The organism is Arthrobacter sp. 24S4-2, assembly GCF_005280255.1.
Taxonomy (GTDB): Bacteria; Actinomycetota; Actinomycetes; order Actinomycetales; family Micrococcaceae; genus Arthrobacter.
On record NZ_CP040018.1, the window covers coordinates 338,636 to 453,978 of the forward strand.

Sequence of the window (115,343 nt, forward strand, 5' to 3'; positions counted from 1 at the left end):
TACACTCTTCTTCGGCCATGTATCGGGCCCAGGACTCCAAGAGAAGAAAGGGCTGAGCCCGTGTTGCATGGCTAAAGCACCGCGCGTGACCATTCAGGACGTAGCCGCGCTGTCGGGGCTGTCCATCTGTACCGTTTCCCGTGCCCTGCGCGGGCTCCCCAACGTTTCCGAAACGGCGCAGCTGAAGGTGGCGGACGCCGCCACCAAGCTCGGCTACAAGGCATCCTCCGCAGCGTCGCGCCTTGCGGGCGGAACCACCGGTTCGGTGGCTATCATCGCGCCGACGGCCACGGCATGGTTCTTCGCCCAGGCCGTCGAAGCGGCTGAGGAAGTCTTCGCGGACAGCGGCTTCGACACCGTGCTCATCAGCCTGCGGAGCACTCCCAGCGTGCACGGAAAGGTCTTCGGTGACCTCGACGCCCTGTCCCAGCGCGTGGACGGCGTCCTGCTGCTCAACGTCGCCCTCAGCGACGACGAAATCGACGCCCTGGCAACGTCCGGGCTGGCTGTTGCAAGCGTGGGCATGCACAACGTCCCGTGGGACAACGTCGGCATCGACAACGAAGGCGCGGCCTGGAAAGCGACAAACCACCTGCTGGGCCTCGGCCACTGGGACCTGGCCATCCTCTCCGGCCGCGAATCGGGGGAGCGCTCGGTGGTCACGGCCACGGACCGCTTAAACGGGTTCCGCCGGGCGCTGGCCGAGCACCACCTGACCGTGGATCCGGACCTGGTCATGGACGCCGGATCCAGCATCGAGGGCGGCCGCAAAGCCATGACCGAGCTCATCGAAAACCGCCGGATGCCCTCCGCGATCTTCGCCGGCTGCGACGAAACAGCCTTCGGCGCGCTGATGGCTTTGCGCGACCTCGGTTTGTCAGCACCGAAAAACGTGTCCATCATAGGAATAGACGATCATCAGATGAGCTGGTTTCTGGGACTGAGCACAATGGCCCAGCCGGTAGCCGACCAGGGCGCCTTCGCAGCCAATCTGCTGATTGAGGGACTCCAACGTCCGGGGCCGCTGAGTGCCCCCGCCAGCCACGTGCTGGATACCAAACTGATCGAGCGCAAGAGCACGCGGCGCAAGCGCTGAGTCGCGCAAAGACTGACCAAGGCATCGCCGCCCTTTCTGCACCACACGGTTCCCACCGCCCCAAAACCTGCAGTATCCCCGCACGTCCCCTCCCGCCGTCTGAAAGGACACCGAGTACCGCATGACTGAGCTTTCCAACAGCACCACCCGCAGCTGGACCGGCGCCTCCGCCATCCTCTTCGACCTGGACGGCGTGCTTACCCCCACGGCGATCGTCCACGAGCGCGCGTGGCAGGAGCTTTTCGACGGCTACCTGCAGGACGTCCCCGGGGCGGACAGCTACCGTGAAAGCGACTACTTCGACCACATCGACGGCAAGCCCCGCTTCGACGGCGTCCGGGACTTCCTGGCCTCGCGCAGCATCGTGCTCCCGAAGGGCCGGCGGACGACGACGCCGCCAACAACACGGTCCACGGGCTCGGCAACCGGAAGAACAAGGTCTTCAACGACATTGTCGAAGCCGGCGGCGTGGCGCCGTACGAAGGCTCGGTGCGTTTCCTGGAAGCCGCGATGGCGCAGGGGCTCAAGGTCGCCGTCGTCTCCTCCTCCCGGAACGCGCCGGCCGTCCTGCTGGCCGCGGGACTGGCGGAACATTTCCCCGTGGTGGTGGACGGCGTCGTCGCCGCTGCCGCAGGACTGCCCGGCAAACCCAGCCCGGCAACGTATGACTACGCTGCGCGGCTGCTGGACCTGCCGAGCGACGAGTGCGTGGTGGTCGAAGACGCCGTGTCCGGAGTCCTGGCCGGCAGTGCCGGCAGCTTCCATTCGGTGATCGGCGTGGACAGGGGAGCCGGCCGGCAGACGCTGCTGGCCGCCGGCGCCACGCTGGTTGTCGACGACCTCAACGAACTCCTCTAGCTCGGCCAAACTCTCCCCCAACCTGCACAAACGCCAAAGGAACCCCAACAGCCATGGCACTCATCACCTCGGACCGCGCCCGTTTCCCCAACGAGCCCTGGCAGCTCGTGGAGACCGTCCACCTTCCCGGTAACGCCGGAACCTTGGAGACCCTTTTCAGCCTGGGCAACGGCCACCTCGGCATCCGCGGCGCCCACTGGGCCGCGGCGGATGCCGACCTTCCGGGCAGCTTCATCAACGGCTTCCACGAGACCTGGGACATCAAGCACGCCGAAAATGCCTTCGGTTTCGCGCGCACCGGCCAGCGCATCCTGTACATCCCGGACGTCAATAACTTCACCGTGATCATCGACGGCGAAACGCTGACCCTCAGTGAATCGACCGTGCTGGACTACCGGCGCTCCGTGGACTTCGCCACCGGAATCTACGAATGCCGGATCACCTGGCAGTGCCGTTCCGGCGCGACCGTGACCACCACGGAGCGCCGGGCCGTGGGCTACCAGTCCCGCGGCACCCTGGGCATCAGCCTCGAAGTTGCCGCGGACCGGGACGTGTACGCCGACGTGACATCCTCCGTCATCAACCGCCAGGACCAGCCCGTGGAGGACCACTCCACCCACGATCCGCGCCGGGCCGGACGGCACGCCGGCCGCGTCCTGCTGCCGGTACGGCTCGACGGCGGGGACGGCTCGCTGCGCCTGTCCTGGGAGGCAGCCGAATCCCGGCAGCGCGTGGGCCTGGCCGTGGACCACTGGACCTCAGCCGACGTGCAGCCGTTCGAGACCCTGGTGGACCAGGACGACAGCAGCGTCCGGTACGTCCTCGCCGTGGGCGCGGACCAGCCCTTCCGCCTGGAGAAGAGCGCCAGCTACGCCGTGGCGCGTGCGTTCCGCGAGGGGGCCGTGGACGGCGGTTCCCCGCAGGACCCGTCGGAAGCGGCCGAGGCCGCCCTGCAGCCCGTGGACGCCATCTTTGCCGAAAGCGAGGCGCACTTCCGGGACTACTGGGCCACCACGGACATTGTGGTGGGCGGCCAGCCCGAGCTGCAGCAGGCCATCCGCTGGAATCTCTTCCAGCTGGCCCAGGCCACGGCCCGCGCTGACGTTGCCGGCATCCCGGCCAAGGGCGTCAGCGGATCCGGCTATGACGGCCACTACTTCTGGGACCAGGAGGTGTACCTGCTGCCGTACCTGACCTACTCCAACCCGGACAACGCGCGCCAGGTCCTGGAGTTCCGGCACGAAATGCTGCCCGACGCCAAGGTCCGGGCCAAGGAACTCAGCGTGGACGGCGCACTGTTCCCGTGGCGAACCATCAACGGTCTCGAGGCAAGCGCCTACTACGCCGCCGGCACCGCGCAGTTCCACATCGCCGCAGCCGTCGCCTTCGCCACCAACCGGTACATGTGGGCCAGCGGGGACGAGGACTTCAACCAGGGCATGGGTTCGGAGTTGCTGATCGAAACCGCCCGCATGTGGGTTTCGCTGGGCTTCTTCGGCAAGGACGGGCTGTTCCATATCCACGGCGTCACGGGTCCGGACGAGTACACGGCCGTGGTCAACGACAACCTCTACACAAACGTCATGGCGCGCTTTAACCTGCGCGCCGCCGCCGCGCTGGACCACCCGGGAATCGACGACGCCGAACGCGAGCTCTGGGAGCAGGCCGCCATCCGGATGCAACTGCCCTACGACGAAGACCTGGAGGTGTATTCGCAGGACAACGACTTCATGACCCTGGAGCCGTGGGACTGGAGCACGCCCCGATCCAAGTATCCGCTGCTGCTGAACTTCCACCCGCTGGTGATCTACCGCCACCAAGTCCTCAAGCAGGCAGACACCGTGCTGGCGATGTTCCTGCAGTGGCAGGACTTCACGGCCGAGGAGAAGCGGCGGGCGTTCGACTTCTACGATCCGATCACCACCGGCGACTCCACCCTGTCCGCCTGTGTCCAGGGAATCATGGCCGCCGAGGTGGGCTACGGGAAGGCCGCGCTGGACCACTTCACCGACGCGCTTTTCATCGACCTCGACGACACGCACGGCAACACGATCGACGGCGTGCACATCGCCTCCACCGGCGGCGTGTGGAGTTCGCTGGTCAGCGGCTTCGCGGGGCTCCGTGACCAGGGCAAGCTTCCGTACTTCGACCCCCGGCTTCCGGTCGAATGGGAGGGACTGTCCTTCCACCTCAAGGTCCAGGGCCGCCTGCTGTTCGTGGAGCTGGAGCAGGGGTCCATCAGCCTCAGCATCCGCGACGGCGCACCGCTGGACGTCAGCGTGCGCGGCGAGATCCTTACCGTCGGCGGCGACGCGGCCCGGGTGCCGCTGGCCGCCGTGGGCGCGCCGGAGCCCACCGTCTTCCCCAGCGGACTTCCGACGGCGTCCATTCCGATCGTCCGCGCCCGCACTTAGGCGTCCGGAGCTAAATAGCTCCCGGAGCAAACTGGCGACCGAATTCCGTGGAAAGCCCCGGCTAGGGGCTTTCCACGGACTTTTGGTTACCCGCGGTCTCCGGGTTGTCCGCCGTCTCTGGGCTGTCCGCGGGGGCCTGATGTTCTGAAGCGGCGTCCAGCGGGTGCGCCAGCTCGTCGGCAGGCATCCGGGCCGCGATCATGGCCGCCACGGCCATGATGGGGCACACCCCGCCGGCCACCAGGAAGATCACCCACGTGGGCACCGCCTCAGAGGCGGGGCCAGCCAGTGCCATCGAGATGGGCATCAGGGCCAGCGAGACGAAAAAGTCCAGGCTGGAGACGCGGCCCAGCAGGTGCGGCGGCACCCTGCGCTGCAGGAGCGTGCCCCAGATGACCATCCCCACGCCGCCGGTGGCGCCGAAGATGAACAGGGCTGCGGCCACCATCCAGAAGCCGTCCATCATGCCGATTGCTGCGAGCGGCAGGCTGCCGGCACCCCACGACACCATCATCACTGTCAGGTACCGCCGGGGGAGCGGGAAGGATGCGGTGGCCAGGGAAGCGCCCGCCCCGCCCACGCCCATCACGGCCAGCAGGAAACCGAACATGCGGGAGTCGCCGGCCAGCTGGTCGCGGACCACGAACGGCATCAGCACCTCGATGGGTCCGATCAGGAACAGCACCGAGATGCAGGCCCAGACCAGCGTCCACAGCAGCCACGGCGTCCGGACCGTGTAGCTGACGCCCTCGCGGAGGTCGTGGAAGAAGGACGTCCTGGCGCGGGCGGCCGCGGGCCGGCCGTCGGCGCTGGGAGCGTCCAGGGCATGCTGGCCGAGGAAGTTGAGGATGATGAAGGCCAGCAGGTGGCAGGCCGCCACACCCGTCACCGCGTGCGACGGGGACAACGCCGCCACCAGGATCCCGGCGACGGCGGGACCGGCCGCCTGCTGCAGGATGGGCCGCATGGTTCCCTCCATGCCGTTCGCCGCCAGCAGGTCCTCCGCCGGCAGGATCCTGGGCAGGATGGCCGAGTAGGCAGGGAAGAAGAATGCCGCGCCCACGCCCAGGACGAACGCGCCCACGGCCAGGTGCCACAGCTGCAGCCAGCCGGCCAGCGCCAGTCCGCTGATGGCGGCGATCACGGCGAGGTTGGTTCCTTCCACCGCAATGATCAGCAGCCGCTGGGGAACCCGGTCCGCGGCGATGCCGCCGGCCAGGACGAACGCCACCAGCCCCACGCTGCCGGCGGTGGCAACGAGGGACAGCTCCAGCGGGCCGCCGCCGAGGTGGATCACCTGGTACACCATGGCCACGGCCCACATGCCGGAGCCGAAAATGGAGATGGCCAGCGCCGCGATCAGCACGCGGTATTCGCGGTGCACAAAGGGTCTGAGGGCTCTTGGTGCCGGCATACGGCTAGTCTAGGCCCAGCCAATCCGGCTGCGCCGCCCCGTCTGCGGGCCGACGCAGGGCTAGGCTTTTGGCATGGGGAACAGTCCGGCAGGCACCTGGCGACGCAGCATAGCATTTATCGGCAGCAACCCCGGGCTGGCGCTCCATCCAGTGAACGGCGACGGCGTCCTTATCCCCGGCGAACCCGCCAGCTGCTTTGCCTCCTTCTGGATGGCCGAGTGGTCAAAATGGGGCACCGGCAATGCCCTGCTGATCGCCACGCGCAAGGGCTGGCGCAGCTACGCTGCCAATGAGCATTTCGCCAAGACCCTGGCCACGGAACTGACCCGGCACTTCCCCGAGGCCGCCCGTTTCCCGCTGACCGGGATCACCCACACCCAGGACGAGTTCGACGTCGAACTGGACTTCGAACGCGGCTTCCGGGCCGTGGGGCGCAAGGCGGTGCTGGAGATCAGCGGTGTCCTGGACCGCCGGCAGTTCTCGGCCCCCGACTTCCAGCTCGGCTCAAACAGCGCGGCGCTGACCAACGTGTACCTGCCGTGCGGCACCGGGCGGCTATCCGAATTCGGCGAATGGCCCGGCGCCCCCACGGTGTACCCGGGGCCCCGGGGGCCGTCGTCGTCCGCGTATATTGCGGCGGCCGAATCCTGGGTGATGTAGCGCATCTGCCCGCCGGTATGCCTCGCGAAGGGCGGTGCAGGTGCGGTGGCCTAGTGTTAAGGGTAAATGACAGCCATAAGCTGTCCGCGCCCGGCTGCAACGGCGCTTGCACCGGCCGGCGGTTCCCGTTCCATGAGAGGTGACGATGGCCATGCGGAAGAACCCGGCAATGAAAATTGCACAAAAGACCGCCCACAAGGCGGTGTTTGACGCCCAAGGCAAGCCCAAGCCGGGAGTGCATAACCTGCTCCTGAGGGCAGTCGAAATCCAACGCCCGCTGGTGCTGACCAACATCCGGCGGCTCCAGCGCAGGCATCCCCGCGCTACGGCAGCGCAGCTCGCTGACAAACTGGAACGCGATTACCTGGTGGCCGTCACCGGCGGCGGCGCGCTGGTAGGCGCCACGGCCGTGATTCCGGGCGTCGGCACCGCGGCTGCCCTGGGGCTCTCCGCCGCTGCCACCGTGGGTTTCCTCGAAGCTACGGCTCTCTACGCAACGTCGCTGGCCGAGCTTCACGGCATCCGACTGGTTGACCCGCAGAAGGCCAGCACACTCGTCATGGCCATCATGCTGGGCGAGGAGGGCACCGCATTGCTCAGCACGCTCAGCGGCCAGGCCGCCGGCAGCGGCAAGGGCCCGGCGGACGCCTGGGGCTCGGCGTTCGCCCGCAAGACCTCCTTCCCCGGGTTCGGTTCCGTGCGTGAGCGCATCCAGAAAGCCTTCCTCCGCAACCTGCTGAAGCGGCAGGGAACGGCACTGCTGGGCCGCGCGCTGCCGTTCGGCATTGGGGCCGTGGTGGGCGGGGTGGGCAACCGCATCATGGGACGCGCCGTCGTCGCCAGCGCCAGGGAGGCCTTCGGGCCGATGCCGGACACCATCCCCGGCGAGCTGATCACGGGCGCCGGCACCGGCGGCCCGGCCGCAATAATCACCGCCGCTATAGACCCGGCCGCCATAGAGACTGCTGCTATAGAGACTGCCGCGGCTAACCCCGACCGCGCCAACACCCCCGGTGGGGACTCAACCGTGAAAGGCGGATTCATTGGATCTGAACGCTGACCTGGGGGAGGCCTTCGGCTCCTGGACCATGGGGGACGATGCCGCGATGTTCCCGCTCATTACCAGCGCCAGCGTGGCCTGCGGCCTGCACGCCGGGGACCCGGTCACCATGCTGGACACCTGCCGCGCCGCGTTTGAACTCGACGTCCGGGTGGGTGCCCAGGTGGGGTACCCGGACCTCGCGGGCTTTGGGCTCCGATCCATGGACATGACTTTCGACGACCTGTTCGGGGCAGTGCTGTACCAGCTGGGCGCGCTCGACGGCGTGGCGCACGCCGTCGGGGCTTCCGTTGACTACGTCAAGGCCCACGGCGCACTTTACGATCGGACGGTGCACGACGCCGAACAGGCCTCCGCCTTCGTCAACGCCATCCAGGCCTACGACCCCGGCCTGCCCTTCCTGGGCCAGCAGGGTTCAGCCCTACTGGCCATGGCCGCGGAAGCCGGACACCCAGTGTTCCACGAGGCCTTCCCGGACCGCGCCTACCTTCCCGACGGCACCCCGACGCCGCGCTCGCAGGAGGGCGCCGTGCTGCAGGACGCCGGGGAAGTCGCCGCGCGTGCTGTCCGCCTCGCCACCAAGGGTGAAGTAGAGGCCGTGGACGGCACCGTGATCAGGCTGCAGCCCCATTCCCTGACCCTCCACGGTGGCACGCCCGGTGCCGTGGAGACAGCGGCCGCGGTCCGCAAGGCGCTGGAAGAAGCCGGCGTGGAGCTGGAACCCTTCGCCTAAGCCCCTTAAGCGCGAACCGGCACTTGGGGCCCCACTCACAAGCGCGAACGGGCAGCTAATGACCCCAAATCCCTGATCTGGGGTCAGTGGCAGCCCGTTCGCGCCGTGCATAAGTGTCCGTTCGCGCTTGGCGGATGAGCAGTTCTAGTGCCGTTCGGCCCTATCCCCGGCCTGAACGCGCACCCAAGCTTGAGGGCATGGCTGCCGGACCCCATGCGGGGTTAGATGGACCCGCATCAGATGCAATGTTGAAGCTGGGGCGTTTCTTCACGAAATGGGACCAGACCGACGACGGCAGGGCGGTGTTCCGGGAGGGCGGCCGCAAGGGCGACATCTTCTACCGCGACCGGTGGAGCCACGACAAGGTGGTCCGTTCCACGCACGGGGTGAACTGCACGGGCTCCTGTTCCTGGAAGGTGTACGTCAAGGACGGCATCATCACCTGGGAATCCCAGCAGACGGACTATCCCTCCGTGGGTCCGGACAGCCCGGAATACGAGCCGAGGGGCTGCCCGCGCGGGGCAGCCTTTTCCTGGTACACCTATTCGCCCACCCGGGTCCGGTTCCCCTACGCCCGGGGTGTGCTCGTGGAGATGTACCGCGAGGCCAAGGCCCGGCTGGGCGACCCGGTGCTGGCCTTCGCCGACATCGTGGGGGACCCGGAGCGCCGGCGCTGCTACCAGCAGGCCCGCGGCAAGGGCGGCCTGGTCCGGGTGTCCTGGCAGGAAGCAATAGAAATCGCCGCCGCCGCGCACGTCAACACCATCAAGGCCTACGGGCCGGACCGCTGTGCCGGCTTCTCGCCCATCCCCGCGATGTCGATGGTTTCGCACGCCGTCGGAACCCGCTTCATCCAGCTGATCGGCGGGGTGATGACGTCCTTCTACGACTGGTACGCGGACCTGCCCGTGGCCAGTCCGCAGGTCTTCGGGGACCAGACCGACGTCCCGGAATCGGGTGATTGGTGGGACGCGGGCTACCTCATGATGTGGGGATCCAATGTCCCCGTCACCCGGACCCCGGACGCGCACTGGATGGCTGAGGTGCGGTACCGCGGCACCAAGGTGGTCACGGTCAGCCCGGATTACGCAGACAATACGAAGTTCGCCGATGAATGGCTCCCAGCCCAGGCCGGGACGGACGCCGCGCTGGCCATGGCCATGGGGCACGTCATGCTCAAGGAGTTCTTCGTCGAGCGGGAGGTTCCGTTCTTCTCCGACTACGTCCGCCAGTACACCGACCTGCCGTTCCTGGTCCGGCTGGAACGGCGCGACGACGGTTCCCTCACGCCGTCGAAGTTCCTCACCGCCAAGGACCTCCCGGGGGAGTCCGGGGCTGAGGACGCGGCGTTCCGCACCGTGCTGTTTGACAAGAAGACCGGCCTCCCCGCCGTGCCCAACGGCTCCATGGGGTTCCGCTATTCGGGCAGCGGCGAGGGCAAATGGAACCTGGACCTCGAGGGGATCGAGCCCGCACTGTCGCTGCGCGAGGTCTCTGGGGAAAGCGCCGAGATCCTGCTGCCGTGCTTCGAAGACGCCGGCGGGGCCGGCAGCGTACTGAGGCGCGGAGTGCCGGTCCTCGAGGTCGGGGGCCAGTTGGTCACCACCGTGTTCGACCTCATGCTGGCCCAGTACGGCGTGGGCCGCGAAGGGCTCCCGGGGGAGTGGGCAGCGGGCTACGAGGATGCCTCGACGCCGTACACTCCGGCCTGGCAGGAGGAGATCACGTCCGTCCCCGCGCAGGCCTGCATCCGGGTGGCCCGCGAGTTCGCCCGCAACGCCGAAGAGTCCAAGGGCCGTTCGATGATCATCATGGGCGCCGGGATCTGCCAGTGGTTCCATGGCGACGCGACCTACCGGGCGGTGCTTGCCCTTGTGATGCTGACCGGCTGCATGGGCCGCAACGGGGGCGGCTGGGCGCATTACGTTGGCCAGGAAAAGACGCGGCCCGCCACCGGCTGGGTGTCCCTGGCGAATGCCCTGGACTGGTCCCGGCCGCCGCGGACCATGATCGGCACCGGCTACTGGTACATGCACACGGACCAGTGGCGCCAGGACGGCTACTCCGCGGACGCGCTGAAATCCCCGCTCTCCACCGGAGCCCTGGACGGCATGCACACCGCGGACGCGCTGGCCCAGTCCGCCCGGCTTGGCTGGATGCCGTTCTACCCGCAGTTTGACCGGAACCCCTGGACCTTGCTGATGAGGCGGAGGCCGCCGTCGCCGCCGGCACCGCGAAGGACACCCCCGGCTACATCGCGGACGCGCTCAGGAACCGCACGCTGAACCCGGCGATCGAGGACGTGGACGCCCCGGAAAACTGGCCGCGGACCCTCGTACTGTGGCGCTCAAACCTGTTCGGCTCCTCCGCCAAGGGCAACGAGTACTTCCTCCGCAACCTGCTGGGTACCCACAACAACGTCCTGGGCAAGGACCACGCCGAAGGCCTCAAGCCCAGGGACGTGAAATGGCATGAGCACGCGCCGGAAGGGAAACTGGACCTGCTGGTCTCCGCCGACTTCCGGATGACCTCCACCACGCTGCTGTCCGACGTCGTGTTCCCGGCCGCCACCTGGTACGAGAAGCACGATCTGTCCTCCACGGACATGCACCCCTTTGTGCACGCCTTCACCCCCGCGATCGACCCGCCGTGGGAGACCAAGACGGATTTCGACATGTTCCACCTGCTGGCCCGGGAGTTCTCCCGGATGGCGAAGACCCACCTGGGCGTCCGCCGGGATCTGGTCAGCGTGCCGCTGCAGCACGACACCCCCGGCCAGCTCGCCCAACCCGGCGGGATCGTCCGGGACTGGCGGGACGCGTCCATCCCCGCGGTGCCGGGGCAGAACATGCCCATTTTTTCGGTGGTGGAGCGGGACTACACCGCCATCGCGGACAAGCTGGCCGCCGTCGGGCCGCTCGCCGACACACTGGGCTTCACGGTCAAGAACGTCACCTACAAACTCGCCGGTCCCCTGGACCGGCTCAGCCGCTCCAACGGCGTGATGCTCGGCGGCGCCGCGGACGGCCGCCCCGCGATGGACACGGACGCGAAAATGGCCGAGGCCATCCTGGCCTTCTCCGGCACCACCAACGGCGCGCTCTCCGTGCAGGGATTCAAGGACCTGGAAGTCCGCACCGGCCGGAAACTCGCGGACCTTTCAGAGGGCTCCGAGGAAAAGTTCATCACCTTCGCGCAGACCCAGGCCGGCCCGGTCCCCGTGATCACCTCGCCGGAATGGTCCGGGTCCGAAACCGGTGGCCGCCGCTACGCCCCGTTCACCATCAACGTCGAGCGGCTCAAACCCTGGCACACGCTGACCGGGCGGATGCACTTCTTCCTCGACCACGACTGGATGATCGACATCGGCGAGGCCCTGCCCATCTACCGGCCGCCCCTGGACATGCACCGGCTGTTCGGTGAACCCAAACTGGGCCAGGACGGGGCCATGGAGGTGGTGGTCCGCTACCTGACCCCGCACTCCAAGTGGTCCATCCATTCCGAATACCAGGACAACCTGCTGATGCTCTCCCTCTCCCGCGGCGGGCCCACGGTCTGGATGAGCCCGGCCGACGCGGAGGCCATCCAGGTCAGGGACAACGACTGGGTGGAGTGCGTGAACATCAACGGGGTCCTCGTGGCCCGGGCGATCGTCAGCCACCGGATGCCCGCCGGCGTGGTCTACGTCCACCACGCGCAGGAACGCACCATCGATGTGCCCAAGTCCGAGGCCACGGGCCGGCGCGGCGGCATCCACAACTCCGTGACCCGGCTGTTGGTCAAGCCCTCGCACCTGATCGGCGGCTACGCCCAGCTGGCCTACGCCTTCAACTACCTGGGCCCCACCGGAAACCAGCGAGACATGGTTGCCACCGTCCGCCGTCGTTCACAGGAGGTGCAGTACTGATGCGTGTCATGGCACAAATGGGCATGGTCATGAACCTGGACAAATGCATCGGCTGCCACACCTGTTCCGTGACCTGCAAACAGGCCTGGACCAACCGTGCGGGCACCGAATACGTCTGGTTCAACAACGTCGAAACCCGCCCCGGGCAGGGATACCCGCGACGCTACGAGGACCAGGAGAAGTGGCAGGGCGGCTGGGACCTGAACAAGCGCGGCAAGCTGGTGCTCAAGGCCGGCGGCCGGGTGAAGAAGCTGCTGGGGATCTTCGCCAGCCCCGTCCAGCCCGAGCTCAAGGACTACTACGAGCCCTGGACCTATGACTACAAGACCCTCGTGGATGCGCCCCTGGGCGACGACTTCCCGGTGGCCCGGCCCAAGTCCCTGATCACCGGGAAGGACACCAAGATCACCTGGTCCGCGAACTGGGATGACGACCTGGGCGGCTCAACCGAATACGGCCACCTGGACCCGATCGTGGAAAAGGTCCGCCGCGAGTCCGAGGACAAGATCAAGTTCGCGTACGAGCAGACCTTTATGTTCTATCTCCCGCGGATCTGCGAGCACTGCCTGAACCCTTCCTGCATGGCCTCCTGCCCGTCCGGCGCCATCTACAAGCGGGTGGAGGACGGGATCGTCCTGGTGGACCAGGACAAGTGCCGCGGCTGGCGGCAGTGCGTCACCGGCTGCCCGTACAAGAAGATCTACTTCAACCACAAGACCGGCAAAGCCGAGAAGTGCACTTTCTGCTACCCGCGGGTGGAGGTGGGGCTGCCGACGGTCTGCTCGGAGACCTGCGTCGGCCGGCTGCGGTACCTGGGGTTGTTCCTGTACGACGCCGACGCCGTCACCGCTGCGGCCTCCGTCACGGACCCCCGGGAGCTCTACGACGCCCAGATGGACGTGCTCCTGGACCCGGACGATCCCGCCGTCCAGGCCGAGGCCCGGGCGCAGGGAATCCCCGAGGACTGGATCGACGCCGCGCGGCGCTCGCCGGTGTACGCCCTGGCCAAGGTGTACAAGGTGGCCCTGCCGCTGCACCCGGAATACCGGACCATGCCGATGGTCTGGTACGTGCCGCCGCTGTCGCCGGTGGTGGACCTGCTGCGCGACCAGGGCCACGACGGCGAGGACGCCGGCAACCTCTTTGGCGCCATTGACGCGCTGCGCATCCCGGTGGAATACCTCGCGGAGCTCTTCACCGCCGGGGACGCCGGCCGGGTCACCGCCGTGCTGAAGAAACTCGCGGCCATGCGCTCCTACATGCGCGGCATCAGCATGGGCAACGACCCCGACGACTCCATCCCGGAAGCCGTGGGCATGGACGGGCAGACGATGTACGAGATGTACCGGCTGATGGCAATTGCCAAGTACGAGGAGCGCTACGTGATCCCGAAGGCCCACGTGGAACAGGCCCATGACCTGGAGGAGATGGGCTGCTCGCTGGACTTCGACGGCGGCCCGGGCATGCAGGATTCCTCGCCGTTCGGCGAGGCCAGCGGCCGGCCCGTTCCGGTGGCGGTGGAAACCTTCAACGCCCTGCGCGACCGGCAGACCTCCGGCTCGGCGCCCGGCGAATCAACCCTGCGCGGGCGGGTTAACCTGCTCAACTGGGACGGGACCGGGGCGCCGCCGGGACTTTTTCCGGAAAAACACACCCCCGGGGCAGGCACCGCTGCGGCCGGCAGTACGGCTGCAGGGGAGCAGCCATGAGCCGGCGCCAGCAGGTGGTCTATCTCGCGGCGGCCTGGTGCCTGTCCTACCCGGACGAGGAACTGATCGGCAGGGTGCCGCTCATGCGGGACGCCCTGGGAGAGTTCCCCGGGGCCGTTGCTGACTTCGCCGGGGTGCTTGACCGGCTGGAGTCCACGCCGCCCATGGAGATCCAGGCCCACTATGTGCGCGAGTTCGACCTCGGCAAGCGCCACGCCCTGCACCTGTCGTATTGGACGGACGGGGACACCCGGCGCCGCGGCGAGGTGCTGGGCAACTTCAAGAAGACGTACCGGCAAAGCGACATCCTCGTGGACACCCACGGGGAACTGCCCGACTACCTGCCGATGGTCCTGGAATATGCCGCCGTGGTGGACCTCGCCGCCGGCCGCGGGTTGCTGACCCGTTTTCGGGCGAGCCTGGAGATGCTCCGTTTCGGCCTGCTCCGGGATGAGCTCCCGCATGCACGGATCCTGCAGGCCATCTGCTCCACGCTTCCGGGGAAGTCCCCGGCGGACGAGCAAGCCGTCATGCGGATGGCCGGCTACGGGCCGCCCACCGAAGCCGTGGGGCTGGACCCCTACGATCCCCGCCTGCTGCCCGTGAAGGGGGCCTGACCATGGTGACATTCGAAGCCGAGCCCGGCTCCGCCGTCGAAATCTCCTCATTGGACGTCCTGCTCTGGGGAGCCCTGCCGTACGTAATGATGGTGGTGCTGGTGGGCGGACTGGTGTGGCGCTACAAGTACGACCAGTTCGGCTGGACCACCCGGTCCTCGCAGCTCTACGAATCCAGGCTGCTGCGGATCGCCTCCCCGCTGTTCCACTTCGGCCTGCTCGCCGTGATCGCGGGCCACTTCTTCGGCCTGGTCATCCCGATGGCGTGGACCCGGGCCGTGGGGATGAGCCAGGAGTTCTACCATTTCAACGCCCTGCTCGTGGGCGGGGTCGCCGGCGTCGGGACCCTGGGCGGGATCCTCCTGTTGATCTACCGCCGCCGCACCACCGGACCGGTGTTCATGGCCACCACCAAGAACGACAAGACCATGTACGTGGTGCTCACCGCCGCGATCGTGTTCGGCCTGTGGACCACGCTGGCGAGCGTTTTCGAGGGCGAACATGGCCACAACTACCGCGAAACGGTGGCCCCGTGGTTCCGCTCGCTCTTCATCCTCCAGCCGGACATCGCTGCCATGGCCGCGGCGCCGTTCTCCTTCCACCTGCACACCCTCGTAGGCATGGCCCTCTTTGTGATCTGGCCGTTCACCCGGCTGGTGCATGCCTTCACGGCGCCGTTCCACTATCTCTTCCGGCCGTACATCGTATACCGCTCGCGAGACAGGGACAGGGACAGGGGCCGCACCGGGAGCCAAGCCGGCGCCTCCGCCCGGCGGACCTCAGGGACGGCGGCACGCCGCGGCTGGTCCGCCGTCGGGACACGCGACCGGGACACCCGGAACCGCTGAGCCGAACCGGAATGCAGAAGAGAGAGGAGAACACCGTGGCCGGAGCAGCCCCGTCCGTATCCGCCCCCGCCGGCCGGGCCCTCAACCTGGTGCTCGCCACCTCAGCCTCCGTGGTGTGCTTTTGGGCCTGGAACTCCGTGGCCACGTTGGGCTCGTTCTACACGCAGAACCTCCAGCTCAACCCGGCCACAACCGGCGTGCTCGTAGCCATGCCCGTGTTCGTCGGATCGCTGGGGCGGATCGTGGTCGGTACGCTGACGGACAGGTACGGCGGCCGCGCCATGTTCACCTTTGTCCTCCTGGCCACCATCCTCCCGATCCTCCTCGTGGCGCTCGGCGGCACCCTGCGCTCCTTCGCGGTGGTGCTGGGCGCCGGGCTGCTGCTGGGGGTCGCCGGAACCGTATTCGCCGTCGGGATCCCCTTTGTCAGCGCCTGGTACGAGCCGTCCCGGCGCGGCTTCGCCACAGGGGTCTTCGGCGCGGGCATGGGCGGAACGGCGCTCGCTGCTTTCCTCAATCCACGCCTCGTCAGCTGGATCGGCTACTTCCCGACCCATGTGCTGATCGCGGGGCTCCTGGCCGTGATGGCTGTGCTCATCTGGTTCTTCATGAAGGAGTCTCCGGGCTGGACCCGTAATGACGCCCCCGTGCTGCCCAAGCTGATCGACGCGGCCCGCACTCCGGTTACGTGGAAGATGTGCTTCCTGTACGCCGTCGTCTTCGGCGGCTTCGTTTCCTTCGCCACCTACCTGCCCACCTACCTGCGGGATGTTTACAGCTTCGATCCCGCTGGAGCCGGCGCCCGCACAGCCGGGTTCGCCCTCGCCGCGGTCCTTGCCAGACCGGTCGGCGGCGTGCTCGCGGACAAGGTGGGGCCCAAACCCGTCGTGGTCACCTCGCTCGCCGGCGTCGCGGTGCTCGCCTGGGTGGTGAACCTGCAGCCCGACGGCGAAGTCCCCGCCGGCCTGACGTTCGTCGCCATGGCGGCGGCACTGGGGCTGGGCGCGGGCGGCGTTTTCGCCTGGGTCGGCGTCCTGGCCCCGCCAGGCAAGGTGGGCAGCATCAGCGGGGTGGTCAGCGCAGCCGGTGGCCTGGGCGGCTACTTCCCGCCGCTGGTCATGGGCACAACGTACGACGCCGCGACCCACAGCTACTCGATCGGGCTGCTGCTGCTCGTGGTCACCGCGCTCGTGGCACTGGCGTTCACGGTCTTCGCCGTCAAGGGCCGGTCGAGGGCGAAGGTCGCTGCTGCCCAGCCTTGAAGCGCGGGTCCCCGGTGGCTACCCGAACACCAGGTGCGCCGCCGTGAAGATGGCCAGGCCGGCCAGGGAACCCACCACGGTGCCGTTGATGCGGATGAACTGCAGGTCCTTGCCCACCTGCAGCTCAATCTTCTGCGAGGTCTCCTCGGCATCCCAGCGGGCCACGGTATCCGTGATCACGCCGGCGATGTCCGCGCGGTAGGTCTTCACCAGATACGCGGCGGCGTCGCCGATCCACGCGTTGACCTTGCCCGCCAGTTCGGGATCCACCACCAGCCGGGTGCCGAAGTCGTGCACGGCCGCCTTGAACTTGACCGTCAGTTCGCTGTGCGGATCGTCGACGGCGCCCAGCAGCGCCGCCTTAATGGTGCCCCACGTGCGGGAGGCCAGCTCGCGCACCTCGGGGTCGCCCAGAACCTGGGCCTTGATGCCTTCGGCCCGGGCGATCATCACGGGATCGTGCTGCAGGTCCTGGGCCAGCGACGTGAGGTAGGTGTCGATGGACTGCCGCACCTGGTGCTGGGGATCGGACTGTACAGCCTTGGTGAACTTGAGGATTTCCACGTAGACCTTGTCTCCCACGAGCCCGTCCACGAACTGCGGGACCCACTGCGGGGACCGGTCCGAAACCAGCCTGCTGACCGTCTCATGGTTGTCCCTGACCCAGTCCACCGTGCGGTCCACGAGCAGGTCCACCAGGGTGTGGTGGTGCCCGTCCGCGAAGATCCGCTCGGCGAGCCGTCCCACCGGAGGTCCCCACGGGGAGTGAGCAGGTGCTTGCGGACCATTCCCTCGATCACTGCCTGGACGTCGTCGTCGTTCAACACCTTGAAGGCGCCGCGGATCACCGCGGCGCCTTCCTTGGCCACCCGCTCGGGGCCGCCGGGACCGGACAGCCAGGCGCCAACCTTCCGGGCGATGTCCACGGACGCGAGCTTCTCCTGGACCACCTGTTCGGACAGGAAATTGGTCTCCACGAACTCGCCCAACGAGGCGCCGATCTGGTCCTTGCGCCGCGGAATGATGGCCGTGTGCGGGATCTTGATCCCCATGGGGTATTTGAACAGCGCCGTCACAGCGAACCAGTCCGCAAGGGCACCCACCATGCCGCCTTCCGCCGCGGCCCGCACGTATTCCAGCCACGGGTACTGCTTCTGGAAGGCGAAGGCAAAGACGAAAATCACCGCCATGGCGATCAGCAGGGCAAGCGCCAGAACCTTCATCTTCCGCAGGGCGGCGGCTTTTTCGGCATCACCGCCCAGCCGGTAGTCGTCGACGGCGGCACCAGCCTCCGCGGGAAGGGCCGCGGCGGGGCGGGTGGTTTGTTCACTGTTCACCTGCATGTGCCCAGCCTAGCCCCGCAACCGTGGCGGCTGTCCGCTAACGTGTCAGCATGACTACCGCCGAGTCCGCCTCAGCCCGTCCGCTGGTCTACGCCCACCGCGGGGCCAGCGCCGCCTTCGCCGAGCACACCAGGGCCGCCTACCTGCGGGCTATTGACGACGGCGCCGACGGCGTGGAATGCGACGTCCACCTCACCCGGGACCAGCACGTGGTCCTGCTGCACGACGCGAACCTGGACCGCACCTCGGACGGCACCGGTCCAGTGGCCGACCGGACCCTCGAGGAACTAAGGCTCCTGGATTTCTGCTCCTGGAAAGGGGCCCGGATCCCGCTCGAGTACGGCGGCCGGTTCGACCAGCTGCTCACGCTCCCGGAGCTGCTGGACATCCTCCGCGGCGCCGGCCGGGACATCGGGCTGGCCATCGAACTGAAGCACCCGAGCCCGTACCTGCTGCAGCTCGAAGACAGGGTTCTGGAGGTCCTGGCGGCGGAAGGCTGGGATCCCCTCACCTCAAGGGTGGACAACATCAGCGTTTCCTTCATGAGCTTCAGCCCGGACTCCGTGAAGCACCTGATCAAGACCGTTCCCGCCGAGTTCATCTGCCAGCTGGTGGACGAGATCACCGTGGACGAAGTCCGTGAGGAGCTTGGGCTCGGGATCATCACCGGCGGCGCTGTGGCGAACGTGATGCGGGCGGCGCAGCTGGAGGGCGAGCGGATCCTGGATGACGGCGAAGTGAGGCTGGCCGGACCGGGCATCGACTATGTGCGCCAGCACGCCCCGGCCGTGAAACGCTGGCGGGAATCCGGCCGGCGCTTCAGGGTGTGGACGGTGGACTCGGAACCCGACGTGGCAATGTGCCAGGAGCTGGGAATCCATGAAATCACCACCAACCGGCCCGCCCAGGTGCTGGCGCAGCTCTCGGAAATCAGCCACACGGTCAGCTGAACAAACGGGCTAGCCGGTCAGCCGGATGCCCGGCCCCGCCGTCCGCGGACGGTTCAGGCCGCAAGGTCGCGGCGCCGCCAGCCGGTGTAGCCCAGCGCGCCGAGTGCAGCCGCAGCTGCCGTGAGAGCTACCAGTGCCGGAACTCCATCCGCGCCCACCGGAAGCAACGGGGAATGCCGGAACGGCGAGAGGTCCATGAGCCATTCCGGGGCGTTCCAGAGGACACCGAATTCACCGAGTGCAATGAGCGCCAGCAGGAGCCCCCAGACGGCACCTGCCATCCGTGGTGCCCACCCGAACACAGCGAGTGCCGCGCTGGTCAGCACCCAGGCGGCCGGAATCTGTGCCAGGGCCGCCACGGTGGACCGGGCGACCAGTCCTGCGTCGTTGACGGCGGACGCGGCCCCGATGCCGATGGACAGGCCGGTCAGCAGTTGCAGCAGCCCTACGCCGGCCAGCGCCACGGCGTAGTGGCTGCTGGCCCAGCGGATGCGGGTGGTGGAAGTGCCCAGCAGGGCCTCGGTGTGCCCGGCCGACTCCTCGCTGCGGAGGTAGTTGGCGGCGGAGATGCCGTATGCCGCCGCGAGGACCCCCATGATGCTGATCTCGGCGGCGAGGAACGCATCGGTCAGGGCTTGCGGGCCGCCCAGTGCCCGCATCAGGTCCTGGGCGCCGGGTGAACTCAGGAAGTCCGCCACATTGCCGACCAGCGAGCCGATCACCACGCCGAAGAGGACAAACGCCACACACCACGCCGTCAGGACGCGGTATTGCAGCCGCACGGCGAGCGCCAGGACGCCCGAAAGGTGTCCGCGTGCGGGGCCGGGCCGCTCATCGCGGAGGCCGGCGCCGAGGTCGCGCTGCGACCGCAGTAAGAACGCGACCGGAACCAGCGCAGCGCACAGCGCCAGGGGCAGCGAAAGCACCCACCAGTGGTCCCCGGCGTAGGCCCGGATTTGCTGGTTCCACCCGATCGGTGAAAGCCAGGACCATACCGATGGGCCGGGTTCGGCGAGGTCGCCCACCGCGCGCAGCCCGTAGGTCACGGCGATGACCCCGATGCTGAACCCCGTCGAGGCGCGGGCGCTCGCCGTCAGTTGGGCCGCCAGGGCAGCCACCGCGCTGTATGCCATCCCCGTTGCCGCCCAGCCCAGCCCGAAGGCGAGTGATCCGTTGCCTGGCAAGCCGCCGACGGCGAGAGCGGCTGCCGAGAGCAGCCCGGTCAGGATGCTGGTCGCAAAGCTGATGGCCAGCGCAGACACCAGGGGTGCGTCGCGTCCCAGCCGGCCGCCGCCGAGGAGCTCCAGCCGCCCACTTTCCTCGTCTCCTCGCGTGTGCCGGATGGTGAGGATGACCATGAGTACGGCAAGGATGGCGGTCATGAAGGCGGTGTATTTGATAAGGGAAAGTGCCCCGAGCGAGGCCGGATCGTAGATCCGCCCAAAGAGAGCCACCATGGACGCCGTGGCGTTCAGGGCGGTTGCAGCCTCGACCCGGCTGGACACATCCGGGTACAGCTCGGCGCCGGCCACCGCCGTCGAGAAGGTGATGAGGGCGAATCCCAGTATCCAGAGCGGCAGCAGCCAACGGTCCCGCCGGAGGGCGAGGCGGACCAGGGCGCCGGTGCCGGCCAGCGTCCCGGCCAATTTCCCGGTCCCGGTGCCCGTCCTGCTGCGGGCGGGCGTCCCGCTCATCGCCGGGCCGATTCGAACGATTCTGCGGGGCCATAGTGCCGCAGGAACAAATCCTCCAGGGTGGGCGGCTGGCTGGTCAGCGCGTGTAGCCCCGCGGCCGTCAGGGCCTGCAGGAACGGTGCCAGCCCGGCGGGGTCCACCTGGGCCGTCACCCGGTGGTCCGTCACCACAACGTCGTGAACGCCGGGAAGGAGGTCCAGGCCAGGGGGCACACGTGCGACGTCGGCCGTGACGGCCGTCCGCGTAAGGTGCCGCAGCTGCGCGAGCGGTCCGGACTCCACCACGCGGCCCGCGCGGATGATGCTGACCCTGTCCGAGAGAGCCTCGGCCTCACTGAGGATGTGGCTGCTCAGCAGCACTGTGCGGCCATCTGCGCGCAGCTCACGGACGCATCCGCGGAAGGCATCCTCCATCAACGGGTCCAGTCCGCTGGTGGGCTCGTCCAGGAGGAACAGCTCTGCGTCCGTTGCCAGGGCCGCGACAAGGGCAACCTTTTGCCGGTTGCCCTTGGAGTAGGTGCGCGACTTTTTCGTGGGGTCAAGGTCGAAAGTCTGCAGCAGCAGGTCCCGCCGGGCGCGGTCCTGTCCGCCCTGTAGCCGTCCCAGCAGGTCGATCACCTCGCCGCCGGTCAGGTTCGGCCAGAGTGCAACGTCCCCGGGCACGTACGCCAGCCTGCGGTGCAGCGTGGCAACATCGCGCCAGGGATCGAGGCCAAGCACGCGGATCGATCCGGAGTTGGCACGCAGCATGCCCAGCAGCAGCCGCAATGTGGTGGACTTGCCGGACCCGTTGGGACCCAGGAAGCCGTGCACCTCGCCCTCCGCCACACTGAAATCGAGGCCATCGAGGGCAGTGACGCTCCCGAAGCGCTTCACGACGCCGGTCATTTCCACCACGCTGTTCATAATCAATAAGGTACGCCCGGTTGCCGGTCCTGACTCGGGCGGAAAGTCCCGTCCCTGCGGGGCAGCCGATACCGGGCTCGTCTGCGGCTGTGGTTGAGTGGATCCATGCCAATCACCTGGTCCGGCCGGGCCACCCAGACCGTGTCAGCGGCTGCCATGAGCGCCCTTTTGCTGACCAGCGCCATGAAACACTTCCGCGAACCGGCTTTCTTCCATCAGGTGGTGCCGGACTTCCTCTGCCGTGACGATTCCGGCGACCGGCCCAACGGTCCGTTTGCCGTGATGACCCGCGACGAGTGGGTTGCGCTGAGCGGCCTCGCCGAGGCGGGCGCCGCCGTCGGACTCCTTATCCCGGCCACGCGCAAAGCTGCCGCCACCGGCGTCACCGCCATGTTGGCCGTGTTCCTGGCCGGCCATGCGGACGCCCTGCGGCGCGCCTACAGTCCGGCCGGAACGCCCGCCCAGCGCAAATCGCACACCGTCCGGCTGCCGTTGCAGGTGCCCCTCATCTTCTGGGCCTGGAGCCTGCGGAAACCGGGACTGCGGCGGTGAAACTCCTCCAGTCCCCGGCCGTGCGCGTGGGCCTTTCCATCAGCATTGCCACCGGCCTTTACGGCATTTCCTTTGGCGCCCTGTCCGTCACCTCCGGGCTGGACTTCTGGCAGACCATGGCGCTGAGCCTGCTCCTCTTCAGCGGCGGTTCGCAGTTCGCGTTTATCGGCGTGGTGGCCGGCGGCGGCTCGGGGGTCGCCGCGATGGGCGCGGCCACGCTCCTGGGCATGCGCAACGGCATCTACGGCATGCAGCTCAACGCGCTGCTGCAGCCGCGGGGGTGGCGCAAGTTCGCCGCCGCCCACGTCACCATCGACGAATCAACGGCCACCAGCACCGGACAGACGGATCCCGCCGAACAGAGGCGGGGCTTCTGGACGGCGGGGATCGGGATCTTCTTGCTCTGGAACGTGTTCACCGCAGTGGGGGCCCTGGCGGGCAGCGCCCTGGGGGATCCCAAACAGTGGGGACTCGACGGCGCCGCGGTGGCAGCATTCCTGGGGCTGCTGTGGCCGAGGCTCAAAGGCCGCGAGCCCGTGGCCATCGCCATCGTCTGTGCCCTGGCCACCGTCCTGGCCGTCCCGTTCGTTCCCGCAGGCGTTTCCATCCTGATCGCCGCGGTGGTGGCGGCCACCATTGGCTGGTTCAGCCGCGGGCGCAGTGACGAAGGGCTGGAGCCGGATGTGGACCCCTACGCGGAGCATCAGCACCACCATCACCCGCGGCAGGGGGAGGCCGGCGAATGAACCTTTGGATGTGGCTGTTGCTCGCCTGCCTGCTTGGCTACGGCTGGAAGCTGTTGGGCTACCTCGTGCCGGCCAGCCTGCTGCGCAACCCGCGGATGTCCCGGGTCGCGGGCACCATGACCATCGGCCTGCTTGCCTCCCTCACCATTGTGAATGCCATCGCGTCCGGCCAGGCGCTCGCGTTCGACGCCCGGCTGGGCGCCCTCGCCGCGGCCGGAATCGCGCTTTGGCTCCGGGCGCCCTTCCTCGTGGTGGTCCTGGCCGGGGCAGGAACTGCGGCCGGTCTGCGGCTGCTCGGCTGGAGCTGAGCCCGGCACGGATGGTCATTAGGCCCTGTTGGCCCGGGCCCTACTGTGGGATTATTCGAACATGAGCGAACAACAAGCGCCCGATATTTCTGTTGCCGGAAAAGACCAGCAGCCAAAGACCTATGTCCCCTCGGTGCCGACAGGATCCGAAGCCACCCGTGAAATGCGTGAGGTATCCCGCCGCCGCCGGGATGCTGAAGAAAAGCTCCAGCAGCACCTCCAGGAAGCCGACCAGTTGCACGAGTCCCACGTGCAGGCCCATCTCAAGGAAACGCAAGAGCGGGACGCCGCCACCGCTGAGTTGCCACGAGTGGCAGAATCTCCAGAACCTTCTGCGACGGAGGAAGAACGGCAGAAGCCCGCAGAGTAGCAAACCGGCACTTCCTGGCGAACCAACAGCAGCAGTCCATCGGCCTGTGGGGAGGCTTCATTGATTCGTGATTCCAGTCCTCCTGCGACTTCCAGGCCCTCGGGGCGATCTGCAGGTGCGCGATCGTGAGCGGCGTCAGGCTGGGCCGGTACCTCGCGGAACGGCTCCAGGATCTGGTCCTTGAGAACTCTGACGTGCAGGATTTCCTCCGGGAGCTGGCCGTTTTCTCCGCCGGATTCATCGGCAAGGCCACCGGCCAGCACATGCTCTGCACCGTAACCCTGGTGCGGGAACGGCGGCCCATGGCGGGCGCCGAGAGCTGCCCGGAAGGAGAGCCCCTGGCGAAAATCCAGCGGTCTGCCGGCCAGAGCCCATCCCTGGCGGCCCTTGAATCCGGAGTAGCCGTCTCCGTACCTGATACCCGGAGCGACACCCGGTGGCCGCGGTACAGCCGGGCCGCGACACGGGCAGGACGCCACAGCATCCTGGCCGTTCCGCTTGTCCTGGACACGGGCGCGGGCGCCTCGGTGACCTTTCTTGCCGCGGAGCCGGAGGTCTTCGAAGGGCAGGCAAGGATGATTTGCGAGGCGTTTGCCGGCCGCGCCGGCAAGGCGGCCCGGCAGGCCGTCCGGCTCAGCGCATCCCGGGATCTTAACGACGACCTTCGGGAGGCCATGAAATCCCGGACCAGCATCAATCTTGCTTCCGGGATCCTGATGGGCCAGAGCCGCTGCTCGCAGGAGGAAGCGTTCGCCATTCTGAGTAAGGTCTCCAGCAACCGCAACGTGAAGGTCCGAGCCGTGGCCGAGGAACTGCTGCGGAACTTCGACAAGGGCGCGGGCTCCACACACTTCGATGGCTAACGCCGGACACCGCTCCGGCCGGGCTCCACACATCTCGGCCACGGCCACGGCTGTGCCTGCGACCTGCTTTTGACGGGTTTATCCTCCTGATGGAGTCGCGCCGGGCCAAGAGGTCGCTGCGGGACATTTCTGCCGAGCTGGTGTCCTCCACCCAGCTGTCCCGGTGAGCGGGGTGCGACTTGGCCCTCGGCGAAGACGAAGGTGAGCAACGGCGACGTTAGCACGAGATCCACGCGCCCGATGGCCGGGCGCCGTACAGCCGCGGGTCCGAGGACGCCGGCCGCCGGCACGATGAAACGGACCGGCCCCAGGATGAATCAGGGCAGGAAGACTGAATCGAAGGCAGTGCCCGGCAGCGGGGACTGGGGAGGCAGCGGACGGTTTGGCCGCTCGAAGCGGATGGCGTCCTCGACCAGCGCCACCGGCCTGCGCCAGGCGTCGGATCCCGGCTCCATGGTGTCCACGACGCCGATCAGCATGGCCAGAAGCCGGATCACGTCGGTCATGGAGATGTCCGGGCGCAGCGTCCCCTGGCCCTGCCCGCGGCCCAGCAGCACAGCCACCGATTCAAAGAGGCTGCCCGTGATTCCCGTCAGCAGGCCGCGGCGGCCTGCCACGGCGCCGAGCAGGTTGGCGTCCTCACTCGCCGCCGCCATCAGGGCATCAATGACCCGGAAGAGCCCGGCCGCAGCGTCGGGACTTGCCAGCGCCTGGTCAATGACCGGGTCCACCATCAGGCGGAGTTGGCGGTTAAGCGCCGCGAGAACCAGCTGTTCCTTGTCCGCGAAGTTCCGGAAAAGTGTTGCGGGCCCGACGCCGGCAGTCACTGCGATGGTCTGCAGCGGCACTTCCGGCCCATACTCACGGAAGCATTTGCGGGCGGCGGTAATGATCTTGTCCACATTGCGCGCAGCGTCCGCACGGAGGGGCTTGCGTTCTACTGCGAGGTTCATTTTTCAAGGTTAGCAACGCCGCGGCCGAGCGCCGGGGTTACTGCTTGGTAGCAGCCAATGTCCCGTTATATGACGCATTCCGCTGTGGCAGACTGGGTGAATGTTGCTCGCATTTTCTGTCGCACCCTCAGGCCAGCCAGCCCATTTGACCGGCGAATCGGCCGCTCCCGGGGGCGGGGCGTCCCCTGACGCTTCAGTGCACGACGCCGTCGCTGCCGCAGTGAAAATTGTCCGTGACTCCGGCCTGCCCAACCACACGGACTCCATGTTCACCACCATCGAGGGTGAATGGGACGAGGTGTTTGCAGTGGTCAAACAGGCCACCGAGGCAGTGGGGCGCTTCGGCAGCCGCGTGTCGCTTGTGATCAAGGCGGACATACGCCCCGGATACTCCGGCGAGCTGACCGGCAAAGTGGACCGGCTGGAAAACGCCATCGCCGACGCCGGCTAGGTACTGCACCCGCGATACTTCCTGTGACGCTTCCCAGGGGGGAGCGGCAACTGCAAGACTGGCCCCATGATTGAGCACAAGCCCGAACCCCGGTGGGTGGCCGTCGAGGAATTCCTTTCCGACGTCGTGGTCCGCCCCGGCAGCCCGCTCAAGCGGGCCGTAACCTCCGCCGTCGAGGCCGGGATGCCGCCCATCGAAGTGGCGCCCAACGCCGGGAAGCTGCTCAAGCTGCTGGTGCAGCTTTCAGGGGCCCGGCGGGTGCTGGAAATCGGCACGCTGGCAGGCTTCAGCACCATCTGGATGGCCCAGGGACTGCCCGACGACGGCGAACTCGTCACGTGCGAATATCTCGCCAAACATGCGGAAGTGGCACGCGCCAACGTGGACGCCGCCGGCGTGGGGCACAAGGTGGACATCCGGGTGGGTGCAGCGCTCGACACGCTCCCCGCGCTGCAGGAGGCCGACGGCGCACCCTTCGATTTCGTGTTCATCGACGCGGACAAGGAAAACAACCCGCAGTACCTCGAATGGGCCATCCGGCTGGGCCGGCCGGGCACGGCCATCGTGATGGACAACGTGGTGTGGGAGGGTGCGCTGCTCGATCCCGGCATGGATGAAGTCAACGCGCCCGGCATCATCAGCGCCCTGCAAATGATGGGGGACGACCCGCGCCTGGACGGAACGGTCATGCAGACGGTCGGGTCCAAGGGCTGGGACGGCTTCGCGCTGGCTGTGGTGCGCTGACGCGAGCCGCCAGCTTGCGGCGGAAGCTCGCCGGACGCACGCGGCAGGCCCGGAGGTGCCGGCGTGGCGAAAATGCTAAGTATGCTTAGAATGAATTAACGCCGGACGGCCCCGTCCCGCTCGCCTGCACTGGAGGAAGTAATGAAAGCTTCACCGACCCTTGCCAGCAATCTCCAGATGGTCCTCACGGACATGATTGAACTGCACGTCCAGGGCAAGCAGGCGCACTGGAACATCGTGGGCACCAACTTCCGCGACCTCCACCTGCAGCTGGACGAAATTGTCACCAGCGTGCGGCTGTTCGCGGACGAGACGGCCGAGCGCATGCGCGCCCTGCACGCGCTCCCGGATGGCAGGAGCGCCACGGTGTCCTCGGACACCAGGCTGGAGCAGTTCCCGGAAGGACTCACCTCCACCAGGGACGCCGTCAAACTGATCACTGCACGTCTGGAGCGCACTGTGAAGACCATGCGCGATGTCCACAACGAGGTGGACGAAGAGGACCCCACCAGCGCTGACCTGCTCCACGCCGGAATTTCCCGTCTGGAACAGCTCGCCTGGATGGTGAACGCCGAAACCATGACCGCGTCGGCCTCTGTCACCGCGCCGGATCACGGCTGAGGGACAGGGCGCCAGGCGGAATGCAGCCCCCATCCGGACCGCAGCCGGTGCGGATCAGTTCCGCCCCCGGCCGGCTTGAAGCGACGGTCCCGCTGCTCGAATCGGTGCGGGACGCCGTGGGAGATGTTCCGGCGCTTCTGGCGCTGGCCCGGAGTGTCGGGCGGACAGCTCCGCGGCCGGGCGACGGCGACACCGCACACCTGTGGGAACTGCTGGCTTCCGTTACAGCCGTGGACGTGGCTGCCGGGCGGGTGCTCGAACCGCACCTTGACGCCGTCGCCATCCTCGCGCAGGCGGGTGCCATCGCCCGCGAAGGCAGTGGAACGGCCAGGGCGGCGACCGGCGTTGTGCCTGCAGCGGTGCCTGAAGCTGCGGACGGTGCCTGGGGTGTGTTCGCCGCCGAAGGGCCCGGCCTGCGCCTTGAGGCCTCGCCGGACGGCGCCGGCGGTTACGTCCTGGACGGATCCAAGCCGTGGTGTTCGCTTGCTGCGCAACTGGACGGGGCCGTGCTCACTGCGCACCTGGCAGGGGGAAACTCCGGGGATGCGGGAACAGGCGCCCGGGCGGCCTTCGCCGTCAAGCTGCGTGACCCGGGAGTTTCCTGCGAAACGCCGCAATGGTCCAGCCGCGGCCTGCGGGAAATCCCCAGCGGGACCGTGCACTTTGAGGGTGTCCGTGCCGTGCCGGTGGGAGGTCCGGGCTGGTACTTCGAACGGCCGGGCTTCGCCTGGGGCGGCATGGGTGTGGCGGCCTGTTGGCTGGGTGGGGCCGTTGCCGTGGCACGTGATTTCGGCTCCGCACTGGCCAAGGCCGCGGAGGGCGGGCGCGAACCGGATCAGGTTGCACTGGCCCACCTTGGCGAAACGGACCGTATCATCGCCGCCCTGACCGGCTATCTGGCGCGGACGGCGGCACGGATCGACGCCGGGGACCTGTCCGGCTCCGGTGCGTGGAGCGAGGCGCTGCGCGTGCGCGGCGCCGTGGCCGCCGCCGTCGAACGCATCCAGGCCATGGTGGCCCAGAACCTGGGGCCGGGCCCCCTGGCCTTCAACGAACCGTACGGAAAACGGATGGCGGACCTGTCGCTTTACATCCGCCAGCACCACGCCATGCGGGACGACGCCCAGCTCGGCGCACTGACCCTGAAAGGCGACCGCTCATGGTGACCTTCTCGCACGCGGATACCGGCACTGCCGAGAGCGAATGGGAGGCCAGCGGGCTGTCCGTCCTCCCGGAGCTTCCGCTCGGTGCAGGAGAACTCGCCTCCATGACCTTCGTTGTGCTGGCGGCACACCCCGATGATGAAACTTTGGGTGCCGGAGGATTGCTGTCCCGGCTGCACGCCGCTGGCGCCGGCGTTGAGGTGTTGCTGTGCACTGCCGGGGAGGCGTCGCATCCGGAGTCGCGGACCACGACGCCGGAACAGCTCGCGGCTGTGCGGCTCGGCGAATTCGGGGCCGCCGTCACCGCGCTGGCGCCCGGTTCCCCGTGGCGGTTCCTGCAGCTTCCGGACGGCCAGCTTGCCGCAGGAAGTGACCGCATCGCTGCCGCGGTGCGGGAGTCGATTGCAGCGTCCGGCCGTCCGGCGAACCACGTGGTCATCGTGGCGCCGTACCGCTCCGACGGGCACACGGACCACGACGTGCTGGGTTCAGTGGCGGCCGAGGTTGCCGCAGCCGGCGGCCACGGGCTGCTCGAATACCCCGTCTGGTACTGGCTGTGGGCCGTGCCTGCGGACACCGCGTGGCGGTCGTGGGTCCGCGTGCCGCTGGCGCCGAAGGAGCAGCGCGCCAAGGCTTTGGCCATGCAGGCGCACGCCTCGCAGACGGAGCCGCTGTCCGCGCAGCCCGGCGACGAGGTGCTGCTGGCCGGGAGCTTCCTCGACCACTTTTCCCGGTCCTGGGAAACGTTCGCATGGCACGCGCCCGCCGGCGGGACCAACGGCGCCGGTGATGCAGAGCGGATCTTCGACGCCGTGCACAGCCGGAGCGATGACCCGTGGGGCTATGCCACGAGCTGGTACGAACAGCGCAAGCGGGCGCTGACACTCGCCATCCTGCCGGCGGAGGACTACGGCTCCGGGCTGGAGGTGGGCTGTTCGATCGGGACGCTTAGCGTGGAACTCGCCCCGCGGTGCAGGCAATTCCTGGCAGTCGATGCCAGCAGCGCCGCGCTGGTCCAGGCAGCGGAACGGCTGACCGGCCACGCCTCCGCACAGACGCAGCGCCTCACGGTTCCGCACGAGTGGCCCGAAGGCACCTTCGACCTGGTCGCAGTCTCCGAAATGGGGTACTACCTGACTCCTGGCGAACTGGCCGAGCTGTTCACACGGGTGGAGGCCTCCATGAACCCCGGCGGAACGCTGGTCCTCTGCCACTGGCGGCACCCGGTGGAAGGCTGGGAGCTCGACGGGGACGCGGTCCATGAACTGGCCCGCCGGCAGCTCCGCTGGCCCACAGCGGCCCTCCACCTTGAGAAGGACTTCGTCCTGGAGGTCTTTGTCGCCCCGCCCGGAATCCAGCAGTGAGATGACCGGCGAAATGACGGAACGGGCAGTCGACTGTCCTGCCGAGGAGGCCCTGGCCGGGCAGCGTATCGACCGCGTAGCGGTAGTGATGCCGGCCCACAACGAGGACCAGCACCTCCACCGCGCGCTGGCCGCCCTTCGTGCGGCCGCCGACTCATTGCACGCCAAGAGGCCTGACCTGACCACCACCATAACGGTGGTGCTGGACAGCTGCACCGACCAATCGGAAGGAATCGCGGCCCGGTACGTGTCCGCCGACCCGCGCTTTTCGGCGATGAACGTCCGGCTGCGCAGCATCGGCCCCAGCCGGGCGGCGGGGGTCAGGGCCGCGCTGACTGCTTCCAACGCCGCTTCCAACCTCAACGCCGGCAGCATCTGGTTGGCCAATACCGATGCCGACTCCGCCGTTCCAGAGCACTGGCTGGTGCGCCAGGTTGAACTGGCCGACGCAGGCGCCGACGTCATCCTGGGGTCCGTGGAACCGGACCCGGCCGGAATGGACCCGCTGATCCTGCGCCGCTGGCTGGCACGGCACCACTTCCGGGAGGACCACCCCCACATCTACGGCGCGAACTTCGGCGTCCGCGCCGCTGCTTACCTTGCGTCCGGCGGGTTTCCCCGTATGCGCGTCCACGAGGACCGGATCCTAGTGGAGAACCTGCGCCGGCACGCCTACACGGTACTGGCCACCGATTCCATCCGGGTGCTGACCTCGGGCCGCACGCATGCTCGCGCTCCGCAGGGGTTCGGTGCCTACCTCCGGGCGCTGGCGCTGGACCTCCCGGTGCTGGACTTGCCCGAATTGGACCAGGGCAGTGGTGACCTTTGACCCTAGGAGCCTGAACTCCTAGACCGCATCCTCGATCCATGGGATTCCCACCCAGTGCCGTAGTTTCGTGTGTCCGGCGCTGCCAGTGAACAACGGGCTGCAGCCGTGATCCCTGGCGCTGGCTCCCTGCCGGAGACGGCCGGCCTCAGCTCCGAGGAGGCTGCCCTGCGGCTGCGGAAGGTCGGGCCGAACCGGCTGCCGGAGGGTCGCACGGTCCCGCGCTGGCGCAAACTTCTGGCCGAGCTGACCCACTTCTTCGCCATCATGCTTTGGGTCGCGGCCGGGCTCGCCTACGTGGCCGGCATGCCGCAACTGGCTGTGGCAATCGTCGTGGTGATCCTGGTCAACGGCCTGTTCGCCTATATCCAGCAGGAGCGTGCACAACGGGCTGCCTCCAAGCTTCGCGAGCTGCTCCCGGCCATGGTCTCAGTCCGCCGCGACAGGCGCATTGTGAAAGTCCACACCACTGAGCTCGTGCCCGACGATGTGGTGGTTCTGGTTGCCGGCGACCGGGTCCCGGCGGATCTCCGTCTGGTGCTTGCCTCCGGTTGCTCGGTGGACGAGTCGATGCTCACCGGCGAAAGCGAAGCCGTAGCCAAGGCCCCGGGAGACGCTGTGCTCGGCGGGACTTTCCTGGTCAACGGCGAGGCAGAGGGGACCGTCGCGGTCACCGGCGGCGGCACCCGTCTCGCCGAAATCGCCGCCCTGACCGGCAGGGTTGAGGCGCCGCCAACCCCGCTGGCGCGGGAACTGCAACGCATTGTCCGTGTTGTCGCGGCCGTGGCGCTGGGGATCGGCGGACTGTTCTTTGTGCTCTCGCTGCTGGTGGGTATTTCCTGGCGCGACGCGTTCCTCTTCGCGATCGGGGTGGCCGTGGCACTCGTGCCCGAAGGCCTGCTTCCCACGGTCACGCTTTCCCTGGCCGTCGGGGCGCAGCGGATGGCACTACGCAACGCATTGGTCCGGAACCTGGAAGCGGTGGAAACACTCGGCTCCACGACCTTCATTTGCACGGACAAGACCGGCACGCTCACCCAGAACCGGATGAACGCCGTCGAGGTCTGGACCCCGGCCGGGGTGCTCAGCATCATCGGGGCGGGCTACGGGCCAGAGGCTGAGATCACCGGGACGGGAGCCGGGGAGGCCCGGCACCTCAGCACCGCTGCGCTGGCCGCGTCCGCGGGGCGCGCGGTGCTCCACGAGGGACAGTGGATTGCCGAGGGCGACCCGATGGAGGCTGCCATTGATGCGCTCGCCGCCCGGCTGGCAGGCCCCGGGCAGCCACCCGAGGATCCCGAGGTGTCGCACCGCTTCGCCTTCGATCCCCGGCGGTTGCGGGAGTCGGCGATCGTCGGCACCACGCTCTTCGTCAAGGGTGCGCCGGAGTCCGTGATTCCGCTGTGTGGCGGGGACGCCGCGGACCGGGCCCTGCACATGGTGGACCAGATGGCCTCCCACGGCCTGCGGGTACTGGCCGTGGCCGAGCGGCCCCTGCCCGGCCTGCCCGGGGCCAGCTTCAGGCTGGAGGAGGTGGAGCGTGAACTGACGCTGCTGGGGCTGATCGGCCTGCATGATCCGCCGCGGGCCGAGGTACGCCTGGCGCTTGAGGCCGCCCGCGAGGCGGGAATCAAGGTAGCCATGGTCACCGGCGACCATGCCTTCACAGCGGCCGCCATCGCCCGGGAAACCGGGCTGATCGGTTCACCCGAGCTGGTGCTGGAGGGACACACCCTGCCGGAGGACGACGCCGTCCTGACCGCCCTGCTGGACCGCGACGGCGTGGTGGTCAGCCGGGTCACGCCTGAACAGAAACTTCGGGTGGCCCGCCTGCTCCAGCGCAGGGGCCACGTGGTGGCGATGACCGGCGACGGCGTCAACGACGGCCCGGCCCTCCAGCAGGCCGATATCGGCGTGGCCATGGGGCTGAGCGGAACGGACGTGGCCCGCGAGGCAGCGGACCTGGTGCTCCTGGATGACGACTTCGCCACCATCATCGCCGCAGTGGAGCAGGGCCGCGCCACGTACGCGAATATCCGCCGCTTCCTGACCTACCACCTGACGGACAACGTCGCCGAGCTCACGCCGTTCGTGATCTGGGCCCTCTCCGGCGGCCGCTTCCCGCTGGCCCTGAGCGTGCTGCAGATCCTCGCCCTCGACATCGGCACCGACCTCCTCCCGGCGCTGGCCCTGGGCAGCGAAGCTCCCAGCAAGGGCACGCTCAAACGGCCGCCGGAGCGGAGGCACCTGATGGACCGTGCCTTGATGTTCCGGGTGTTCGGGCTGCTGGGTCCGGTCGAAGCCGTCTTCGAAATGACCGCCTACACTGCTGTACTCCTGGGTGCGGGCTGGCGCCCGGGCGCGGCGCTTCCGGTAGCGGACGTCCTGATGGCGGCGTCCGGAGCGGCCTTCACCACGGTGGTCCTGGGGCAGCTGGCCAACGCCTTCGCGTGCCGCAGCGCTTCCGTACCGCCGTGGCGGCTCGGCTGGTTCAGTAACCGGCTGCTGCTCTGGGCGGTGCTGGCCGAGCTGGGGCTGCTGGCAGTGTTCCTGTTCCTCGGGCCGCTGGCCACCCTGCTGGGCCACGCCCCGCCGTCGCCCGGGGGCCTGGCCGTGGCGCTCGCCGCCATGCCCGCCGTCATCGTCGCGGACTGGCTCTACAAGGTGGTCCGCCACCGCAGATGGGGCACTGCCGCTCCGGCGCTGCTTTTGGCGCCGCCGGGCGCAACGCTTATGGTGCCGCCAGCCGCAACGCCATCCGCACAGAAACAGGTGAGGTCCAAAGCCTCTGACCCGCCGAGGCCCGGCAAACGAGGATCAATCCATGGAGGAGCAAGCGGCGGGAGCAGTCATGACTGAAAACCACGTGGTGTGGTTCGACGAGATCGGAATGGAGAATGTGCCCCAGGTGGGCGGCAAGAACGCGTCGTTGGGGGAGATGACGCGCTCGCTCAAGTCCGGCGGAGTGCGCGTGCCGGACGGCTTCGCCACCACGGCGTCCGCCTACCGCACGTTCATCAAAGCCAACGGCATCGACGCCGCCATGCGCGCCCGGATCGCGGAGTACCGGGCCGGCGAGATGTCGCTGCGGTCCACGGGCGAGGCCATCCGGGAGGTGTTCCTGGACAGCGAATTCCCGGAAGACATCGCCGAGTCCATCCGCAGCCACTACCGGACCCTTGCCGAACGGGCGGGACTGGACCGGCTGTCCGTTGCAGTCCGCAGCAGCGCCACTGCGGAGGACCTTCCGGATGCCAGCTTCGCCGGGCAGCAGGAGACGTTCCTGAACATTTCCGGCGAACGCGAGCTCCTGGACGCCTGCAGGCGCTGCTACGCATCGCTTTTCACGGACCGGGCCATCAGCTACCGGGAGGTGAAGGGATTCGAGCACCTGGACGTGGCGCTTTCCATCGGGGTGCAGCGGATGGTGAGGTCCGACGTCGGCGCGTCCGGTGTGATGTTTTCCATCGACACCGACTCGGGCTTCCCCCGCGCGGCAGTGATCAGCGCAGCCTGGGGCCTGGGTGAAACGGTGGTCCAGGGCAGCATCAACCCGGACAAATACCTGGTGTTCAAGCCGCTGCTGGCGGACAAGGGCCTCGCTCCGATCATCGAGAAGACCCTCGGCTCCAAGGCCCGGAAGATGGTCTACAGCCGGGGCGGCCATGCGCGCACCCGGACGGTGGAAACGTCGGCGGAGGAGCGGGGCTCGTTCGTGCTGGACGACGCCGAGATCCTGGACCTGGCGCGCTGGGCGGTGACGGTGGAGGAGCACTATGGCCGCCCCATGGACATGGAGTGGGCCCGCGACGGCGCCACCGGGGAGCTGTTCATGGTGCAGGCGCGGCCCGAAACCGTCCAGGCGCTCAAGAGCGGGACGCGCTTCACCATCCACCACCTCCGCGGCACGGGTAAAGTCCTGGCGTCCGGCGCGGCGATCGGGGATTCCATCGCGCAGGGCACGGCGTGCGTCATCCGGGACACCCGGGACATCGACACCTTCCGCGACGGTGCCATCCTGGTCACCGAAATGACGGATCCGGACTGGGTGCCGGTCATGAAACGGGCCTCTGGGATCGTCACGGACCACGGCGGGACCACCAGCCACGCGGCCATCGTGAGCCGGGAACTGGGCGTTCCCGCCGTCGTCGGCACCGGGAACGGAACCAGCGTCCTGGGCGAAGGCCAGGCCGTGACGCTGAGCTGCGCGGAAGGGGACCTCGGCAAGGTCTACGACGGCACGGTTCCGTTCGACACCGAGGATGTGGATCTCGGCGCCCTGCCCGCCACCCGTACTGCCATGATGGTGAACATCGCCAGCCCGGGAGCCGCGTTCCAGTGGTGGCGGCTGCCCGCAGCCGGGGTGGGCCTGGCCCGGATGGAATTCATCATCAGCAACCTGATCCGGGTCCATCCGATGGCGCTGGTTCATCCGGAGCGGGTCACGGACGCGGACGAGGCCCGGCAGATCAAGGAGCTGACCAGCGGCTACGCGGACCCCCGGGAGTACTTCGTGCAGGCGCTGGCTTTGGGTATCGCCAAGATAGCCGCGCCGTACCATCCGCACCCTGTGATCGTCAGGCTCAGCGATTTCAAGACCAACGAGTACGCCCACCTGATTGGCGGGGGCTCCTTCGAACAGCCTGAAGAGAATCCCATGCTGGGCTTCCGGGGCGCATCCAGGTACTACGACGACCGCTACCGGGAGGGTTTCGCGCTGGAGTGTGCCGCACTCAAACGGGTGCGGGAAACCATCGGCTTCAGCAACGTCATAGTGATGATCCCGTTCTGCCGCACTCCTGTCGAAGCGGACCGCGTGCTGGCGGTCATGGCTGAGAACGGCCTGGTGCGCGGCGAAAACGGCCTGCAGGTTTACATGATGTGCGAGATCCCCTCAAATGTGGTCCTGGCCGAGAAGTTCGCCCCCAAGTTCGACGGCTTCTCCATCGGATCCAACGACCTCACGCAGCTGGTCCTGGGCGTGGACCGGGATTCCGAGCAGCTGGCCGCCCTGTTCGATGAACGCGACGGTGCGGTCACGGCGATGATCAGCGAAGCCATCCGCAAGGCGCACGCCGCGGGAATCAAGATTGGAATCTGCGGCCAGGGGCCGAGCAACCATCCGGACTTTGCGGCCTTCCTGGTGGGCGAAGGCATTGATTCCATCTCGCTGAACCCGGACAGCTACCTCAAAACGGTGCGGGTGATCGCGGACGTGGAGGGCTCCGCCTGACCCTTGGGCGGGGCCGCATGCCGGCCAGGGCTTAGGGCGCGCAGCGCATTGAGGATGGTGGCCAGGTCCACCAGCTCCTGCGAGAGGGCGCCGGCGATGGCGGGAACGTAGCCTGCTGCCGCCGCCACCATGAGCCCCACGCTCAGGACGATGCCGATCCAAATGCTTTGCATCGCCACCCGGACAGTTCGCTGCCCAATCCGCACCGCTTGCGCGGCCTTGGACAGATCGTCAAGGATGATCACGACGTCGGCAGACTCGCCCGCCGCGGTGGAACCGCGCGCACCCATGGCGATCCCGACGTCGGCCACCGCCAGGACGGGGGCGTCGTTGACGCCGTCGCCCACCATCATCACGGGACGGAGGTTCAGGGACTTTACCGCTTCCACCTTGTCCGCCGGCAGGCACTCGGCGCGGACGTCCGTGAGCCCCACTTCGGCCGCGATGTGCCTGGCCGTGGCCAGGGCGTCCCCGGTCAGCATCACCGTTTCGGTAACACCCAGACTTGAGAGCTCTGCCAGCGTCCGGCGGGCCTCGGCGCGCAGGGGGTCGCTCATGACCAAGGCCCCGACGTACACACCGGCAACTCCCACGTAAATGGCCAGCTGGCCGCTCTGCAGCTCCGTTTCCGCCACGCCCGGCGCATATTCGGCCACGAAGGAGGGCTTGCCCACCACCACTTCCCGCCCGTCGAACACGGCGCGCACCCCGTGAGTGGCATGTTCCAGCGCCTCGCTGGCCGTCTCGAAGCGGAGGTCGCGGGAAGTGGCCGCCTCCATTACGGAGGCGGCCAGGACGTGGGAGGAGTACTGCTCCGCGGAGCCCGCCAGCCGGAGCAGTTCGTCCTGGTCCATGGAGTCGGCCGTCACGACGGCCACCAGCGAGGGCCGGCCGTAGGTGAGCGTCCCCGTCTTGTCGAAGGCTGCTGTGCGCACTTTGCCTAGCTGTTCCAGGACCCCCGCGTATTTAACGATGATGCCGGACTTGGCCGCCTGGCTCATCCCGCCCAGGAACGCCACCGGCGCGGCGATGAGCAGCGGGCAGGGGGTGGCCACCACCAGCACTTCGGCGAAACGGGTGGGACTGCCGCTGACGATCCAGGCGATGGCGCCCAGCGCGTAGGCGAACGCGGTGAAGGGGATGGCGTAGCGGTCGGCCAGGCGCACCATGGGGGCCCGGCTTTCCGAAGCCTCCTTCACGAGCGCCACGATCCGGCTGTACTGGGAGTCCTCCATCACGGCCGTGACGCGCATGCGGACGGCTGCCTCGCCGTTGACGGAGCCGCTCATCATGCCCTCGCCCGCGGAGCGCTCCACGGGCAGGCTCTCGCCCGTGAGGGAGGATTCATCGAAGGTGCCGGCGTCGGAGAGCAGCACGCCGTCCAGCGGCACCACCTCGCCCGGTTTGACCAGCAGGATGTCGCCCACACGGACGTCCGTGGCCGCAACGTCTTCGTGGGCACCGTTGTCCCCGGTGCCGTTCGGGACGGCATTTGTGGCGGTGCCGTTTCCGGCAGTGCCGGTTCGCTCCCGGTGGGCGGTCTGCGGCACGCGCTCCAGCAGGGCGCTGAGTTCGCCCTTCGCCCGGCCGGCCGCGTAGTCCTCCAGCGCGGTGCCGCCGGCCAGCATGAGCACGATAATCATGGACGCAATAAACTCGCCCACCAGCACCGTGCTGACAATCGCCGTCACGGCCAGGATGTCGATGCCCCAGTGCCCGCTGCGCAGCCTTCGAACCATGCCGACGGACAGGTACGCCGCCACGGCGAGGGCGTAGCCGCTCGCCGCAAGCTGGGCGATCGCCGGCTGGCCGGACATGAGCAGAACGGCGACAGCAAGCAACGCCAGTACCGTGCCCGCAACGAGCGGATACCGGAGAAAGAGTTTCACAGGTAAATCCCGCCTTTGTCTGGATAGCTGGCACGCCAAGGCACGCCAAGGCACACCTGGCCCGAGGGTAGACCTATGAGTAACACTCCATTGAACCCGGGCTGCGGAGCTAGGGGAATAGGTCCCTGATGTGCCCGGGGAGCGGTCGCGGACGGGGGAGCGGGGCCGCCGGGCCTTTCAGCCCTAGCAGGGTCCGTGCCGCGGCTGTCATGGTTAAAGGGTGTCCAACATGGCCGGCGAGCCGGCCGCTGACCCACGCAAACGCCGCCGGCTGATGGCGGTAGCCCTCGTGGCGGTGGCCGCCGTCGCCGCGGTGGTGCTAGCCGTGATCTTGGCCGGTGCGCCGTGGGCGGGCCCGCAGACTGCCCAGCCGACTGAAAGCCAGGCGTCCTCCACTTCGCCGCCTTCGGCTTCGCCAGTTCCGACACCGTCGGAAAGTCAGCCGACCGAGCCCCAGCCGACAGAGTCCGGGCCTTCGGCCCTTGAAACTCCGGGCGAATCCACCGCCCCGGCTCCTGTCGCGCCCGGCCCCACACCGCCGCCGGAAACGCTGCCCGCTCCGCAGGACCCCCCGCCGGCTGCCCCGTTTCCACTTGGCCTGGCCGGCAAGGACGTGGAGGTGGTTCCCGGTGCCGGCAAGTCCGTTGCCTTGACGTTCGACGCCGGCGCCAACTCGGCGGCCCTCCCCTCGATCCTGCAGACCCTCGCGGGCGCCGGAATCCGCGGGACGTTCTTCCTCACCGGCTCATGGGCCGCGGCCAATCCTGCCGGGGTGGCTGCCATCGTGGCCGGCGGACACCGCGTGGGCAACCACTCCCAGAACCACCCGGATTTCACCGGACTGCCGGACGCCGGGATCGGGGACCAGGTCCGCGGGGCGGAGCAGGCAATCATGGCCGCCGGAGCCGATCCCCGTCCGCTGTTCCGGTTCCCCTTCGGTGCCCGCGACGCACGCACCATCGCCGCCGTGAACGGCCTCGGTTATGTGCCGGTGCGCTGGTCCGTGGACACGCTCGGCTGGAAGGGAACCAGCGGCGGCGTCACCGCGCAGCAAGTGGCGGACCGTGCACTGTCCGCCCTGCAGCCCGGCGAAATCGTGCTGATGCACATCGGCTCCAATCCGGACGACGGCTCAACCCTGGACGCTGACGCCCTGCCACAGATGATCGAGAGGATGCGCCAGGCCGGCTACGGCTTCGTCACGCTGGACAGCTTGGTCGCCGAATAAGTTGCAGGATAGCCAGCAGGACAACAGCCCGATAACCCGCCGCAAGACGGGTCCAATGTCACTGGGCAGGCCGGGCCAACGCTGGTAGGACTGAGCCATGACTGAGTCGCCGACCGCTGCCGCCGCGCTGGCCCCGGTTGGCGCCGTGGTTTTCGACCTTGACGGTGTGGTCACGGACACTGCGGAACTGCACGCCGCCGCATGGAAGGAACTGTTCGACGCCGTCCTCCAGGACCCCCGGATTCCGGAGTCCGCCCGGCGCGATCCCTTCACGGACGCCGACTACCTGCGCTATGTGAACGGCCGCATCAGGGAAGACGGAGTGACGGCTTTCCTGCAATCGCGCGGGGTGGCATTGCCGGCGGGCGGGCCCGCGGACGGCCCCGCGGAGTGGACCGCGGTGGGGCTGGGGGCACGTAAGAACGCGATCTTCGAGAAACTGCTGAGCCGCAGGCCTGTGCCCGTTTTCCCTGGCACGCAGGCCTTGCTCGAACGCCTCAAGGCAGGGAAGGTCCCGGTGGCCCTCGCGACTGCCAGCCGGAACGCGCACGCGGTGCTGGCAGCCGCGGGCCTCAAGGACGCCTTCGACGTCGTAGTCGACGGGAACACAGCAGCGCAGCTGGGACTCGCCGGCAAACCCGATCCGGCCTTGTTCCTCCACGCCATCAGGGAACTCGAGGTGGCGCCGGAACGGGCGGTGGTCATCGAGGATGCTGTAGCCGGAGTGGCGGCCGGCCACCGCGGCGGGTTCGGCCTGGTCGTGGGGATCGACCGGGCCGGGCAGCGGGCTGCGCTGGAAGCCGCGGGCGCCGACGTCGTGCTTGACGACGTCAGTGAACTGGACCTTGGCCTGGTCATCGCAGACCCCTGGCAGCTGGTTTATGAGGGATTCGACCCCGCCCACGAGGGCCACCGGGAGGCCCTGACCACCCTGGGTAACGGCTACATGGCCACGCGTGGGGCGGCCCCTGAACACCGCAAGGACGATGTGCACTATCCGGGAACCTACCTGGCAGGTGTCTACAACCGTCTCACCAGTGTGATCCAGGGGCAGGAGACGGAGGACGAGCACATGGTCAACATGCCGGACTGGCTGCCGCTGGACCTCTGCGTGGAGGGCGGCCGGTGGTGGTCCGAGGACGGCCTGCGGCTCTGCAGCGAGCGGCGCACACTGGACCTGAGGCGAGCCCTGCTAACGCGGGAATCGGTGCTGGAAGACGACGCCGGGCGGAAGCTTAATGTGGTCCAGCGCCGGCTGGTTTCCATGGCGGAACCGCATCTCGCTGCGCTCGAGATGACCTTGACCGCCGTCGGATGGGACGGCCAGGTGAGCATCCGCAGCGGCTGTGACACCGACATCACCAACTCGAACGTGCCGGTGGAGGCCCTCCTGTCCAACCGGCACCTAACGGATGTCACGGTCTCCGGAGCCGACGACGGGCCCGGAGCCGCTACCCAGGTGGTTCTGGTCCGGACAAGCCAGAGCAGGATCAGCATCGCACTGGCCATCCGGACCGAAGTACCCGCGAGCCTGGATCCAGCCCGGCCCGAAGAGCTTGGCGGACTGTTCGTGCACCGCTTTGACGCGGCCCTGCGGGACGGCGTACCCGCAACTGTCACCAAAACCGTGGCAGTGGTGACATCCCGCGACCATGCCATCTCTTCGCCCCGGACCGCCGCCCTCAACGTGGTGAACCGCGCCAGGGGCGGCTTCGACGTGCTGCTGGCCAGTCACGAGACGGCATGGATGGGGCTGCTCACGCCCTTCATTATCGAGTTCGACGCTTCCACCCAGGCCGAGCTGATCATGAACCTGCATGTCTTCCACCTGCTCCAGACCATTTCCGCGCACACCGCCGAGTTGGATGCCGGTGTCCCCGCCCGCGGCCTGCACGGCGAAGGCTACCGGGGCCACATCTTCTGGGATGAACTCTTCGTCCTGCCCCTCCTGACGTCCCGGCTTCCCGCCGTGACGCGGGCGCTCCTTGACTACCGGTGGCGCAGACTGGCGACTGCCCGCGATGCTGCCGGAGAGGCCGGGCTCAAGGGAGCCCTGATTCCGTGGCAAAGCGGCAGCGACGGCCGGGAGGAAACGCCTAAACTCCTGTTCAACTCCCGCTCCGGCCGCTGGATGCCGGACTACTCCCACCTGCAACGCCACTCGGGACTCACAGTGGCTTACAACGCGTGGCAATATTTCGAAGCCACCCAGGACCGGGCCTGGCTGACGCACCACGGTGCGGAGATCATTGTGGAGGTGGCGCGGTTGTTCGCGTCGATGGCCGAGCACGACCCCGCCGAGGACAGGTTCCATATCCGGGCCGTCGTAGGTCCCGACGAGTACCACACCGGCTACCCCGACAATCCCGGCGGCGGCCTGGACGACAACGCCTACACCAATGTCATGGCGGCCTGGGTATGCGACCAGGCGGTGTGGATCATGAGCTCCGTGCGTGGCTTCGACATGGACGATTTCCGGAAACGGCTGCGAGTCACGGACAGCGAAATCGACGGCTGGACGCGGCTCGCACGCAGGGTGTTTGTGCCGTTTCACGCCGACGGCATCATCAGCCAATTCGCCGGGTATGAAAAACTCCGGGAGCTGGACTGGGAGCATTACCGCCGCACGTACCGAAACGTCCAGCGCCTGGACCTCATCCTCGAAGCCGAGGGCAGCAGCACCAACCACTACCAGCTGGCCAAGCAGGCGGACGTCCTCATGCTGCTCTACGTCCTCGGCGAGGACCAGCTCATCGCCTTCCTGGACCGGCTCGGATACGCCGTGGCAGCCGGGCAGATCGCCAGGACCGTTGACTTCTATTTGGCCCGGACCGCGCACGGATCCACCTTGAGCAGGGTGGCGCACGCCTCGGTGCTCGCCCAGATCGATCCGGAACGGGCGTGGGACACGTTCCGCGAGGCCCTGGACGCCGATCTGGATGATACCCAGGGCGGCACCACCCGCGCGGGCATCCACCTGGGCGCCATGGCCGGATCCATCGACGTGGTCCAGCGCAGTTTCGCCGGCCTGCGCATCACGAGGGACGCCCTGGATTTCTCGCCCAGCCTCCCCAAGGAACTCCGCAGGGTCGCGTTCAATGTGCGGTACCGGGACCAGCTGCTGGCGGTGTCCCTGGAAGAAGGCCGGCTGCGGGTTACCGCCACCCCGGGGGACGCCTCCCCGGTGCTGGTCCGGCTGGGGACCCAACAGGTCCTGCTGCACGCCGGGCAGGATCACGAATTCCGGCTCGGGACGGGAAACTAGGCCCGAAACAGGACCGCCAGCGGCCAAGTCCAACAGCGCCTAAGCCATAGGGCGATTAGGCAATATGCAGGACGGCGGCCCCCGTGATGCGGTCCTCCGCGAGGTCCTGGAGGGCTTGGCCTGCCGCCTCCATCCGGTAGGGCACGGTGGTGGGCCGCAGCGGAATTTCCGCTGCGACTCGCAGGAACTCTTCGCCGTCGGCCCGGGTGTTGGCGGTGACGCTGCGGAGCTGGCGTTCCTGGAAGAGCTCAGACCCGTAGTGCAGTGGAGGAATGTCGCTCAAATGGATCCCTGCGACGGCCAGCGTGCCCCCTCGGTCCAGGGCGCGCAGCGCCTGCGGCACCAGCCAGCCGACGGGGGCGAAGAGGATGGCCGAATCCAGCGGCACGGGAGGTTCGTCGTCGGCGTCCCCGGCGAAAGCGGCCCCGAGGTCCAGGGCGAGACGGCGGGCCTCTTCCGAGCGGGTCATGACGTACACGCTGGCACCGCGGTGCACTGCCACCTGGGCGGCCAGGTGGGCGGAACCGCCGAAACCGTAAATGCCCAGCCGGCCGCCGTCGGGAACCTGCGCCCGGAGCAGGGCCCGGTAACCGATGATGCCCGCGCAGAGCAGCGGTGCGGCCTGCTCGTCCGAAAAGACATCGGGGATGCGGTAGGCGTAGTCCTCGGCGGCCGTCACCAGGTCCGCATAGCCGCCGTCGCGGTCCCAGCCGGTAAATGTGGGGGACAGGCACAGGTTTTCCTGGGAGCGGCGGCAGAAACGGCAGCGTCCGCACGTGCCGCCCAGCCACGGGACGCCCACGCGTTCCCCCACCCTGAACCTGGCGGCGCCTTCGCCAAGTTCCAGCACTTCGCCCACTACCTCATGGCCCGGGATAATCCCCGGGTGCCGGGGTGTCAGGTCCCCCTCGGCCAGGTGGAGGTCGGTACGGCACACGCCGCACACATGCACGCCGATCAGGACCTCACCGGGGCCCGGGCGCGGGTCGGGGCGCTCGCCGAACACCAGGGGACGCCCGGCAGCAGGACCCGTCTTGCCAACCCACCATGCACGCACTGCCCACATCCTGTCCTGCCGTTCGGCATCCTGCGGCTCTGCATCGTGCCCTTCCGCGCAGACCGCCTGAGCGAATGAAACTGCCCCTACGGAACCGTCACCGCGTGATCAACACATTGCAGAGCGACCGTTCCAGCGCCGCGGAGACGGTGCTGCCGGGGTGGCCCTCGCGGTGGTGAGCCCCCAGAACCAGCACGTCGGCCTGGGCTGCCGCAGCCAGGAGTTCACGGGACTTCGGATGGCCCTCCAGCAGGATCCCTTCCACGAAGACGTCCGGCACCAGTCCGCGGGCCGTTTCCACCGCCCGGTCCAGCAGCTCCTTGCCGTGGAGCGGTGCGTGGCGCCCGTGGGGTTCATGATCGCGGTCTCCCCGGTCATTGGCAACGTGGATCAGCTGCAGATGGACGCCTAAGGAAGCCGCCAGGCGGGCCGCATCCGCCACCACCGTCTTGCTCCGCGGTTTTTCGTCGATTCCGGCCGCTACGGGCTGCCCCGGCCGGCCCGGGTAGCGGACCACCATCAGCGGGCACGGCGAAACCACGGCCAGCTCCAGGCAGGCCGAGCCCACCAGCTGGCCCAGCAGTCGGCCCATGCCGCGGTGCCCCACCGCCAGGAGGCTAGCGCCTTCCGCCGCGGAGCGCAGCACCTGCGTGGGAAGTCCGGGCTTAATGACGCCGCCAACGTCCAGGCCATCCGCCACCGTCCGTGCCAGCTCCACGCCCTCGGCGAGAGTGGCTTCGGCGGCATGCCGCAGCCCGCTGCCCGCAACCCCCTTGACCGGACCAAGGTTCTTGGTGAACACGGGCCACACCCAGGCATGGATGACTTTCAGGCTGCGGTTCGTGGCGGCGGCATGCCGGGCGGCCCAGGTGACGGCCTGCTGCGACGGTTCCGAGCCGTCATAGCCGACCGCGACCGGGGCGCCCTGGTGCCCTGCAACTGGTGCCGGCATGGACCCTCCCCTCCTAGGCGGTGCCGGAGCAATGTCCACCAAGTAGAGACCAGTACCGGCGCTTTAGGCTAGGGGCTTTGGTCCCGGCGTTCGCGGTCATGACGTTCACGGTCATGACGCTCGCGCAGGTCGCGTCCGCGGCGGATGTCTTCTTCCTCGCGTACCTGCAATTTGTCGCTCTGTTTTGTGTCGCGGGGCGGGAGCTGGATGGTTTCCTCGGCCTTGATGCCGGCCTGAAGCTGGCGGCCGCGCTCCATTTCGGCGTCGAACTCGGCGCCGAAGAGCAAGGACATGTTCAGGATCCACAGCCACAACAGCATTACGATCACGCCGCCGATCGCACCGTAGGTCTTGTTGTAGCTCCCGAAGTTGGCCACGTAGAAACCAAAGCCCAGCGAAGCGAGCACGAAGATCACCAGGGCAATGAAGGAACCCATGCTCATCCAGCGGAACTTGGGCTGCTTGACGTTGGGCGTTGCGTAGTACAGGGTCGCAATGACCGCCACCACCAGCAGCACGATCACGGGCCACTTGATGATGTTCCAGGCAGTCAGGAAGACCCCGCCGAGTCCGATGGCGCCGCCCACGGCCTCTGCCACGGGACCGCTGAGCACCAGCATGGCAGCGGTCAGGGCCACAATGATCACGGTGGTGAGGGTGACTGCCAGCATGGTGCCCCGGAGCTTCACAAACGGACGGCCTTCATCCACTTCGTAGATGCGGTTCATTGCCCGGCCGAAGGCGCCGACGTAACCCGACGCGGACCACAGGGCCGTCAGGATACCGATAACCAGTGTGATGCCGGCAGCCGATGATTTGGTCAGCTCCTCAATAGGCTGCCGGATGATCTCGAGTGTGGAACCGGGGGCGATGCGCTGGGCGATTTCCAGCATTGCCTCGGTGGTTTTCTCCGCCTGTCCGAAGATGCCCAGCAGCGAAACGAGGGCCAGAAGTGCCGGGAACATGGACAGGACGCCGTAGTAGGTCAGGGCGGCGGCGAGGTCTGGGCACTGGTCCTTGGTGAATTCACGGAGGGTCTTCTTGGCGATGTACTTCCACGAGGGCTTGGTGACATCGGCGGGGCTGTCCGGTTTGCGGGAATCGTCCGGAGCGGGTGCCGTCCGGGCCTTGGCGGTGCTGCTTTCGTCCGTTTCGGCGTCAGTAGTCGCTGCGGCGCCGTTCTCGGTGGGGTGTTTGGCCATGGGAAACTTCCTCGTATCTGCGGGTTGGCCTGCCCCGCGGAAGTGCGGGGCAGGCCAACCGGTGTCCGTGCTGTGTATCGGTGCTGCTAGGTCTGCTGGACGTTGTCCTTGGCGTCCGCGGCACGGTACTTCACGTCGTCGACGGCGGTCTGGCCGTCTGCTTTGACATGTTCGGTGGCTTCCGCGGCGGTGGCTTTGACGTTCTCCATCGCTTCCTGCGCGGGCGCTTTCAGACCTTCGGCAACATCCTTTGCCGCCTCGGTCAGCTCCGTTGTCAGTGGCTCGGCTTTGACCTTGAGCGTTTCGGCAGCCTCCCGTTCCTTCTCACTTGCCGGGATCAGGGACGACAACAACATGCCGGCCCCGAATGCGATCAGTCCGGCCGCGAGCGGGTTGCCCCGGGTCTTGGCTTTGACCTGGTGCGGCGCGTCTCCGATCGCCGCGCCGGCGTCGGAGAGGTGCGCGCCTGCGCCGCCGGTGCCGGAGTGGGCCGCTGAATGGACCCGGTCGGTGGTGTGGTCGGCTGCTCCCATGACTTTCTCCTTCACGCCAAACACGGCGTCCTTGACAGATTCTTTGACCTTGTCACTCTGCCGCTGGACGATGTGCGACGGGGTGACTTTGTCCGCCACGGCGTCGACGTTGGTGCCGAGCCGTGCACGGGTTGCTTCGATGTCGGCGCGGATGGCGTCCGGGTTTTCACTCATCGTGTGTCCTCGAGGTCTCTTGGATCAGGCTCTAGTGGCTGGGTTTGAGGGTGGGGGGTATTTCCTGGAGCGTCTCGGCGGTCTGCGGCATGCCCTTGATCGCGTTGAGCTGTTTACGGCCAATTGAGGCCAGTACAGCGGCCACGACGCCCCAAATCACAGCGAGGACGACAGCGGACCAGCCCAGCCCCATCACTGTTCCCAGCGCCCACCAGAGCGCCAGGGACAGGAAGAGGAGCACGAAGTGGCCGGCCACACCGGCCCCGGCCAGCATCCCGCTGCCCTTGCCGGCGCGGGCGGCCGACTGCTTCAGCTCGACCTTGGCGAGTTCCACCTCCTGCCTCATCAGCGTGGAGATGTCCCGGGTCACGTCGCCGAGCAGGTCACCGAGTGACGTCGTGTCGGCCTTCGCATGCGCAGCCGAAGGGGGAGTTTCCGGAAATTGGCTGCTCATCGCTGACCGCCGCGGAGGGGATCGTCACGGTACGGGTCGTCTTCCGCACTTTCACCCGCCAGCGGGGACTCCGCGACGCGGTTGCCGGCCATCGGGTCATCGGCCCACTGGTCCTGCGCCGTTCCTTCGTCCGCAAGAGGGTTGGGCGGATAGGTGTCTGCCGGGTAAGCGTCGGACGCACCCGTGTAAGCGCCTGTCCCGGCGTCTGCATCGGCAAAGGCGTCTGCGCCGGCATAGGCACCTGGACCCGCCCCGGCAACTGTCATTCCGGCGGTTGTGACGTCGGGACCCGGGAGCTGAACTGGAGGCGGCGGAACCGCGGATCCGGCGCCGGGTACGTAGGAGCCCTGTGCATAGGACCCGGTACCGGGCACACTGGAAATCGGCGCACGTGCGGCAGGTCCGCCTGCCACACCGCTGGCGGAGCTTGGGGCTCCCTCGCTGAGGCTGCGGGTCAGCCTGCCCGCAAGGATCCCGGCGCCGGCAGCAAGCAAGAGGAACGTGCCGGGCCGCTGCCGTGCAAACGTCTTCACCTCGTTGAGCAGCGAGCCAGGGTCCCGGCCCTCCAGCCACGATGCCACGGAGGCGGACCGGTCGGCTGCCTGACGGATCAGGTCGGTAGCCACACCGGGCTGCTCGGACGCGTCAGCCATGGTGCGGAGTTCGCCGGAGATGGAATGGAGGCCCTGGGCCACCTTTTGCTGCTGCACTCCGGCCTGGTCAGCCAGGTCGGCTTTTGCCGTGTACATCAGATCCTTGGCATTGGCCTTGACCTCGCCGGCCACGTTGGCGGCCTCGGCCTTGGCGGTTTCGGCAACGTGCTGGGCGGAATCGGCCGCCTGATGTGCTACGTCTCCGGCTTCGTGCTTGGCCGTCTCCGACTTCGACGGTGTACCTGATGTAACCGGTGTGGCCGGATAGGCGTCATCGTTCGGGACGGCCGTTTGCTGGGTGGCCCCAAGGGTGCCGTAGCTCCCGTCCTGCGGCCATGGGTTCTGCGTCATCTTCGCGCTCTCTTTCCGAGAAAGGTCGGCTGCTGATCAAGAACCAGCAATTACTGGCCATAAAATAGTAAGCATGATTACTATCAGATAGTAAGTACCCTTGCTGTATTAGTTTGCGCGATTTTTTGCGGGGAGTCGGCCGGCACTGCCCCAACCCCTCTTTCCGCAGGCCGGGTGCGCCCGCGCGTCGATTAGGGTTGAGCCATGAGCAATGCGGTGGCCGGCTAGATGGCGCGTAAGGGCCGGGCTGCCGGCAGGAACGCTGAACGTTCGACGCCGGGAGTGGTGGAAGTGCCGAAGGGCACCCGGCCAGATGGTCCGGTTGAGGGCGTCTACTACATTGACACCGGGGACTGCGAACTGATCGCGGACCAGGACAATTCGACCGGATGGCTGTTGCGCATCAACGGTGTGATGAGTTCGCACATCGACCTGGCGGACCCGCTGTTCCTTGACTTCGAGTACATGCGCTGGATGTCCGCGCTGGTGGAATCCCGGTGGCCCCGGGAAGCGAAACCCAAGCTGCGCGCCCTGCACCTGGGCGGGGGCGCCTGCTCGCTGGCGCGCTACTTCCATGCCGCCTACCCGGAGGCCCGCCAGGTGGTGGTGGAGCTGGACGGCAAGCTCGCCGAGTATGTGCGCGGCTGGTTCGACCTGCCCAAGGCCCCGCTGCTGCGATTGCGCGTGGGGGAAGCGCGCGAGGTCACCGAGTCGCTTACGCCGCAGACCCGCGACGTGATTATCCGGGACGTGTTTGCCGGTGCACTGACTCCGCGGCCACTGACTACCGCCGAGTTCAACCACCACGCCAAGCGCGTGCTGGCGCCCGGCGGAATCTATGTGGTGAACTCCGGCGACGCCCCGGACCTGAAGAATGCCCGCGAAGACGCTGCCACCATCGCGGCAGCCTTCGAACACACGCTGATCATCGCCGACCCCGCCATGCTGAAGGGCAGGCGCTACGGCAACATGGTCATGGCCGGCAGCGACCAGCCGTTCGACGATGACCCGCAACTGGCCCGCAGGCTGCTCGGCGGGGGTGTTCCCGCCCACATCTGGAACGACGCCAAGGTCCGCGCCTTTGCCGCCGGCGCGCCCGTCCGGCATGATCCGGAATCCCCGGCTCCAGGCTCCCCTGACTAGGGTCCCTGGAGTAGGGCATCGGGCCGTTTCCCTCAACAAAAGCCAAAGACCGCCGCAACAAAAGTCCCGTCAAGCGCAAAGTTGCGTCAAGAATGGGGTGTCAGGGCCAAATCTGTCACGTTGGCCGCCGTACCCGCTGTAAGTTTGTGGAAGCTCTCCGCTTTCCCCCAAGACCGGAGGGCAGGGAGCCCCCGCGCTTGAGTCCCTGGACTCGCGCAGGGGCTTCCTTCATGCGGGGCTAATGCCGCCGGGTCAGCCCGGATCACTCCGGCCGCGAAGCTCCGCGCCGGACAGGATTTCCGTGGCAATGGTGTGCAGCTTGGTGTCCTTGGCCAGCGCTGCCAGATGAAGCAGTTCCATCGCCTCGTCCCGGCTGCACCGGTTCTGGACCATGATCAGAGCCACCGCGGCGTCAACGACTGCCCTGGATTTGAGCGTCGAACGGAGATGCTCCGGTAGGTCTCCGGCGGATGGACACGCAGCGCCAGCCGCAGGATCCGGGAAATCGAGTCCGCATGCCCCTCGACGGCAGCGACGGTGCCGGCGTCGAACGCATCCAAGTCGCGTTCATAGCAATTCAGCGCCGCGGCCGCCCCGGGGCCGGTGCCGATGGGGACAGCCAGGACTGAGCGGATTCCCTCGCCGGATATAGCCGCCGAATAGCGCTCCCACCGGCCGTCATCGCACGGGTTCTGGACCAGCACCGAGTGCTGCTGCCGGAGGGCAGCCAGGCAAGGGCCGTCTTCGAAGTGGTACTGCTTTTCATCCATCCGGCGCGCTTCCGCGTCGCTGCTTGCCACGGTTGACTGGCTGCCGTCCCGTTCCACCGTGACGGCGCACAGCATCGGCTCACGCCCACCCAGCCGGGACGCGGAGATGGTGGTAACTCCCAGCAGGAACTCGGTGAACCCCGGGCTTTCCCGCAGCAGGTCCTGCAAGTATTCCGAGGTGGGGGCTTCGCCTGTGCCGGAAGCCATGGCGGTCTCGATCCTTGTGTGCCGGCTCCCAAGGAACCAGCTGGTGGCTGCCGACTCGAAGTCAACCAGAACTGTGGCCGCACACAGATTCGACGCATTGTCACCAGCGAAGGGTCTTCGACATCTCCTATTTTTGACGGCCCGTGAACGTCAGCGCAGTCCCAGGAGGGCTTCCCGGTGCTGCACGGCCTGGTCCCGGAGGGCCTGGACGACGGCGGCCACCGCCGGCCGCCGCATCGAGTCCGGCCGCAGCACCATCCAGTACGGCAGTCGCTCCGAGAAGGCGTCGGGAAGGAGCCGGACCAGGTCCTTGTGCAGGTCGCCCATAAAGCAAGGCAGGAAGCCGATGCCTGCACCTGCCCTGGTTGCTTCGACGTGGACAAAAACGTTGGTGGAACTCAGGCCGTCCTTCATGGCGGGCACCAGTCGGCGCGGGGCGTCGAGGTCGTCCACCTGGAGCATGGAGTCCACGAAATACACCAGTGGATGCTCGGTCAGTTCCTCCACCGTGGCCGGGGTGCCGTTTTCGGCCAGATAGTCCCGCGACGCGTACATTCCCAGCACGTATTCGCCCAGTTTGAACGCTTCGGCGCGGTGCACCTGGGGCTCACCCACCACCACCTCGATGTCCAGCCCGGACCGCTGTTGCAGGGCCCGGCGGGTCACGGTGACAATCTCCACGCTGAGGCCGGGATGCTGGCGCCGCAGGCGGACCACGGCCGGGGCGGCCACGTAGGCGCTGAAACCGTCGGTGGCCGTCATCCGTACCACCCCGGTGATCGGGTCCGGTGCCCGGCCGGGCTGGCCCAGGCTGCGCACGGCGCTTTCCACCTGCTCGGCCACCAGGACGGCCTCCGCGCCGAGCTGGGTCAGTTCCCAGCCCCCGGCTGCCCGGGACAGGACGCGCCCGCCCAGTGTCTTTTCCAGCGCCGCAATCCGGCGCGAAACGGTGGTGTGGTTCAGGCCCAGGACCTGTGCCGCCGTCGTGAATTTGGCCGACCGTGAAACGGCGAGCAGGACCAGCAGGTCGTCGGGATTAGTGTCCATGTCTGCAATTCTGCACACAAGGAGTGCCGGTTTGGCCATTGAACCGCGAGTATTGTGCGGCAATACTCATTTGAGCCCATTCAGTGCTGTGGATCACAGCACGTGTCGACGTGGACACTAAGGAGAACCAGATGAGCGTAGAACAACGCTCTGCAACACCCGCCGCATCCGCCCCTAAGGGCGCCGGCCTCAAGAAAATAGTCGCAGCCTCAATGGTTGGCACCGTAGTGGAATGGTACGAATTCTTCCTCTACGCCACAGCAGCAACCCTGGTGTTCGGAAAGTACTTCTTTCCCGCCAGCGGCAACGAGCTGGACGGCATCATCCAGGCCTTCCTGACCTACGCAGTCGGCTTCGTGGCCCGGCCCCTGGGCGGCATCGCCTTCGGCCAGATCGGCGACAAGCTGGGTCGCAAGCCCACCCTGCAGCTCACCATCGTGATCATCGGTGTGTCCACCTTCCTGATGGGCTGCCTGCCCGGCTTCACCGACATCGGTTACCTGGCGCCGGCCCTGCTGGTGTTCCTCCGCTTCATCCAAGGCTTCGCCCTCGGCGGCGAATGGGGCGGCGCCGTGCTCCTGGTGGCCGAGCACAGCCCCAACAAGTCCCGCGGTTTCTGGTCCAGCTGGCCCCAGGCCGCCGTGCCGGTGGGAAACCTGCTGGCAACCCTGGTCCTGTTCATCATGTCCAACGTGCTGAGCAGCGCCGACTTCCTCAGCTGGGGCTGGCGCGTGGCGTTCTGGCTCTCCGCCGTGATCGTGTTTGTTGGCTACTACATCCGCACGCACGTTTCCGAGGCGCCCATCTTCCTCGAAGCCAAGGCGCAGCTGGAGAAGGAGCAGGCGGTCAGCTATGGCGTCCGCGAGGTCATCCGGAAATACCCCAAGGGCATCCTGCAGGCCATGGGCCTCCGGTTCGCCGAGAACATCATGTACTACCTCGTGGTCAGCTTCGCGATCGTGTACCTCAAGAGCGTCCACAAGTACGACACGTCCTCGCTGCTTCTTGCGCTCCTGATTGCCCACGTCATCCACTTCCTGGTCATTCCGCAGGTGGGCCGGCTCGTGGACAGCTGGGGACGGAAGCCTGTGTACCTTGTGGGTGCCGTCACCGGGGCAACTTGGCCGTTCTTCGCCTTCCCGATGTTCGACACGCGCAACCCCGTCATCATCGTGGCCGCGGTGACGATCGGCCTCTGCCTGCACGCGTTCATGTACGCCGGCCAGCCGGCCCTCATGTCGGAGCTGTTCCCCACCCGGATGCGCTACGCCGGTGTGTCCCTGGGTTCGCAGGTCACCTCGATCTTCGCCGGTTCGCTGGCGCCGCTCCTGGCCACCCAATGGCTCAAGGACACCGGGTCATGGGTGCCCACCGCCATCTACCTGGCAGTGGCGTGCGCCATCACCACAGTGGCAGTGTTGAGCCTCAAGGAAACCAAGGGCGTAGCACTGGAAGACGTGGACAGGGCCGATGCTGAACGTGAAGGCCTGGTTGGCGCCACCGCCCGCTGACCCCAGCGGGCCGGCGGCGTCACCCGACTGATATCCCTGGACTATCGAATTTCTGGAATGTAGGGCTGAAACTATGGAAGACACGCTGAACGGCCGCAAGGCCCTGGTAACCGGCGGTGCCAGCGGGATCGGGGCAGCCAGCGTCCGCGCCCTCGCCGCACGCGGCGCGAAGGTGACGGTGGCGGATGTTGACGAGGCTGGTGCCACCGCCCTGGCCGATGAAGTGGGCGGCACCGCCTGGGCCGTGGACCTGCTGGACGTCGAGTCCCTCCAGACGCTCAGCCTGGACTGCGACATCCTGGTCAACAATGCCGGGATCCAGCGCATCAGCCCCATCCAGGATTTCGACCCCGCGGATTTCCGCCGCATCATCACCCTCATGCTCGAGGCGCCGTTCCTGCTGATCCGGGCGGCGTTGCCGCACATGTACGCCAACAACTTCGGCAGGATCATCAACCTGTCCTCCGTGCACGGGATCCGTGCTTCCCCGTTCAAGAGCGCGTATGTTTCCGCCAAGCACGGCCTGGAAGGGCTGAGCAAGGTGACGGCGCTCGAAGGCGGGGAGCACGGGGTTACATCCAACTGCATCAACCCCGGCTACGTCCGTACACCCCTCGTAGAGGCGCAGATCGCCGACCAGGCCAAGGTCCACGGCATCCCGGAGTCGGAAGTGCTGGCCAAAATCATGCTCACGGAAGCGGCCGTGAAGCGTTTGGTGGAACCGGAGGAGGTGGCGTCACTGGTCGCCTGGCTCGCCTCGAACGACGCCGGCATGGTCACCGGCGCCAGCTACACCATGGACGGCGGCTGGTCGGCGCGCTAGCAGGCAAGACACGTTGCCGGGCAGTCCACCCGGGGGTGGAAGCGCCTTGAAATGTTTATCGACAGTCGTTATGTTAACGGTAATCGATAACATTGGATTGGGGATGGACTGTGGTTACTGCGCTTGCTCATTTGGACCGTAAGGTCGCTTTTCTGTTTGCCCTGCTCTTTGGGCTTGCAGCCGTCGGCATCGCCGTCTCGGTGCTCCTAGCCGTGCCCGCCGGGCTCGTGAACACTCCTGTCCTGCGGATGCCCCTCGAGAACCTGGTGACACCCGCGCTGGGTGAGGGCAACACTGAAGTACTCAAAGCTGCGTACGCCACAGCCGATGTCCAGCCGGCCAGTCTTACCCCCACTGAACGCTTCTTGTTGATCGGATCCGGGCTCCTGGGCGGTCTTGCCGGGCTAGTGTCCTCGGCGGCTTTCGGCTTGATCAGTTGGTCCGTATATCGCGGTTCCGGCTTCGGAAAGCGACTGGCTCTCGCAGTCGGTGTTTCGGGCATAGCCGTCATGACATGGGGCGTCCTGGCCCCCTTGATCGAAGCGATCGTTCACCACTCGGTCCTTGGCCGGGTCGGATTGCTGCCGGAGCGGGAAGTGGGGGCTTTCTTCCTCATGGAACTGGATATGTGGCCGATCGCGGTTGGGCTCGGCGCCGCCGTCCTCGCGAGCATATTCGAGACGGGCCGGCGCCAGCAGGTGGAACTGGACGGCCTGGTCTGATGCCTCCCGCACCGGATGACGAGCAGCGGATCCATTGCAGGCTCGATGAGCTCCTCGAAGCCCGCGGCATGACATTGACCGAGCTCAGCCAGCAAGTAGGCGTTAGCATCGTCAACCTGTCTGTGCTGAAAAATGACCGGGCGCGCGCGATCCGCTTTTCCACGCTGTCCGCGATCTGCAATGTTCTCGACTGTGCAGTCGGTGACTTGCTTGTGGTTACCCCCTCGTAGGGGGCTGGCCGGAGCCGGGCTTGCCCAACAGGATTGCGGAGTGTTGGTGTTCGTGAAATGGGGTCCCGATTAGTGCTTGGCGCCTGTGAGGGCCAGGGTGCCGCCCAGGGCTATCATCATGGCTCCGCCGGTGGTGCCGAGCGTGGAGATGCGTCTGGGGGAGCGGGCGAACCATTCGCGGGCCGTGCCTGCTGCCAAAGCCCATATGGAGTCCGAGACGAGGGCGATCAGCAGGAACATAGCCCCCAGGGTGGCGAGCTGCACTGGGATCGCGCCGGCGGAGTACTCCACGAACTGCGGCAGCACGGCCACGAAGAACACAATCGATTTCGGGTTGGTGGCGCCCACAATGAAACCTTCCCGGAGGACTCGGAAGGTAGAGGCCGAGCGCGAGGGGTCCGCCGCCGTCGTACTTCTTCCGCGGTGCCGGATGGCCTGGACGCCGAGGTAGACGAGGTAGGCGGCGCCGGCGAATTTCACAATCGTGAAGAGAAGGACCGACTGTGACAGCACCACACCCACACCGAGCGCCACCGCGGCAATCTGGGGAACCATCCCCAGCGCGTTGCCCACTACGCTCAGCAACCCGCCTTTGCGGCCGAGGGCCAGCGTGCGTCCAATCACGAACAGCACACTGGGACCGGGGACGGCAATCAGCACCGCGGCGGCCAGGGCAAAAGTCAGGAGGTTGTTGAGCGGAATCATGCCTGATTCTAGCGCCACCGGCCTCCATCCCGGCCTCCATCCCGGACCCCAACCCGGATGCTAATCAGGAGTCCGGACCTGGCGGTAGTCGTAGTACACGAACTCGGGCACTAGATCCGGGTGGGCGTCGGCTGCGGTCCGCAGACCGAGTGACGAGCCGCGGATCACGGCCACCACGCCCAGCTGGCGGCCGTTGAAGGGATCGTCGCCAAGCACCACGTCTCCGACCTTGAAGGGAACGGTTACCGTGCGCACTTTCTCCGCCGCTCTACTAAGCAAGGAGGCCAGGCGGCGGCCGCCGTGGGGGAGGGTGTTCCGGGGGACTGGATGATTCATCAAAACCACTCCTTTGCAGTACCTGAACCAGCAGGACTCGCAGGCGGTCCGGAAGCTGCAACAAGGGTCCAAAGAGTCCGGTCTGCGCCTGCTGACTAGCCTAGGAGCCAAACCCCATGCGTCGCATGCGTAACTTCTACCCCTTCTGTACCCTCCGACACTCGAAATTCTTGTGGGACTACTTGTACGGATTCCGCGTGCCGGGAGCGGGTGGAAACGGGGCAGCGGCTGAGTGAGGGCCTGTAAAGACAGGGACGACGACGGCGGGCCGGCCGCCGTCGTCGTCTCCGGTCCCGCCACCCAGCCGCCCCTCAACCCAGCCGGCCGCCGGGTAACGCGTCAGCGGGCGGTTTCCACCACGGGGATCGACGCCGTCTCATCCACCAGTTCGGCACGGGCGCGGCCATGGCCGCGCACCCACAGCCTGTACGCCACCACCAGCACGCCCAGCCAGACGGCGCCCACGTAGAGGGCGACGCGGGATTCCTCGAAGACACCCAGGATTACGATCACCATGGCCATGAAGGCGATGGTCAGCACCGACGCGGCGGGCCACCAGGGCGAGGGGAATTCCGACGCCGGCAGGCCCTCGCGGGCGATCTCCCGTTTCATCGCCACATGGGACGCCAGGATCATCACCCACACCCACACGGTGGCGAAGGTCGCGATCGAGGCAATGACCAGGAACACGTCTTCCGGAATGACGGCATTCAGCACCACACCCACAAGCAGGATTCCGGTCATCATCACCACGGTCATCCACGGCACTCCGTTCCGCGAGACCTTGCCGAAGCTCGCCGGCGCGTGCCCCTGCTTGGCCAGGCCGAAGAGGATGCGGCCGGCGCCGAAGATGTCGCTGTTGATGGCGGAGAGCGCGGCGGTGATCACCACGGCGTTGAGGATGTGGGGAGCCGCGGGGATGCCCAGGCCGCTGAAGATCTGCACGAACGGGCTGCCGTTGCTGCCGATCTCATTCCAGGGGAACAGGCTCATCAGCACGCCCAGGGTCAGTACGTAGAACAGCAGCACACGCACGGGAACTGTGTTTACGGCCTTCGGGATCACCTTCCTGGGATCGGCCGCTTCACCCGCGGTCACGCCGATTGTCTCGATCCCACCGAAGGCGAACATCACGACGGCGAACGAGGCCAGGAGCCCCTCGAATCCGTTGGGGAACATCCCGCCGTGTTCCACCAGGTTGCCCAGGCCCGGAGCCACGGTGCTGCCGCCGGCCTGGAAGCCGAAGACGATGATGGCGGCTCCGCCTGCGATCATGGCGATGATGGCCGTGACCTTGATGAGCGAGAACCAGAACTCCAGCTCGCCGAAGACCTTCACGCTGAGCAGGTTCAGGGCGGCCAGGAAGCAGATGATGGCCAGGATCCAGATCCAGCGGTCAACCTGCGGAAACCAGAACCCCATGTAGATGCTGAAGGCCGTGACGTCCGCGATGGCCACGATCGCCATTTCGAATACATACGTCCAGCCGGTCACGAACCCGGCCAGCGGGCCGAGGTAGCGGCTGGCGTACTGGCCAAAGGAACCGGAAACGGGGTGCCGCACCGCCATCTCACCCAGCGCCCGCATCACCATGAAAACGGCCGCTCCGCCGATGATGTACGCGAAGAGGACCGCCGGGCCGGCCTTCTGGATGGCCGATGCGGAACCGTAGAACAGGCCGGTGCCGATGGCCGATCCCAGGGCCATGAAGCGGATGTGCCGGACGCTGAGTCCGCGGTTCAGGACGGTCTCGACGGCGGTGCCCGCCGCGGCGAGGACGGTGCTGCCGGCGGTGCCGGCGGCCATACTGCTGTTTTCGGGCGCTGCCGGTTTGGCTGCCGTTTGGGCTTGTTGCATGCGAATACCTTCTCGTCATTGGGAGGGGGATCGCTATCCAGCAGACCATGTCCGGCGGAGCTGTGATCAGACTCACGGGCCCTTGGTGTCTTCGATTTCAGACTGTCCGGCACTGCCCCGAAGTTTCTTCACGAACTGGTGGAATTGGCCGGGCAAAACGTCGGGTAGACTTCCGCAGGCAACTCCGGAGACCGCCCGGTGTGGCGTTACAGCAAACGCCTTCCCAGCCGCTGGTTCCGTTCAGTTGCCTTCACGTCTATTGGGGGAAATCTTGATCACCGCACCTCGTCGCGCCCTGCGCCGCCTCACTTCTGGTGCCACGGCGGCAGTCTTCGTTATCACCCTGGCCACAGCCGGACTGGCATTTTCGTCCGCTCCGGCCTACGCGGACCAGGCGCTGGATGACCGCGTGCGCTGCTATCAGCTGCTTGCTTCCGGTTCCGCGGGAGTGAAGCTCGCCGCGCAGGAGGCCCTGGGCTCGGAGTCGCCCGAGATAATCCGGGAATTCCTCCGCTACGGTCAGTATCTCGCCGCCGCCCACGCCGCCGAGGCAGCGGAAATTGGCGGGCTGGCCGAGCAGGCCGAATCAGCAAGCCGGAAGGCGGGCACACAGAAGGCTGCCGCTCTTGCTGCCCTGGCCCAGGCTAGCGATCCCAACGATTCCGCTGCGGCCGGACGTGCCCGGAGTGCCGCCCAGGCGGCCCGGGAAGCGGCAGACGCGGCTGCGGCGGCAGTTGAAGCTGCGCGGAAAACCGAAAGGATCGCCCGTTTGGCGGATTCGACGCGCCTGGTGGCCGAGCGGGAGTTCGGCCAGACGCCGGCCCCTATTGCCAAGCAGCTGGAAGACGCCCGGTTGGCGGCGGAGGCCCAGGAACGCCTGGATAGCCCTGCCCCGGCGCCGGACGAGCAGCAGATCGCCGTCGACAGGCAGCGCGTGTACCAGTACTTGGCCACCGGAACGCCGCATGTCAGCTCGTCGGCGGCAAAGGTCCTCGCGGCTGACGATCCCCTGGTCGCGCGGGAGTTCCTTGAGGTCGGCGTCTTGCGCGGAGTTCCGGAGTCCGGGGCCATTGGCAGGGTGATACGGGCCGGGTCCGCCGTCAGCGCTTTGGTGGAGCCGAAGGAAGTGGGGGCTGCCACCATAAAATGTCGGTGCCTGCTGCCATCATCTGATTATGGAAAGCGTGACGGCTTGCAGTACAGGGGATTGCAACCCGGCGGTTTGCGGCACAGGGAGCGAGGGGGCGCTCGAGCGCATCACGGCGTCCGTTGCTGCGCTGGCGAGGCTGGTCGCTGCGGGCTGTCTTGGTGAGGAAAACCGTGCTTCCGCCGCCACTCTGTCTGACACCGTTCCCCGACTCGACCCGCTGCGGCAGTCTGTCGATGACTGCCTGGACGGGCTCGGCGAGGTCGCCCGGGTGGAAGCCTGCCTTGCAGGGTTGAAGGTGCAGTTTACGGCCGGGTATGTTGAGGCAACGCGGTCCGTGCAGGCACCCTCATCGGATTCGGCCGGTCACGCTGCGCTGGAGATGGGCATGACTGCGGAGGTCGCCTGTGTGCTGACAGTCAGCGAGAGGACCGCCGGGACCTTGCTTTCCGAGGCGCAACAACTCACCGCGACGCTTCCGCTCACCCTCACCGCCCTCCAGACGGGAACACTGTCCTGGCAACATGCGCGGATTCTCTGTGACGAGACCGCCGGCCTTGACAGTGCCGGAGCGGCAGCTTTGGAAGCGCATTTCCTGGACCCGTACGCGGACAACCCCGCACGAGGCTGCCCAGCCGGGGAGCTTGTCCCTTCCCGGTTCCGGGCAAAGGCGCGGATGTGGCGGGAACGCCACCATCCGGACAGTATGGAAACGCGACATGTCCGCGGTGCCAAGGACCGGCGGCTGGACTTCGCCCCGGACCGGGACGGCATGGCCTGGTTGTCGGCCTACCTGCCTGCCGACGCCGCGGCCGGAATCTGGAACAGGACCACCGCCGCCGCGAGGGCGCTGCAGGGCCCGGCGGAGGCCCGGACCCTCACGCAACTCAGGGCCGATATTTCCGCTGCCTGGCTCCTCGGCGGAACTGCAGACAACGTCCCTGCCCCCAAAGCTCAGGTTCTGGTTACAGTTCCGGTTTTTTCGCTTCTCGGCACCACCGAAGAACCCGGAAGCCTGGATGGGTACGGACCGATCCCGGCGTCCATGGCCCGCGCCCTTGTCGCCGACGGTGCCAGCTCGTTTCACCGAGTGCTGACCGACCCCAGAACCGGGGCGCCGTTGGAAATCGGGCGAAACAGCTACCGCGTACCCAAGGCTATGCGTCAATGGCTTCGGCTCAGGGACGGGAAATGTTCGTTCCCCGGCTGCAGCAACCATTCTTTGGACAACGACGCCGACCACCTCCTCGCGTGGGCCGACGGAGGCGCCACTGATGTCACCAATCTCGCCCAACCCTGCCCCAAGCACCACAGGCTCAAACACACCACCCGCTGGTCACCCGGCCCAGGCAGCAAAGTCGAACCACCGGGCTGGACCTCACCCACCGGTCGCCACTACCAAAGCGAACAACCGGACTGGGAACCCGCCCTCTGGCCTGAACTGCCGGAAAAGCCGGGGCCGTCAGAAAGAATGAACCGGGCTGTCGCGTCCGGCCTCGCACCGCCCGACATTGGAACTCTTCCCCCGGGCCCAGGAACTCCTCAGGATGTAGGAACCCAGGTCGGAACCCCTCAGGCCGGGAGGACTCAGTCTGCACCAACCCGCCTGATCAGATCACGGCATTTGGTCCCAAGGACCAGAGTGGCCCATGCAGTGCTGCCCGAGGATCCCATGCCGGACTGGGAGGCCAGCCTCTCCGCATAGCGTGAAATGGCTGGTCAGAGGGTGCCAACCCCGGCAATCACGCGTCGGCATTCCCGTGTCGGCGACACCTCGTCGGCTATCCCTGTTCGCCTATCTGCTGTTGCGTAGCCTTTCTGATGGGGAACGTCTGGTATCCCGGACAGCTTTGTGGTCGATGGCCTGACCGGGCTTCCCGGCAGGGCGCACGCTTAAGTACGGGATACCGGACACCTGCCGATCGTCAGGCGACGGGTCCGGCCAAGAATAGTGGAGGACACATGGCGGACGGCGAGGCGCCGACGCGGGCGCCGAAAACGGCAACAAAGGTGACGTCGAAAGTTCCGGCGGCCGAAAACACCCTGCGCATACTCAAACTGCTGGCCTCAAAACGCGGCCCCATGGCGGCGTCGAACATTGCCACAGCACTGGGCCTGCCGCGCTCCAGTGTGTACCACCTGCTGGGGGTCATGGAGGCCAACGGCTTCGTGATGCACCTTCATGAGGAGCAGCGCTACGGGCTGGGCATCAGCGCGTTCGAACTCAGCTCCGCCTATTCGCGCCAGGAGCCGTTGTCCCGGCTGGGCCGGCCGATGCTCGCCTCGCTGGTGGACGTCATCGGTGAAAGCGCGCACCTTGCGGTGCTGCACGGCCGCGACGTGCTGTACATCGTGGAGGAGCGGGCCAAAAACCGCCCGTCCCTGGTGACCGACGTCGGCGTCCGGCTGCCCAGCCACCTCACTGCCAGCGGGCGGGCCATCCTCGCGGCGCTGCCCAAGTCGCAGGTCCGCGCCCTGTACCCGAACGCCGCCGCGTTCACCTCCCGGCATGAAGTGGAAGGCGCCATCGTGAAGTACTCGGCGCTGTCCTCGCACCTGGACCAGGTCCGGCAGCGCGGCTATGCCACCGAACACGGCGAGGTGACCCCTGGCTTCGGCTCGGTTGCCGCCGCGGTGACCGACCATGTGGGATGGCCGACGGCGGCGGTCGCCGTGACCTTCCTCGAGGAGAAGCTCCCCGCGGACCAGTGGCCGGCCCTCGCTGCCCGCATCCGGAAAGTGGCGGACGACCTCTCCGTGCGCATCCACGGGCGCCCCGCCAAGTAATTCCCGCACTCCCTGCCCAACTGACTCGCAGTTAACGTCGTCAAACGGGAGTTTCGCGACGTTAACTGCGAGTTAGTTGGGAGCGGGAGGGCTCGTCTGGAATCCCGGACAGTACCCACTGGAAAGCCCTGTTTCCGCCGCTGCGGACAGGCTTTAGTGGATACAGAACTTCTATCACCGGCAAACGCCGGACGAACCATCAAGCACACGAAGGAGCCCCACATGGCACCCGCCGATTTCACCACCGGTGCCCGCCCGGTCAAAGCTGCCCGCGGCACCGAGCTCACCGCCAAGTCCTGGCAGACGGAAGCCCCGCTGCGCATGCTGATGAACAACCTTGACCCGGAGGTGGCCGAGCGCCCCGATGACCTGGTGGTTTATGGCGGCACGGGCCGCGCTGTCCGGTCCTGGGCCGCGTTCGACGCGATCACCCGCACCCTGGAAACGATGGAGAAGGACGAGACCCTGCTGGTCCAGTCCGGCAAGCCCGTTGGGGTGTTCCGCACCAACGAATGGGCCCCTCGGGTGCTGCTGGCCAACTCCAACCTCGTCGGTGACTGGGCGAACTGGCCCGAGTTCCGCCGGCTCGAGGCCGAGGGCCTGATGATGTACGGGCAGATGACCGCCGGGTCCTGGATCTACATCGGCACCCAGGGCATCCTGCAGGGCACGTTCGAGACGTTCGCCGCCGTCGGGCGCAAGCTCCAGGCTGAAGGCCGCATCACGGCCCCCGCCGGCGAAGGAACAGTCGGCGGACCCCTCGCCGGGACCCTGACCCTCACCGGCGGCTGCGGTGGCATGGGCGGCGCCCAGCCGCTCGCGGTCACCCTGAACGACGGCGCCTGCCTGATCGTCGACGTCGACGAGACCCGCCTGCGCCGCCGCGTCGGCAAACGCTACCTGGACGAGGTGGAAACCGACCTCGACACCGCGATCGCCAAGGTCCAGAAGGCCAAGGACGAGCGCCGCGGCTGGTCCGTCGGGTATGTGGGCAACGCCGCCGAGGTCTTCCCCGAACTCCTGCGCCGCCACAAGGCCGGCGAGCTGACCATCGACGTCGTCACCGACCAGACCTCCGCCCACGATCCCCTGTCCTACCTGCCCGAGGGCATCACCGTGGAGGAGTGGCACACCGAGGCCGCCGCGGACCCGGAAGGCTTCACCAAGAAGGCCCAGGCCTCCATGGCGAAGCATGTCCAGGCCATGGTGGAATTCCAGGACGCCGGCTCCGAGGTGTTCGACTACGGCAACTCCATCCGTGACGAAGCCCGCAAGGGCGGCTATACCCGTGCGTTCGAGTTCCCCGGCTTCGTCCCGGCCTACATCCGCCCGCTCTTCTGCGAGGGCCTGGGCCCGTTCCGCTGGGTGGCGCTCTCCGGGGACCCGGAAGACATCGCCGTCACGGACAAGGCCATCAAGGAGCTGTTCCCGGAGAACACCCACCTGCACAAGTGGCTCGACGCCGCCGCGGAGCGTGTGGAGTTCGAGGGCCTGCCGGCCCGGATCTGCTGGCTGGGCTACGGCGAACGCGCCAAGGCCGGGCTGCTGTTCAACCAGCTCGTCAAGGAAGGCAAAGTCAAGGCACCCATCGTGATCGGCCGCGACCACCTCGACTCCGGCTCCGTCGCCTCCCCGTACCGCGAGACCGAGGCCATGGCCGACGGCTCCGACGCGATCGCCGACTGGCCCCTGCTCAACGCCCTGCTCAACACCGCCTCCGGCGCCACCTGGGTCTCCATCCACCACGGCGGCGGCGTCGGCATCGGCCGTTCCATCCACGCCGGCCAGGTCTCCGTCGCCGACGGCACCGACCTCGCCGCCCAAAAGCTCGAACGCCTCCTGACCAACGACCCCGGCATGGGCGTCATCCGCCACGCCGACGCCGGCTACCCCCGCGCCGTCGAAGTCGCCAAGGAACGCGGCGTCCGCATCCCCATGCTCCCCACGGACCCCCTAACCTCGCAAGCTCGGCCAGGGAACCCTGTCCGCGTGGCCCCAGAAAGCAAGTAGGCCCATCATGACTCTTACCACCCACGAATCGCTGACCGTCGCCCTCGGCTCAAGCGGCGTGACCCCCGAGGACGTCGTCGCCGTCGCGCGCCACGACGCGAGGGTGACCATCTCCCAGGAAGCCCTGGATACGGTTGCCAAGGTGCGCGCGCACATCGACGACCTCGCCCACAGCGAGATCCCCGCCTACGGCATCTCCACCGGCTTCGGGGCCCTGGCCAACCGGCACATCCCCAACGAGCTGCGCACCCAGCTGCAGAAGTCGCTGATCCGCAGCCACGCCGCCGGCATGGGTCCGGCCGTGGAACGCGAAGTTGTCCGCGCCATCATGTTCCTGCGCGCCAAGACCCTGGCCTCCGGCCGCACCGGCGTCCGGCCTGTCGTCCTGCAGACCATGGTGGACGTGCTCAACGCCGGCATCACGCCGCTGGTCCGCGAATTCGGATCGCTCGGCTGCTCCGGCGACCTCGCCCCGCTGTCCCACTGCGCCCTGGTGCTGATGGGCGAGGGTGAAGCCGCCGGTCCGGACGGTACGCTGTACGGCGCGGCCGGCGCACGGCCTGTGGCCGAACTCCTCGCCGAACACGGGATCGAACCTGTCACGCTCGCGGAGAAGGAAGGACTGGCGCTGGTCAACGGCACCGAGGGCATGCTGGGCATGCTGCTGATGGCCATCGCGGACATCCGCCAGCTGCTCACGACGGCGGACATCACCGCCGCGCTCAGCGTCGAGGCGCTGCTCGGCACGGACCAGGTATTCCTGCCCGAGCTGCACGCGGCGCTCCGGCCGCATCCGGGCCAGGCTGCGTCCGCGGACAACATGCTGCGGGTACTGTCCAACTCGCCGATCGTGGCATCGCACCGGATCAACGACACCAAGGTCCAGGACGCCTACTCGCTGCGTTGCGCACCCCAGGTGGCCGGCGCCGTCCGCGACACCGTGGACCACGCCGCCCTGGTGGCGTCCCGGGAACTGGCCGCAGCGATCGACAACCCCGTGGTCCTGCCGGACGGCCGGGTCAGCTCCAACGGCAATTTCCATGGCGCGCCCGTGGCCTATGTCCTGGACTTCCTGGCCATTACCGTCGCCGACCTGAGCTCCATCGCGGAACGCCGCACGGACCGCATGCTGGACCCGGCGCGTTCGCACGGGCTGCCGGCCTTCCTTGCCTCGGATCCCGGCGTCGACTCGGGCCTGATGATCGCGCAGTACACGCAAGCCGGCCTGGTCTCGGACAACAAGCGGCTTGCCGTCCCTGCGTCCGTGGATTCCATCCCGAGCTCCGCCATGCAGGAGGACCACGTGTCCATGGGCTGGCACGCGGCACGCAAGCTCCGGAAGGCGGTGGAGAACCTGCGCCGTGTCCTGGCCATCGAGCTGGTCACGTCGGCGCGGGCCATCGACATGCGGACCCAGCTGTCCGGGGGAGAACTGACCCCGGGACCGGCCGGCACTGCTGTCATCGCCGCACTCCGCAACGTGGTGGACGGGCCGGGAACGGACAGGTTCCTGTCACCGGAACTGGAGGCCGCAGACCGGCTGGTTGCGTCCGGCGAGGTCCGCGCGGCCGCCGAATCCGCCGTCGGAATTCTGGCCTGAAACTGAATATTCTGCATTACGAATGACAAATTCCCGGCGCCCCCGAAATACTGCGCGACACAACAGGCGGGGGCCCGGGAATTGTAGTAGAACTAAAGATGTAGTGATGAAGTCCACACCAAAGATGTTGTGGCAAACGAACATATACAAAGGGGTAGAAGTTCAATGAAAGCACGGGGGACGGTCCTGTCCAGGCGGATGGCATTTTCAGCCACAGTTTCCGACTGGAGGACCCTCAAAGCAGGCGAACGGGTGGAAATCCTCAAGCACGCGCATGTGGTGGCCACAGGTGAAGTGGAGGAAATTTCCGTAAGCGGAAACGTGCTCTGGCTAGTGCCCGCGGTTCCATCGGAAACACAGCTCTTTATGAAGTCTGACGGCGTCCACGTCCGCAGGACGTAGGGCCAGGACATCGGGCTCGGACATAAGCCGCGGAGTTAGGCGGCGATGTCCTCGTAGGTTTCGCCGAACGGGACGGAATCGTCCAGGGCCACGGTGTAGGCTCCCGGCTCGAGACGGGTCACGCGGATACCGCAGTTGCCGTCCTCGACGGCAGCTTCGATGAGTTCCTTGACGGCGCTGTCCAGACCGCCGTGAACATCTTCCGCGGAGGAAAAGGTCAGGTGGATGGACCGAATATCGGTGGTCTGGGATTCCATGATGGCTGAGCTCATTGCAGGACTTTCTCTAAACTGGTCGCCGGTTGGCCACAGTCCATTCTACTGGCCTTGTCAAAAAAGGTAAGATGTCTGGCGTTTGTCCCTTCGGGATTCGGCTCTACCGAACCCCGGAGGGGCGGCCTGTTTAAGGGCCCGCGGCCTGGGGCTGGTCCCCTTATGGCGTGCTGAACGGCGGCGGGCCCAGGATTTCGATCCCGCCATTCAGGCGCGCGGACTCCTGGACTTTGCCGAAATCCACAACTCCGGCAAAATCCACAACTCCGGCAAAATCCACAGCACCGGCATTATCCGCAGGACCGTCCTCGGTGTCCGGGTCCAGGGAGACGCTCGCATCCCAGTAAAAGGCCTGGCAGCACCCCGGAGTGTGCAGGCAGAGCATCCGTGCCTGTGGTGAAGTCACCATGAAGGCATGGGGGACGCCGCGGGGTGCAACCACAAGCCCGCCTTGGCCCACCCGCTGTTCCGTGCCGTCGATGTGCATCAGGATCTCGCCCTCAAGGATGAACATGCTCTCATCCGAATCCGGGTGGGTGTGCAGCGGCGTCATCTTCCCGCCGGACATCCGGTCTTCGAACAGCATGAAGGCCCCGCCCGTCTCCTCGGCTTTGGCCTTCCAGACATGCACGCCGCCGCCGAAGAACCAGCGCCGTTCCCCTTGGCCCTCTCCGCGGATGAAGGCTGTTGGGCTGCTGACTTTGTCCGTACTGGCGTGGTCCATGGGGGCCGCCTTTGGCCGAGGAGTTTATGGGACAGATATCCCATAACAAGACTGGAGTACCATAAATGGCATGTCAACCCCCTATCAGACGGTCGGGCGCACGGGCCAGAAGCAGCGGACGTTCCAGGCCCTGGTGGCTGCTGCGCGCGACGCCGTGGCTGCCGGGCACAGTCCCACGGTGGACGAAGCCGCGGCGGCCGCGGGAGTTGCCCGCAGCACCGCCTACCGCTATTTCCCGGGCCAGCGCGAGCTGCTGGCGGCAGCCCATCCGGAGACCGCGCGGGCCTCCCTCCTTCCCCCGGACGCCCCGGAGGATCCCGCCGCCCGGCTGGACGCCGTCGTGCTCGAGTTCACGCAGCTGATCGTCCGGACCGAAGCGCAACAGCGCACCATGCTCCGGCTCTCCCTCGAAGAGGCCAAGGAGGTACCTGAAGAGGCCGGGAACGCGCCGCTGCCGCTGCGGCAAGGGAGGGCCATTGCCTGGATCGAGGAGGCCCTCCTCCCGCTGCGCAGCAGTTGGTCTCAGGCGGACGTGCGGGCGCTGGCGCTGGCCGTCCGCAGCGCGATCGGCATCGAGGCCCTTGTATGGCTCACCGACATCGGCGGACTCCCGCGCGAGCAGGCCGTCGCGTCCATGCGATGGTCCGCGCAGGCCCTGCTCAGCCAGGCGGTGGCATCGGGACCTCCGACTGCAGCGGCCTGACTGACGTTGCAGGGTGCCAACGCAGAAATCCGGGAGCCAACGCAGGAGACTGGGCGCAAACGCAGCAAACTGCCCCCGCGCCGGCGGCGGCGCGGGGACAGTTCCCTTGTTCTGGTTGCGGAAATGCCTAGCGCTTGACGGCGTCCAGCTTCAGCATCTTGGCGATGACGCCGTCCAGTTCGGAGTCGTCGAAGATCTTCTTCCAGTCGTCCTTGATGATGGTGTCCTTGCCGTACTGGATGGCGATTTCGCAGGCCTCGGAGAACGGGTTGGAGCCGCGCAGGGCGTTGGTCAGCGCGATCTGCACGTGGCCGAACAGCATGGCCTTGGCAGCTTCCTCCGGAACGCCCGCGGTGTGCACGGTCTCGTGCAGCGCCTCGTTGAGCAGGGTGCCGATCATGCAGGCCACGGTCTCCACCAGGGTGGGTTCCAGGATGGCAAGCTGCTTCACTGTGACCCAGTGCACGTCGATGACCGGGGCGTAGATGGTGCGGATGACGGTCTCGGCCGAATCGCGGGTCGCTGCAGGTGCGTCCTCGTCGATCGCGGCGACCACGTTCTGCGGGGCGCCTTCGCCGCCGAAAGTGTCGGTCCATTCTTCCTTGGTGGTGCGCTCCAGGAACACGGACGGGTGGCACGGGTGCGCAACAGCCTGGACCACGTCGTCGCGCTTGGCCAGCAGCCCGGCGTAGGCGGCGGCCGGGTCCAGGGTGAGCAGGATCGCGCCTGCCTTCATCTGGGGGACCACGCCTTCGGACACGATGCCCAGTACGGTGTCCGGCACGGCGAGGATCACCACGTCGGCACCCTTGACGGCGTCGTCCGTGGAGGTGATCTCACGGCCTTCGGCGCGGACGCGGTCCTGGCCTGCGGGGGAGTTCTCGCTGTAGAAGACGGTGTGGGCGCTCTTCTGGAGGTTCCGGGAAACGCGCATCCCCATTTTGCCACCGGCTCCGATGACGGCGACGGTCAATTGTTCTGCTGACATTTCACTTGCTCCTTAGGAAATCGATGCTTTGCTGGGTCCACTGGTTTTCGAGGCGGATGGTTTCCGCCTCGGAGTCCTGCCACGGCAGCCAGTGTTCGACGATCTGGTTGATGTTTCTTTCTTTGGGCTGAAACTTCCCGGCCATGTAGTCATAGTCGAGAAGGCCTTCGCCGAGGGGGGCGCCGGAGTACGTGAACCCGACCCACCCCTCCTTGCGGCTGAACGCAAAGTCTTTGATGTGCATGTTCAGGACGTAAGGCGCGACGGCGTCGATCACCTCACGGGGCATCTCCAGCGCCGCGACCGTGTTGGCCGGGTCGCTGCAGATACCGAGGGATGGACTGTCCACTCCGCGGATGACGTCCAGGATCCGGGACGTGGGTACCTGTTCGTAGGTTTCCACCGCGATCTTCACCCCGGCGGCCTCGAACTCCGGCAGGACTTCCTTGAAGATCGCCACCCCTTCCTCCGCCGTCGGGGTGTGGCCCGGGACGTTGAACATGGTCCGCAGCAGGGGCGAGCCCAGGATCCCGGCGATGTGCAGGAATTTCCGCAGGTGCTCCGGGCGGATGCCCTTGGTGCCGAGCTCGAGCGAGACGCCAAGGCGGTCCGCGGTGGCCCGCACGGCTTCCAGTTCCGTGTCGGTCATGGCTTCCAGCGGGGCGTAGTCGCAGATCTGGAAGAGTTCCACGCCCAGTGCCGCGGTACGTTCCAGGGCCTGGTGGATGCTGAGCGGTTCCGACACCTTGTCCGAAAGCTGCCAGAAGAAGGCGTAGCTGCTCAATCCAATTTTTGAGCCCGGGCCGATGCGGCTCATGCGGCCACCTTCTTCGCGGCAGGCCGTGCGGCGGTTTCGTCCAGGATGGTCTTCAGCTCCTTCGGGTCGTGGGCGAACCGGCCCAGGAAGAGGCCGGCGACGGCGGCGTCCAGTTGGGTGATCAGGCCCGGGCCGGCGCTGCCGCCGTAGATCACCCGGCTGTCCGCCTGGCCGGGCAGGGTGCGCAGGTGCGCGTCCAGGCCGGTGATGACGGCGCTGATGTACCGCGGGGCGGCGGGTTCGGGTGCGCCGATGGCCCACTGCGGCTCGTACGCCACGATGGTGCGGCCGGCCGGTCCCAGGGACTGGGCGCGGTTGAGGGCGGCGTCGATCTCGGCCGTGCACCGGGCGATGGCTTCCTCGACGGATCCCTGCTGCAGTTCGCCGACGCACAGGACGGGGGTGAGGCCGTTGCGGTAGGCGGCGGCCGTCTTGAGCCCGATGATCCTGTCGTCCTCGCCGAAGATCCGGCGGCGTTCGGCATGGCCCACTTCGGCGTAGCGGCCGCCGATTTCGGCCACGGTCTTGCCGCCCACCTCGCCGGTGAACGCGCCTTCGTCTTCCCAGAAGATGTCCTGGGCTCCGGTGGCGGCTCCCGCCGTGCCCAGGATGCGGGCCGCTTCGGGCAGTACCGGCAGGGTGGGCAGCACGAACAGTTCGATGTCGCCTCTCTGGACCGCCGGGTGGGCGAACGCGATGGTGGCCACTTCGCGGCAGTATTCGAGCGTGCGTTCGTAGCCGAAGTACATCTTCAGGCTGACGCCGATGATGGCCTTCGGTTTTGGTACTGTGCTATTTGGTGCTGTGCTAGCAGGAAGTGACACCTTCATAGTCCTTAATCAGGGTGACCTTTTCGGCCGAGGCGGAAGTCTCGTCAAAGGTGTACGTGAGCCATTCGCGGGCGAGCCGGCGAGCCAGTTCCAGGCCCACGACGCGCTGGCCGAACGTCAGGACCTGCGCGTTGTTGCTCAGGACCGAACGTTCCACCGAGAAGCTGTCGTGCGCGGTGACGGCGCGGACGCCGGGGACCTTGTTCGCGGCGATGGCCACGCCGAGGCCGGTGCCGCAGACCAGCAGGGCGCGGTCGGCCCTGCCGGCGGCGATGAGTTCGGCGGCGGCGATGGCCACGGACGGGTACGGGGTGTGGCTGGTGGCATCCACCCCGACGTCGGTGACGGATTCGACCAGCTCGGAGGCCTCCAGGTCCGCCTTCAGGGCTTCCTTGTATTCGAAGCCGGCGTCGTCGGCTCCGATGACCAGGCGCAGTTTGGCGCTCATGCGTTCTCCTTGACTGTGTTGTTCTCGGCGGAAGTGTTCTCGCTGAGGGTGTTGTGGATTGCCCGGGCGATCAGTGCCATGGATACCGCTCCCGCGTCGGGGGTGCCGAGGCTCTTCCCGGCGTGCGGGCGGGCACGGCCCATAAGGGGGAGCAGCTGGGCGGTGTCTTCGGCGGCCTGCTGGGCGACGGTGGCGGCGGCGCCCCAGGCCTCGGTGAGGGGCTGCCCCGCGTTCACGCCGGCTGCGAGTGCGTCGCGGAACGGGACGAGGACGTCCACCAGGGTCTTGTCCCCCTGCTTGGCCTTGCCGAAGTCCATGATCGCGGCCGCGGCGCCGGCGACTCCGGCGGCGACAGCTCCGGCGTCGGGCGCTTTGGTATCGCCCACGGCGTCACCAACGGCCCGCAGGGCCATGCCCCAGAGCGCGCCGGACGTGCCACCGGCCTTGTCGGCCCAGGCGTCAGCGGCGAAATGCAGAGTGGTGGCGGCCCCGGCGCCGCGGGCGACGGCGGCACGGGCCGCGTCGACGGCGGCGCGGACGCCGCGTTCCATGCCGATGCCGTGGTCGCCGTCGCCGGCGATCGCGTCGATCCTGCCCAGTTCATCGGCGTTGGCGACCACCACGTCCTTCGCGGCGCCGAGCGCTGCCAGGACCCGGACGGCGCCGGCGCGGGACTCCGCAGTGGCGTCAGGGATGGGAAGTTCGACGTCGGCCAGCTCGTTGTTGTCCGTACCTCCGGCACCGGCGTCCAGGGCCGCCGCGGTGACTGCTCCGCGGCGGAAGGCCGGGGCGTCGGCGGGTGCGTTCCAGAGTGACTCGAGTTCGTCGTCGAGCCAGAAAAGAGTAAGGGAGGTGCCGGCCATGTCGAAGCTGGTCACGAGTTCGCCCACCTGCGGGTCCACGGCTTCGAGGCCGGCTTCGGCCAGGAGCTGGGCGACGCGTCGGTAGACCACGAACAGCTCTTCGTACTTGACGCTGCCCAGGCCGTTGAGGATGGGGACCACGCGGCGTGGGGTGCCATCCGCGGCCTCGTCGGTGACGCCGTCGGGGATTTCGGTGAGGAGCCTGGCGACGAGCAGCTCGGCGAGTTCGTCCGCCGTCGGAATGTCCGTTTCGCCGATGCCGGGTTCGCCGTGAATGCCCATGCCGACGGCCATCCGGCCTGCGGGGACGGAGAACAGGGGGTGGTCGGCGCCCGGCAGGGTGCAGCCGGTGAACGCGACGCCGAAAGACCGGGTGCGGTTGTTGGCGCGCTCGGCGATTTCCATGATCCGGTCCATGGCGTGCCCGGCTTCGGCGGCTGCTGCGGCCACTTTGAAGACGGTGAGGTCGCCGGCGATGCCGCGCCGCTTGGCGCGTTCGGCCAGCGGGGCGGACGAGACGTCGTCGGTGACGGCGATGCTGCGGCAGTCAATGCCTTCCTTGCGGAGGCGGTCCTGGGCCTGGTTGAAGTGAAGGACGTCGCCGGCGTAGTTGCCATAGCCCAGCAGTACGCCCGCGCCGTTGTTGGCGGCCTTGGCCACGTTGTAGACCTGCTGGGCCGAGGGGGAAGCGAAGAGGTTGCCCATCGCGGCGCCGTGCGCCAGGCCCTGCCCCACCAGGCCGGCGAATGCCGGGTAGTGGCCGGAGCCCCCGCCGATCACCAGCGCCACCGTGTCCGGGGTGCTCTTGGTGTTGCGGACAACGCCGCCGGCGACGCGCTTTACCCAGCGGCCGTGGGAGGCGACAAAGCCTTCGATCATCTCGTCAGCGAAGGCTGCTGGTTCATTGAACAGGCGGGTCATGGGGAGCTCCTGGGCCTAACTAAGGGGAAGTCGTGCTGTCGGGGTGGGCTGAATGCGGTGGCGGGCTTGGCAGGCGGTGGTGGTTGAGCCTGGGGCCCCGGCCGCCGGGTTCCCTGACCGAGCTTGCGAGGTTAGGGGGCGGTTGGGGAGCGGAATCGGTTCGACAGGCTCAACCGCCGGTTTGGTGCGTTGGTGCGGAGGCGTCCCCGGTAAGGGGGACCCCCGGGTCAGTTACGGCTCTGGCTCTGTTACGGCTCTGCGTGGTGTCCGGCTCCGGCGGGGTCCAGGGCCTCGGCCGGGACGCCTTCGCTGACCTTGCCGGAACGGCTCAGCACCACCATGAGGACGGAGGACAGGAGCATGAAACCGCCGACGACGAACATCGGCACTGTGTAGCCGCCGGTCCAGTCCTTGAGCCAGCCCGTGATGTACCCGGCGCTGAAGCCGGCCAGGTTGCCTACCGTATTGATCAGGGCGATGCCGGCTGCGGCTGCTGCGCCGGTGAGGAATTGCGTGGGCACGGTCCAGAAGTTGGGCAGTGCGGCGAAGATGGACATGGCCGTGATGGTGATGACGGCGATCGTTGCGGCCGGTGAACCGGCGAACAGTGCCAGCGGGATGCTGACGCCGCCGATGAGGGCAGGAAGGGCGATGTGCCAGGTCCTGACGCCGCGCTTGGTGGCGTCCTTGGACCAGAAGTACAGGGCGAAGGCGGCCGGCAGGTACGGGATGGCCGTGATGAGGCCCTTCTGGAGTACATCGAACTTGGTGCCGTAGAGGCCTTCGAAGCCGGCGATGATGGTCGGGAGGAAGAAGCCGAGTGCGTAGAGGCCGTAGATGAAGCCGAAGTAGATCGCGGACAGCATCCAGACCCTGCCGTTGCCGAAGACGGTGCGGACGCTGACGTGCCTGTTGCCGGCGGCCGTTTCCGACTTTTCCTTCTCCAGTGCGCCGGTCAGCCAGATCTTTTCGTCAGCCGTGAGCCATTTGGCCTTGGCGGGGGAATCGGCGAGGTAGAACCAGGCGATGATGCCGATGATGATGGCCGGCAGGGCTACGCCGAGGAACATGACACGCCAGCCCGAGAGGCCGAAGAGGCCGTGCTGCTGGATGAGGAGGCCGGCCAGCGGGGCCCCGATAACGGTGGTCAGCGGCTGTGCCAAGTAGAAAAGGGCCAGGATCTTGCTGCGGTGCCGGGACGGAACCCAGAGGCTGAGGAAGAGGATGGCGCCGGGGAAGAAGCCGGCCTCGGCGACGCCCAGGATAAAGCGGAGGATGTACAGGTGCTCCACGCTGCCCACCCAGGTGAACAGCAGGGACACGATGCCCCAGCTGACCATGATCCGGGCCAGCCAGCGGCGGGCGCCGAACTTGTGCAGTGCCAGGTTGCTGGGTATCTCGAGCAGGATGTAGCCGATGAAGAAAACGCCGGACGCGAAGCCGAACTGGGCCGCGGAGAGGGCAAGGTCCGTGTTCATGCCGTTGGGGCCGGCGAACGAAATGGCCGTCCGGTCCAGGTAGTTGATGAAGAACATCAGGGCAACGAACGGCACCAGCCGGATCGCCACTTTCCTGATTGCTGATTTTTCGACCACCGATTGTGTGGTGTCCACGTTGACTCCTAGATGTTGGTGTCCCGGCCGCATCCTGCGCTGGAGGCGTGGGGCTGGTTTCGAGGCTTAGCGCCGTGGTGCGTATCGGGTCCGCTAGGCCTGTGACTTCCACCATAAGACTGTTCCGTAAATTGGTCAACCGGTTGACTGGTTAACTTTCCGGCAAGTGCTGCGCCGTGCGTGGCCGCCTCCGGTTGCTACGCTGTGACTGTGTCCGCTAACTCCGCCGCCTCGACGGCCAAAATCAGTGCCGCCCTCGGTTCCATGGGGCAGGGTTCCGTCGTGTCCGAGGTGGCCGAGAGGCTGATGGCCTACTTCACCAGCGGCGACATCGCCGCCGGAACCCGTCTCCCTGCCGAGCGCCAGCTGGCTGCCTCGCTCGGGGTGGGGCGCTCGGCGGTGCGCGAAGCACTCGCCGCCCTGGAAATCCTCGGCATCGTTATCGTCCGCCCGGGATCCGGGACGTATCTGCGCGACGGCGTCTCCGAACTCCTGCCGCGGACGCTCAGCTGGGGGCTCATGCTGGGGGAGCCAAGGACGCGCGAGCTCGTTGAGCTGCGGAGCGGCCTGGAGGTTCAGGCCGTGCAGCTTGCTGCGGCCAGGATTACGGACGAGGCCCTGGACCGGATGCGCGCCAACCTCGACGCTATGGAGAAGAACCTGGACAACCTGGCAGCCTTCGTCGAAGCCGACGCCGCCTTCCACAAGGAGATCGCCACCAGCTCCGGAAACCAGGTGCTGCAGGAGCTTCTGCAGAGCATCCGCTCCCTACTGCGGATCTGGGTTGACCGCGCGCTGACGGACGAAGGCCATGCCGCCGCAGCGCTCGCGGAACACCGAACCATTTTCGAGGCCCTGGAGTCGCACGACGCCGCGGCTGTCACGAACGCCATGGCCTCACACATGAACACCGCCTCGCGCCGGCTGCTGGCCGGGTACGACGCCGCGCAGTAACCACTGGCGGACGGCCATTGAGCCGCCGCGCCCCATCGGATATCGTCAAGGCGACAGGACCGCCCTGGGTCAGCTGGGTGCAGTCGCCAGCCACCAGAGAGCAGCCTTCCGTGACTACCGAGCACTCCGCAACACTGCACTCCGCAACATTGTCCGCCCAGTCGGTAGCCGACCAGCGCCCCGCACTCGAACGGCGCCTCGATCCGCAGATCCGCAAGCTCGCCGTGGGCGTCTGGACGGCGGAGTTGGTGGGGGAAGAACTGGCGAACATCAGCTACGGAGGCAGGCCCGTCCTTCGTGCCATCAAAGCGGTGGTGCGGGACCACGAATGGCGCACCTTTGCGCCGTCGGTACGGGACCTTGCGGAACTGAAGGACGACGACGGCGTCAGCCTCCGTCTCCACGTCGACTATGCGGCACCCGGCTCGGCGGACGCCGCTGCACCCGCCTTCGAAGCCATGTTGATGCTCCGGATCACTCCGGCCATAGTGGAGGTATCGTTCTCGGGCCGGGCGAAGACAGCGTTCCGGCGGAACCGGATCGGCCTGGTGGTCCTCCACCCCACCAGCGAGGCCGGACGCGAGGTCAGCGCGGTTTCCCCGGACGGCAACGTGACAGCCGGCGCCTTCCCCGCGGACATCAGGCCGGACCTGGTCTTCAAGGACATCGCCTCGCTGGAATGGGCGGACGCCGGTACCGCCTTCGACCTTGGCTTCTCCGGGGACATCTTCGAAACCGAGGACCAGCGCAACTGGAGCGACGGCTCCTTCAAGACCTACAGCACCCCGTCCGCACTGCCCATCCCGGTGGACATTGCCGCGGGGGACACCGTTCACCAGTCGGTCAGCCTTGAGGCCCTCAGCATCGAGACCCCGGACAACCCCGCCGCCGGCGGCTACGACCGCGTGCCCTTCACGGTGGGCGAGCCGGTGGGCACTGTCCCGGCGCTGGCGCTCTCCGTGGACCCAGCCGGCGCGGATTCAACGGGCGCGGACCCTGCCGGAGCGGCTGCCGCAAACGCCGGGGAGGGCGTGCAGCTTCCCGGCCTCGACGCCGTCCTGGTGGAACTGTACGAACCCCGGGAGCTCTGGCCGGGCAAGCTTGCCGCCGCAGCCCGGGAAGCCGACCGCCACGGCGCGGCGCTGGATGTTCGGGTCGTTTCGGCGTCCGCGGACGGCGTGGCGGAAGCCCTCAGCGGAGCCCTCGGCGGGCAGTTGTCGCGGGTCGTCCGCCTGGGACTGTTCCACCCTGAAACGCAGTGCACGGATCCGGCGGCGTGGACAGCGCTGAAGGAGCCGCTGCAGCTCGCAGGATTCAGCGGGCAGCTCCTGGCCGGCACGCGCTCGCATTTCACCGAACTTAACCGGTGGATTGCCGGCGGCGGCACCCCCGTCCCGCAGGACGCCGATGCCCTCGCCTTCAGCCTCACGCCGCAGGTCCACAGCACGGAGATTCCCCACATCGTGGAGACCATACCCATCCATGGGGTCGCCGCGGCCAATGCCGTAAGGCTCGGGGAAGGGCGCCCTGTCCACGTGGGACCGGTTACCCTCAAGCCCCGGTTCCACGCCCCTGGCCAGCACGCCGACGGCGATGAGCTCCAGGACCACAGCTTCACCGCAGCGTGGACCCTGGCCAGCCTCCACGCCCTGACCTCCGAGGGCGTTGCCTCCGTGACGTACTTCGAAGCCGGATCTCCGCGGGGCATCGCTGCAGCAGACGGCACCCTCAATCCCGTTGGGGAGCTGCTGCAAAAGCTTGCGGCGTGCAAGGGGGAACCTGTGCTGGCCGCTACCCAACAGCGGGTTCAACGCCATGCAGGGAAGAGCTTGGTGACTGTCTACCCGGTGCAGTCAGCCGCCGGCCTGCAGGTGTTCCTAGGCAACCTCAGCCCGCGCGAAGCCACAGCGGTGCTGTCCCTGCCGGGCGGCGCCAATGCGGCGGCAGAGGTGACGGTGATCGGGGCCGCGGCCGGCGCCACCGCGGTTGCGGATCCCGCGGACGACGGCGCGACCGCGGTCACGCTACGACCGTGGTCCACCACCGTCGTCACCTTCGGGGACTGACCGGCCGGCTCTTCTTCCACGAGACCGGACGGCGGCCCGGTCACCTGTAGGTGAACGGGCCGCCGTCGTAGTGCTCCTGAGTTTGCCGCTACGGAACAGTGACCGTGGCAGTACCGCTCAGTCCGCTGCTTTTGCCCGTCACGGTTACCGTGTGGGTGCCGGCGGACAGTGGTGCAGCTAGTGTGATGGCCGTGCTGGCCAGCTTTCCGTCCTCGCCGGCCGTTGCGGTGGTGGCCACCGACGTGCCGTCGACGCTGACGTGCAGGGGTTCGTCGTTGGCATAGGGGGACCCGGTGACGGCCAGGGCGGTGCCGCTGACCGTTGCCGTGATGCTGGCGAAGGTCTCCTGGACGTACAGCGGGGCATCTCTTTTCGCGGCGGCGATGGGCGCCGCGCTACCCGGATTCCGGCAGGATTTGGACGCCGTATTCCAGATGGAGTTCACGTTGGAGCGGGCCTCCCGGAACGGGATGCTGCTTCCGGTGACGGTTTCCGTCACCTTGCAGGGCTGGCCTGCGGTGGGGAAGGCATCATTCTGGATGGTGAAGAGCCTGGACATCTGGCCAGTGAAGGAGACTTTGTTTAGCGGAACCCAGGAATCCTTGGCGGGGGAGAACGTGTACGCGTTGCCGTAGGACGCCGTGCGGGCGCGTCCGGCGGTAAACAGGTTGTCCCGCTTGAAGTCCTCGATGAAGGAGTACAGGCCGCTGAGGTTGGTCTGCGCCGCGGGGCGTTCGGTGCGGACGGTCATCAGGCGGGTCCACTCCGGCGCCTCGTCGGTGGGCTTCAGGTTGATCCAGGCGGTGACGATCTTGGCGTGGCCGTCCGAGGTATCCGTCTGCTCGGTGATCATGGTGGCGTAGTTCTTGCCGAGCTCCCAGTGGAACGGAATGCGGATGCTGGGGCCACCGGCATACTCGCCGTGGATCACCAGATTGCCACCGGGGATAGCGTAAAGAACCTTTGAGGTGAGTCTGCCATCCGGCACCTGTCCCTTTTGTGGACCGAAGATGGAGAAGATGGCGATCTTCGAACGGTCCTCCAGCTCCTGGATACCGAAGTAGCCGGCGTTGAAACCGTTGGTCATAAAATAGCTCGCGGGAGCACTGCTGAGCGGCGTGACCTCGTTGTAGAAGGCGTTGGCATCCGCCGGGAGCACGCCGTTTTGTGTGGTGTACCTCAGGTGGGCCGAGGGATCAGCCTTCTCAAAGATCCCCGCGGCCTGGGCGTCACAGATTCCCTGTCCCGACACCAGGGGGTCGCAGCTGTTGGGTTGCGGGGTGCGTCCGCCACGGGAGTCAACCTTGAACAGGGTAGGCACGGTGACGATCCGGGCATCGAAGATATGCGCCAGGCCGTTGCCGCTAACGGCGATTTCCTTGACTTCCTTGGCGGGATCGATGTTTATGCCGCTGACAAACATGCCGTACTGCTTGGACGTGTCCACGTCTGCGCCGGCAGGGGTGTTGCGGCCGGAAATACGGAAAGCATCGTGGACAAGCTCCAGCGGATCTGGTGTGGCCGTAGTCCAGGTGTTGGTCAGCGCGAAGGTCTGGAGCGTGCTCTTGTCCTTGTACGTCACCGTGACGTTAAAGGGACGGCTGCCGCTGGTGGTGGTGGCGAGGAACGCGACGGCGTTGCCCTGGCCGCGGAGCTTGATCCTGCTGGGTTCCGCGTTGGGTGCGATGTTGTCCGGTTCTCCGGGTGCGGTGTCCGGCATGGTGAAGTCGATGCCGGCGGCGGTTACGGTGCCGCCGGGCGGGTAGCCGGCGGCAGTCAGTCCGGCGGCGCTGAAGGAACTCCGCGCGGCGTCCAGTTGGCCCTTGGCAAGGGTAGATGCGTCTGTGATGCCCACGTTGTTGAAGGCCGCGGCCACGGAACCGCTTGAGTTTCCATCCGAGCTCCCGAGGTCTGCGGACGCCGCCGTTGTTCCGCTGACCAGGGCCGCGGCGGTCAGCAGGGCCAGCCCTCCGCGCATTCGCGTGTTCATTGCCATAGGGGAATCCTCTTCCTTGGGGATATCAGCCAGGTTCTTGCGGACGAGTTCAAGGGTGCCTCATGCGCCGACAAGATGACAATAGTTGATTGAAAAATATCTTTTAGAATCAAAAAAAAGCATAGAATGAAATCGTAGTCCGGCCGTGGACAGGACCCCTCGGTCGTTGATAGGTCTACCGAAGATAGGTCTGAGGGAACGTGATGAAACCACACCCACCTACTAGCTCGTCTTTGCGCCGGTCGCTGGCGGCGCCGACGAACATGCCACCGGAGACGAAGGACAACCTGCGACTTATCGCCCCCATCACCTCGTGGGAGGACGCCATTCCACTCGGCAACGGCCTGATGGGAGGGCTTCTGTGGGGCGAGGGGAATACCCTGCGCCTATCCCTTGACCGTGGCGATCTCTGGGACGAGCGAACCACCGGCGAAGCCGAATGGTGGAAGAAGCATCCGTGGCAAAGCACGCGGGGCGAGGCCGATCCCTGGGGCAAATACTATGAAGGACTTACGCCGACCAAGCTGCCTGCCGGCCGGCTGGAACTAAGGCTCGATCCGGCGCAGAGCATCAATTCCTTCGAATTGAACCTGGCCGACGCCGAAGCAATTGCCGAGCTAGACGACGGCACCGTCGCCACAGCTTTCTTCAGCGCAACGGAACCTGTGGCAATGCTGCGTGTTACCGGCAGGTCAGTGCCTGCCCTGAGTTTGATCCCGGCTGGTGGAGCCGATGGCAGCGGGGATTCCTCCGCCAACACCAAGAGCGGCGGGGCGGTGGCCGCGCTCGGCTACTCGCCCGCAATGTCCGGAGAGTCCACGGACCTGCAATGGTACGTTCAGGATGCTGCCGATGGCTTCAAATACTGCGCCTGTGTTCGGATCCGGCGCTCCGAGAATGGGACACTCCTTGCCATAGCAGTCACTTCCACCAACGACTGCGAGCCCGGACAAGATTTACTCGCCCTGGCCAAGTCTCGATGCAGCCGGGCAATGGACAAGGACTACTCGGGAATGCTTGCCGACCATGTCTCCTGGTGGCGCGGCTTCTGGGCACAATCATCGATCGAAATACCTGAGCCCCATATTCAACGCAACTACCAGTTCACCCGCTACCTTTACGGTGCCGGTTCGCGCAGAGGGGCACCGCCAATGCCCCTGCAAGGTGTGTGGACTGCCGACCATGGCGGTCTGCCGCCGTGGAAGGGTGACTACCACAACGACCTCAATACACAGCTGACCTACTCCGCGTACCAGGAAGCCGGCAACTTTGAGGCCGGCGAGAGCTATCTGGATTTTCTATGGAGCCTGACACCGGCTTTCCGCCAGTTCGCCCAGGATTTCTATGGAACATGCGGCCTCGCGTCCCCGGGTGTCATGTCATTGGCCGGCCAGCCCCTGGGCGGCTGGAGCCAATATGCCATGTCCCCACCATGAGCGCCTGGAATGCGCACCTGTTCTACCTGCACTGGCGTTATACCGGAGACGGCACTTTCCTGGCGGAACGCGCATATCCGTGGTGCAGCGGGGTTGGCCAGTGCATGGAAGAACTGCTCGCAGAAGATGAGGGTGGCGTTCTGGTGTTGCCAAGGTCGTCCTCACCGGAGATCTTCGACAATAGCAATCAAGCCTGGCTTAGGCCCAACAGCAACTATGACCTTATGTGCATGAAGATGCTTTTCTTTTCCCTCGAAGAAATGGCAGCCGCTCAGAACATGGCGGCCGATGCCCGGAAATGGGCACTTTTGGCCGCAGGACTGGGAGATTTTCACACATCCGGGGACGGCGAACTCTTGCTCGACAGCGAAACTCCGCTACGCGAAAGTCACCGCCACCTGTCCAATTTGATCGGAATCTTCCCCTTCAACCTGATCTCCGTTGACGGCGGGGCGAAGGACAACGAACGCATTCAAGCCTCCATCAGGGCATGGGACAAGCTGGGCACCGGGCAATGGTGCGGCTTCTCGTGGGCGTGGATGGGGTGTCTGCGGGCCCGTGTTGGCGATGGTGAGGAAGCTGTCCGCCAGTTGGATGTTTTCACCCGCGCTTTCGTTTCGCGCAACGGCTTCCATATCAACGGCGATCAATCCGGTCTGGGCTTTTCTGATTTCACGTACCGCCCGTTCACCTTGGAAGGAAACTTTGCCGCCATGCAGGTTGCCCAGGAAATGCTCCTGCAAAGCTGGAGTCCAACACCCGGCCGGAGCGACACCGAGGTCATCCGATTGTTTCCTGCCGTGCCCTGGCGCTGGCACGACGTCAGCTTTACCGACCTAAGAGCCGAAGGCGGACACTGGGTGTCGGCACGGCGGGAAAACAACGCCACCACATCATTCACGGTGGTGGGGGCAAGGACGGAGTTGTTAGAATCCGCGACAACTTCGGTGGAATTGAACCCGCCTGGTCTGTTTCAGGTGTACTGAGTATTTGAAGCTTTGAGCGCCACCTGTTCGTGCGGTTCAGCGCCGGGGTTCGTACGAGAGAGCGCCAGCGGTCGCGTGGCCTTGGCGCCGCTGACGCCCTCCGTGATGGTTGCTAGGCGGTTGCGAGTGCTGTGTGTTCGCGCATGTTGTAATTGCCTGTCTCGATCCAGATCGTGTTGTGGATGATCCGGTCCATGATCGCGTCGGCGTGAACGCCGGAGCCGAGCCGCTGGTGCCAGTCCTTCTGCGAGTACTGGGTGCAGAACACTGTTGACGTCTCCCCGTAGCGGCGTTCCATCAGTTCCAGCAGCATGGTGCGCATCGATTCCGTGGGCCGATCCAGCAACCACTCATCAATGACCAGCAGGGTGAATGCCGCATACTTGCGCAGGAACTTGCCGGATCCGCCAAGGGTGTCTTGGGCGGCGACCCAGGCTTCCTCGAGGTCGGGCATGCGGACGTAATGCGCGCGGATACGGTGTTCGCATGCGCGTTTAGCGATCGCGCATCCCAGGTAGGACTTCCCCGACCCGGTGAACCCTTGGAAGACAACGTTCTGCTGCCGCGCCACGAACGAGCAGGTGCCGAGCTGGCTCAGCAGCGGCCGGTCAAGACCTCGCTCATCGAGGAGGTCGATGCGGCGCAGGTCAGCGTTCGGGTAGCGCAGCCCCGCCCGCCGGATCAGGCCGGTGACTTTGGCATGGGTGAACGACGCGTAGGCGTCATCGACGACCAGCCGGAGACGATCTTCGAACGGCAGGCTGATGCTCAGCGTCTCGTCTTGAGTATCTATGGCCTCCAGCAGCTCGCCCGCGTTCATCTCCCGCAGCTTGCGTTTGGTTTCCGTGTCCAGGCGGCTCATCGGGTCCCTCCTGCGTAGTAGGAGCTGCCGCGCACGTATCCGCCATCTTCGTCATCAGGCTCCTCGACGTGCCCGGTTTTGTCCTGCCCGGTGTCCAGGATCGGCCGCAGGTGGGCGTAACGGGGCGATCGTATCGGACCGCGCAGCGCGAGCCGGCATGCGGCTTCCACCCGGGCTGGTGAGAACCTACGAGACAGGCGCAGGACCGCCAGTGCTGGGTCGTAGCCGGCTTCCTCGATGCGGACTGACTCGAAGATCTTCTCGATCACGGTCCCGGTCGCCGGTCCCATCCGTAACGCCCAGGCGTCGATCCGGGCTCGGTCCCAGGCTTGCCAGCTGTGCCCCTCGGGAAGGTCGGCTTCGTTCGTCCGATACTGGTTTGTCGTCGTCACGGGCAGCAGCAGGTGGCTGGTCAGGCGCTCATCACCCCGATAGATCTCGAGCATGGTGTCCGTGACGCGAAGATCAACATGCGCGCCGATGTGGGTGAACGGGACGGAGTAGAAGTTTTTTGCCCAGACCACGTGTCCGTTCCGGCCTACTTTGCGCCCATATGTCCAGGTGCTGATCTCGAAAGTCACCGCCGGCAACGGTTGCAGCAGCGGCTTCTCCTCGGCCGTGAACACGCTCAGCCGGGAGCCTTCCCGCTTCTGGAACGGCTGTCGGTTGTAGGCATCGATCTGCTCCCGAATCCGGGCCCGCAGCTGCACCAGGCTGGTGAACTGCTCCTGCCTCAGACCCGCAATCACCCAGGTGGCGACGTGGGAGACAGTGTTTTCGACGCTGGCTTTGTCTTTCGGGTGCCGCACCCGGCCCGGAAGTACCGCCGCCGAATAATGCGCCGCCATCTCGCGATAGGCGTCGTTGAGGACGACTTCGCCCTCGCGCGGGTGAGAGATCACCCCGGTCTTGAGGTTGTCGGGGACGATCCGCGGGACCGTGCCGCTGAAGAATGCGAACATCGCCGCATGCGCGCGCAGCCACGACTCCTGCCGCATATCCAACGTCGCCTCCACGAACGCATATCTGCTGAACGGCAGGCATGCGACGAACAAATACACCTTCGAGATCTCTCCCGTTGCCGGGTCAACGAGCTGCATCGTCGGCCCGGACCAGTCGACCTCGACGCTGCGGCCGGCCTTATGGCCGACCCGAGACGACGCGCCAGTGACGTTGGCGTAATCGCCGTAAAGCCTGCAGAACCGGTCATAACTCATCGCCGCTTGCCCGGCCCGACTGCACCCGTCGAGATACTCCTGGTGCAGCAGCTTCAACGTCACGCCAACCCTGGCCAGCTCGCGGTGCACCTGGACCCAGTCCGGCTGCGCGAACACGCTCTCCCGCACCCCGCGACCGGGAAACAGCGCCAGATACACCTCGCCCTCAGACTTCTCCGCAACGTCGTCCCAACCGAGCCCGAGCTGATTCGCGGCATCGATCACCGCCTGAACGCTGTGCCTGGACATGCCCTGAGCGAGCGAGATCGCTCTGCCGGACAGGCCCTGGTTACGCAACTGCAAGACGAGCTTCGCCTTGATCTTCCGTACCATTACCGGTACTCCTTCCACCACGTGGCCGTCACGCGGTGGAAGGAGCTTTTCAGGTGGCGTTCAACCGCACCAACACTGGCGCTGACCAGCGCAAATCGTGGGCTCGGACCCCGGCGCTAACCCGCACCACACATGGACCCCTCAAGAGCGAATATTCAGTACTGAAAATTGGTGAAAATTTCGAGGTCCATCTCCTGGAAGGTGATGCAGTGTCGGCCACCCTGGAAAAGCCGCTCCACTACACCGCCGAATCAGCCAACTCCGCCGGGCCCGTCATCGTCTAGCTCGCCGCGGATAAGCTGTACTTGGACTTTTCCTCCCCGCGGATTGGACTGTGATGGAAACGTGGACGAATTATCGCCGCGCCTCACCGCCGCTGCGTGAGCTGGGCCTGGCGTGTCTCGGCGCCGGCGAGCAGGAAGGGCTGCTGCCACCGGTTTCCCGCCGCACCCTGTCGTGCCATGCACTCGTCGTGGTGTCGCAGGGAACCGGGTGGCTTAATTACGCGGGGCAGAACGCTTCTGTCACGGCGCCATCATTGATTTGGATTTTTCCCGGAGTTGAGCACGGATACGGTCCGGGCACATCAGGCTGGCGGGAGCATTGGGTGCTTTTTGCCGGTGCCAGTGCGCGGGCGTTCGAGGAACTTGGCTGCTACAGCCGCGACCGGCCGCTGGCCACGCTGCAGGGCGACGACGGGATGCTGGCCCTGTTCACCGACCTGCGGCACGCCCTTGCGGTGGAGGGTCCGCGTGGCGACCTTGATTCGTCGGTCGCGGCTCAGCAGATCATCGTGGGCGCCAGTCGGCGCGGCCGTCAGCTGACTGCCGGAATCGCCGAGACAACCCTGGCCCGGCTGCGCGAACTGGCCTATCTGCCCCTCGGCGCCGGCCAGCAAGCCGCACGGCTCGGACTCACCCCGCAAGGCCTGCGAGAGATCGTCCAGGCCGCAGCCGGAGTAGGCCCCAAGGAATTTGTCCTGCAGCTGCGGACTTCCCGGGCGCAGTCACTGCTGGCCGACACCGACTTTCCGATTGAACGCGTTGCGCGGCTGACCGGCTACGACGACGGCGCGTATTTCAGTAGGTTGTTTTCACAGCGCGTCGGGCTATCCCCGTCACATTTCCGCCTCCAGCACCGCCGCTCGGGCGGAGGCGGTTCCCTGGACTGAACCCCAGCCACCCGGATCAGGAGAAGAACCGATCGGCTGGTGTCCGAAGCAAAGCCCGGAGAACACCCTCGTCATAGTCCGTCCCGATCAGACCAGTGCTCCTGCCATCTCCAGTCGATGGGTTCGCCGGCCCGTTGGTAGCGGATATCGGTGGAGAGCCGGATCCTGTTTTCCGGGTCCACATTGTCCGTTGCAGCGTGGACGGCAAAGGCAGAGTGCACCATGACGTCGCCGGCGTGGAAATCACTGAGCAGCCACCGTGCATCATGGGTGTCAGCCAGACCCGGCAGGTCGGCTGTTATGGAAGCGGCCGGATGCTTCCGGGTGCCGTTCCGCTCGGCGGCCAGCGCCCAATGATGGCTTCCTTCCAGATAGGCCAGACCGCCCATTTCGATCGGTGTATCACCAAGCGGGATCCACATCGAGAGGACATGTTCACTGCCTTCCCTCAAATACACCAGGTCATAGTGGGCCTGCGTTGCAGTCCCGATGCCCGTCTCGCCAGGTCGAACATGCCGGATGATTTTCCTTTTATGCAGATGAACCTCATCACCCAGTAACCAGGCGAACCAGTCCTTGATGTCCGGGTGCGCCGTCAGGCCCCCATACGCGGCACCAGGAACAATTTCATCGAAAAGTATGCGGCGAAGGGACGCGCGGTTGACCTCACCCGGTGCCCCGACTCCCAGGGAAGGCTCGGTCCCGACCCGGACTAGCCCCGTCTCGGCCAACTTCGTGAAGTAGTACTCGCGGAAATTGTTCACCACGCCGGGATCTAGGTGGTTGCTGAGGTAAAGGTAGCCGTCTTCGCGCAACCGGCGCCACAGCGCGTCCCTGTCGGCACGCTCGCTGGCTGGTACCGGAGAAAGGTACGCGAACCGTGCGGGGGACTGGTCAAGGACATACCCGTTCGAAGTGATCATGACTCCAGCATGAAGGCGGATTGGACTTTGCCGTTAGGAGTTTCGCCCGCTGATTGTTGCATTTTTGTGAGGATTGCAGATCCCTTTGGACAAATGTATTTGTCGCCTGCGTTCCGCGGCTGTGGTTGGGGCCCGGCGAGGCGGCCAATCGGGGCGGCCGCGGCCGCCCACATTGGTCTCGGCTTGTTCCTTAGCATCTGGACTACTGTCAGAATGAAAAAATGAGCACTTTTTTACGCCCAAACAATCAACTTCTTGCATAAATCCGTCGAGGCCTCTAGGATCTGTTAAACGGTTAAGGAGGTGGTGCACGTCACATGACTTCTACATGACCTAATCGGATTTCGAGCGTCTGCATGGAGGAAAAAGTGTGAACCCGACAACGGAGAAGGTACCGGCATCGCCGGCACAACAGCATGCGCAGGCTTCGGGGACAGACGAGGAAGGCCCCACGAGCCTGGGGGTCCGAACGGAGCTGGCAGGAACAGGTCCGGAGCGAAACCCGGGGAACGCAAGAGCCTCGTGAGCAGGCTGCGTCGCGACAAGCAAATGCTGGTCATGATGTTGCCGGGTGTGTTGTTTCTTCTCGTGTTCTTCTACGTTCCCATCCTGGGCAATGTGATCGCCTTCCAGGATTACCAGCCGTATCTCGGCATCGGCGACAGCCTCTGGGTGGGTTGGCAGAACTTCTTGGATCTCTTTATCAACCCGGACTTCGTCAATGCCTTTTGGAATACGCTGTATCTGGCCGCATGGCAGCTGGTATTCCTCTTCCCCGTGCCGCTCGTACTGGCCCTCATCGTGGATTCGCTGATCAGCCCGCGAATTCGCAAGATCTTCCAGAGCATCGCCTACCTGCCGCACTTCCTGTCCTGGGTCCTCGTCATTGCCTTCTTCCAACAGATGCTTGGTGGGGCGGGGTTCATCAACAACTCGTTGCGGCACGTGGGCATGGACACCATCCCGTTCATGACCAACGCGGACACCTTCCCGGTGCTGGTGGTTGTCCAGATGATCTGGAAAGACGCCGGCTGGGCCATGATCATCTTCCTGGCAGCCCTTGCCAGCATTGACGCTTCACTCTACGAGGCTGCCGCAGCCGACGGCGCTGGCCGCTGGCGCAGGGTCTGGCATATCACGCTGCCCGGGCTGCGCCCCGTCATCGTCCTGCTGCTGATCCTCCGGATCGGCGACATCCTATCCGTTGGCTTTGAGCAGTTCATCCTTCAGCGAGATGCCGTGGGCGCAGGCGCAGCCGAAGTCCTTGACACGTTCACGTACTACACGGGTGTTGTTGGCGGTGGCTGGAGTTCCGGTGCAGCGGCAGGCCTGGCCAAAGGTGTCGTCAGTCTGGTGCTGATCTGGGGAGCCAACAAACTGGCCCACAAGTTCGGCGAAGACGGAATTTTTGCCAAGAAGGTCGGCTAGCCGGAACGGCCGCCGCGAAGGAGACTCACATGGCTACAACACTGTTTACCAAAAAAGCCCCCGGGCTGACGCGCGATTCCAAGCGTCCTGTCTGGAAAGAGAAGCCCTCTCTGCTTTACCAGAGCATTAAAGCTGTCGTTCTCGTGCTCTTCAGCATCTCCATCCTGGCTCCCATGCTCCTCGTGGTGTCCACCTCGCTGGCCGACAATGAACAGCTGACGGCCGCTGGCGGCTTCGTGATGTGGCCGGAGCGGCCAACACTGGAGGCCTACCAGACCATCTTCCGAGGCCCCATGGTTCTGCAATCGCTCGGAGTTAGCCTCTTCATCACCGTGGTGGGCACCCTGCTGGCGCTGTTTGTGACTATCACCATGGCCTATGCCACCAGCCGGTCGGTCGTTTTCGGACGCCCCGTGATCCTTGCAGTCCTATTCACGCTACTGTTTGCCCCCGGACTCATTCCCTCTTTCCTGATGATTCGCGAACTCCATCTGCTGGACTCTCTGTGGTCCCTGATCCTGCCTGGTATCTTCGGTGCGTTCAACTTCGTGGTGATGCGTTCCTTCTTTATGAACATCCCGGGCGAACTCATTGAGAGTGCCCGCATTGACGGGGCGAGCGACTGGCAAATCCTCTGGAAGATCGTCCTGCCCCTTTCCAAGGCTGTGGTCGCTGTGGTGGGTCTGTTCTACGCCGTGGGCTTCTGGAACTCCTTCTTCAACGCCCTCCTGTACATCAACGACCACAGCAAATGGCCCATCCAGCTCCTCCTGCGCAACTTCGTCGTCCAGGGCAGTGGTGCGGCCGACGGGCTGGGGATCACCACCACCCCTCCGCCACAGTCAATCCAGATGGCAGTCGTTGTGGTTGCCCTCCTCCCTATCCTCATGGTCTACCCGTTCCTGCAGAAGCACTTCGCCAAGGGCGTTATCACCGGCGCGGTCAAAGGCTGATGCAGCCTTCCTGCCCGCTTTTCAGACAACTCCGCAAGAAAAACCAGAAAGGTCTACGCCCATGACGAGCGCTACTTACGGACAGCCCGGATTCAGCCGACGCGGCTTCCTCGGCCTTGCAGGCCTTACGGTCACCGCTGCCGGCCTGTCCGCCTGCGGGACCGGCGGAGCCGGCGTCGGAGGCAGCGGCGGCGCCGCCGCCTCCTCGGCACTCAAGCTGCCCACATACAAGGAATTCACCGGTTTCGCCCCGGACATTCCCGGTAACGAAAAGGGACTGCAGGCAGCCTTCTTCAAGCTCCCCGAGGCAGCAACGTCCGTCAAGGGCGCGCCGCTCAAGGGCAAGGTGACCGGCCTCACGGAAACCTTCGACACCATGAGTCCAGCTATGAACGACAACCCCTTCTGGCAGCGTCTCAATGCCAAATTGGGCGGCGAGCTGGACCTCCAGATTGCCGAGGACATCGGAGACGGCTACCCGGCGAAGTTCGCCACCGTCCTTGCCAGCAACGATCTCCCTGACATGATGTGGGTTCCGCCGAACCAAGGCATCCCCAACATCGGTCCCATGCTGGAAGCCAAATTCCAGGACCTGACACCGTACCTCTCCGGGGACGCCGTGCTCGAGTACCCCAATCTGGCCGCCCTGAAGCCGGATTCCTGGAAGACCGCCGTCGTCAACGGCAAAATCTGGGGAGCACCGATCCCCAGCACGCCTTTCGGGCAGATCACGTCCGGGCGGAGTGACATATGGGCGGCAGTTGACGGGCTCAACGCCGCCAGCGCCGATGAGTTCCTCGAAAAGGCCAAGGAACTGACCCGCCCCGGTGAGCAGAAGTATGCGCTGGAACCGGCCTACACCAACATTCTCCACATGGTCACTGAATGGTATGGAGCCCCAAACGGCTGGGCCGTGAACAAGGACCGCACCCTGACGCACCTCTTCGAGACGGACGAGTACGCTGCCGGGGTGGAGTTCACTGCCAAGATGTTTGCAGCTGGAGTGTTTTACCCGGACAGCAAGGCGTCCGACATCCGCACCCGTGTGGCCAACGGCACTGTTGCTGCACAGGTTCTGGTGGGTCCGCACGACATCCGCAGCTTCCGCGGCCTGAACAAGACCGCCAAGTTCGACCTTCTGGTCCCCTTCAGCGCCGACGGCAAGATCAAACCGGTCTACGACATGGGCTATGGCACCGTCGGCTTCACACCGTTCAAGAAAGCCGAGGAAGGCAGGATCCGCGAGCTTCTGGCTCTGATCAACTACCTTTCCGCCCCTTTCGGCACAGCGGAGTACATACAGAAGAACTACGGCGAGACCGGGCAGGACTACACGCTGGACGATGCCGGCAACCCGGTTCTCAGCGAGTCCGGTGCCACCAACATCCCAGGTCTCGCTTCGGCCCTGAACATTATGTCCAGCCCGGAGAATGTGCTTTTCAACCCGGGCTACGACGATGACACGCGATACGTCAATGAGCAGCAGAAGAAGCTACTTGAAATTGCCTGGCGTAACCCGACCAACGGCAGCTACTCGGACACCAACGCCAAGGTGGGTGCAAAGGTCACCAAGCAACTGCGCGACAAGGTCATTGACGTCATCACCGGACGCGAGAAGGTGGGAGTCCTCAAGGATGCAGTGAAGCGCTGGCAGTCAGAGGGCGGCAACAAGATCCGTGAAGAGTATCAGGCGGCCTTGCCCGCGGACGTACCGATCTTCAGCTCGTAGTAAGACGGTTGTGGCGGCGGGGGGTCTGCCCACTGTCGCCACAACCTGATGTTCAGCAACACCAGTTGGCGACAGTCCCAGGTCGCCAGGTTCACGGAGGAGATTCATGACGTTGACAAATCGCAGGGCACAGCGCCCGACCATCAGGATGGTCGCGGCGGAGGCCGGTGTGTCCACGGCAACTGTTTCCTACATCTTGTCCGGCCGGCGAGGTGAAGCCGGTCCGGGTTGCTCGGAAGCCACTGTGAGCAGGGTAAGGGCTGCTGCGGAACGGCTGGGCTACAGGCCCAACCAGGCGGCACGCGCCATCCGGACCGGGCGCACGAACACTGTGATCCTGTCCCTGACCATGCTTTCGGACCCGTGGGCGCTTGCAGTAATCGAGGCGGTCCAGCGTGCGGCGGCTCCCTTGGGCATCACGCCCATGATCCTTGCCGATGCTGACTGGGCCAAGGTTCTCCAGAGCCACAGTGCCGACGCAGTCTTTGTGGACGCTGTCCGGGAGCACAACGAACAGACACTTCGTGAGTTGGCAGGCCGGGGGTCAAGGCTGGTGGTGTTCCACGAGTCCCTGGAGCCGGAAGGCTTTGACGTCGTACGCTCCGTTGCAGGACCCGGCTGTGTCCTGGCCGTGGAACATCTGTTGGCAAGTCATACGAAGATAGCGTGCCTTGCCGCCGGCAGCTCCCTTGCGGGGCCGCGGTTCAAGGCATACACAGACGCCCATAAATCGGCCGGGCTGCCGGTCCGTGACGACTACGTGGGGACTTTCGATGGAAGTTCGGCAGGCGCCTACGCCGCCGCTACGCGGCTGCTTTCCCTGGAGGATCCGCCAACGGCCATCTTTGCCACTACGGACTATGCGGCCGTCAGCGCTATCAACGCGGCGCAGCGAATGGGGCTCGGAGTCGGCACGGACATTGACATCATCGGTGTGGGAAACACGGTGGAGGGCGAACGGATGTCCCCGTCGCTGAGCAGCGTGGGCCCTGTGGGCTTCTTTGACAGCCTGGCGCGGAAGCTGATGGACCGTGCCCTGGGATCCGACGAGGATCCCGGCGTCCTGGACTTCCCTTGGGAACTGTTCGTCCGTGAATCAGCACCGGCGAAGAAAGCAAGACACTAGGTTTTGAACCAATTACGGTGCCGCGCAGCCTCCGGGAATCCGGGCAGGCATGCGGCTACATGGCGGCCTAAGGGCTGCAACCAAGCAGGAGGAATCGCGTAGCAATGAGAACTGTTGATATGAAGGTCGGGCTGGTCGGATTCGGTCTGAGGGCGAGTCTGTGGAAGCACGTCCACAACCCGGGCCAGGGATCCGAAGTAACCATCGTGTGCGATACCAGCGCGCGCGGCCGCGCGGACGCTACCGAAAAGATCCCTACGGCCAGGGTCACGGCGGATCTCAATGAGCTGCTCACCAGCGGCATTGACGCAGTCCTGGTTCTTACGCCGGACAACCAGCACGCATTAGTGGCCGTCGAGACGCTCAGGGCCGGCATTCCCACCTTCTGCGAGAAACCGTTGGACGTCACACTTGAGGCAGCGGATCTGATCCTGCAGACGGCTTATGAAACCGGAACGAGGCTGTACGTCGGTCACAACATGCGCCACATGCCAGTGGTAGTGCAGATGCGCCAACTGATTGAAGACGGTGTGATTGGCGACGTCAAAGCGATCTGGTGCCGGCACTTTGTGGGCAACGGGGGCGACTACTACTTTAAGGACTGGCACTCCGAACGCAAGAACGTCACGTCGCTGCTGCTCCAGAAGGGTGCCCACGACATCGACGTCATCCACTGGCTGGCGAACGGCTACACCAAGCGGGTGTCTGCCATTGGGGACCTCGCCGTATACGGTGATGTCCGGGACCGCCGGGACAACGCCGGCCGCCGGATGGGGGACTGGTTCTCGCTCGATAACTGGCCGCCCACGGAGCAAACGGCGCTCAGTCCGCTGATCGATGTGGAAGACATTTCCATGATGCAGATGGTGCTGGACAACGGGGTGCTGGCTTCCTACCAGCAGTGTCATTTCACCCCCGACTATTGGCGGAACTACACGGTGATCGGCACCAAGGGCAGGATCGAGAACTTCGGCGACGGCCCGGGCGGCAAGATCAGCGTCTGGACGTCGAGGACATCCACCGGTTTCGCTGAGCCGGACCGGGTGATCGGGATTCCCGACGGCGATGGCGGCCACGGCGGCGCCGATCCTCGCCTGATCGCCGAGTTCCTGGAGTTCGCCGCCCGCGGCGGGCAGACCCGTACCAGCCCTATCGCCGCCCGCCAGTCAGTGGCAGCGGGTGTGCTGGCCACAGAATCCCTACGCGGTGACGGCTCTGCTCGCGAAGTCCCGGCATTGCCCGCCGACCTGGTCGGGTATTTTGAAGCCGGCCAACCTGCCCGTGACTCAAGCCATTGTTGACTACGAACGAACCGAAATCCTTGAACAAGACCATCACATCAGGAATGGACAATGCATGGACCTGCGACCGCCCGAACAAACGGCCCACCAATCGGCTGGAACAGGCCCCCGTGCATCTGGAGCGCAGCCACCCATCCTGAGCTACAGGGGCAATGCGTTTTACCGTTCAGGAAAACAGCACCGCATCCTGGCGGGTGCCATCCACTACTTCCGCGTGCACCCGAGTCAGTGGGAGGACCGCTTGGCCAAGTTGCGGGCCATGGGAGCCAACACGGTCGATACGTACGTTGCCTGGAACTTCCATCAGCCGACGCGCGGGCAGCGCCCCAATTTCACACATTGGCGGGATCTGGGCCGCTTCATCGATCTGGCCGCAGCCCAAGACCTGGATGTGATCGTTCGTCCCGGGCCGTACATATGTGCGGAATGGGATAACGGAGGGATCCCTGCATGGCTGACGGGCACGCCGGGGATCGGTCTGCGCTGTTCCGATCCGGTCTTCACAGACGCGGTCGAGGAATGGTTTGACGACCTCCTGCCCATCATCGCAACCCGCCAGGCGGCCCGGGGCGGGCCGGTGGTCGCGGTGCAGATCGAGAACGAGTACGGCAGCTACGGCGACGACAAGGCGTACTTACGCTGGAACCGCCGGGCGCTCATGGACCGGGGCATCTTGGAGCTTCTGTTCACCGCGGACGGCGGAACCGATTTCCACCTCGACGGCGGTGCACTGGACGGAACTTTGGCTGCGGCCACCCTGGGGAGCCGCGGGGAGGAATCAGTGGCAACTTGGCGGCGACGCAGGCCGGACGAGCCGTTTTTCAATGTCGAGTTTTGGGGTGGCTGGTTCGATCACTGGCATGAGGATCACCACGTCCGGGAGAAGGAGGACGCGGAGGCCGAAGTCTCAAAAATCCTGGATCTGGACGGCTCAGTGTGCATCTATATGGCCCATGGAGGTACGAACTTTGGGCTTTGGTCCGGCAGCAACCACGATGGTGAAAAGCTCCAGCCAACGGTTACCAGCTATGACTCCGATGCCCCGATCGCGGAGAACGGCGACCTAACGCCCAAGTACCATGCCCTGCGAAGGGCATTCTTCCATGCGCAGGGCACTGTGGAACCTCCCGAGCTGGATCCGGAGCTGTTGGCGCCTGCCCCGGTTTTGCCCGGCCGAACCCTTGACGTGGAGCCTGGCGTCGAGCTGCTAGAACTACTCCGTGCCGGTACGCGGCAGCGATCCAGCGTGCGGCCTCTTACATTTGAGGAGATGGACCTCGACTCGGGCCTGATGCTGTACGGCGCTGAGGTAACGCTGCCAGGGCTCCCTCACGCCCCGACCGAATCGCGGATCCGGATCATGGAACTCCATGACCGCGCCCACCTTTGGATCGACGGCCGTCACGCCGGGATACTGGATGGAGCGAGCGCACGGGAGGGATTGAGGGTCCAGGGAACCGGGGCCTCCGTGCGACTGGACATCCTCGTGGAAAACCAGGGGCGGATTAATTACGGACCTTTGACGGGTCAGGGGAAAGGCATTCTGGGGGGAGTCCTAGTAAACCAGCGCCACACCTTTCACTGGACGCAGACCCCCCACTCGCTCAGCGACTGGGGGGATCGGGAACTTGAACACCTTGCTTCAGCCAGCTTCCGGACGGATGCCGCCGCGGACACCTTTCTGGCCCTCCCCGGTTTCGGTAAGGGATTCGTCTGGATCAACGGCTTCCTGCTCGGCCGCTATTGGGAGGTGGGGCCCCAGTCCACTCTCTACATACCGGCTCCGCTGATCCGGACCGGCAGCAACTCGATCAAGATCCTGGAGCTGGAGAAGTGGGGCAGCTCAATAGAGCTGCGCACCGAGCCGGAGCTTGGCTAGACCGCAGCAGCGCCCATCGCCACGATGACTTCCGTGCCGTTCGCCTCAAAGGCAGCTTTGTCCTTTTGCGAGATCCCGGAATCCGTAATCAGTCTGCGAAAGGGGTAACCGGCCATGGTGGCGAAGGCGCGGCGCCCCACCTTCGAGGAGTCCGCAAGTACATAGGATTCGGTGGCTCGCCGGGCCATGAGGGTGTTGACCGACGCCTCGCCTTCGTCGGTGATGGTCGGCCCCACCTCCGCGTCGATTCCATTGACACCGATGAAGGCGAAGTCGAGGGCGACTTTCTGCATGACGATGTCCGTGTAGGGTCCGACGAGCTCGTAGGAGCGGGGGTTCAGGATGCCGCCGGTGACCATGATCTTGATGTTGGGCCGAACTGCGAGCTGGGCAGCGATGTTGATGGCGTTAGTGACCACAGTCAGGGTGGGCCGGTCCGATGGGGTGTTCAGGTCTTCCCGCGTAGACAGCACATGGGCCAGCGCCGTTGTGGTGGTGCCTCCGCTGAGGCCGATTACGGCACCGGGTTGGATGAGCCTTGACGCCTCTTCCGCAATGAGATTCTTGGCTTCGGCATGGTCATCGCGGTTGTATCGGCTGGGGAGGTCATAAGCCACCGCGCCGGTAGTAGCACCGCCTCTGGTGCGGCTGAGTAACCGTTGCTTTGCGAGACTGTCCAGGTCCCTGCGGGCGGTGGCAGGTGAAACACCTAATTTTGCGACGATGTCCTCCACCTCGATCTGCCCTGTGTCAGCAAGCAGGTCAAGGATCGCTGCCAGTCGATCGGTGCGGGTCATGAACATACCTCTCAAGTGGTACTACGTCGCCCTGGCGAACAGAGCCAGGAGCCGCGACACCTCGGGAACCAGGGCTTCGCGGCCGGCCTTCACGTACTTGCGGGAATCCACCACGGCAGGGTTGGCCGCCAGGTAGTCCCGGACCGCACGGGTGAAGAATCCGTTTAAATGGGTGGAAACATTTATCTTAGTCATGCCCGAGCCGATAGCGGCGACGATTGCGTCGTCTGCCACGCCTGAGCTTCCGTGCAGCACGAGCGGCACGTCCAGGGCGGACTTCAGCCGGGCGATCAGCGGCAGGTCCAGGACCGCCTTACGCTCGGTCATGGCGTGGGAGGATCCGACTGCAACGGCCAGCGCGTCTACGCCGGTAGCGGCGACGAAGGCGGCTGCTTCGCATGGATCTGTCCTGGCTCCGGGCGCGTGGGCGCCGTCCTTGCCTCCCACTTTGCCAAGTTCGGCTTCCACGTAGACGCCTGCCTTATGCGCGTGTTCGGTGACCCGCCGCGTGGCGGCAACGTTCAGGTCGTAAGGCAGATGGGCGCCGTCATACATCACGGAACCAAAGCCCAGCCCGATGGCCTCCAGCGCGAGCTCTTCGGATTCGGCGTGATCCAGGTGGATGGAAACCGGAACCGACGCTTGCCGGGCCGCGGCCATGGCTGCGCTGGCCAACGGCTCCAGTCCGCCATGGAAGTTGGCGCAGTTTTCCGAAATCTGCAGGATCACTGGAAGTCCGGCCGCTTCCGCGCCACCCACGAGTCCTTCCAGAGTTTCCAGGTGAACGATGTTGAAGGCCGCCTGACCCACGCCCCGCTCTAAAGCGCGGTTCATCAGGTCCCGGGTTTTGACCAAGGTCATGGCAGCTCCTTTTGGGTAACGATGAGCATGGTGGCCAGCTCCGCATGTCTGGGCGAAATTTCGCCCGCACCGGCATAAGTACGGCAGCCGCCGACCATGCGGTGGCTGCCCGGAGGATGTTTTCGATCTCGGTGGGGCCGTTGCAGAAGGCGACGGCGGCAGCGGCCACCGAGGCATCGCCGGCTCCGGTGGGATTGCCGGAGAAGGCGAAGGGCAGGCGCGCATGCCAGTAGCTGTCCGGTTGCCCGGCTTGGAAAGCCATCATGCCGTCCGCACCTGCACTGACCAGCACCCGGCGGGCCCCCAGGGCCATGAGCTTAACGGCGCCGGCGAATACGTCACGCTCTCCGGTGGCCTCAAGCAGCTCATGATTGTTGGGCTTGAGCAGATCCGCACCGGCTTCGGCCGCAGCCAGCATCCCGGGACCGGAAGTGTCAACAATTGCCGGGATGCCCGCACTATGAGCCAAAGAAATCAGCTCCGCGTAGAAGTCAGGGCGCCCCCCTTCCGGAAGGCTTCCCGAGCCCACAAGTACGCCGGGCGACGGTGCATCCCTATCGCTGAGGCTCTCCCGGACGGCGCTCTTCAGGGCCAGCCACTCGGTAGGCTCCAGCGCACTCCCGTGCTCGTTGAAGATGGAAGTTTGGCCGTTCACGGTGTCCACAAGAGCGATGCTGCGGCGGGTGTCCACCGCTGTGGACACGAGCCTGTGAGGAAGCGCGCTGGCCTGTAGCTCGGCGGCCAATGCTGCGCCGGAGGCGCCTCCGGCTGTGGCGATGGCGAGGACGGGGACGTTCAGCTGATGGGCAACTCTGGCGACGTTGACGCCCTTGCCTCCGGCCCGGACCAGGGGCGCCTCCACGCGGTTACTTCCGCCGATGCTGACGCCCTTGACGGTGTAGGTGACGTCCACCGCGGGGTTGGGAGTAACGGTGATAATGCGCTTCACGTGGACATTCCAAGTGGCGCCAGGAGCGCCCGGGCCTTCAGGGCTGCGCCGATAAGCCCGCCGTTCTGGCCTAGCTGTGACTTCACAATCAGAGGGCGCCGTTGGAAGGTCAGTAGCTCATCGACTCTGAGGCGCAGCGGAGCCAGCAGCTCGTCGCCGGCCTCGGACAGCCCGCCGCCGATCACGACGGCTTCGGTGCCGAGAATGTTGACGAATTGGACGATGCTGAAGGCCAAAGCGTTGACGGCATCGGCCCACACCTGCCGGGCGGTCCCGTCCTGTGCCCTGGCCAGTTCCAGGACGGCGCGGGCACCGTGCACCATGTTGCCGCTGAGCTGTGTGTAACGTCGGGCAATGGCGCCGGCGGAGGCCGCGGACTCAAGGATGCAGCTGGCTTGCCCATCTGGGGCAGGCACCAGGGCATGTCCCAGTTCTCCCGCGTAGCCGCCCGCCGTCACGACCCGGCCGTCTGTCAGGACGGCTCCGGCGATCCCGGTGCCAAGGATCATCACCACGACGTCGCTGAGGCTCCGAGCTGCTCCCAACTGCACCTCGGCATAGCCGGCGGATCCGACGTCGTGCCCGAAAGCAACCGGCAGCCCCAACCGGCGTTCAGCCTCTACGGCGAACGGATAGTCACGCCAGCCCAGGTTCGCCGACAGGATGCCGATCCCTGCATCAGGGTCCACCAGACCCGGCACGACCAATCCGGCCGCTCCTGGCCTCATCTTGGGAAAGTCCCTCGAAAGTTGACTCACCAGATCTTCCACCCGGTCCAGCACAGCTTCGGCAGGGCGGCTCTTGTCCAGAGGTGTCCTGCTGCGACGCAGTCCCATGATGGCGCCGGACGAATCAATCACGGCGGCCTTCAAATCAGTGCCGCCGACATCGAAGGCAAATACAGCCGCAGGTGCCGGCCCGAGGTTTGGGCCGTCAGTTGCGGCCGGTGCGGTGGGCATACGATCCGTCCTAGGGTGCGGCGACGTCGAGGATAACCGAACGCGTGAGGTTGCGGGGGCGGTCGGGGTCCAGGCCACGGGCCCTGGCGCGCTCCAGTGCCACCTTGTGCACCCGGGCCAGCTCCGCGAGGGGGTGCCGGCCGGTGTTGAGATAAAGTGCACCGGTCTTGGCCATGTCATCGTCCAGCCCTTCCGGCTGCTCGCCGAACAGCCAGGTGACTCGTCCTGGCGCGGCAATCGAGATGGGGCCATGCCGGTACTCCATGGCCGGGTAGGACTCGGTCCAGCCTTGGACGGCTTCGCGCATTTTCAATCCGGCCTCGTGGGCCAAGCCCACAGTCCAGCCCTGCCCGAGGAACGTGAATTGTTCAGCCTCGACGAGCTCCAGCGGAACCTTATCCGACACTGCGTGGCGGGCTTCTTCAACGGCGCCGGTGAGGTCCATTCCAAGGCTTGTCAGGAGGTACACCAGCGCAGCCGTAGCGAACCGCGTCTGCACCACAGACTTCTCGTCCGCGTATGGGAGCCCGATCACCGAGTCCGCAAGCGCCGCAGCCGGTGATTCGACGTCCCCGAGCAGTGCAACGGTCCGCACGTTGCCCTTAAGGGCTGCCAACTGCTCCAGCACTTCGGTGGTGGTTCCGGAACGCGTGATGGCTACGACTGCGTCGTAATCACGGGCGGCGCTGTTGCTGTTAAGGAAGGCCTCCGACGCCGCAAACGGATCCGTCAGGCCCTTGCCTGCCCTCTCGCGGGCAGCGGAGTAGCTCTGCGCAATAAACCAGGACGTGCCGCACCCGATCACCGCGACCCGCAGCCCGTCAGCAGGCAGCAAGTGCTCCTCCCGGGCCTGGGCAATGGCGCGCGTCCAGACGGCTGGCTGGGAGGTGAGTTCATGATCCATGTGCGCACCGAGAATGGCCTCAGTCATAGCATCTGCTCCTTTGGTTATGACGGCGCCATGCGTGCCGCGTGGTTATGACGGCGCCATGCGTGCCGCGGTTCGTCCCCGGACCGACCGATGACGTTTATTGATTGTTAATCAGTCTAAACAATCACAAACAATCTTACAAGCGTCACTGGGCCGTTGCGTTCGCAGTCTGAAAACCGCGGCGACGGTGGTTGCCAATTCTCGCCACGAACAGGTTCCTGCATCGCATGCGCTTATCGCTCTTCGGGGGCTTGAACCGCAGGGGAGGCGGGGCGCCAGGCTAAGAATGTGGCGCCGTTTTCCGGGCAAGCCCGGAAAGCCCCTTCGCGGGCTCGCTGCGGGACTTCAAGCAGGCAGGTTGGCGGACTCCATGGACGCAGCATGGTTAGCGCGTGTCACAACCAGCGTGGATCTGCAACGGAAGCTGCGAGCCGTCGCAGACCGGGGTGAAGGTCAAGGCCACCCTCGGTGGAAGAAAGGCCTCTGGATGCCATTGCCTGGTGAGGTCCGGAACATTACGGGATGGTGGGCAGCGCTAGCCTCGGCAGCGGTATCTGTCGGCACGCGCCTTCACAAGGCATCCGTCGCGGGAACCCTCCGAGGAATTCTTGCGCCGCCCCGCAGGACCGACAGAAGCCCAAAGTCCTCATCCACAACGATAACGTCGGCCCTCATTCCCGCGCGCAGACTGCCGACCTCGGCCCCGAGCCCGAGAATCTGTGCTGGCACAGAAGTAGCTGACGCGACGGCGTCACCGGGGCTCACGCCTGCCGCAATGGTCTGTCTGACAACGTCTAACAATGTCGCCGTACCACCGGCGAGCGATCCGGTGCTCCGCAATGTTGCCACGCCGTTGCGGACGGAGACCGGAGACGGGCCCAGGACGTAGTCACCATCGGGCAGCCCTGTCGCTGCCATCGAATCGGTGACCAGGAGGACGTTCTTCGGCCCAACCAGCTCAAAAACCATCCGCACTGTCTGCGGATCGAGATGTACGCCGTCGCCGATCAATTCCACGGCCACGGTGCCTGCCCGTGCCAGTCGGAGGCAGGCCGCTACGGGACCCGGGTTCCGGTGGTGCATGGGCGCCATCCCATTGAAAAGGTGTGTCACCGTGGGGCGGGCCCAAGCTTTATGCTGGCCGGACGATGCCAGCTTTCTGGCTGCGTGTTCCAGCGACGCAGCAGCCGTTTTGGCGTCAGAATCCGAGTGGCCCAGGGACGGCACCACACCATGCTTTGCCAACATGTCGACCAAATCATCCGCCCCTTCCAACTCCGCAGCGTAAGTCATGGACTTCAGGGCTCCAGCAGCGGCTCGCAGCAATTCGCCGAGCAGCTCAAGGTCAGGTTCCCGAAGCCACAGCGGGTTTTGCGCGCCGCATCGAGCATGGGACAGGAAGGGTCCTTCCAAATGAATTCCGGCGACGAGTCCTTCAGCCTCCATGGGCTTCAAAGCAGTTATCGCAGCCAACAAATCCGCGCTTGGAGCCGTGACCAGACTTGCAAGCAACGTTGTCGTGCCGTGTGCGTGCAGGAAGTCGACTGCTGCCCTGGATCCTGCATCTTCCCCGGCAGGAAAATCACCACCGACTGCTCCATGACAATGCAGATCGACTAGCCCCGGAATTATGAAACTGCCCGGGGGAACCTCGATCACTTCAGCGCCAAGCAATTCGTCGGTGTTGAGATCACCTCGTGGGCCCGCGTAGACAATCCGGTCATTACGTACGGCCACTGCCCAATCGGCAAGGACGCTTCCGTCCGTGACTACGGTCCCAAAAAGAAGATAAGCCGCGCTGCTGGTGACCTTTACGGGCGCCGAAGTTTGCATACTTTGATCCTAGACACTCCGGTCGACTCCTCTTGGCACCGCTGGCACTGCTGGCACGGGAGTCGTTGGGGCACGTGATGCTCGCGGCAGCAGCGGTGGTGTCCCGCTTCCGCCGTGCGTGTGGGGAGTGTGCACCGGAGGGAACTGCTGTGCTAACCCAGCAGCGTGTTGACCAGCCGTGCTGCCACCCTGGCCGTGCGCTGGTCGATGTCGAACTTCGGGTTCAGCTCGGCGACGTCCAGATGCAGCAGTTTTCCGCTGGCAGCCACCTGCCGGCAGACGGCGCTGATCACCGGCAGCGGCACGCCGTAGGCCGCCGGAGCGCTGACCCCCGGCGCCACCGCGGCGGGCAGCACATCCAGGTCGATGGTCAGGTAGAGGACGTCCACGGTGTCCAGGAAATCGGCCACGAAGTTCCGGGTGGCCTCCGCCGAGCAGTCCTCGTCGAGAAGGTATTTCGCCCCCAGCCGTTTGGCGGTGTTGAACAGCGTGCGGGTGTTGTTGGGCTCGGAAATCCCGACGACGGCGTAGTTCAGCTTGCGCTCGGCGGCCTCCTCCGCGCGGGCCATCTGCAGGAACGGCGTGCCCGAGGACGGCTCGGGAGCGTCGCGAAGGTCGAAGTGCGCGTCCAGGTTCAGCACGCCCAGGCGCCTGCCGTCCCGCACGGCTGCCGAACCGGCCACGCCGAGGTAACTGGCGAACGCTGTTTCGTGGCCGCCGCCCAGCACCACGGTGAGGTTGCCGGCGTCGAGCATTTCAGATATTGCCAGCCCGGCACGGACCTGGCCGGCCTCCAGCGCATTGTCCCTGACAGTGACGTCGCCGGCGTCGAACACCTCGCGGGGGAGGTGGAAGGCGAGCGGCGCAAGGGCGGCGCGGATGGCGGCGGGGGCCGCGGCGGCACCCACGCGGCCCTTGTTGCGGAGCACTCCGGCGTCGCTGCTGAAACCGAGGACGACGGCGGGACGCGTGCGGGGCGATGCGTCTTCGGGCTGGAGGGCAGCGGGCTCGTGGCGGTACGGCTTGATGGCCTGCCACCAGCGGCGGTGCTCGGCGCTGTCGCCGTCGAACCTGCCCGTCCAGGTCAGCGGCGGGATATCGACAGTGAGGGCTGTGTGAGGCATATTCCAAGCTCACCGCAGCCGAGCCCCGAAAACCAGCCCCGCCGCCGTCGGGCTGTCCCGAATCCCGGACACTCGGTTAAGACAGCGGGGGGAGGCCGGCTAGAGGACGCCGAGGACCTGTTCGACCGGGCCAATGCCGAAGAACAGGAGGAACGCGGCAGCCACGACCCACATAAGCGGGTGGATTTCGCGGGCGCGGCCTTCGAAGGTGCGGATCAGCACATAGGCGATGAACCCCGCGCCCAGGCCGTTGGCGATGGAGTACGTGAACGGCATCAGGCTGAAGGTAAGGAACGCGGGGAGCGCAATGCCCCAGTCCTGCCAGTCGATCTTGCCCACCTGCGAGACCATCATGAAGCCCACCACCACAAGCGCCGGAGCCACGGCCTCGAATGGGACCAGGTTGATCAGCGGCGTGAAGAACATGGCCACCAGGAACAGCAGGCCGGTGACGATCGAGGCCAGGCCGGTCCGGGCGCCCTCGCCGATGCCCGCTCCGGATTCCACGAAGATCTGGTTGGAGGAGACGGACGCGCCGCCGCCCACGATCGCGCCCAGCGCGTCAACCTGGAGCACCCGGTCCACGTTGGGGATGTTTCCGTCCTTATCCACTGTTCCGGCCTCGTTGGCCAGGCCCACCATGGTGCCCATGGCATCGAAGAAGATGCTGAGCAGGATCACGAAGGCCAGCAGGGTGGCTGCCACGAAACCGAGGTGTTCGAACGCGCCGATGGGGTTGGCCTTGCCGATCAGGGACAGGTCAGGCGCCGCCCATTCGGTGAACTTGGGGGCCACGAGGGACCAGCCCTGCGGGTTGACGTTCTTGCCGTCGAAGCTGGGCCCGATTTGGAGGGTGAATTCCAGGATCACGGACAGGACGGTGGAAGCGATGATGCCGATCAGGATGGCACCCTTGACCTTGCGTACCAGGAGCCCGATGGTCAGGATGAGTCCGAAAACGAACACCAGGGTGGGCCAGCCCAGGAGCTTGCCGTCAAAACCGAGTCCCACCGGAACTGTGGTGCCGGCCGCGTCCGGGATGCGGCGCACAAAGCCTGCGTTGACCAGGCCGATCAGGGCGATGAACAAGCCGATTCCCACCACGATGGCCGTTTTCAGCCCGTCCGGGACAGCCTTGAACACCGCAGTGCGGAATCCTGTGAGGACCAGGACCAGCATGGTGATGCCGGAAAGTACCACGAGCCCCATCATGTCCGGCCAGGTCAGGCCCGGATTCGTTGCCACGGTGACGGCCACGAAGGCGTTCACGCCCAAGCCCGTGGCCATGGCGAACGGGTGCTTGGCCCAGGCGCCCATCAGGATGGTCAGGATGCCCGCCGCAAACGCGGTGGTGGCCGCGACGGCCGGGAAACCGAGGGTTGCGCCGCTGGAGTCGGCCCCGGAGAGGATCAGGGGATTCAGCACCACGATGTAGCTCATGGCAAAGAACGTGGCAAAGCCGCCCCGGATCTCGCGGGAGAAGTTTGACCCCCGCTCGGAAATCTTGAAGTACCGGTCCAGTGCAGAGCCCTGCTTAAGCATTAGTCCTCCGGGGAGAGTGTTGGGGATTACTTGAATCCTAGTAGGTTGCCGGGCCGCGCCCCTGCGATTTCGCCTAGTCTGTAAGGAAGCCAACACACAGGAGTAGTCCCCCTATGCGTCCCATCCGCCAGCTGCTGAGCGCCCTGTTCGGCGCCCTCTTTATTGCGGCCGCGGTGCTGTTTGCCGCGGCACCCGCCTCAGCCCACGACGCCGCTGAATCCAGCAGTCCCGCTCAGGGCGCCACCGTGGCCACGCCGCCGGAGAAGGTGTCCGTCACCTTCAACAAGGACCCGCTGGCACTCGGCTCCCAGATCCAGGTGAAGGATGCGGCAGGCACCAACTGGGCTGACGGTCCCGTGGAAATCGTGGACAACGTCGCCTCGCAGAAACTTCGCGATGGGGCCCCCGCCGGGGAGTTCACCGTGGTGTGGCGCGTGGTCAGCTCCGATTCGCACCCCATCGAGGGCACCTTCACGTTCACGGCCACGGCCGGTGCGGCGGGTTCGACGGCGGGCAGCCCGTCAACCGGCAGCCCGACGACGGCGGGCCAGGTCCCGACGGCCGGCACCGCCCAGCCCGGAACCACGACGGCGCCCGAGCCGGCGCCCGACGCGTCGGAACCATTCCCCTGGAGCCTGGTGCTGTTCGCCGGGACTGCCGTTGGCATTCTGGTGGCGCTTGGTGTGCTGGCAAAACGCAACCTCAAGTCGCCGGACGGCGACGCCGATGAGGACACTGGCGGCGACGGGAAGGCCGACGAGGATAAAGCCGGCGACGGGAAGTGAGCCCCGCCCTGGCGGGGCCGCAGCCTTACGCCGGCGAGGGCAGGGCGGCGAAGCTTCCGGTGAGTACGGACGGGACGCTGTCCGGGTAGACCTTGGCTGAGATGGCCTGGCCCACTACCTTTGCCTGGCGGAGCACTTCCTTTGGCGTGGGAGTGATCAGTTCGCCAACGCCCACGAGGTAGATGCCGATGGCGCGCATGGCGGCGGCGAGGTTCTGGCCCAGGGTCAGTCCAAGGTCCGCGAGCCAGCGGCGCAGCTGGCTGTGCGCGCCGCGGGTCAGGACGATGTGGTGCGCCAGCAGGATGCCGTCCGGGGTGTGGACAGCCCATTGGTGCATGGATGGTCCGGAGAGTTCCGTGCCCAGCAGGTTCAGCTGCACAGCGCGGGTGTTGTTGCGGATGTCCAGATTGTGGCTGGTGGCGTAATTTCGCAGATGCCGGAGGATTTCGTTCCGTTCCTGCATGGTGGCCGAATTCGGGGCATCGCAGCGGGGCAGGGAGACGGTGTTGGGGGACTGGATCCCGCCCAGGGTTTCGAGCGCGTCCACAGTGATGGAGTCCACGCCCCGCCGCCGGAGCTCGCTGGCAACAGCCAGGCCCGGCAGTCCGGATCCGATGATCACCGTGGTGGTCTGTTCGGTCCCGCCGCAAATTGGCATGCTCGACACTGCTGGTTCCTCCTCGAATGGTTCACTGTGCAGATCTGGTCCTTCTGCACTTTCCGAAACCCCCAAAGTCCGGCCGCATCGCATGAAACCCGGAACTGTGTTCTGAAACACATATCTCAGTTTCGCAACGCCTCGACAATACAGAACTTTTCGGGCTCTGGATAGCCTTTGCCGGACATTGGCTACCCCAACAATCTCACACCTGTAATTTTGCTCATCGGAGGTGGGATCTCTATGTTTCCGGACTGTAAAAAATGGGAGCAGAGTCGGTGTCCGGGGTGTTTCCTCGCCGCAGATTTGGCCTGCTTGCCTAGAGTTCGGCAACCGAGAATAGTTATCAGAAAGAGCGGATTTTCAGCCAGCAGCGGGACCTGGCTCCCGGATCACGCCGGGAGCAGACACTTCTGGCAGAATAGCGGCAACATCAGGCAGTATCGCGAGGAGGCGGACCCCATGGGCCGAGATCAGGTGCACCCGTCAAGGGATGACGACGGCGGTTCTGCCGCCCCCGAAGGGATTGTGGTGGGCGTGGACGGTTCCGACCATAGCCAGTGCGCCCTCGTGTGGGCCGCCCGCGAAGCTGAACGCCGCCGCCGGCCCCTGCACATCGTGACCGCATACTCCGTGCCGATCTTCGCCGCGTCCGGGCTGGACGGCGGCTACGCCACGGTTGATGACTCGGTGATCCGCGAGGGCGCCGAGGCCATCCTCAAGCAGGCCATGGACAAGGTGGCCCCGTACGACATCGACGTTGACGCCTCCGTGGAGAACGGCGACGCCTCCGGCGTGCTGCTGGAGATGTCCGAAACCGCGGAACTCCTGGTGTTCGGCACCAGGGGCCGCGGCGGTTTCGTGGGCAGGCTCCTGGGATCGGTCAGCAGCGCCCTGCCGGCACACGCGAAATGCCCCACGGTCACCGTGCCGCTGATCTGCGCAGACCGCCTGGGGGAGACCACGGACGACAAACATATCAAGGCCGAGCAGGCCAAGTCCGGCCACCAGGCGGTGGAGCACGTGGTGGTAGTGGGCGTTGACGGTTCCGAGCAGGCCCGCGTGGCCGTGCTGGAGGCGGCGGACCAGGCCGAACGGCTCGGTGCGCCGCTGCGCGTGGTGTGCGCCGTGCCCCAGTACAGCGGGTCGCTGGCGTGGGTCCCCGCGCCGATGGACAGGGAAGCGCTGTTCGCGGACATCCGGGTCCAGCTGGAGGCAGGAGTGGCCTGGCTGAAGAGCCACTACCCCAAACTGACTGTGGAGACCCGGCTCGTGGACGGTTCCCCTGTTGAGGTGCTCGTGCAGGAAAGCCGGCACGTGGAACTCGTGGTGGTGGGAACGCGCGGCCACGGCGGATTCGCCGGGATGCTGCTGGGCTCGACGTCGGACGGCATTCTTCACCACGCCAAGGCGCCCGTGCTGGTGGTACCGGACAGGGAAGACCCGCGGCTCGCGGACCGTGCCAGCTTCGGTCCGATGCTCGGCGCAGCCTAGTCCGTCCGCTTAACACATTGGCTGGGCCCTGCCTGGTCCGCCCGGCAATACCGTCCCCAAATCAGGAGGCCAGTGGTGAACCAGACCAGCATCCCAGCAGGGTCCCAGGACGGGCTGGTGCTGGGCCTGGAGCTGATCAACGCCGGCATGCTGGCCCGCGTGGGCGGCAAGGCTGCCAACCTCGGGGAGACCACCGGTGCCGGACTTCCCGTCCCGCCCGGGTTCTGCCTAACCACGGACGCGTACCGTCGGGCTGTTGTCCCCGCGGGGCTGGAGGACGTGCACCGCGGCTTGGCGGCCACAGGGTCCGGTGACCTCCAGGCCTTGGCGGACCTCGCCGCCCGCGCCCGTGAGCTCATCCTCGGCGTGGACATTCCGGCGGAGATTGCCGACGCCGTCCGGACGTCCTATGCGGCGCTGGGGACCGACGTTCCGGTCGCCGTGAGGTCCTCGGCAACGGCCGAGGACCTTCCGTTCGCAAGCTTTGCCGGCCAGCAGGACACTTACCTCAATGTTGTGGGCGGGGACGCCGTGCTGGCGGCTGTCCGGCAGTGCTGGGCCTCGCTGTGGACCGACCGGGCGGTGGCCTACCGGGCCACGCACGGCATCAGCCCTGCAACGGTGGCGCTCGCGGTAGTGGTCCAGCGCATGGTGGATGCCTCCGTGGCCGGGGTCCTGTTCACGGCGAACCCGGTGACCGGAAGACGCCGCGAGGCCGTGATCGATGCCAGCCCGGGGCTGGGCGAGGCAGTGGTTTCCGGTGCGGTGAACCCGGACCACTTCGTGGTGGACGCAGCCACCAACGAGATCCTGGAGCGCCGGCCGGGGGACAAACGCATCGCCATCCGGCCGCTGCCTGGCGGAGGCACCGAGCGGATCAGCCTCGCCGCGGATTCCGCCCCGTCCCTAAGCGACGCCCAGATCAGGGAACTGACGGCGCTGGGCAGCCGTGTGGAGCGGCATTACGGGGCGCCGCAGGACATTGAATGGGCCATCGACGGCGCGGACAAGCTCTGGCTGACGCAGTCCCGTCCCATCACCACGCTGTACCCCTGCCGGACGTCCGTCCGGACCTGCCGGCACCGGAGGGGACTCGCCTCTACCTGTGTTTCAGCCTGGCCCAAGGACTCACGCGCCCCCTCACCCCGATGGGCATGGCCGGATTCCGCCTGATCGCATCCTCGGCGGCCCGCGCAGCAGGTTTCGACGTTCCGGATCCCCGCAACGGACCGGCCCCGTACCGGCAGGCAGGGCTGCGCCTCTTCTTCGACCTCACAGCGGTTATCCGCAGCAGTGTGGGCCGCGCCTTTGTACCCCGTGTCTTCGACGTTATGGAAGCCAGGTCTGCCGCGGTGCTCCGCGGGCTGTTTGACGACCCCAGGTTCACCGTCACCAACAGGTCCCCGTGGCGGGTCCTGAAGCACGTGGGTCCGGTGGCGGCGAAGGCCAGGGTGCCGGAGTCCTTGCTGCGTGCGCTGATCCGCCCGGAAGCGGCGCTCCGCAGGGCGGACGGAATCGGCGAACAGCTCAGGGCTGCCCTCGTGGTTCCAGCCAACGCCACACCGGCGGAGCGGCTGAACCACGCAGAACGTGTGCTCGGCGGCGAGCTCTTCCGGATCGTGCCCGGCGTGCTACCGCTGCCGGCGCTGGGGTTTGCTTTGCTGGCGGTCGCCGGGAAGCTGGCCGGGAGGAGCCCCGAATCCGGTGCCCTGCAGGCTGTGCTGCGCGGGCTCCCCAACAACGTGACCACGGAGATGGACCTTGCACTGTGGCAGCTGGCCACGGACATCCGCACCGAGCCTGCCGCCGTCGCAGTATTTGAGGAGTCGTCGCCGCCGGAACTGGCGCGGCGCTACCGCGCCGGTGAGCTGCCCGCCGTCGTGCAGTCCGGGCTGGCCGGATTCCTGGCACGGTACGGCCACAGGGCCGTCGCTGAAATCGACCTCGGCTTGCCCCGCTGGTCCGAGGACTCCGGGCACATCCTCGGAGTCCTCGCGAACTACCTCAAACTCGACGATCCGGCCCTCGCACCTGACAGGCAGTTCGCCAAGGCTGCCCGCGAGGCGGACGCCCAGATCGAACGGCTTGTGGCCAGGGCGGGGGAGAAGGGCGGGCCGATGGGCAGGCTGCGCGCCCGGCTGGTGAGGGGCGCGCTGAAGCGGACCCGCATGTTTGCCGGCCTGCGCGAACTGCCGAAATACCACCTTGTGGAGGGCCTGGCCTTCGTGCGGCAACAGCTTTCGGCAGTGGGGGCGGAGCTCGCCGCGGCCGGCCGCATCACCGACGCCGATGACATCTTCTTCCTGGACTTCGCCGAAGCCCACCGCGGCCTGGCCGGTGCGGCGCTCCACGGGATCGTGGCCGAGCGCCGGGAGTCCTACGACGCCGAACTGGGCCGCCGCCGCATTCCCCGGGTGCTGCTTTCGGACGGAACGGAACCTGAAGCGCTGCAGCCCCGCGGAGGTACAGCGGCGGAAGCAGCCGCCGGCCTGCTGTCCGGAACGCCGGCGTCGTCCGGCACCGCCACCGCGAAGGCCCGTGTCATTCTCGACCCGCAGGGTGCGCAGCTGGAGCCGGGCGAAATCCTCGTGGCACCCTCAACGGATCCGGGCTGGACGCCATTGTTCCTCACCGCCGGCGGGCTCGTGATGGAGATGGGCGGCCCAAACTCCCATGGGGCAGTCGTGGCCCGCGAGTACGGCATTCCCGCCGTCGTCGGCGTCCCCGACGCTACTGTGGCCATCAGTACCGGTGAGGTTATTACGGTCGATGGCGGGGCCGGCACCGTCACGCCCGCCAAAGGCTGAAGGACTGCCGGGACGGCTACCTGAAAGGCCTCCGGCGTGCTCCCCAAAGGGGGTGTACCGCGGGTGCCCGAGGCGTACTCTGGAATCAATAAGCTGCATTGTTGGAGCGGAGTGTTGTCATGACCAGAAAATGGCTGCGGTGGATGCCCGCCGTGGCCGTCCCCGCCGTTATTGCCGCCGCCGCGTTGGCCGGGTCCGTGCCCGCCAGCGCAGGGGACCCGTTGCCCGCCAAGAGCCCCGCAGAGGTTCTGGCGCTGGTGGCGCACCACTCTGCCCCGTCCCTTTCCGGGACGCTGGAGCAGACATCCCAGATCGGCCTACCCGAGGTCCCGAACGCCGGCCCCACGTCAAGCAGCGGCGCAGCAGCCGCGCTGGAGCTCCTGGGCGGCCCGCACACGGCCCGGGTGTTCCTGGACGGAACCAGCAAGATGCGCATCCAGGTGCTGGACCGCCTCGCGGAGCGCAATGCCGTGCGGAACGGTGACCAGGTGTGGCTGTATAACTCCAAGGACAACACCGCCACCCATCTGACGCTCCCTTCAGACCCCGGGCAACACATGAGTTCCGGCCAGAACAAGCATCTGGAAACCGGAACCGACGGTGTGATGCCCACGCCGGAGGACCTGGCCGCACGTCTGCTTGCCGCCGCTGACCCTACTACTGAAATTGCGGTCCTCCCGGAGGTCAACGTTGCTGGCCGGGCCGCCTACAACCTGATGATCACGCCGCGGACGGAGGGCACGTTGATCGGCTCTGTGGCCATTGCGGTTGATGGCCAGAGCGGCCTGCCGCTCAGCGTCGAACTGAAGGCCCGCGGACAGGCAGAGCCGGCCTTCAGGCTGGCGTTCACTAGCCTGTCGCTCGAGGCGCCGGACGCTTCCCTGTTCGCGTTCAGCCCGCCGCCGGGCGCCATGGTGAAGGAAGCGGAAGTCCCCGCCCACGGCACGGGACACCTGCCGGGACGCGTGCCCGACCCTAGCACGGAAAGTGGCATTGTGCCGGACACTACGGTTCCTGAGGCTACCGTTCCCGAAGCAGTCGCTCCTGACGCAGTGGTTCCCAACGCAGTGGTTCCTGACGCAGTGGTTCCCAACGCAGTGGTTCCTGACGCAGTGGTTCCTGGTCACCGGGATCCGAATGGCGGGCTCCCGCGGCCTACGGTTACCGGAAGCGGATGGGAGAGCGTGGTGGAAATCCCCGCCAGCCCGGCCACCGCGGAAGCTGGCGCCATGCTGTCCAGTGATCCGCTGCTGCAACAGGCCGCACTTGCGGTGCCAGGCGGACGGTTGTTCAGCACCGCCGTCGTGAATGTCCTGTTTACCGATGATGGCCGCGTCTTCGCCGGCTCTGTGCCCGCGGAGCGCCTGCTTACCGCTGCTGCCGCGCGGTGACAGCCGCCGGCCGAACCGCCCACCTTGCCGTAGGCGACCTTGCCATAGAAACGCGCGGCCTCAGCAAACGGTTCGGCCACCAGCTGGCGGTGGACGGCGTCGACCTGACCGTTCCGAGGGGATCCGTCTTTGGCTTCCTGGGGCCGAACGGCTCCGGCAAAACCACCACCATCCGCATGATGCTGGGCCTTGCCGGTGCCACGGAAGGTTCCGTGCGGGTGCTGGGCCTGGAGATGCCGGACCGTTTCCACGAGGTCCTGCCGCGGGTGGGCGCCCTGGTGGAAGGCCCGGCGTTCTACCCGTTCCTGTCCGGGCCGGCCAATCTTCGGCGCCTCGATGCGGCCGACCCCTATGCTGCGGCTTCCACGCGCGGGGCCCGGGTGGCATCCGCCCTGGAGCGGGTGGGCCTCACGCACGCCGCCGGGAAGAAGGTCCGCGCGTATTCGCTGGGCATGAAGCAGCGCCTGGGCATCGCCAACGCGCTGCTCTCGCCCCGGGACCTGCTGGTCCTCGACGAACCAACCAACGGGCTGGACCCGCAGGGCACCCGCGAAGTCCGCTCCCTGGTCCGCTCGCTCGCGGCCGACGGTGCCACGGTTTTCGTCTCCAGCCACCTTCTGGCCGAAGTGGAACAGATCTGCACGCACGCGGCCGTGATGAGCGCAGGGCGGCTGGTGGCGCAGGGAACGCTCCCTGAGTTGCGCGACGCGGGCAACGCCCGGATCCGCCTCGTAACGCCCGACGCCGGCCTGGCCGAGGGCGTCTTCGCCACGTTGGGCATGACTCCTGTGGGAGGCCGGAACAACGGCGCGCTGCTGTTCGCGGCCTCAGGGACCGGCGCCGGCGCCGGAGCCGCAGCCGTTCCTGCAACCGCCGGTGGCGCGATTACCGGTCCCGCAGCTGCCGGCCCCGCAACGGCCGCCGGTGGCGTCCCAAGCGGCGGTGAAGTGGAACCGGAAGCCGTGGTGGCTGCCCTGGTCGCTGCCGGGGTGCGGGTCCGCGGCTTTGCGGTGGAACAGGGCAGCCTCGAAGACCGCTTTGTGGCGCTGACGGGGGAGGGGTTCGACATTGCCCAATAGAGATGTCGCGGCTGCAGCGGTGGACGGCACCCGCGCTGCCGCAGATGACACCGGAGCGGAGCCAGCGGCGGGCAGAGCCTCCTCCGGATGGCCGCTGCTGGCGTCGGAGCTGACTGTCCTTTTCCGCCGGCGCCGCACGTGGGCGATGCTGTTGGCGCTCGCAGCCGTGCCGGTGCTGATGGCCGTCGCCGTGCGGCTCTCCTCGGCTGTGCCTCCAGGCCGTGGCCCGGCGTTCCTCGACAGGATCACCCAGAACGGGCTCTTTGTGGGTGTCACGGCGATGCTGGTCTGCGTGCCGCTGTTCCTGCCGCTTACGGTGGGCGTCGTGGCAGGAGACACGATTGCCGGCGAGGCGGGACTGGGGACGCTGCGTTATCTTCTGCTTGCACCGGCCGGCAGGGTGCGCCTTTTGCTGGTCAAATATGCGGGTGCAGCCGCCTTCTGCGTGGTGGCCCCGCTCGTTGTGGCGCTGGCCGGTGCCGGCATCGGTGCGGTGCTGTTCCCGGTGGGTCCAGTGACACTGCTGTCCGGGGATGTGATCACGCCGGCGGAAGCGGTGGTGCGGCTGCTGCTCGTGGCCGCGTATCTGACCGTGTCGCTGCTGGGGCTCTCTGCCGTCGGGCTGTTCCTCTCCACCTTGACGGATGTGCCGGTGGGGGCCATGGCGGCCACCATTGTGGCGTCGGTGGTGTCCCAGGTGCTGGGTGAGCTGCCCCAGCTGGAGTGGCTGCACCCGTGGCTGTTCAGCCACTACTGGTTCGGTTTCGCCGACTTGCTCCGCCAGCCGATTGCCTGGGATTCCTTCGGCAGCAATGCCCTGCTGCAGGCCGGATACATCGCCGCCTTCGGCGCGCTCGCCTACGGCCGGTTCGTCACTAAGGACATCTTGTCCTAGGCGTTGTCCTGGACGCCGGCGGCCTGATCAAATCGGAGGACTCAGTACCGGGCGACGACGGGGTGGAGCTGCATTCCGGCCATCCAGGCCAGATCCGTCACCGTGATGCCGTCCTCCGGGTTGAGGGCCTGGACCACGCGCCCGCCGCCAAGGTAGATCGCCACGTGGTAGAAATCGGGGGCCGATCCCCAGACCAGGAGGTCACCGGGCTGCGCCTGGGAGAGCGGCACGTGCACGGGCGCTTGGGCGTACTGCTGGGCCGCCGTTCGGGGGAGGTACTTGCCGGCTGCTGCGAATGCGTTCTGCACCAGGCCTGAACAGTCGAAACCGAGCGGGCCAGAGCCGCCGTACTTGTAGAAGTAGGGGGAGCCTACCTTGCCCAGTGCCACCGAGATGGCGGTCTGGTTTGAGCCACCGGGCGACGGCGCGGGAACAGGGGCGGGTGCCGGAGCCGGGACGGCCGGTGCAGGGGTGACCGGTTCGGGCTGGGAGGGAGCAGCCGGCTGGGGTGCGGGCGCTGCGGGAGCAGGAGGAGCCGGCGCTGCGGGAGCAGGAGGAGCCGGCGCTGCGGGAGCAGGAGGAGCCGGCGCTGCGGGAGCAGGAGGAGCCGGCGCGGCCGGACCTGGTGCCGCCGGTGCCTGCGGCTGCTGTGCCGCAGGCCGGCCCTGGGGCACAGCGGCCTGCACCTCGGTCTGGGAGGTGGTCTGGGAGGTGGCCTGCGCGGCGGCCGCAGCGGTTACGGCAGCAAGACGCTCCTGGGCACGTTGACGGTCCAAGGCGTCCACCCGGGCTGATTCAAGGGCCACGGTGGTGTTCTTGAGGTTTGCGAGCTGGTCCACCAGCACGGTCCGCTGGGACTTGGCCTCGGACACGGCCTTCACCTGGGCCGCATTGGCGCGTTCGGCGTCCGCCTTCCGGTCTTCCGCGGCCCGGGCGGCGTCATCGGCGGCGTGGTTGGCATCCTCCGCCGCGGCGGTCAAGGACTTGGCCGCCGAGGCGGCATTCTCGGCCGCTTCGAAAGCCCGGCTGCGGCTGGCGGAGATGGCTTCAAGGGTGGCAGCCTGCTCCAGGACTTCGCCCTTACCGCTGACAAAAGTGGTGAGGGTAGGGTTGAGCCCGCCGTTCCGGTACAGGTCCCCGGCGAGCTGTCCCACCTGCTTTCGGGTCTTGGCCTGCTCCGCCTCGGCTGATGCCGCCTTCGCGGACGCCAGCGTGGCCGCGTCCCGGCGGATCTCGAGGGTTACCAGGGCGTCACCGTAGGCGTTGTTGGCCTGCATAGCCGCGGCGAAGCTGGCTTCCTGGGCAGCGGCGGCGTCCGCCAGGATGCGATCGATCCGGGCGACCTGGTCCGCCGTCGCACTTTCACTGGCCTTGGCTGCCGCAATCTCTTCGGGAGACGGAATCTCCGGTGACGCCGGAACGCTCACGGCGGGCATCGCTGCGCCCGGAAGCGGTGCGGCCTGAGCCGGCAGGGTGAGGGATCCGAGGAGTACGACGGCGGTGCACAGCACAGCCGCTTTGCGGCCGGATCCAGTCAAACCCATCAAGTAACCTCGCAGCAGTCAGGCTGGAATGAGCGAGGAGTTTGAACTATTCACCCGTGGTTTCACAAGTAGATGCCCCGCTGCGGATGACCCAGCACACCCGAGGCTACGTGGCCAGCAGCAACTTTGGCAACACTGGTCACACCAATAACATAAACAACAACGATGTTATTTGGTCACATTGGTGTTCGGCGTGTCGGCAAAGGATTTGAACAAGTAGTCGCCACGCTAGCGGCCGTATTGACGCCGGATCTAGCCTGATCGGGACTGGGACGTGTTCACTTCGGGCAGGGGGATTCCTCGTGCAACTTCGTCGGTGGCGACAGCATTCCGCCCGCCCGCGGCGTGGAGGGGCGCGCGCCGCGGCCCTGCTGGCAGTGATCCTGATGGCGGTCAGTGTGCCTGGACCCCTCGCGGCCTCCCCGTCCGGCTACTGGGTGTCGGCGTCCTTCCCGGCTGCAGGTAAGAGCCGCTTCATACCGTCACTGGCAGTCGATCAGTCCGGCTCCAGGATCTACGTCTCGCACTCCTTGATCGGGAACCCCGGCAACGTAACAGTCCAGGATCCATCCACGGGCGCTGTCCAAGCCACCATTCCGGGAACAATGGGCACCGCCGGAGTGGTACTCAGTCATGACGGAGCGAGGCTCTACATCGCCAACAGTGGCATTACCGGGAGGCCACGCAATCCCGGGACAGCTGGCGTTATCCAGGTCGTGGACACCCGGTCCAACGCGGTCACCGCAAGCATTGAGACTGATCAGGGCGCTGCGCACCTGGCGCTATCACCGGACGGGCGCGCCCTCTACGGCACCATGTACCAGGGGCATAACGTCGCGTTCATCGATACGGCATCAAACGCTATTACCGCCAAAGTCCCCGTCCCCGGTTATCGGGGCAGTGTTGCTGTGAGCCCGGACGGCAGCACACTCTACATCGCGGACGCCGTTTCGGTTGCCATCTTTGTGGTCTCTGTCGGGGAGAAAGCGGTGGTGGAAACCATTGAAACGGGGCTTGGGGCTCTCTGCGGGGCACTCGATGGACTGGTCCTGAACCCCTCCGGCACGCAGTTGTTCGTGACTGGATGTGCAACCCCGGAGGGCGTAAATCCGACGGGCCTTATTATTCTGGATACCGCCACGCGCGCTCAGCACGCTGTCCCGCTCGATGGTCATGCCGCTGACGTCGCCTTTAGCCCGGACGGGCGCAAGGCCTACGTCACCGTCAGCGGGGGATACGGCCATGTCTCGGTCATAGACACGTCCACCAGATCCGTCGCAGCGACATTCCCGGTGGGGGAAGCGCCCCAAGGCGTCGTCGCCACCGGCGACGGCTCAGCCCTCTTCATCGTCCACGCGGGTTCGGAAGTTTCGCGGGTCGACCTGACAGGAAACGGGCGGCAGGCTTTCGCCGACGTCCCCGCCGGTGCCCCGTTCTTCCACGAGGTCAGTTGGCTCGGGAACTCGCGGATCAGTACCGGCTATCCCGACGGCTCGTTCCGCCCACTGGAATCTGTTCAGAGGGATGCAATGGCCGCCTTCCTCTTCCGGAAGGCAGGATCTCCCGCCTCGTTCGTTCCGCCTGCTGTCTCGCCCTTCAGGGACCTAAGCCCTGGGGACATGTTCTACAAGGAGATCACCTGGCTGGCCTCGCAGGGCATCACCACCGGCTACGACGACGGCACCTTCCGGCCCCGGACCGCGGTTTCACGTGAAGCCATGGCTGCGTTCCTCTACCGGTACGCCACAGTATTGGCCGGGGCACCCACCTATACCGCGCCGTCCACCGCGCCGTTTAGCGACGTCCGACCCGGTGACGCCTTTCACAGGGAGGTGAGCTGGGCCGCTGCCGCAGGAATTACCACCGGCTATCCAGACGGCAGCTACCGCCCCGGCGCCCCGGTTTCGCGGGAAGCCATGGCTGCGTTCCTCTACCGGCTCACCAACCCGGACAAACCCATGCCGCGTTAGCCGCGCAGGCCGGATCCGGTCAAACAACAAAAAAGGCCATTTGGCCACCTTGCGGTGCGGCGTGTCTGTCGCACAGCGGATCGCGCTTATGGCAAGCGCTGCTCAGCGCTCGCCGAGAAGGGTGATGATCTCCGACACCGGCCCTGTCTGCCCCAACGCGGGGAAAACGCGGGTGGCGCTGTTGTCATGGGCATGCGGGTTTGGATCTGTGATCGCATCAAGCGCCAGCACCACGTTGAAGCCGAGGTCGTACGCGTCGCGGGCCGTGGACTCAACGCCGAAGCTGGTCGCCATCCCCGCGAGCACCACCTGGGTTACACCACCCTCCGTCAGCAGGACGGCCAGGCCGGTGCCGGCGAACGCGCTCCAGGTTCGACGCGTGAGGGTGACGTCGTCGGGCTGCTGGTCGAGTTCGGGCAAGAGTTGTTTCCACTCGGGCGGGAAATCACGCGCACCCTCGCTGTA

General features: G+C 66.4%; 96 protein-coding genes and 4 pseudogenes (1 of these 100 cut by a window edge). 59 read left to right on the forward strand and 41 right to left on the reverse strand.

Annotated elements, in window-relative coordinates; translation table 11 throughout:
* Positions 1–85: 85 nt before the first annotated feature.
* The 3 genes and pseudogenes from FCN77_RS01690 to FCN77_RS01700 all read left to right on the forward strand — a co-directional run bounded on the left by FCN77_RS01690 (position 86) and on the right by FCN77_RS01700 (position 4,368).
* Positions 86–1,096 carry a LacI family DNA-binding transcriptional regulator gene (locus tag FCN77_RS01690; protein WP_254678804.1) on the forward strand — a complete coding sequence of 337 codons (1,011 nt, stop codon included), beginning with the start codon at positions 86–88 and terminating at the stop codon, positions 1,094–1,096.
* Positions 1,097–1,217: 121 nt separating this feature from the next.
* Positions 1,218–1,954: pseudogene (locus FCN77_RS01695) on the forward strand (HAD family hydrolase).
* A 53-nt stretch (positions 1,955–2,007) separates the two neighbouring features.
* Positions 2,008–4,368, forward strand: a complete 2,361-nt coding sequence (locus FCN77_RS01700) for a glycoside hydrolase family 65 protein (RefSeq protein WP_137320851.1) — start codon at positions 2,008–2,010, stop codon at positions 4,366–4,368.
* A 61-nt stretch (positions 4,369–4,429) separates the two neighbouring features.
* Here the strand turns inward: FCN77_RS01700 and FCN77_RS01705 are convergent, their stop codons facing one another.
* The gene (locus FCN77_RS01705) at positions 4,430–5,782 is read right to left on the reverse strand and encodes an MFS transporter (RefSeq protein ID WP_137320852.1); all 1,353 of its coding nucleotides are present in this window, start codon (positions 5,780–5,782) and stop codon (positions 4,430–4,432) included.
* A 73-nt stretch (positions 5,783–5,855) separates the two neighbouring features.
* On the opposite strand from FCN77_RS01705, the gene FCN77_RS01710 reads away from it, so the two are divergent.
* From FCN77_RS01710 to FCN77_RS01745, 8 genes and pseudogenes are all read left to right on the forward strand, one after another.
* Positions 5,856–6,443: a hypothetical protein gene (locus FCN77_RS01710; RefSeq protein WP_137320853.1), complete on the forward strand. Its 588-nt coding sequence runs from the start codon at positions 5,856–5,858 to the stop codon at positions 6,441–6,443.
* A gap of 145 nt (positions 6,444–6,588) precedes the next feature.
* Positions 6,589–7,503 (forward strand): hypothetical protein, encoded by a 915-nt coding sequence (locus FCN77_RS01715; RefSeq protein ID WP_254678805.1) that lies wholly within the window; start codon positions 6,589–6,591, stop codon positions 7,501–7,503.
* A complete protein-coding gene (locus tag FCN77_RS01720; RefSeq protein ID WP_137320855.1) occupies positions 7,487–8,236 on the forward strand; it encodes a LamB/YcsF family protein in 750 nt (249 codons plus the stop codon). The genes FCN77_RS01715 and FCN77_RS01720 overlap by 17 nt, the downstream gene beginning before the upstream one ends.
* Before the next feature lie 197 nt (positions 8,237–8,433).
* A pseudogene (locus tag FCN77_RS01725) lies at positions 8,434–12,143 on the forward strand (nitrate reductase subunit alpha).
* On the forward strand, positions 12,143–13,852 hold the full coding sequence (gene narH / locus FCN77_RS01730) for a nitrate reductase subunit beta (protein WP_137320856.1): 1,710 nt from the start codon (positions 12,143–12,145) through the stop codon (positions 13,850–13,852). The pseudogene FCN77_RS01725 and the gene narH overlap by 1 nt, the downstream one beginning before the upstream one ends.
* The gene (narJ, locus tag FCN77_RS01735) at positions 13,849–14,469 is read left to right on the forward strand and encodes a nitrate reductase molybdenum cofactor assembly chaperone (RefSeq protein WP_137320857.1); all 621 of its coding nucleotides are present in this window, start codon (positions 13,849–13,851) and stop codon (positions 14,467–14,469) included. Before narH ends, narJ begins: the two co-directional genes overlap by 4 nt.
* 2 nt (positions 14,470–14,471) lie before the next feature.
* On the forward strand, positions 14,472–15,317 hold the full coding sequence (gene narI, locus FCN77_RS01740) for a respiratory nitrate reductase subunit gamma (protein ID WP_137320858.1): 846 nt from the start codon (positions 14,472–14,474) through the stop codon (positions 15,315–15,317).
* A 35-nt stretch (positions 15,318–15,352) separates the two neighbouring features.
* Positions 15,353–16,579: an MFS transporter gene (locus FCN77_RS01745; protein ID WP_137320859.1), complete on the forward strand. Its 1,227-nt coding sequence runs from the start codon at positions 15,353–15,355 to the stop codon at positions 16,577–16,579.
* A gap of 18 nt (positions 16,580–16,597) precedes the next feature.
* On the opposite strand, the pseudogene FCN77_RS01750 reads toward FCN77_RS01745, so the two are convergent.
* Positions 16,598–17,922, reverse strand: a pseudogene (locus FCN77_RS01750) (DUF445 domain-containing protein).
* Positions 17,923–17,972: 50 nt separating this feature from the next.
* On the opposite strand from FCN77_RS01750, the gene FCN77_RS01755 reads away from it, so the two are divergent.
* Positions 17,973–18,872: a glycerophosphodiester phosphodiesterase family protein gene (locus tag FCN77_RS01755; protein ID WP_137320860.1), complete on the forward strand. Its 900-nt coding sequence runs from the start codon at positions 17,973–17,975 to the stop codon at positions 18,870–18,872.
* Positions 18,873–18,925: 53 nt separating this feature from the next.
* On the opposite strand, the gene FCN77_RS01760 is transcribed toward FCN77_RS01755, so the two are convergent.
* Together FCN77_RS01760 and FCN77_RS01765 are read right to left on the reverse strand one after the other, a co-directional pair.
* The gene (locus FCN77_RS01760) at positions 18,926–20,566 is read right to left on the reverse strand and encodes an ABC transporter permease (protein ID WP_137320861.1); all 1,641 of its coding nucleotides are present in this window, start codon (positions 20,564–20,566) and stop codon (positions 18,926–18,928) included.
* Complete coding sequence (locus FCN77_RS01765; RefSeq protein WP_137320862.1) at positions 20,563–21,471, reverse strand: ABC transporter ATP-binding protein; 909 nt, start codon at positions 21,469–21,471, stop codon at positions 20,563–20,565. The genes FCN77_RS01760 and FCN77_RS01765 overlap by 4 nt, the downstream gene beginning before the upstream one ends.
* A gap of 105 nt (positions 21,472–21,576) precedes the next feature.
* On the opposite strand from FCN77_RS01765, the gene FCN77_RS01770 reads away from it, so the two are divergent.
* From FCN77_RS01770 to FCN77_RS01790, 5 genes are all read left to right on the forward strand, one after another.
* Positions 21,577–22,023 (forward strand): hypothetical protein, encoded by a 447-nt coding sequence (locus FCN77_RS01770; RefSeq protein WP_137320863.1) that lies wholly within the window; start codon positions 21,577–21,579, stop codon positions 22,021–22,023.
* On the forward strand, positions 22,020–22,769 hold the full coding sequence (locus FCN77_RS01775) for an AzlC family ABC transporter permease (protein ID WP_175417103.1): 750 nt from the start codon (positions 22,020–22,022) through the stop codon (positions 22,767–22,769). Before FCN77_RS01770 ends, FCN77_RS01775 begins: the two co-directional genes overlap by 4 nt.
* On the forward strand, positions 22,766–23,077 hold the full coding sequence (locus FCN77_RS01780; protein WP_137320864.1) for an AzlD domain-containing protein: 312 nt from the start codon (positions 22,766–22,768) through the stop codon (positions 23,075–23,077). Before FCN77_RS01775 ends, FCN77_RS01780 begins: the two co-directional genes overlap by 4 nt.
* 61 nt (positions 23,078–23,138) lie before the next feature.
* The gene (locus FCN77_RS01785) at positions 23,139–23,447 is read left to right on the forward strand and encodes a hypothetical protein (protein WP_137320865.1); all 309 of its coding nucleotides are present in this window, start codon (positions 23,139–23,141) and stop codon (positions 23,445–23,447) included.
* 125 nt (positions 23,448–23,572) lie between these two features.
* Complete coding sequence (locus FCN77_RS01790) at positions 23,573–24,310, forward strand: GAF and ANTAR domain-containing protein (protein ID WP_137320866.1); 738 nt, start codon at positions 23,573–23,575, stop codon at positions 24,308–24,310.
* A gap of 317 nt (positions 24,311–24,627) precedes the next feature.
* Here FCN77_RS01790 and FCN77_RS01795 read toward each other — a convergent pair whose 3' ends face one another.
* Positions 24,628–25,263, reverse strand: coding sequence for a TetR/AcrR family transcriptional regulator (locus FCN77_RS01795; RefSeq protein WP_137320867.1), 636 nt, complete (start codon positions 25,261–25,263; stop codon positions 24,628–24,630).
* 100 nt (positions 25,264–25,363) lie between these two features.
* Between FCN77_RS01795 and FCN77_RS01800 the strand changes: the two genes are divergently transcribed.
* The 8 genes from FCN77_RS01800 (at position 25,364) to ppsA (ending at position 35,665) form a co-directional block, all read left to right on the forward strand.
* Positions 25,364–25,714: a thiamine-binding protein gene (locus FCN77_RS01800; protein ID WP_137320868.1), complete on the forward strand. Its 351-nt coding sequence runs from the start codon at positions 25,364–25,366 to the stop codon at positions 25,712–25,714.
* A 66-nt stretch (positions 25,715–25,780) separates the two neighbouring features.
* The gene (locus FCN77_RS01805; protein ID WP_137320869.1) at positions 25,781–26,458 is read left to right on the forward strand and encodes an O-methyltransferase; all 678 of its coding nucleotides are present in this window, start codon (positions 25,781–25,783) and stop codon (positions 26,456–26,458) included.
* 141 nt (positions 26,459–26,599) lie between these two features.
* Entirely contained in the window at positions 26,600–27,079 is a 480-nt protein-coding gene (locus FCN77_RS01810) for a Dps family protein (protein WP_137320870.1), read from the forward strand.
* 20 nt (positions 27,080–27,099) lie between these two features.
* A complete protein-coding gene (locus FCN77_RS01815) occupies positions 27,100–28,245 on the forward strand; it encodes a hypothetical protein (protein WP_137320871.1) in 1,146 nt (381 codons plus the stop codon).
* Complete coding sequence (locus tag FCN77_RS01820; RefSeq protein WP_137320872.1) at positions 28,239–29,606, forward strand: bifunctional PIG-L family deacetylase/class I SAM-dependent methyltransferase; 1,368 nt, start codon at positions 28,239–28,241, stop codon at positions 29,604–29,606. The genes FCN77_RS01815 and FCN77_RS01820 overlap by 7 nt, the downstream gene beginning before the upstream one ends.
* Positions 29,607–29,619: 13 nt before the next feature.
* Positions 29,620–30,435, forward strand: a complete 816-nt coding sequence (locus FCN77_RS01825) for a glycosyltransferase family 2 protein (protein ID WP_254678806.1) — start codon at positions 29,620–29,622, stop codon at positions 30,433–30,435.
* A 105-nt stretch (positions 30,436–30,540) separates the two neighbouring features.
* Positions 30,541–33,291 (forward strand): cation-transporting P-type ATPase, encoded by a 2,751-nt coding sequence (locus FCN77_RS01830; RefSeq protein ID WP_137320873.1) that lies wholly within the window; start codon positions 30,541–30,543, stop codon positions 33,289–33,291.
* Positions 33,284–35,665 (forward strand): phosphoenolpyruvate synthase, encoded by a 2,382-nt coding sequence (ppsA, locus tag FCN77_RS01835; protein ID WP_137320874.1) that lies wholly within the window; start codon positions 33,284–33,286, stop codon positions 35,663–35,665. The genes FCN77_RS01830 and ppsA overlap by 8 nt, the downstream gene beginning before the upstream one ends.
* On the opposite strand, the gene FCN77_RS01840 is transcribed toward ppsA, so the two are convergent.
* The gene (locus tag FCN77_RS01840; protein WP_254678807.1) at positions 35,617–37,554 is read right to left on the reverse strand and encodes a heavy metal translocating P-type ATPase; all 1,938 of its coding nucleotides are present in this window, start codon (positions 37,552–37,554) and stop codon (positions 35,617–35,619) included. The genes ppsA and FCN77_RS01840 overlap by 49 nt on opposite strands.
* 229 nt (positions 37,555–37,783) lie before the next feature.
* Between FCN77_RS01840 and FCN77_RS01845 the strand changes: the two genes are divergently transcribed.
* Positions 37,784–38,782, forward strand: coding sequence for a polysaccharide deacetylase family protein (locus FCN77_RS01845; RefSeq protein ID WP_137324594.1), 999 nt, complete (start codon positions 37,784–37,786; stop codon positions 38,780–38,782).
* Positions 38,783–38,879: 97 nt separating this feature from the next.
* Positions 38,880–42,047, forward strand: a complete 3,168-nt coding sequence (locus FCN77_RS01850) for a beta-phosphoglucomutase family hydrolase (protein WP_137320876.1) — start codon at positions 38,880–38,882, stop codon at positions 42,045–42,047.
* A 55-nt stretch (positions 42,048–42,102) separates the two neighbouring features.
* On the opposite strand, the gene FCN77_RS01855 is transcribed toward FCN77_RS01850, so the two are convergent.
* From FCN77_RS01855 to FCN77_RS01880, 6 genes are all read right to left on the reverse strand, one after another.
* On the reverse strand, positions 42,103–43,104 hold the full coding sequence (locus tag FCN77_RS01855; RefSeq protein ID WP_137320877.1) for a zinc-dependent alcohol dehydrogenase family protein: 1,002 nt from the start codon (positions 43,102–43,104) through the stop codon (positions 42,103–42,105).
* A gap of 97 nt (positions 43,105–43,201) precedes the next feature.
* Positions 43,202–44,056 carry a universal stress protein gene (locus FCN77_RS01860; RefSeq protein ID WP_137320878.1) on the reverse strand — a complete coding sequence of 285 codons (855 nt, stop codon included), beginning with the start codon at positions 44,054–44,056 and terminating at the stop codon, positions 43,202–43,204.
* A gap of 68 nt (positions 44,057–44,124) precedes the next feature.
* Entirely contained in the window at positions 44,125–45,258 is a 1,134-nt protein-coding gene (locus tag FCN77_RS01865) for a YihY/virulence factor BrkB family protein (protein WP_137320879.1), read from the reverse strand.
* 86 nt (positions 45,259–45,344) lie between these two features.
* On the reverse strand, positions 45,345–45,965 hold the full coding sequence (locus tag FCN77_RS01870) for a DUF3618 domain-containing protein (protein ID WP_137320880.1): 621 nt from the start codon (positions 45,963–45,965) through the stop codon (positions 45,345–45,347).
* 31 nt (positions 45,966–45,996) lie between these two features.
* The gene (locus FCN77_RS01875; protein ID WP_137320881.1) at positions 45,997–46,419 is read right to left on the reverse strand and encodes a phage holin family protein; all 423 of its coding nucleotides are present in this window, start codon (positions 46,417–46,419) and stop codon (positions 45,997–45,999) included.
* Positions 46,416–47,423 (reverse strand): hypothetical protein, encoded by a 1,008-nt coding sequence (locus FCN77_RS01880; protein WP_137320882.1) that lies wholly within the window; start codon positions 47,421–47,423, stop codon positions 46,416–46,418. The genes FCN77_RS01875 and FCN77_RS01880 overlap by 4 nt, the downstream gene beginning before the upstream one ends.
* A 228-nt stretch (positions 47,424–47,651) precedes the next feature.
* Between FCN77_RS01880 and FCN77_RS01885 the strand changes: the two genes are divergently transcribed.
* On the forward strand, positions 47,652–48,566 hold the full coding sequence (locus FCN77_RS01885; protein WP_137320883.1) for a spermidine synthase: 915 nt from the start codon (positions 47,652–47,654) through the stop codon (positions 48,564–48,566).
* Between the two features lie 252 nt (positions 48,567–48,818).
* On the opposite strand, the gene FCN77_RS26560 is transcribed toward FCN77_RS01885, so the two are convergent.
* From FCN77_RS26560 to FCN77_RS01895, 3 genes are all read right to left on the reverse strand, one after another.
* A complete protein-coding gene (locus tag FCN77_RS26560; protein ID WP_254678808.1) occupies positions 48,819–48,959 on the reverse strand; it encodes an ANTAR domain-containing protein in 141 nt (46 codons plus the stop codon).
* 2 nt (positions 48,960–48,961) lie between these two features.
* On the reverse strand, positions 48,962–49,543 hold the full coding sequence (locus FCN77_RS01890; protein ID WP_254678809.1) for a GAF domain-containing protein: 582 nt from the start codon (positions 49,541–49,543) through the stop codon (positions 48,962–48,964).
* Between the two features lie 150 nt (positions 49,544–49,693).
* Positions 49,694–50,590, reverse strand: a complete 897-nt coding sequence (locus FCN77_RS01895; protein ID WP_137320884.1) for a LysR family transcriptional regulator — start codon at positions 50,588–50,590, stop codon at positions 49,694–49,696.
* A 131-nt stretch (positions 50,591–50,721) separates the two neighbouring features.
* Between FCN77_RS01895 and FCN77_RS01900 the strand changes: the two genes are divergently transcribed.
* The 4 genes from FCN77_RS01900 (at position 50,722) to FCN77_RS01915 (ending at position 53,876) form a co-directional block, all read left to right on the forward strand.
* On the forward strand, positions 50,722–52,101 hold the full coding sequence (locus tag FCN77_RS01900) for an MFS transporter (protein WP_137320885.1): 1,380 nt from the start codon (positions 50,722–50,724) through the stop codon (positions 52,099–52,101).
* Between the two features lie 73 nt (positions 52,102–52,174).
* Positions 52,175–52,924 carry a 3-hydroxybutyrate dehydrogenase gene (locus FCN77_RS01905; protein WP_137320886.1) on the forward strand — a complete coding sequence of 250 codons (750 nt, stop codon included), beginning with the start codon at positions 52,175–52,177 and terminating at the stop codon, positions 52,922–52,924.
* Positions 52,925–53,034: 110 nt separating this feature from the next.
* Positions 53,035–53,646, forward strand: coding sequence for a hypothetical protein (locus tag FCN77_RS01910; RefSeq protein WP_137320887.1), 612 nt, complete (start codon positions 53,035–53,037; stop codon positions 53,644–53,646).
* The gene (locus tag FCN77_RS01915; protein ID WP_137320888.1) at positions 53,646–53,876 is read left to right on the forward strand and encodes a helix-turn-helix transcriptional regulator; all 231 of its coding nucleotides are present in this window, start codon (positions 53,646–53,648) and stop codon (positions 53,874–53,876) included. Before FCN77_RS01910 ends, FCN77_RS01915 begins: the two co-directional genes overlap by 1 nt.
* 69 nt (positions 53,877–53,945) lie before the next feature.
* On the opposite strand, the gene FCN77_RS01920 is transcribed toward FCN77_RS01915, so the two are convergent.
* From FCN77_RS01920 to FCN77_RS01930, 3 genes are all read right to left on the reverse strand, one after another.
* The gene (locus tag FCN77_RS01920; RefSeq protein WP_137324595.1) at positions 53,946–54,581 is read right to left on the reverse strand and encodes a LysE family translocator; all 636 of its coding nucleotides are present in this window, start codon (positions 54,579–54,581) and stop codon (positions 53,946–53,948) included.
* 60 nt (positions 54,582–54,641) lie between these two features.
* A complete protein-coding gene (locus FCN77_RS01925) occupies positions 54,642–54,836 on the reverse strand; it encodes a hypothetical protein (protein WP_137320889.1) in 195 nt (64 codons plus the stop codon).
* A 420-nt stretch (positions 54,837–55,256) separates the two neighbouring features.
* Entirely contained in the window at positions 55,257–56,723 is a 1,467-nt protein-coding gene (locus FCN77_RS01930; protein ID WP_137324596.1) for an amino acid permease, read from the reverse strand.
* Between the two features lie 322 nt (positions 56,724–57,045).
* Between FCN77_RS01930 and FCN77_RS26565 the strand changes: the two genes are divergently transcribed.
* The 6 genes from FCN77_RS26565 (at position 57,046) to FCN77_RS01960 (ending at position 64,720) form a co-directional block, all read left to right on the forward strand.
* Positions 57,046–58,086: an ALF repeat-containing protein gene (locus FCN77_RS26565; RefSeq protein WP_254678810.1), complete on the forward strand. Its 1,041-nt coding sequence runs from the start codon at positions 57,046–57,048 to the stop codon at positions 58,084–58,086.
* A 25-nt stretch (positions 58,087–58,111) separates the two neighbouring features.
* Entirely contained in the window at positions 58,112–59,626 is a 1,515-nt protein-coding gene (locus tag FCN77_RS01940) for an HNH endonuclease signature motif containing protein (protein WP_254679078.1), read from the forward strand.
* Between the two features lie 257 nt (positions 59,627–59,883).
* Positions 59,884–60,708 (forward strand): IclR family transcriptional regulator, encoded by an 825-nt coding sequence (locus tag FCN77_RS01945; protein WP_137320892.1) that lies wholly within the window; start codon positions 59,884–59,886, stop codon positions 60,706–60,708.
* Between the two features lie 222 nt (positions 60,709–60,930).
* The gene (locus tag FCN77_RS01950) at positions 60,931–62,718 is read left to right on the forward strand and encodes a urocanate hydratase (protein ID WP_254678811.1); all 1,788 of its coding nucleotides are present in this window, start codon (positions 60,931–60,933) and stop codon (positions 62,716–62,718) included.
* Positions 62,719–62,725: 7 nt separating this feature from the next.
* On the forward strand, positions 62,726–64,318 hold the full coding sequence (gene hutH, locus FCN77_RS01955) for a histidine ammonia-lyase (protein WP_137320893.1): 1,593 nt from the start codon (positions 62,726–62,728) through the stop codon (positions 64,316–64,318).
* 165 nt (positions 64,319–64,483) lie between these two features.
* Positions 64,484–64,720 (forward strand): hypothetical protein, encoded by a 237-nt coding sequence (locus tag FCN77_RS01960; RefSeq protein WP_137320894.1) that lies wholly within the window; start codon positions 64,484–64,486, stop codon positions 64,718–64,720.
* A 35-nt stretch (positions 64,721–64,755) separates the two neighbouring features.
* On the opposite strand, the gene FCN77_RS01965 is transcribed toward FCN77_RS01960, so the two are convergent.
* Together FCN77_RS01965 and FCN77_RS01970 are read right to left on the reverse strand one after the other, a co-directional pair.
* Entirely contained in the window at positions 64,756–64,992 is a 237-nt protein-coding gene (locus FCN77_RS01965; protein ID WP_137320895.1) for a hypothetical protein, read from the reverse strand.
* A gap of 160 nt (positions 64,993–65,152) precedes the next feature.
* The gene (locus FCN77_RS01970) at positions 65,153–65,716 is read right to left on the reverse strand and encodes a cupin domain-containing protein (RefSeq protein WP_137320896.1); all 564 of its coding nucleotides are present in this window, start codon (positions 65,714–65,716) and stop codon (positions 65,153–65,155) included.
* A 70-nt stretch (positions 65,717–65,786) separates the two neighbouring features.
* Between FCN77_RS01970 and FCN77_RS01975 the strand changes: the two genes are divergently transcribed.
* On the forward strand, positions 65,787–66,419 hold the full coding sequence (locus tag FCN77_RS01975; RefSeq protein ID WP_137320897.1) for a TetR/AcrR family transcriptional regulator: 633 nt from the start codon (positions 65,787–65,789) through the stop codon (positions 66,417–66,419).
* Between the two features lie 127 nt (positions 66,420–66,546).
* On the opposite strand, the gene FCN77_RS01980 is transcribed toward FCN77_RS01975, so the two are convergent.
* The 6 genes from FCN77_RS01980 to FCN77_RS02005 form a co-directional block, all read right to left on the reverse strand.
* The gene (locus tag FCN77_RS01980; RefSeq protein WP_137320898.1) at positions 66,547–67,407 is read right to left on the reverse strand and encodes a phosphogluconate dehydrogenase C-terminal domain-containing protein; all 861 of its coding nucleotides are present in this window, start codon (positions 67,405–67,407) and stop codon (positions 66,547–66,549) included.
* A gap of 1 nt (position 67,408) precedes the next feature.
* Positions 67,409–68,224, reverse strand: a complete 816-nt coding sequence (locus FCN77_RS01985) for a sugar phosphate isomerase/epimerase (protein WP_137320899.1) — start codon at positions 68,222–68,224, stop codon at positions 67,409–67,411.
* On the reverse strand, positions 68,221–69,048 hold the full coding sequence (locus tag FCN77_RS01990; RefSeq protein WP_254678812.1) for a triose-phosphate isomerase family protein: 828 nt from the start codon (positions 69,046–69,048) through the stop codon (positions 68,221–68,223). The genes FCN77_RS01985 and FCN77_RS01990 overlap by 4 nt, the downstream gene beginning before the upstream one ends.
* Positions 69,032–69,502 (reverse strand): ribose-5-phosphate isomerase, encoded by a 471-nt coding sequence (locus FCN77_RS01995; RefSeq protein ID WP_137320901.1) that lies wholly within the window; start codon positions 69,500–69,502, stop codon positions 69,032–69,034. The genes FCN77_RS01990 and FCN77_RS01995 overlap by 17 nt, the downstream gene beginning before the upstream one ends.
* The gene (locus FCN77_RS02000) at positions 69,499–71,286 is read right to left on the reverse strand and encodes a dihydroxyacetone kinase family protein (RefSeq protein ID WP_137320902.1); all 1,788 of its coding nucleotides are present in this window, start codon (positions 71,284–71,286) and stop codon (positions 69,499–69,501) included. The genes FCN77_RS01995 and FCN77_RS02000 overlap by 4 nt, the downstream gene beginning before the upstream one ends.
* Positions 71,287–71,534: 248 nt before the next feature.
* Entirely contained in the window at positions 71,535–72,899 is a 1,365-nt protein-coding gene (locus tag FCN77_RS02005) for an MFS transporter (RefSeq protein WP_217496210.1), read from the reverse strand.
* A gap of 210 nt (positions 72,900–73,109) precedes the next feature.
* Between FCN77_RS02005 and FCN77_RS02010 the strand changes: the two genes are divergently transcribed.
* Together FCN77_RS02010 and FCN77_RS02015 are read left to right on the forward strand one after the other, a co-directional pair.
* A complete protein-coding gene (locus FCN77_RS02010; RefSeq protein ID WP_137320904.1) occupies positions 73,110–73,853 on the forward strand; it encodes a FadR/GntR family transcriptional regulator in 744 nt (247 codons plus the stop codon).
* Between the two features lie 110 nt (positions 73,854–73,963).
* Positions 73,964–75,919 (forward strand): hypothetical protein, encoded by a 1,956-nt coding sequence (locus FCN77_RS02015; RefSeq protein WP_137320905.1) that lies wholly within the window; start codon positions 73,964–73,966, stop codon positions 75,917–75,919.
* A gap of 88 nt (positions 75,920–76,007) precedes the next feature.
* Here the strand turns inward: FCN77_RS02015 and FCN77_RS02020 are convergent, their stop codons facing one another.
* Positions 76,008–77,915, reverse strand: coding sequence for a DUF3472 domain-containing protein (locus FCN77_RS02020; RefSeq protein ID WP_137320906.1), 1,908 nt, complete (start codon positions 77,913–77,915; stop codon positions 76,008–76,010).
* Positions 77,916–78,178: 263 nt separating this feature from the next.
* On the opposite strand from FCN77_RS02020, the gene FCN77_RS02025 reads away from it, so the two are divergent.
* Together FCN77_RS02025 and FCN77_RS02030 are read left to right on the forward strand one after the other, a co-directional pair.
* Positions 78,179–79,351: a glycoside hydrolase N-terminal domain-containing protein gene (locus FCN77_RS02025; protein WP_175417105.1), complete on the forward strand. Its 1,173-nt coding sequence runs from the start codon at positions 78,179–78,181 to the stop codon at positions 79,349–79,351.
* Entirely contained in the window at positions 79,348–80,337 is a 990-nt protein-coding gene (locus FCN77_RS02030; RefSeq protein ID WP_137320908.1) for a hypothetical protein, read from the forward strand. Before FCN77_RS02025 ends, FCN77_RS02030 begins: the two co-directional genes overlap by 4 nt.
* A gap of 112 nt (positions 80,338–80,449) precedes the next feature.
* On the opposite strand, the gene FCN77_RS02035 is transcribed toward FCN77_RS02030, so the two are convergent.
* Complete coding sequence (locus FCN77_RS02035) at positions 80,450–81,199, reverse strand: ATP-binding protein (protein ID WP_137320909.1); 750 nt, start codon at positions 81,197–81,199, stop codon at positions 80,450–80,452.
* The gene (gene istA, locus FCN77_RS02040) at positions 81,196–82,749 is read right to left on the reverse strand and encodes an IS21 family transposase (protein WP_137320910.1); all 1,554 of its coding nucleotides are present in this window, start codon (positions 82,747–82,749) and stop codon (positions 81,196–81,198) included. The genes FCN77_RS02035 and istA overlap by 4 nt, the downstream gene beginning before the upstream one ends.
* A gap of 53 nt (positions 82,750–82,802) precedes the next feature.
* Between istA and FCN77_RS02045 the strand changes: the two genes are divergently transcribed.
* A complete protein-coding gene (locus FCN77_RS02045) occupies positions 82,803–83,033 on the forward strand; it encodes a hypothetical protein (RefSeq protein ID WP_137320911.1) in 231 nt (76 codons plus the stop codon).
* Positions 83,034–83,086: 53 nt separating this feature from the next.
* Positions 83,087–83,920, forward strand: a complete 834-nt coding sequence (locus FCN77_RS02050) for an AraC family transcriptional regulator (protein WP_137320912.1) — start codon at positions 83,087–83,089, stop codon at positions 83,918–83,920.
* 71 nt (positions 83,921–83,991) lie between these two features.
* Here the strand turns inward: FCN77_RS02050 and FCN77_RS02055 are convergent, their stop codons facing one another.
* Positions 83,992–84,843 carry a phytanoyl-CoA dioxygenase family protein gene (locus tag FCN77_RS02055; protein ID WP_137320913.1) on the reverse strand — a complete coding sequence of 284 codons (852 nt, stop codon included), beginning with the start codon at positions 84,841–84,843 and terminating at the stop codon, positions 83,992–83,994.
* Between the two features lie 549 nt (positions 84,844–85,392).
* On the opposite strand from FCN77_RS02055, the gene FCN77_RS02060 reads away from it, so the two are divergent.
* The 6 genes from FCN77_RS02060 to FCN77_RS02085 all read left to right on the forward strand — a co-directional run bounded on the left by FCN77_RS02060 (position 85,393) and on the right by FCN77_RS02085 (position 93,259).
* Complete coding sequence (locus tag FCN77_RS02060) at positions 85,393–86,271, forward strand: sugar ABC transporter permease (protein ID WP_137324597.1); 879 nt, start codon at positions 85,393–85,395, stop codon at positions 86,269–86,271.
* Positions 86,272–86,300: 29 nt separating this feature from the next.
* On the forward strand, positions 86,301–87,224 hold the full coding sequence (locus tag FCN77_RS02065) for a carbohydrate ABC transporter permease (protein WP_137320914.1): 924 nt from the start codon (positions 86,301–86,303) through the stop codon (positions 87,222–87,224).
* A gap of 61 nt (positions 87,225–87,285) precedes the next feature.
* Complete coding sequence (locus tag FCN77_RS02070) at positions 87,286–88,953, forward strand: sugar ABC transporter substrate-binding protein (protein WP_137320915.1); 1,668 nt, start codon at positions 87,286–87,288, stop codon at positions 88,951–88,953.
* Positions 88,954–89,059: 106 nt separating this feature from the next.
* Positions 89,060–90,079, forward strand: coding sequence for a LacI family DNA-binding transcriptional regulator (locus FCN77_RS02075; protein WP_254678813.1), 1,020 nt, complete (start codon positions 89,060–89,062; stop codon positions 90,077–90,079).
* Between the two features lie 104 nt (positions 90,080–90,183).
* Complete coding sequence (locus FCN77_RS02080) at positions 90,184–91,380, forward strand: Gfo/Idh/MocA family protein (protein ID WP_137320916.1); 1,197 nt, start codon at positions 90,184–90,186, stop codon at positions 91,378–91,380.
* 136 nt (positions 91,381–91,516) lie between these two features.
* Complete coding sequence (locus FCN77_RS02085) at positions 91,517–93,259, forward strand: beta-galactosidase family protein (protein WP_254679079.1); 1,743 nt, start codon at positions 91,517–91,519, stop codon at positions 93,257–93,259.
* On the opposite strand, the gene FCN77_RS02090 is transcribed toward FCN77_RS02085, so the two are convergent.
* The 8 genes and pseudogenes from FCN77_RS02090 to FCN77_RS02125 form a co-directional block, all read right to left on the reverse strand.
* On the reverse strand, positions 93,256–94,056 hold the full coding sequence (locus FCN77_RS02090) for a DeoR/GlpR family DNA-binding transcription regulator (RefSeq protein ID WP_137320918.1): 801 nt from the start codon (positions 94,054–94,056) through the stop codon (positions 93,256–93,258). The genes FCN77_RS02085 and FCN77_RS02090 overlap by 4 nt on opposite strands.
* 21 nt (positions 94,057–94,077) lie before the next feature.
* Positions 94,078–94,917: a class II fructose-bisphosphate aldolase gene (locus FCN77_RS02095; protein WP_137320919.1), complete on the reverse strand. Its 840-nt coding sequence runs from the start codon at positions 94,915–94,917 to the stop codon at positions 94,078–94,080.
* A 127-nt stretch (positions 94,918–95,044) separates the two neighbouring features.
* Positions 95,045–95,866: pseudogene (locus FCN77_RS02100) on the reverse strand (1-phosphofructokinase family hexose kinase); the annotation flags it as partial.
* A complete protein-coding gene (locus tag FCN77_RS02105) occupies positions 95,863–96,825 on the reverse strand; it encodes an ROK family protein (protein ID WP_137320920.1) in 963 nt (320 codons plus the stop codon). The gene FCN77_RS02105 and the pseudogene FCN77_RS02100, both read right to left, overlap by 4 nt.
* Before the next feature lie 10 nt (positions 96,826–96,835).
* Positions 96,836–97,756 carry an SIS domain-containing protein gene (locus FCN77_RS02110; RefSeq protein WP_137320921.1) on the reverse strand — a complete coding sequence of 307 codons (921 nt, stop codon included), beginning with the start codon at positions 97,754–97,756 and terminating at the stop codon, positions 96,836–96,838.
* A gap of 570 nt (positions 97,757–98,326) precedes the next feature.
* A complete protein-coding gene (locus tag FCN77_RS02115; RefSeq protein WP_137320922.1) occupies positions 98,327–99,589 on the reverse strand; it encodes an N-acetylglucosamine-6-phosphate deacetylase in 1,263 nt (420 codons plus the stop codon).
* 152 nt (positions 99,590–99,741) lie between these two features.
* Positions 99,742–100,713 (reverse strand): formimidoylglutamase, encoded by a 972-nt coding sequence (hutG, locus tag FCN77_RS02120; protein WP_137320923.1) that lies wholly within the window; start codon positions 100,711–100,713, stop codon positions 99,742–99,744.
* 99 nt (positions 100,714–100,812) lie between these two features.
* Positions 100,813–102,255 (reverse strand): NCS2 family permease, encoded by a 1,443-nt coding sequence (locus FCN77_RS02125; RefSeq protein ID WP_137320924.1) that lies wholly within the window; start codon positions 102,253–102,255, stop codon positions 100,813–100,815.
* 113 nt (positions 102,256–102,368) lie between these two features.
* Between FCN77_RS02125 and FCN77_RS02130 the strand changes: the two genes are divergently transcribed.
* Positions 102,369–103,040, forward strand: coding sequence for a copper resistance CopC family protein (locus FCN77_RS02130; RefSeq protein WP_137320925.1), 672 nt, complete (start codon positions 102,369–102,371; stop codon positions 103,038–103,040).
* Positions 103,041–103,065: 25 nt separating this feature from the next.
* Here the strand turns inward: FCN77_RS02130 and FCN77_RS02135 are convergent, their stop codons facing one another.
* Positions 103,066–103,698, reverse strand: a complete 633-nt coding sequence (locus tag FCN77_RS02135) for an FAD-dependent monooxygenase (RefSeq protein WP_137324599.1) — start codon at positions 103,696–103,698, stop codon at positions 103,066–103,068.
* A gap of 462 nt (positions 103,699–104,160) precedes the next feature.
* Here FCN77_RS02135 and FCN77_RS02140 point away from each other — a divergent pair, with 462 nt between their 5' ends.
* From FCN77_RS02140 to FCN77_RS02160, 6 genes are all read left to right on the forward strand, one after another.
* On the forward strand, positions 104,161–105,192 hold the full coding sequence (locus FCN77_RS02140) for a universal stress protein (protein WP_137320926.1): 1,032 nt from the start codon (positions 104,161–104,163) through the stop codon (positions 105,190–105,192).
* Positions 105,193–105,267: 75 nt separating this feature from the next.
* Positions 105,268–106,365 carry a PEP/pyruvate-binding domain-containing protein gene (locus FCN77_RS27485; RefSeq protein ID WP_368074306.1) on the forward strand — a complete coding sequence of 366 codons (1,098 nt, stop codon included), beginning with the start codon at positions 105,268–105,270 and terminating at the stop codon, positions 106,363–106,365.
* Entirely contained in the window at positions 106,347–107,999 is a 1,653-nt protein-coding gene (locus FCN77_RS27490; protein ID WP_368074307.1) for a PEP-utilizing enzyme, read from the forward strand. Before FCN77_RS27485 ends, FCN77_RS27490 begins: the two co-directional genes overlap by 19 nt.
* Positions 108,000–108,118: 119 nt before the next feature.
* On the forward strand, positions 108,119–109,390 hold the full coding sequence (locus tag FCN77_RS02150) for a hypothetical protein (protein WP_137320927.1): 1,272 nt from the start codon (positions 108,119–108,121) through the stop codon (positions 109,388–109,390).
* Complete coding sequence (locus FCN77_RS02155) at positions 109,387–110,469, forward strand: ABC transporter ATP-binding protein (protein ID WP_137320928.1); 1,083 nt, start codon at positions 109,387–109,389, stop codon at positions 110,467–110,469. The genes FCN77_RS02150 and FCN77_RS02155 overlap by 4 nt, the downstream gene beginning before the upstream one ends.
* On the forward strand, positions 110,459–111,364 hold the full coding sequence (locus FCN77_RS02160; protein WP_254678814.1) for an ABC transporter permease: 906 nt from the start codon (positions 110,459–110,461) through the stop codon (positions 111,362–111,364). The genes FCN77_RS02155 and FCN77_RS02160 overlap by 11 nt, the downstream gene beginning before the upstream one ends.
* A gap of 41 nt (positions 111,365–111,405) precedes the next feature.
* Here FCN77_RS02160 and FCN77_RS02165 read toward each other — a convergent pair whose 3' ends face one another.
* A complete protein-coding gene (locus tag FCN77_RS02165; RefSeq protein WP_137320929.1) occupies positions 111,406–112,908 on the reverse strand; it encodes a C40 family peptidase in 1,503 nt (500 codons plus the stop codon).
* Between the two features lie 398 nt (positions 112,909–113,306).
* On the opposite strand from FCN77_RS02165, the gene FCN77_RS02170 reads away from it, so the two are divergent.
* On the forward strand, positions 113,307–114,878 hold the full coding sequence (locus tag FCN77_RS02170) for an S-layer homology domain-containing protein (protein ID WP_175417106.1): 1,572 nt from the start codon (positions 113,307–113,309) through the stop codon (positions 114,876–114,878).
* Positions 114,879–114,980: 102 nt separating this feature from the next.
* Here FCN77_RS02170 and FCN77_RS02175 read toward each other — a convergent pair whose 3' ends face one another.
* Positions 114,981–115,343, reverse strand: partial view of an isochorismatase family cysteine hydrolase gene (locus FCN77_RS02175; RefSeq protein WP_137320931.1) — the 3' portion only. It continues 195 nt past the right edge of the window; the window shows 363 of its 558 coding nt (coding positions 196–558); its start codon lies beyond the right edge, outside the window — the gene reads right to left on this strand; the stop codon is at positions 114,981–114,983.

What these genes read in the sequence shown, in the direction of transcription:
- FCN77_RS01700 (WP_137320851.1), top strand. Translation starts at nt 2,008, where the DNA reads ATGGCACTCATCACCTCGGACCGCGCCCGTTTCCCCAACGAGCCCTGG.
- FCN77_RS01705 (WP_137320852.1), bottom strand. Translation starts at nt 5,782, where the DNA reads ATGCCGGCACCAAGAGCCCTCAGACCCTTTGTGCACCGCGAATACCGC.
- FCN77_RS01710 (WP_137320853.1), top strand. Translation starts at nt 5,856, where the DNA reads ATGGGGAACAGTCCGGCAGGCACCTGGCGACGCAGCATAGCATTTATC.
- FCN77_RS01715 (WP_254678805.1), top strand. Translation starts at nt 6,589, where the DNA reads ATGGCCATGCGGAAGAACCCGGCAATGAAAATTGCACAAAAGACCGCC.
- narH (WP_137320856.1), top strand. Translation starts at nt 12,143, where the DNA reads ATGCGTGTCATGGCACAAATGGGCATGGTCATGAACCTGGACAAATGC.
- narJ (WP_137320857.1), top strand. Translation starts at nt 13,849, where the DNA reads ATGAGCCGGCGCCAGCAGGTGGTCTATCTCGCGGCGGCCTGGTGCCTG.
- narI (WP_137320858.1), top strand. Translation starts at nt 14,472, where the DNA reads ATGGTGACATTCGAAGCCGAGCCCGGCTCCGCCGTCGAAATCTCCTCA.
- FCN77_RS01755 (WP_137320860.1), top strand. Translation starts at nt 17,973, where the DNA reads ATGACTACCGCCGAGTCCGCCTCAGCCCGTCCGCTGGTCTACGCCCAC.
- FCN77_RS01760 (WP_137320861.1), bottom strand. Translation starts at nt 20,566, where the DNA reads ATGAGCGGGACGCCCGCCCGCAGCAGGACGGGCACCGGGACCGGGAAA.
- FCN77_RS01765 (WP_137320862.1), bottom strand. Translation starts at nt 21,471, where the DNA reads ATGAACAGCGTGGTGGAAATGACCGGCGTCGTGAAGCGCTTCGGGAGC.
- FCN77_RS01770 (WP_137320863.1), top strand. Translation starts at nt 21,577, where the DNA reads ATGCCAATCACCTGGTCCGGCCGGGCCACCCAGACCGTGTCAGCGGCT.
- FCN77_RS01780 (WP_137320864.1), top strand. Translation starts at nt 22,766, where the DNA reads ATGAACCTTTGGATGTGGCTGTTGCTCGCCTGCCTGCTTGGCTACGGC.
- FCN77_RS01785 (WP_137320865.1), top strand. Translation starts at nt 23,139, where the DNA reads ATGAGCGAACAACAAGCGCCCGATATTTCTGTTGCCGGAAAAGACCAG.
- FCN77_RS01795 (WP_137320867.1), bottom strand. Translation starts at nt 25,263, where the DNA reads ATGAACCTCGCAGTAGAACGCAAGCCCCTCCGTGCGGACGCTGCGCGC.
- FCN77_RS01800 (WP_137320868.1), top strand. Translation starts at nt 25,364, where the DNA reads ATGTTGCTCGCATTTTCTGTCGCACCCTCAGGCCAGCCAGCCCATTTG.
- FCN77_RS01805 (WP_137320869.1), top strand. Translation starts at nt 25,781, where the DNA reads ATGATTGAGCACAAGCCCGAACCCCGGTGGGTGGCCGTCGAGGAATTC.
- FCN77_RS01810 (WP_137320870.1), top strand. Translation starts at nt 26,600, where the DNA reads ATGAAAGCTTCACCGACCCTTGCCAGCAATCTCCAGATGGTCCTCACG.
- FCN77_RS01815 (WP_137320871.1), top strand. Translation starts at nt 27,100, where the DNA reads ATGCAGCCCCCATCCGGACCGCAGCCGGTGCGGATCAGTTCCGCCCCC.
- FCN77_RS01820 (WP_137320872.1), top strand. Translation starts at nt 28,239, where the DNA reads ATGGTGACCTTCTCGCACGCGGATACCGGCACTGCCGAGAGCGAATGG.
- FCN77_RS01825 (WP_254678806.1), top strand. Translation starts at nt 29,620, where the DNA reads ATGACGGAACGGGCAGTCGACTGTCCTGCCGAGGAGGCCCTGGCCGGG.
- ppsA (WP_137320874.1), top strand. Translation starts at nt 33,284, where the DNA reads ATGACTGAAAACCACGTGGTGTGGTTCGACGAGATCGGAATGGAGAAT.
- FCN77_RS01845 (WP_137324594.1), top strand. Translation starts at nt 37,784, where the DNA reads ATGGCCGGCGAGCCGGCCGCTGACCCACGCAAACGCCGCCGGCTGATG.
- FCN77_RS01850 (WP_137320876.1), top strand. Translation starts at nt 38,880, where the DNA reads ATGACTGAGTCGCCGACCGCTGCCGCCGCGCTGGCCCCGGTTGGCGCC.
- FCN77_RS01860 (WP_137320878.1), bottom strand. Translation starts at nt 44,056, where the DNA reads ATGCCGGCACCAGTTGCAGGGCACCAGGGCGCCCCGGTCGCGGTCGGC.
- FCN77_RS01865 (WP_137320879.1), bottom strand. Translation starts at nt 45,258, where the DNA reads ATGGCCAAACACCCCACCGAGAACGGCGCCGCAGCGACTACTGACGCC.
- FCN77_RS01870 (WP_137320880.1), bottom strand. Translation starts at nt 45,965, where the DNA reads ATGAGTGAAAACCCGGACGCCATCCGCGCCGACATCGAAGCAACCCGT.
- FCN77_RS01875 (WP_137320881.1), bottom strand. Translation starts at nt 46,419, where the DNA reads ATGAGCAGCCAATTTCCGGAAACTCCCCCTTCGGCTGCGCATGCGAAG.
- FCN77_RS01880 (WP_137320882.1), bottom strand. Translation starts at nt 47,423, where the DNA reads ATGACGCAGAACCCATGGCCGCAGGACGGGAGCTACGGCACCCTTGGG.
- FCN77_RS01885 (WP_137320883.1), top strand. Translation starts at nt 47,652, where the DNA reads ATGGCGCGTAAGGGCCGGGCTGCCGGCAGGAACGCTGAACGTTCGACG.
- FCN77_RS26560 (WP_254678808.1), bottom strand. Translation starts at nt 48,959, where the DNA reads ATGGTCCAGAACCGGTGCAGCCGGGACGAGGCGATGGAACTGCTTCAT.
- FCN77_RS01890 (WP_254678809.1), bottom strand. Translation starts at nt 49,543, where the DNA reads ATGGCTTCCGGCACAGGCGAAGCCCCCACCTCGGAATACTTGCAGGAC.
- FCN77_RS01895 (WP_137320884.1), bottom strand. Translation starts at nt 50,590, where the DNA reads ATGGACACTAATCCCGACGACCTGCTGGTCCTGCTCGCCGTTTCACGG.
- FCN77_RS01900 (WP_137320885.1), top strand. Translation starts at nt 50,722, where the DNA reads ATGAGCGTAGAACAACGCTCTGCAACACCCGCCGCATCCGCCCCTAAG.
- FCN77_RS01905 (WP_137320886.1), top strand. Translation starts at nt 52,175, where the DNA reads ATGGAAGACACGCTGAACGGCCGCAAGGCCCTGGTAACCGGCGGTGCC.
- FCN77_RS01915 (WP_137320888.1), top strand. Translation starts at nt 53,646, where the DNA reads ATGCCTCCCGCACCGGATGACGAGCAGCGGATCCATTGCAGGCTCGAT.
- FCN77_RS01920 (WP_137324595.1), bottom strand. Translation starts at nt 54,581, where the DNA reads ATGATTCCGCTCAACAACCTCCTGACTTTTGCCCTGGCCGCCGCGGTG.
- FCN77_RS01930 (WP_137324596.1), bottom strand. Translation starts at nt 56,723, where the DNA reads ATGGCCGCCGGCACCGCCGGCAGCACCGTCCTCGCCGCGGCGGGCACC.
- FCN77_RS01945 (WP_137320892.1), top strand. Translation starts at nt 59,884, where the DNA reads ATGGCGGACGGCGAGGCGCCGACGCGGGCGCCGAAAACGGCAACAAAG.
- FCN77_RS01950 (WP_254678811.1), top strand. Translation starts at nt 60,931, where the DNA reads ATGGCACCCGCCGATTTCACCACCGGTGCCCGCCCGGTCAAAGCTGCC.
- hutH (WP_137320893.1), top strand. Translation starts at nt 62,726, where the DNA reads ATGACTCTTACCACCCACGAATCGCTGACCGTCGCCCTCGGCTCAAGC.
- FCN77_RS01960 (WP_137320894.1), top strand. Translation starts at nt 64,484, where the DNA reads ATGAAAGCACGGGGGACGGTCCTGTCCAGGCGGATGGCATTTTCAGCC.
- FCN77_RS01965 (WP_137320895.1), bottom strand. Translation starts at nt 64,992, where the DNA reads ATGAGCTCAGCCATCATGGAATCCCAGACCACCGATATTCGGTCCATC.
- FCN77_RS01970 (WP_137320896.1), bottom strand. Translation starts at nt 65,716, where the DNA reads ATGGACCACGCCAGTACGGACAAAGTCAGCAGCCCAACAGCCTTCATC.
- FCN77_RS01975 (WP_137320897.1), top strand. Translation starts at nt 65,787, where the DNA reads ATGTCAACCCCCTATCAGACGGTCGGGCGCACGGGCCAGAAGCAGCGG.
- FCN77_RS01980 (WP_137320898.1), bottom strand. Translation starts at nt 67,407, where the DNA reads ATGTCAGCAGAACAATTGACCGTCGCCGTCATCGGAGCCGGTGGCAAA.
- FCN77_RS01985 (WP_137320899.1), bottom strand. Translation starts at nt 68,224, where the DNA reads ATGAGCCGCATCGGCCCGGGCTCAAAAATTGGATTGAGCAGCTACGCC.
- FCN77_RS01995 (WP_137320901.1), bottom strand. Translation starts at nt 69,502, where the DNA reads ATGAGCGCCAAACTGCGCCTGGTCATCGGAGCCGACGACGCCGGCTTC.
- FCN77_RS02000 (WP_137320902.1), bottom strand. Translation starts at nt 71,286, where the DNA reads ATGACCCGCCTGTTCAATGAACCAGCAGCCTTCGCTGACGAGATGATC.
- FCN77_RS02020 (WP_137320906.1), bottom strand. Translation starts at nt 77,915, where the DNA reads ATGGCAATGAACACGCGAATGCGCGGAGGGCTGGCCCTGCTGACCGCC.
- FCN77_RS02025 (WP_175417105.1), top strand. Translation starts at nt 78,179, where the DNA reads ATGCCACCGGAGACGAAGGACAACCTGCGACTTATCGCCCCCATCACC.
- FCN77_RS02030 (WP_137320908.1), top strand. Translation starts at nt 79,348, where the DNA reads ATGAGCGCCTGGAATGCGCACCTGTTCTACCTGCACTGGCGTTATACC.
- FCN77_RS02035 (WP_137320909.1), bottom strand. Translation starts at nt 81,199, where the DNA reads ATGAGCCGCCTGGACACGGAAACCAAACGCAAGCTGCGGGAGATGAAC.
- istA (WP_137320910.1), bottom strand. Translation starts at nt 82,749, where the DNA reads ATGGTACGGAAGATCAAGGCGAAGCTCGTCTTGCAGTTGCGTAACCAG.
- FCN77_RS02050 (WP_137320912.1), top strand. Translation starts at nt 83,087, where the DNA reads ATGGAAACGTGGACGAATTATCGCCGCGCCTCACCGCCGCTGCGTGAG.
- FCN77_RS02055 (WP_137320913.1), bottom strand. Translation starts at nt 84,843, where the DNA reads ATGATCACTTCGAACGGGTATGTCCTTGACCAGTCCCCCGCACGGTTC.
- FCN77_RS02060 (WP_137324597.1), top strand. Translation starts at nt 85,393, where the DNA reads ATGCTGGTCATGATGTTGCCGGGTGTGTTGTTTCTTCTCGTGTTCTTC.
- FCN77_RS02065 (WP_137320914.1), top strand. Translation starts at nt 86,301, where the DNA reads ATGGCTACAACACTGTTTACCAAAAAAGCCCCCGGGCTGACGCGCGAT.
- FCN77_RS02070 (WP_137320915.1), top strand. Translation starts at nt 87,286, where the DNA reads ATGACGAGCGCTACTTACGGACAGCCCGGATTCAGCCGACGCGGCTTC.
- FCN77_RS02075 (WP_254678813.1), top strand. Translation starts at nt 89,060, where the DNA reads ATGACGTTGACAAATCGCAGGGCACAGCGCCCGACCATCAGGATGGTC.
- FCN77_RS02080 (WP_137320916.1), top strand. Translation starts at nt 90,184, where the DNA reads ATGAGAACTGTTGATATGAAGGTCGGGCTGGTCGGATTCGGTCTGAGG.
- FCN77_RS02090 (WP_137320918.1), bottom strand. Translation starts at nt 94,056, where the DNA reads ATGACCCGCACCGATCGACTGGCAGCGATCCTTGACCTGCTTGCTGAC.
- FCN77_RS02095 (WP_137320919.1), bottom strand. Translation starts at nt 94,917, where the DNA reads ATGACCTTGGTCAAAACCCGGGACCTGATGAACCGCGCTTTAGAGCGG.
- FCN77_RS02105 (WP_137320920.1), bottom strand. Translation starts at nt 96,825, where the DNA reads ATGCCCACCGCACCGGCCGCAACTGACGGCCCAAACCTCGGGCCGGCA.
- FCN77_RS02110 (WP_137320921.1), bottom strand. Translation starts at nt 97,756, where the DNA reads ATGACTGAGGCCATTCTCGGTGCGCACATGGATCATGAACTCACCTCC.
- FCN77_RS02115 (WP_137320922.1), bottom strand. Translation starts at nt 99,589, where the DNA reads ATGCAAACTTCGGCGCCCGTAAAGGTCACCAGCAGCGCGGCTTATCTT.
- hutG (WP_137320923.1), bottom strand. Translation starts at nt 100,713, where the DNA reads ATGCCTCACACAGCCCTCACTGTCGATATCCCGCCGCTGACCTGGACG.
- FCN77_RS02125 (WP_137320924.1), bottom strand. Translation starts at nt 102,255, where the DNA reads ATGCTTAAGCAGGGCTCTGCACTGGACCGGTACTTCAAGATTTCCGAG.
- FCN77_RS02130 (WP_137320925.1), top strand. Translation starts at nt 102,369, where the DNA reads ATGCGTCCCATCCGCCAGCTGCTGAGCGCCCTGTTCGGCGCCCTCTTT.
- FCN77_RS02135 (WP_137324599.1), bottom strand. Translation starts at nt 103,698, where the DNA reads ATGCCAATTTGCGGCGGGACCGAACAGACCACCACGGTGATCATCGGA.
- FCN77_RS02140 (WP_137320926.1), top strand. Translation starts at nt 104,161, where the DNA reads ATGGGCCGAGATCAGGTGCACCCGTCAAGGGATGACGACGGCGGTTCT.
- FCN77_RS27490 (WP_368074307.1), top strand. Translation starts at nt 106,347, where the DNA reads ATGGCCGGATTCCGCCTGATCGCATCCTCGGCGGCCCGCGCAGCAGGT.
- FCN77_RS02150 (WP_137320927.1), top strand. Translation starts at nt 108,119, where the DNA reads ATGACCAGAAAATGGCTGCGGTGGATGCCCGCCGTGGCCGTCCCCGCC.
- FCN77_RS02165 (WP_137320929.1), bottom strand. Translation starts at nt 112,908, where the DNA reads ATGGGTTTGACTGGATCCGGCCGCAAAGCGGCTGTGCTGTGCACCGCC.